At 67.2% G+C, this 89,835-nt stretch carries 93 protein-coding genes, 1 tRNA gene, 1 pseudogene and 1 riboswitch; of the genes and pseudogenes, 48 read left to right on the forward strand and 47 right to left on the reverse strand.

Features of this window, described 5'->3' with window-relative positions; genetic code table 11:
- Window positions 1–56: 56 nt before the first annotated feature.
- Both QZ546_RS11875 and QZ546_RS11880 read left to right on the forward strand, forming a co-directional pair.
- On the forward strand, window positions 57–209 hold the full coding sequence (locus tag QZ546_RS11875) for a hypothetical protein (protein ID WP_294237647.1): 153 nt from the start codon (window positions 57–59) through the stop codon (window positions 207–209).
- A gap of 9 nt (window positions 210–218) precedes the next feature.
- Window positions 219–1,430, forward strand: coding sequence for a DUF1501 domain-containing protein (locus QZ546_RS11880; protein ID WP_294237650.1), 1,212 nt, complete (start codon window positions 219–221; stop codon window positions 1,428–1,430).
- Here the strand turns inward: QZ546_RS11880 and QZ546_RS11885 are convergent.
- The gene (locus tag QZ546_RS11885) at window positions 1,368–1,868 is read right to left on the reverse strand and encodes an Rrf2 family transcriptional regulator (protein WP_294237653.1); all 501 of its coding nucleotides are present in this window, start codon (window positions 1,866–1,868) and stop codon (window positions 1,368–1,370) included. The genes QZ546_RS11880 and QZ546_RS11885 overlap by 63 nt on opposite strands.
- Before the next feature lie 186 nt (window positions 1,869–2,054).
- Between QZ546_RS11885 and QZ546_RS11890 the strand changes: the two genes are divergently transcribed.
- A complete protein-coding gene (locus QZ546_RS11890) occupies window positions 2,055–2,813 on the forward strand; it encodes a hypothetical protein (RefSeq protein WP_294237655.1) in 759 nt (252 codons plus the stop codon).
- Between the two features lie 95 nt (window positions 2,814–2,908).
- On the opposite strand, the gene QZ546_RS11895 is transcribed toward QZ546_RS11890, so the two are convergent.
- Both QZ546_RS11895 and QZ546_RS11900 read right to left on the reverse strand, forming a co-directional pair.
- Complete coding sequence (locus QZ546_RS11895) at window positions 2,909–3,685, reverse strand: glutaminyl-peptide cyclotransferase (protein WP_294237658.1); 777 nt, start codon at window positions 3,683–3,685, stop codon at window positions 2,909–2,911.
- A complete protein-coding gene (locus tag QZ546_RS11900; RefSeq protein WP_294237659.1) occupies window positions 3,682–4,245 on the reverse strand; it encodes a helix-turn-helix transcriptional regulator in 564 nt (187 codons plus the stop codon). Before QZ546_RS11900 ends, QZ546_RS11895 begins: the two co-directional genes overlap by 4 nt.
- Window positions 4,246–4,354: 109 nt before the next feature.
- On the opposite strand from QZ546_RS11900, the gene dapF reads away from it, so the two are divergent.
- Together dapF and QZ546_RS11910 are read left to right on the forward strand one after the other, a co-directional pair.
- Window positions 4,355–5,290, forward strand: a complete 936-nt coding sequence (gene dapF / locus QZ546_RS11905; RefSeq protein ID WP_294237662.1) for a diaminopimelate epimerase — start codon at window positions 4,355–4,357, stop codon at window positions 5,288–5,290.
- A gap of 212 nt (window positions 5,291–5,502) precedes the next feature.
- Window positions 5,503–6,327 carry an oxygenase MpaB family protein gene (locus tag QZ546_RS11910; RefSeq protein WP_294237664.1) on the forward strand — a complete coding sequence of 275 codons (825 nt, stop codon included), beginning with the start codon at window positions 5,503–5,505 and terminating at the stop codon, window positions 6,325–6,327.
- A 1-nt stretch (window position 6,328) separates the two neighbouring features.
- On the opposite strand, the gene QZ546_RS11915 is transcribed toward QZ546_RS11910, so the two are convergent.
- The 6 genes from QZ546_RS11915 to QZ546_RS11940 all read right to left on the reverse strand — a co-directional run bounded on the left by QZ546_RS11915 (window position 6,329) and on the right by QZ546_RS11940 (window position 11,001).
- Complete coding sequence (locus tag QZ546_RS11915; protein WP_294237665.1) at window positions 6,329–7,249, reverse strand: MarR family winged helix-turn-helix transcriptional regulator; 921 nt, start codon at window positions 7,247–7,249, stop codon at window positions 6,329–6,331.
- Window positions 7,250–7,390: 141 nt separating this feature from the next.
- A complete protein-coding gene (locus QZ546_RS11920; RefSeq protein WP_294237880.1) occupies window positions 7,391–8,887 on the reverse strand; it encodes an NAD(P)(+) transhydrogenase (Re/Si-specific) subunit beta in 1,497 nt (498 codons plus the stop codon).
- A gap of 35 nt (window positions 8,888–8,922) precedes the next feature.
- On the reverse strand, window positions 8,923–9,222 hold the full coding sequence (locus QZ546_RS11925) for a proton-translocating transhydrogenase family protein (protein WP_294237667.1): 300 nt from the start codon (window positions 9,220–9,222) through the stop codon (window positions 8,923–8,925).
- A gap of 2 nt (window positions 9,223–9,224) precedes the next feature.
- The gene (locus QZ546_RS11930) at window positions 9,225–9,593 is read right to left on the reverse strand and encodes an endonuclease domain-containing protein (protein ID WP_294237671.1); all 369 of its coding nucleotides are present in this window, start codon (window positions 9,591–9,593) and stop codon (window positions 9,225–9,227) included.
- Between the two features lie 129 nt (window positions 9,594–9,722).
- Entirely contained in the window at window positions 9,723–10,844 is a 1,122-nt protein-coding gene (locus QZ546_RS11935) for an NAD(P) transhydrogenase subunit alpha (protein ID WP_294237882.1), read from the reverse strand.
- A gap of 10 nt (window positions 10,845–10,854) precedes the next feature.
- Window positions 10,855–11,001 carry an aa3-type cytochrome c oxidase subunit IV gene (locus tag QZ546_RS11940; protein ID WP_294237674.1) on the reverse strand — a complete coding sequence of 49 codons (147 nt, stop codon included), beginning with the start codon at window positions 10,999–11,001 and terminating at the stop codon, window positions 10,855–10,857.
- A gap of 259 nt (window positions 11,002–11,260) precedes the next feature.
- On the opposite strand from QZ546_RS11940, the gene QZ546_RS11945 reads away from it, so the two are divergent.
- Window positions 11,261–12,679, forward strand: coding sequence for a sigma-54 dependent transcriptional regulator (locus QZ546_RS11945; protein WP_294237677.1), 1,419 nt, complete (start codon window positions 11,261–11,263; stop codon window positions 12,677–12,679).
- A 132-nt stretch (window positions 12,680–12,811) separates the two neighbouring features.
- Here the strand turns inward: QZ546_RS11945 and QZ546_RS11950 are convergent, their stop codons facing one another.
- Window positions 12,812–13,696: a bestrophin family protein gene (locus tag QZ546_RS11950; RefSeq protein WP_294237681.1), complete on the reverse strand. Its 885-nt coding sequence runs from the start codon at window positions 13,694–13,696 to the stop codon at window positions 12,812–12,814.
- Window positions 13,697–13,992: 296 nt separating this feature from the next.
- On the opposite strand from QZ546_RS11950, the gene thiD reads away from it, so the two are divergent.
- The 8 genes from thiD (at window position 13,993) to QZ546_RS11990 (ending at window position 22,120) form a co-directional block, all read left to right on the forward strand.
- Complete coding sequence (gene thiD, locus QZ546_RS11955) at window positions 13,993–14,820, forward strand: bifunctional hydroxymethylpyrimidine kinase/phosphomethylpyrimidine kinase (protein WP_294237885.1); 828 nt, start codon at window positions 13,993–13,995, stop codon at window positions 14,818–14,820.
- Window positions 14,821–14,987: 167 nt separating this feature from the next.
- Window positions 14,988–15,584, forward strand: a complete 597-nt coding sequence (locus QZ546_RS11960; RefSeq protein ID WP_294237684.1) for a ribonuclease HII — start codon at window positions 14,988–14,990, stop codon at window positions 15,582–15,584.
- Window positions 15,585–15,919: 335 nt separating this feature from the next.
- Window positions 15,920–17,044, forward strand: coding sequence for a DNA methyltransferase (locus QZ546_RS11965; RefSeq protein ID WP_294237686.1), 1,125 nt, complete (start codon window positions 15,920–15,922; stop codon window positions 17,042–17,044).
- Window positions 17,045–17,192: 148 nt separating this feature from the next.
- Window positions 17,193–18,248, forward strand: coding sequence for a dihydropteroate synthase (folP, locus tag QZ546_RS11970; protein WP_294237689.1), 1,056 nt, complete (start codon window positions 17,193–17,195; stop codon window positions 18,246–18,248).
- A gap of 39 nt (window positions 18,249–18,287) precedes the next feature.
- Window positions 18,288–19,049, forward strand: a complete 762-nt coding sequence (locus QZ546_RS11975; protein ID WP_294237692.1) for an exonuclease domain-containing protein — start codon at window positions 18,288–18,290, stop codon at window positions 19,047–19,049.
- Window positions 19,050–19,127: 78 nt separating this feature from the next.
- Window positions 19,128–20,627: a sensor histidine kinase gene (locus QZ546_RS11980; protein WP_294237695.1), complete on the forward strand. Its 1,500-nt coding sequence runs from the start codon at window positions 19,128–19,130 to the stop codon at window positions 20,625–20,627.
- Window positions 20,628–21,071 (forward strand): response regulator, encoded by a 444-nt coding sequence (locus QZ546_RS11985; RefSeq protein ID WP_294237697.1) that lies wholly within the window; start codon window positions 20,628–20,630, stop codon window positions 21,069–21,071.
- A gap of 23 nt (window positions 21,072–21,094) precedes the next feature.
- A complete protein-coding gene (locus tag QZ546_RS11990) occupies window positions 21,095–22,120 on the forward strand; it encodes a response regulator (RefSeq protein WP_294237699.1) in 1,026 nt (341 codons plus the stop codon).
- Window positions 22,121–22,328: 208 nt separating this feature from the next.
- On the opposite strand, the gene QZ546_RS11995 is transcribed toward QZ546_RS11990, so the two are convergent.
- A complete protein-coding gene (locus QZ546_RS11995; protein WP_294237703.1) occupies window positions 22,329–23,078 on the reverse strand; it encodes a methyltransferase in 750 nt (249 codons plus the stop codon).
- Between the two features lie 121 nt (window positions 23,079–23,199).
- Window positions 23,200–25,692 carry a DNA topoisomerase (ATP-hydrolyzing) subunit B gene (gene gyrB / locus QZ546_RS12000; RefSeq protein ID WP_294237706.1) on the reverse strand — a complete coding sequence of 831 codons (2,493 nt, stop codon included), beginning with the start codon at window positions 25,690–25,692 and terminating at the stop codon, window positions 23,200–23,202.
- Between the two features lie 181 nt (window positions 25,693–25,873).
- Here gyrB and QZ546_RS12005 point away from each other — a divergent pair, with 181 nt between their 5' ends.
- Window positions 25,874–26,254 carry a hypothetical protein gene (locus tag QZ546_RS12005; protein WP_294237709.1) on the forward strand — a complete coding sequence of 127 codons (381 nt, stop codon included), beginning with the start codon at window positions 25,874–25,876 and terminating at the stop codon, window positions 26,252–26,254.
- A gap of 210 nt (window positions 26,255–26,464) precedes the next feature.
- Here the strand turns inward: QZ546_RS12005 and recF are convergent, their stop codons facing one another.
- From recF to QZ546_RS12020, 3 genes are all read right to left on the reverse strand, one after another.
- On the reverse strand, window positions 26,465–27,508 hold the full coding sequence (gene recF / locus QZ546_RS12010) for a DNA replication/repair protein RecF (RefSeq protein ID WP_294237711.1): 1,044 nt from the start codon (window positions 27,506–27,508) through the stop codon (window positions 26,465–26,467).
- Window positions 27,509–27,661: 153 nt separating this feature from the next.
- A complete protein-coding gene (gene dnaN, locus QZ546_RS12015) occupies window positions 27,662–28,777 on the reverse strand; it encodes a DNA polymerase III subunit beta (RefSeq protein ID WP_294237714.1) in 1,116 nt (371 codons plus the stop codon).
- Window positions 28,778–28,928: 151 nt separating this feature from the next.
- Window positions 28,929–29,537 carry an outer membrane beta-barrel protein gene (locus QZ546_RS12020; RefSeq protein WP_294237716.1) on the reverse strand — a complete coding sequence of 203 codons (609 nt, stop codon included), beginning with the start codon at window positions 29,535–29,537 and terminating at the stop codon, window positions 28,929–28,931.
- Window positions 29,538–29,682: 145 nt separating this feature from the next.
- Here QZ546_RS12020 and QZ546_RS12025 point away from each other — a divergent pair, with 145 nt between their 5' ends.
- The 4 genes from QZ546_RS12025 to QZ546_RS12040 all read left to right on the forward strand — a co-directional run bounded on the left by QZ546_RS12025 (window position 29,683) and on the right by QZ546_RS12040 (window position 33,120).
- The gene (locus QZ546_RS12025) at window positions 29,683–30,339 is read left to right on the forward strand and encodes a histidine phosphatase family protein (protein WP_294237718.1); all 657 of its coding nucleotides are present in this window, start codon (window positions 29,683–29,685) and stop codon (window positions 30,337–30,339) included.
- Window positions 30,336–30,803 (forward strand): hypothetical protein, encoded by a 468-nt coding sequence (locus QZ546_RS12030; protein ID WP_294237721.1) that lies wholly within the window; start codon window positions 30,336–30,338, stop codon window positions 30,801–30,803. The genes QZ546_RS12025 and QZ546_RS12030 overlap by 4 nt, the downstream gene beginning before the upstream one ends.
- Before the next feature lie 121 nt (window positions 30,804–30,924).
- Window positions 30,925–32,169 carry a 23S rRNA (adenine(2503)-C(2))-methyltransferase RlmN gene (gene rlmN / locus QZ546_RS12035; RefSeq protein ID WP_294237724.1) on the forward strand — a complete coding sequence of 415 codons (1,245 nt, stop codon included), beginning with the start codon at window positions 30,925–30,927 and terminating at the stop codon, window positions 32,167–32,169.
- Between the two features lie 192 nt (window positions 32,170–32,361).
- Window positions 32,362–33,120: a sulfite exporter TauE/SafE family protein gene (locus QZ546_RS12040; RefSeq protein ID WP_294237727.1), complete on the forward strand. Its 759-nt coding sequence runs from the start codon at window positions 32,362–32,364 to the stop codon at window positions 33,118–33,120.
- Here the strand turns inward: QZ546_RS12040 and QZ546_RS12045 are convergent.
- Both QZ546_RS12045 and QZ546_RS12050 read right to left on the reverse strand, forming a co-directional pair.
- Entirely contained in the window at window positions 33,111–33,554 is a 444-nt protein-coding gene (locus tag QZ546_RS12045) for a hypothetical protein (RefSeq protein ID WP_294237730.1), read from the reverse strand. The two genes, QZ546_RS12040 and QZ546_RS12045, sit on opposite strands and share 10 nt — an antisense overlap.
- 277 nt (window positions 33,555–33,831) lie before the next feature.
- Window positions 33,832–34,452 (reverse strand): flavin reductase family protein, encoded by a 621-nt coding sequence (locus QZ546_RS12050; protein ID WP_294237733.1) that lies wholly within the window; start codon window positions 34,450–34,452, stop codon window positions 33,832–33,834.
- A 25-nt stretch (window positions 34,453–34,477) separates the two neighbouring features.
- Between QZ546_RS12050 and QZ546_RS12055 the strand changes: the two genes are divergently transcribed.
- The 3 genes from QZ546_RS12055 to QZ546_RS12065 are packed head-to-tail and all read left to right on the forward strand — an operon-like array spanning window position 34,478 to window position 37,197.
- Window positions 34,478–35,212 carry a cytochrome b/b6 domain-containing protein gene (locus tag QZ546_RS12055; protein ID WP_294237736.1) on the forward strand — a complete coding sequence of 245 codons (735 nt, stop codon included), beginning with the start codon at window positions 34,478–34,480 and terminating at the stop codon, window positions 35,210–35,212.
- The gene (locus tag QZ546_RS12060; protein WP_294237739.1) at window positions 35,209–35,952 is read left to right on the forward strand and encodes a molybdopterin-dependent oxidoreductase; all 744 of its coding nucleotides are present in this window, start codon (window positions 35,209–35,211) and stop codon (window positions 35,950–35,952) included. Before QZ546_RS12055 ends, QZ546_RS12060 begins: the two co-directional genes overlap by 4 nt.
- An 18-nt stretch (window positions 35,953–35,970) precedes the next feature.
- Window positions 35,971–37,197 carry a cyclopropane-fatty-acyl-phospholipid synthase family protein gene (locus QZ546_RS12065; protein WP_294237741.1) on the forward strand — a complete coding sequence of 409 codons (1,227 nt, stop codon included), beginning with the start codon at window positions 35,971–35,973 and terminating at the stop codon, window positions 37,195–37,197.
- A 130-nt stretch (window positions 37,198–37,327) separates the two neighbouring features.
- Here QZ546_RS12065 and QZ546_RS12070 read toward each other — a convergent pair whose 3' ends face one another.
- Both QZ546_RS12070 and QZ546_RS12075 read right to left on the reverse strand, forming a co-directional pair.
- Window positions 37,328–37,732 carry a hypothetical protein gene (locus QZ546_RS12070; RefSeq protein WP_294237744.1) on the reverse strand — a complete coding sequence of 135 codons (405 nt, stop codon included), beginning with the start codon at window positions 37,730–37,732 and terminating at the stop codon, window positions 37,328–37,330.
- Window positions 37,729–38,160 (reverse strand): TIGR01244 family sulfur transferase, encoded by a 432-nt coding sequence (locus tag QZ546_RS12075; protein ID WP_294237747.1) that lies wholly within the window; start codon window positions 38,158–38,160, stop codon window positions 37,729–37,731. The genes QZ546_RS12070 and QZ546_RS12075 overlap by 4 nt, the downstream gene beginning before the upstream one ends.
- A 161-nt stretch (window positions 38,161–38,321) precedes the next feature.
- On the opposite strand from QZ546_RS12075, the gene QZ546_RS12080 reads away from it, so the two are divergent.
- The 7 genes from QZ546_RS12080 (at window position 38,322) to QZ546_RS12110 (ending at window position 45,223) form a co-directional block, all read left to right on the forward strand.
- Entirely contained in the window at window positions 38,322–39,341 is a 1,020-nt protein-coding gene (locus tag QZ546_RS12080) for a twin-arginine translocation pathway signal protein (RefSeq protein ID WP_294237750.1), read from the forward strand.
- A gap of 48 nt (window positions 39,342–39,389) precedes the next feature.
- On the forward strand, window positions 39,390–40,562 hold the full coding sequence (gene crtY, locus QZ546_RS12085) for a lycopene beta-cyclase CrtY (protein ID WP_294237753.1): 1,173 nt from the start codon (window positions 39,390–39,392) through the stop codon (window positions 40,560–40,562).
- Complete coding sequence (locus QZ546_RS12090; RefSeq protein WP_294237755.1) at window positions 40,559–42,034, forward strand: phytoene desaturase; 1,476 nt, start codon at window positions 40,559–40,561, stop codon at window positions 42,032–42,034. Before crtY ends, QZ546_RS12090 begins: the two co-directional genes overlap by 4 nt.
- Window positions 42,035–42,212: 178 nt before the next feature.
- A complete protein-coding gene (locus QZ546_RS12095; protein ID WP_294237757.1) occupies window positions 42,213–42,509 on the forward strand; it encodes a metalloregulator ArsR/SmtB family transcription factor in 297 nt (98 codons plus the stop codon).
- The gene (locus tag QZ546_RS12100; RefSeq protein ID WP_294237759.1) at window positions 42,491–43,147 is read left to right on the forward strand and encodes an SdpI family protein; all 657 of its coding nucleotides are present in this window, start codon (window positions 42,491–42,493) and stop codon (window positions 43,145–43,147) included. The genes QZ546_RS12095 and QZ546_RS12100 overlap by 19 nt, the downstream gene beginning before the upstream one ends.
- A gap of 24 nt (window positions 43,148–43,171) precedes the next feature.
- The gene (locus tag QZ546_RS12105) at window positions 43,172–44,128 is read left to right on the forward strand and encodes an alpha/beta fold hydrolase (RefSeq protein ID WP_294237762.1); all 957 of its coding nucleotides are present in this window, start codon (window positions 43,172–43,174) and stop codon (window positions 44,126–44,128) included.
- A 189-nt stretch (window positions 44,129–44,317) separates the two neighbouring features.
- Complete coding sequence (locus tag QZ546_RS12110; RefSeq protein ID WP_294237765.1) at window positions 44,318–45,223, forward strand: hypothetical protein; 906 nt, start codon at window positions 44,318–44,320, stop codon at window positions 45,221–45,223.
- Window positions 45,224–45,352: 129 nt separating this feature from the next.
- On the opposite strand, the gene QZ546_RS12115 is transcribed toward QZ546_RS12110, so the two are convergent.
- Window positions 45,353–47,182 carry an ABC transporter ATP-binding protein/permease gene (locus QZ546_RS12115; RefSeq protein WP_294237772.1) on the reverse strand — a complete coding sequence of 610 codons (1,830 nt, stop codon included), beginning with the start codon at window positions 47,180–47,182 and terminating at the stop codon, window positions 45,353–45,355.
- A 130-nt stretch (window positions 47,183–47,312) separates the two neighbouring features.
- On the opposite strand from QZ546_RS12115, the gene QZ546_RS12120 reads away from it, so the two are divergent.
- A complete protein-coding gene (locus tag QZ546_RS12120) occupies window positions 47,313–47,543 on the forward strand; it encodes a hypothetical protein (protein WP_294237775.1) in 231 nt (76 codons plus the stop codon).
- Window positions 47,544–47,665: 122 nt separating this feature from the next.
- Here the strand turns inward: QZ546_RS12120 and QZ546_RS12125 are convergent, their stop codons facing one another.
- From QZ546_RS12125 to QZ546_RS12135, 3 genes are read right to left on the reverse strand one after another with little or no spacing between them, the layout of a single operon-like run.
- Window positions 47,666–48,616, reverse strand: a complete 951-nt coding sequence (locus QZ546_RS12125) for a phytoene/squalene synthase family protein (protein WP_294237777.1) — start codon at window positions 48,614–48,616, stop codon at window positions 47,666–47,668.
- The gene (locus QZ546_RS12130; RefSeq protein WP_294237781.1) at window positions 48,613–49,194 is read right to left on the reverse strand and encodes a TIGR00730 family Rossman fold protein; all 582 of its coding nucleotides are present in this window, start codon (window positions 49,192–49,194) and stop codon (window positions 48,613–48,615) included. Before QZ546_RS12130 ends, QZ546_RS12125 begins: the two co-directional genes overlap by 4 nt.
- 10 nt (window positions 49,195–49,204) lie before the next feature.
- Window positions 49,205–49,828 (reverse strand): TetR/AcrR family transcriptional regulator, encoded by a 624-nt coding sequence (locus tag QZ546_RS12135; protein ID WP_294237783.1) that lies wholly within the window; start codon window positions 49,826–49,828, stop codon window positions 49,205–49,207.
- 77 nt (window positions 49,829–49,905) lie between these two features.
- On the opposite strand from QZ546_RS12135, the gene QZ546_RS12140 reads away from it, so the two are divergent.
- Entirely contained in the window at window positions 49,906–50,862 is a 957-nt protein-coding gene (locus tag QZ546_RS12140; protein ID WP_294237786.1) for a PHB depolymerase family esterase, read from the forward strand.
- 144 nt (window positions 50,863–51,006) lie between these two features.
- Here QZ546_RS12140 and QZ546_RS12145 read toward each other — a convergent pair whose 3' ends face one another.
- Window positions 51,007–51,291, reverse strand: coding sequence for a CsbD family protein (locus QZ546_RS12145; RefSeq protein WP_294237788.1), 285 nt, complete (start codon window positions 51,289–51,291; stop codon window positions 51,007–51,009).
- A gap of 179 nt (window positions 51,292–51,470) precedes the next feature.
- Between QZ546_RS12145 and recQ the strand changes: the two genes are divergently transcribed.
- The 5 genes from recQ to QZ546_RS12170 all read left to right on the forward strand — a co-directional run bounded on the left by recQ (window position 51,471) and on the right by QZ546_RS12170 (window position 56,200).
- Window positions 51,471–53,240: a DNA helicase RecQ gene (gene recQ, locus QZ546_RS12150; RefSeq protein ID WP_294237791.1), complete on the forward strand. Its 1,770-nt coding sequence runs from the start codon at window positions 51,471–51,473 to the stop codon at window positions 53,238–53,240.
- Between the two features lie 9 nt (window positions 53,241–53,249).
- Complete coding sequence (locus tag QZ546_RS12155; protein ID WP_294237793.1) at window positions 53,250–53,762, forward strand: GNAT family N-acetyltransferase; 513 nt, start codon at window positions 53,250–53,252, stop codon at window positions 53,760–53,762.
- A 318-nt stretch (window positions 53,763–54,080) separates the two neighbouring features.
- Window positions 54,081–54,890 (forward strand): sterol desaturase family protein, encoded by an 810-nt coding sequence (locus tag QZ546_RS12160; RefSeq protein WP_294237795.1) that lies wholly within the window; start codon window positions 54,081–54,083, stop codon window positions 54,888–54,890.
- On the forward strand, window positions 54,820–55,233 hold the full coding sequence (locus tag QZ546_RS12165) for a DUF2141 domain-containing protein (RefSeq protein ID WP_367113528.1): 414 nt from the start codon (window positions 54,820–54,822) through the stop codon (window positions 55,231–55,233). Before QZ546_RS12160 ends, QZ546_RS12165 begins: the two co-directional genes overlap by 71 nt.
- A 115-nt stretch (window positions 55,234–55,348) precedes the next feature.
- On the forward strand, window positions 55,349–56,200 hold the full coding sequence (locus QZ546_RS12170) for a MipA/OmpV family protein (RefSeq protein WP_294237797.1): 852 nt from the start codon (window positions 55,349–55,351) through the stop codon (window positions 56,198–56,200).
- Window positions 56,201–56,322: 122 nt separating this feature from the next.
- Here QZ546_RS12170 and QZ546_RS12175 read toward each other — a convergent pair whose 3' ends face one another.
- On the reverse strand, window positions 56,323–56,835 hold the full coding sequence (locus QZ546_RS12175) for a hypothetical protein (protein WP_294237799.1): 513 nt from the start codon (window positions 56,833–56,835) through the stop codon (window positions 56,323–56,325).
- Window positions 56,836–56,899: 64 nt separating this feature from the next.
- Here QZ546_RS12175 and QZ546_RS12180 point away from each other — a divergent pair, with 64 nt between their 5' ends.
- Window positions 56,900–57,352 (forward strand): DUF1810 domain-containing protein, encoded by a 453-nt coding sequence (locus tag QZ546_RS12180; RefSeq protein ID WP_294237801.1) that lies wholly within the window; start codon window positions 56,900–56,902, stop codon window positions 57,350–57,352.
- 22 nt (window positions 57,353–57,374) lie between these two features.
- On the opposite strand, the gene QZ546_RS12185 is transcribed toward QZ546_RS12180, so the two are convergent.
- Window positions 57,375–57,752: a hypothetical protein gene (locus QZ546_RS12185; RefSeq protein ID WP_294237802.1), complete on the reverse strand. Its 378-nt coding sequence runs from the start codon at window positions 57,750–57,752 to the stop codon at window positions 57,375–57,377.
- A gap of 111 nt (window positions 57,753–57,863) precedes the next feature.
- Between QZ546_RS12185 and ung the strand changes: the two genes are divergently transcribed.
- From ung to QZ546_RS12210, 5 genes and pseudogenes are all read left to right on the forward strand, one after another.
- Window positions 57,864–58,559, forward strand: coding sequence for a uracil-DNA glycosylase (gene ung, locus QZ546_RS12190; RefSeq protein ID WP_294237804.1), 696 nt, complete (start codon window positions 57,864–57,866; stop codon window positions 58,557–58,559).
- A 79-nt stretch (window positions 58,560–58,638) separates the two neighbouring features.
- Window positions 58,639–58,950, forward strand: a complete 312-nt coding sequence (locus QZ546_RS12195; protein ID WP_294237807.1) for an alkylphosphonate utilization protein — start codon at window positions 58,639–58,641, stop codon at window positions 58,948–58,950.
- Between the two features lie 38 nt (window positions 58,951–58,988).
- Window positions 58,989–59,243 carry a type II toxin-antitoxin system Phd/YefM family antitoxin gene (locus QZ546_RS12200; protein WP_294237810.1) on the forward strand — a complete coding sequence of 85 codons (255 nt, stop codon included), beginning with the start codon at window positions 58,989–58,991 and terminating at the stop codon, window positions 59,241–59,243.
- 59 nt (window positions 59,244–59,302) lie between these two features.
- A pseudogene (locus QZ546_RS12205) lies at window positions 59,303–59,506 on the forward strand (Txe/YoeB family addiction module toxin); the annotation flags it as partial.
- Window positions 59,507–59,872: 366 nt separating this feature from the next.
- Window positions 59,873–60,154, forward strand: coding sequence for a DUF3892 domain-containing protein (locus QZ546_RS12210; RefSeq protein WP_294237813.1), 282 nt, complete (start codon window positions 59,873–59,875; stop codon window positions 60,152–60,154).
- Window positions 60,155–60,295: 141 nt separating this feature from the next.
- On the opposite strand, the gene thiC is transcribed toward QZ546_RS12210, so the two are convergent.
- From thiC to gluQRS, 8 genes are all read right to left on the reverse strand, one after another.
- The gene (thiC, locus tag QZ546_RS12215; RefSeq protein ID WP_294237816.1) at window positions 60,296–62,143 is read right to left on the reverse strand and encodes a phosphomethylpyrimidine synthase ThiC; all 1,848 of its coding nucleotides are present in this window, start codon (window positions 62,141–62,143) and stop codon (window positions 60,296–60,298) included.
- Window positions 62,144–62,178: 35 nt separating this feature from the next.
- Window positions 62,179–62,287: riboswitch (TPP riboswitch) on the reverse strand.
- A gap of 125 nt (window positions 62,288–62,412) precedes the next feature.
- Window positions 62,413–63,429: a ferritin-like domain-containing protein gene (locus tag QZ546_RS12220; protein ID WP_294237819.1), complete on the reverse strand. Its 1,017-nt coding sequence runs from the start codon at window positions 63,427–63,429 to the stop codon at window positions 62,413–62,415.
- 34 nt (window positions 63,430–63,463) lie between these two features.
- A complete protein-coding gene (locus QZ546_RS12225) occupies window positions 63,464–64,420 on the reverse strand; it encodes a ferritin-like domain-containing protein (RefSeq protein WP_294237893.1) in 957 nt (318 codons plus the stop codon).
- Window positions 64,421–64,614: 194 nt separating this feature from the next.
- Window positions 64,615–65,592 carry an L-histidine N(alpha)-methyltransferase gene (gene egtD, locus QZ546_RS12230; protein ID WP_294237822.1) on the reverse strand — a complete coding sequence of 326 codons (978 nt, stop codon included), beginning with the start codon at window positions 65,590–65,592 and terminating at the stop codon, window positions 64,615–64,617.
- A 1-nt stretch (window position 65,593) separates the two neighbouring features.
- A complete protein-coding gene (egtB, locus tag QZ546_RS12235) occupies window positions 65,594–66,880 on the reverse strand; it encodes an ergothioneine biosynthesis protein EgtB (RefSeq protein WP_294237824.1) in 1,287 nt (428 codons plus the stop codon).
- 39 nt (window positions 66,881–66,919) lie between these two features.
- Entirely contained in the window at window positions 66,920–67,483 is a 564-nt protein-coding gene (locus QZ546_RS12240) for a cob(I)yrinic acid a,c-diamide adenosyltransferase (protein WP_294237827.1), read from the reverse strand.
- 4 nt (window positions 67,484–67,487) lie between these two features.
- On the reverse strand, window positions 67,488–67,715 hold the full coding sequence (locus tag QZ546_RS12245; RefSeq protein ID WP_294237829.1) for a twin transmembrane helix small protein: 228 nt from the start codon (window positions 67,713–67,715) through the stop codon (window positions 67,488–67,490).
- 10 nt (window positions 67,716–67,725) lie between these two features.
- The gene (gene gluQRS / locus QZ546_RS12250) at window positions 67,726–68,583 is read right to left on the reverse strand and encodes a tRNA glutamyl-Q(34) synthetase GluQRS (protein WP_294237832.1); all 858 of its coding nucleotides are present in this window, start codon (window positions 68,581–68,583) and stop codon (window positions 67,726–67,728) included.
- A 95-nt stretch (window positions 68,584–68,678) separates the two neighbouring features.
- Here gluQRS and QZ546_RS12255 point away from each other — a divergent pair, with 95 nt between their 5' ends.
- Window positions 68,679–69,245: an HNH endonuclease gene (locus tag QZ546_RS12255; RefSeq protein ID WP_042485172.1), complete on the forward strand. Its 567-nt coding sequence runs from the start codon at window positions 68,679–68,681 to the stop codon at window positions 69,243–69,245.
- 69 nt (window positions 69,246–69,314) lie between these two features.
- On the forward strand, window positions 69,315–69,731 hold the full coding sequence (locus QZ546_RS12260) for a hypothetical protein (protein WP_294237835.1): 417 nt from the start codon (window positions 69,315–69,317) through the stop codon (window positions 69,729–69,731).
- Window positions 69,732–69,755: 24 nt separating this feature from the next.
- Here QZ546_RS12260 and QZ546_RS12265 read toward each other — a convergent pair whose 3' ends face one another.
- Window positions 69,756–70,334, reverse strand: coding sequence for a hypothetical protein (locus QZ546_RS12265; protein WP_294237838.1), 579 nt, complete (start codon window positions 70,332–70,334; stop codon window positions 69,756–69,758).
- A 164-nt stretch (window positions 70,335–70,498) separates the two neighbouring features.
- Window positions 70,499–70,723 (reverse strand): hypothetical protein, encoded by a 225-nt coding sequence (locus tag QZ546_RS12270; RefSeq protein WP_294237841.1) that lies wholly within the window; start codon window positions 70,721–70,723, stop codon window positions 70,499–70,501.
- Between the two features lie 184 nt (window positions 70,724–70,907).
- Here QZ546_RS12270 and ppc point away from each other — a divergent pair, with 184 nt between their 5' ends.
- Together ppc and QZ546_RS12280 are read left to right on the forward strand one after the other, a co-directional pair.
- Complete coding sequence (gene ppc, locus QZ546_RS12275) at window positions 70,908–73,583, forward strand: phosphoenolpyruvate carboxylase (RefSeq protein ID WP_294237844.1); 2,676 nt, start codon at window positions 70,908–70,910, stop codon at window positions 73,581–73,583.
- A 5-nt stretch (window positions 73,584–73,588) separates the two neighbouring features.
- Window positions 73,589–73,996, forward strand: coding sequence for an OsmC family protein (locus QZ546_RS12280; RefSeq protein WP_294237846.1), 408 nt, complete (start codon window positions 73,589–73,591; stop codon window positions 73,994–73,996).
- 128 nt (window positions 73,997–74,124) lie between these two features.
- Here the strand turns inward: QZ546_RS12280 and QZ546_RS12285 are convergent, their stop codons facing one another.
- The 7 genes from QZ546_RS12285 to QZ546_RS12315 all read right to left on the reverse strand — a co-directional run bounded on the left by QZ546_RS12285 (window position 74,125) and on the right by QZ546_RS12315 (window position 79,537).
- Window positions 74,125–74,490 (reverse strand): chorismate mutase, encoded by a 366-nt coding sequence (locus QZ546_RS12285; protein ID WP_294237849.1) that lies wholly within the window; start codon window positions 74,488–74,490, stop codon window positions 74,125–74,127.
- A gap of 73 nt (window positions 74,491–74,563) precedes the next feature.
- Window positions 74,564–74,692 carry a hypothetical protein gene (locus tag QZ546_RS12290; protein ID WP_294237852.1) on the reverse strand — a complete coding sequence of 43 codons (129 nt, stop codon included), beginning with the start codon at window positions 74,690–74,692 and terminating at the stop codon, window positions 74,564–74,566.
- A complete protein-coding gene (locus tag QZ546_RS12295) occupies window positions 74,689–75,186 on the reverse strand; it encodes a methylated-DNA--[protein]-cysteine S-methyltransferase (protein WP_294237855.1) in 498 nt (165 codons plus the stop codon). The genes QZ546_RS12290 and QZ546_RS12295 overlap by 4 nt, the downstream gene beginning before the upstream one ends.
- Window positions 75,187–75,235: 49 nt before the next feature.
- Entirely contained in the window at window positions 75,236–75,628 is a 393-nt protein-coding gene (locus QZ546_RS12300; protein ID WP_294237858.1) for a thioesterase family protein, read from the reverse strand.
- Window positions 75,625–76,230: a VTT domain-containing protein gene (locus QZ546_RS12305; protein ID WP_294237861.1), complete on the reverse strand. Its 606-nt coding sequence runs from the start codon at window positions 76,228–76,230 to the stop codon at window positions 75,625–75,627. Before QZ546_RS12305 ends, QZ546_RS12300 begins: the two co-directional genes overlap by 4 nt.
- Entirely contained in the window at window positions 76,206–78,275 is a 2,070-nt protein-coding gene (locus QZ546_RS12310; protein WP_294237864.1) for a S9 family peptidase, read from the reverse strand. The genes QZ546_RS12305 and QZ546_RS12310 overlap by 25 nt, the downstream gene beginning before the upstream one ends.
- Before the next feature lie 143 nt (window positions 78,276–78,418).
- Window positions 78,419–79,537: a glycoside hydrolase family 43 protein gene (locus tag QZ546_RS12315; protein WP_294237866.1), complete on the reverse strand. Its 1,119-nt coding sequence runs from the start codon at window positions 79,535–79,537 to the stop codon at window positions 78,419–78,421.
- 108 nt (window positions 79,538–79,645) lie between these two features.
- Here QZ546_RS12315 and QZ546_RS12320 point away from each other — a divergent pair, with 108 nt between their 5' ends.
- Window positions 79,646–81,436 (forward strand): aminopeptidase P family protein, encoded by a 1,791-nt coding sequence (locus QZ546_RS12320; protein WP_294237869.1) that lies wholly within the window; start codon window positions 79,646–79,648, stop codon window positions 81,434–81,436.
- Between the two features lie 313 nt (window positions 81,437–81,749).
- On the opposite strand, the gene QZ546_RS12325 is transcribed toward QZ546_RS12320, so the two are convergent.
- Complete coding sequence (locus QZ546_RS12325; protein ID WP_294237871.1) at window positions 81,750–86,351, reverse strand: NAD-glutamate dehydrogenase domain-containing protein; 4,602 nt, start codon at window positions 86,349–86,351, stop codon at window positions 81,750–81,752.
- Window positions 86,352–86,443: 92 nt separating this feature from the next.
- The gene (locus tag QZ546_RS12330) at window positions 86,444–87,253 is read right to left on the reverse strand and encodes a hypothetical protein (RefSeq protein WP_294237873.1); all 810 of its coding nucleotides are present in this window, start codon (window positions 87,251–87,253) and stop codon (window positions 86,444–86,446) included.
- Window positions 87,254–87,375: 122 nt separating this feature from the next.
- Here QZ546_RS12330 and QZ546_RS12335 point away from each other — a divergent pair.
- A tRNA-Thr gene (locus tag QZ546_RS12335) sits at window positions 87,376–87,451 on the forward strand.
- On the opposite strand, the gene QZ546_RS12340 is transcribed toward QZ546_RS12335, so the two are convergent.
- A complete protein-coding gene (locus tag QZ546_RS12340; protein WP_294237875.1) occupies window positions 87,422–89,038 on the reverse strand; it encodes a recombinase family protein in 1,617 nt (538 codons plus the stop codon). The two genes, QZ546_RS12335 and QZ546_RS12340, sit on opposite strands and share 30 nt — an antisense overlap.
- Before the next feature lie 148 nt (window positions 89,039–89,186).
- Window positions 89,187–89,720 (reverse strand): hypothetical protein, encoded by a 534-nt coding sequence (locus tag QZ546_RS12345; RefSeq protein WP_294237878.1) that lies wholly within the window; start codon window positions 89,718–89,720, stop codon window positions 89,187–89,189.
- Window positions 89,721–89,835: the final 115 nt, after the last annotated feature.

Consider the following 89,835-nt stretch of genomic DNA (forward strand, 5'->3'; position numbering starts at 1 on the left):
TTTTTCAAGCAGAAGACGGCATACGAGATCTAGTACGGTCTCGTGGGCTCGGAGATGTGTATAAGAGACAGGTCCTGAAGGACTCGGCCCTGATCGCCGCGCGGATGCCGTCGCTGGGCAAGCCGACACTCGCCGCGCTCGGCCAGGCACGGTCCCCGGCGGAGTGGAACGCGCTCTATTTCTCCTCGCCCGAATTCATGCACCGATAGGAGGATGTCATGATGATCCCCCATTTCCATCGCCGCGACCTGTTGAAGGGTGCCGCCGCCCTCACCCCCATGGTGATGGCGGGCCGCGCCTTTGCCGCGCCGCAAGCGGGCAGCCGGTTGCTGGTCGTGTTCCTGCGCGGCGCCTATGACGCGGTGAACATCGTCGTGCCTGCGGGCAGCGACTTCTACCGCCAGTCGCGTCCCAATATCGCGCTGCCCAAGCCCAATCCGGCCGATCCCAACGCGCCGCTGCCGCTCGATGCCGACTGGGCGCTGCATCCGGCGCTGAAGGACTCGATCCTCCCGCTATGGCAGGCGAAGCAGATCGCCTTCGTGCCGTTCGCGGGCACCGACGATATGAGCCGCAGCCATTTCGAGACGCAGGACACGATCGAGCTGGGCCAGCCGGTCGGCGGCCACCGCGACTATGGCTCGGGCTTCATGGCGCGGCTTGCCGACATATTGGGCACGGGCGAGCGGCCGATCGCCTTTACCGACCAGCTGCCGCTATGCTTCCGAGGCGGAGACGACCCGATCCCCAATCTGGCGCTCGCCAATGTCGGCAAGCCGATCGACCAGCGCCAGGCCGCGCTGATCCGGAGCATGTATAGCGGCCATCCCGACCTGGCCCGCTCGGTCAGCGAGGGCTTCACGGTCCGCGACGCCGTCTACAAGACGCTGGACCAGGAGATGAAGGCCGCCAGTCGCGGTGCCGTCTCCGCCAAGGGCTTCGCGCTATCGGCGCAGCGTATCGGCACGCTGATGCGCGACCGGTTCAACCTGGCCTTCGTCGATGTCGGCGGCTGGGACACCCATGTGAACCAGGGTGGCGCGACCGGCTATCTGGCCGACCGGATGGGCGATCTGGGCCGCGGGCTAGCCAGCTTCGCCCAGGCGATCGGGCCGGAGGCTTGGCGCACCACCACCGTCGTCGTGGTGTCGGAATTCGGCCGGACCTTCCGCGAAAATGGCGACCGGGGCACCGATCACGGCCATGGTAGCATCTATTGGGTGATGGGCGGCGGCGTGTCGGGCGGGCGCATGGCGGGCGAACAGGTCGCGCTGTCGGCCGCCACGCTCAACCAGAATCGCGACCTGCCCGTGCTGACCGACTATCGCGCGCTGATCGGCGGGCTGGTGTCGCGCCAGTTCGGGCTGTCAGCCGACCGCCTGGGAACGCTCTTCCCCGAAACGCGCCCGGCCGATCTGAATCTGGTCTGATCCGTCCGTACCCCCTCCGGCGCGGGCATGGATGTCGTCCAGCACATCGTCCAGCGTCAGCCCGGCGAGCTTGTCCTCCAACGCCTCGCGCACCGGGGTCAGTATCGATTCCAGGCTGGCGGTGATGTGCCGGTCGATCAGCCCTTCGCCCTCGGGCGGCTGGCGGTGGAAGGCAAAGAAATTGCGGTCTTCGACCGCGTGATAGACATCGACCAGCCGGATGTCGGACGACGGCTTGGCCAGCATCGCGCCGCCGCGATTGCCCAGCTGCGAACGGGTCAGCCCCGCCGCCGCCAGCCGTAACAACAGGGCGCGGACGACCGCCGCGTTGGAATTGACGCTGACCGCGATATCTTCGGAGCGGAGTGGCGCCTCGCCATGCTCGGCCATCAGAGCCAGCATGTGCATCGAGACGACAAAACGGGTACTGGTCGGCAAGTAACGACGCTCCTCTATCCTCCCGATTCCCGGGGTGCACCCGGGGCCGGAACCTACGTCATGACCGGATCATGACGAGGTTGCAATTCATAATCCATGTTACTTTTATACTATGCTACTACGTTAACGCGCGAGTCAGCCATGGTATCCGACGCTGAGGGCCGACGACATTCGGCATGGGGGAGGATGACATTGGCGGGATGGCACGGATGGACGGTCCTGATTGCGGCGGTCGCCATGGGCGGCTGCACCATGGGCCGGATGCAGGGCTTTGACGCGCTGGCGGCATCCTCGGGGTTCGAAGCGCTGCCCCTCACCGGCCTGCCGCTGTCCGACAAGGGCGGTTTCCGGCTGGGACCCGCATCGGGCACGGTCGAATGGCGGACGGGCAGCGACGCGATCGGCTGGGGACCCGACGGGTTCGGCCTGCCGGCCGATCAGGTGCGGGTCGGCCAGGTGGCGCGCTTCGGCGTTTACGCCTTCGATCTGGACGGCGGAGTGATGCCCGGTCGCCTGGAGGCGCGATGCCGCTATGGCCGGACCGAGACGCGCAACCGGCTGTTCGCCTTCGACATCGCGGCGGCGGGGCGTCCGCTCCGCTTGCAATGCGTCTATCGGCAGGACGGGCGCGACGCAGGCGTGCTGCAGCTCGCCGCCATGCCGCCGCGCAACGGACTGGCCGAGCCACGCCAGGGCATGATCCGCTTTGCCGGGCACGCGCTGCTGCTGCGCTCCGAACATGGCATGGAAGATGTCGGCGGCCAGACCGAAAGCCCGATGGGCTATCGCCTGACCACGCCGGACGGGCGGATCGTGGCGGTCGTCGAGACCAACGGCCTACGCAGCCGCCGCCTGCTCCTGTCACGCGACCCTGCACTCCGCCCCGCCGCGATCGCCGCCGCGCTCAGCCTCGCGCTGTTCCACGATCCAGGCGATACCGATTAGGCCGGATCGACATTCGGCCATGCCCATTCTTCCCTCGCCCCTCGCAGAGGGGAGAGGGAAGGACGATGCGTCATGAATGTCGATCGGCCCTAGGTTCAGCGCGGCAGGCGGATTTCGAAGAGCTCGGGCCAGTTCTTGCCGGTGACATAGATACGGTGCTTCACCCGGTCGAAGGCGATCCCGTTGGGCACCGAATCGCGGTCGGTCATCCCGACCCGCGCGACCAGGTCGCTCAGGTCGACCACACCCGCGACCACGCCCGTGCCGGGGTCGATCCGCACGATATAGGGCGTCATCCAGACATTGGCCCAGATCTGCCCGTCAATATATTCCAGCTCGTTCAGGTTCTTGAGCGGCCGCCCCTCGACCGTGACGTCCAATGTCCGCGCGACCTTCATCGTCACCGGGTCCAGGAAGCGCAGGCGCGGCGTGCCGTCGGACAGGATGATCTGCCGCCCATTGTCGGTCATCGCCCAGCCCTCGCCCTCATAGCGCCATTCGCCGGTGCGCTTCAGCGCCGGTCGGCTCCAGCGAAAGCCGCGACCGCCATGCCAGGTCACGCTGCGCAGTTCCTTGCCCCAGGCGACGATCCCTTCGCCGAACAAGCCGTCGGGCACGGTCGCATGGCGCAGCGTCTTGCCGGTCGCCAGATCGACCTGACGGATAAGGCTCTGCCCCTCGCGCCCGGTGCTTTCGTACATCGCGCCGTCCGCGATCAGCAGCCCTTCGGTAAAGGCGGTGGTGTCGTGCGGATAGGCGCGGACGAGGTCCGGCTTCTGCACCGGCGGCGGCGCAGGCGTCGCGGGCACGGCCTGTTGCGCGGCGGCGGGCAGCGCGAAGGCGAGCGCCAGCGGCAGGATCGCGCGGATCACAGCGTGCGTACCAGCCGCGCGACCCGCGCGATCCACGCCGGGGCCGGAACCGCCATCCCGGCCGCCCCAGGCTCCAGCGGCAACACATGCAGCGCGCCGGGCGTCACGCCCGCCAGCCGGGCGAAGAGATAACCGCCAGCGGGCTGCGGCACGAGGATGTCACGATTCATGGCACCGGCGAACCTATCGGGGGCGATCGGTTCGCACCAGAGCTCATCGCCCGCCCGGTAATCACCGACCGCGCCCGTCACCGTCACCGCCAGCATCCCCGGCGTCGCACAGGGCGGCGACACCGCCCGCGCACTGCGCGGCGCCACCGCCCCGCGCGGGCCCAGCAGGGCCGCCACCGGCAGCGTCTCGCGCACCGGCAGCGTCACCAGATCGGCGGTGGTGCAGCCCAGCGCGGCGGCGATCCGGTTCAGCCAGGGCAGCGAAACGGTACGCGTCCCCATCTCCAGCCGCCCGATCGTCTGCGGCGTGGTCGGCGGCGAGCATGCGCGCGCGACATCCTCCAGGGTCATGCCCTTGGCGCGGCGTACCTCGCGGATCGCGGTGATCATCGCCCTCGTCCTCTTCCCATTCCGTGCCCGTCCCGCGATCGTTCGACCGCTGGCGAACCGGGTCTCGCTGGGCTAAGCGCCAAGCCCATCTTCTGCCGGAGTTATCGCCATGCGGTTCGGAATCGTCAAATGCCATGGTTCGGGCAACGACTTCCCGATGATCGACGCACGCGACCTGTCGCTGGGCGAGGCGGAATGGGCGGGCGTCGCGCGCGCGCTCGCCGACCGGGCCGGACCGGTCGGCGGCGACGGCCTGTTGCTGCTGGTGCCGGGCGACGAACGCGCGGCCTTCGGCATGGTGATGCGCAACAGCGACGGCAGCGAGGCGGAGACCTGCCTCAACGGCGTGCGCTGCGTCGCGCGGGCGGGGTTCGAGGCGCTGGAAATCGACACGGCGACGGTGCGGCTGAAGACCTCGCACGCCGATGCCGTCCGTGACGCCGATCTGGCGCCCGGCGTCTATACGGTTCGCGAGACCGCCGGGCCCGCCGGCCTCTCCACCGCCGCCTGGCCGATCCACGGCGCGCCCGACCGACTGGTCGAGGCGGTGCTGCCCATGCTCGATCCCGAGCGGCGCTTCACCGCCGTCACCATGCCCAATCCGCACCTCGTCCATTTCGTCGACACGGTGGACGAGGACGCGCTGGTCCACCTCGGCGAGTTATGCGAGGCCGCACCCGACTGGCTGCCCAACCGCGCCAATGTGTCCTTTGTCGAGGTGCGGGGCACGTCGCTGTTCGTCCGCACCTTCGAGCGCGGGGTGGGCCTGACCGACAGCTGCGGCAGCGCGATGGCGGCGTCGACCTATGCGGCGTGCCTGACCGGGCGGATCGCGTGGGACGTGCCGACGGTGGTGTTCAATCGCGGCGGCCTGGTCCGCGCCTTTGCGGGCGAGGACGGCATGGTCACGCTGTCGGGCAATGCGACCTATGAATGGGCGGGTTCGGTGACGGTAGACCTGGCGACGGAAACGGCGAGCGACCTGGTGGTCGAGCAGCGTTTCCCCGACGAGATCGCCGCCTGGGAGGCCGCCAAGCGGGGGTGAGGGGCGGGCGGGGCCTTCGACTTCGCACGGTACGGACGGTGCGCGTGGAGCTTCCCCCCCACCGCCGTTCGGCCTGAGCGAAGTCGAAGGCCACGGGACGAACCTCGCCGCAAGCGCCGGACGTGCACTTCGACTTCGCTCAGTGCGAACGGAGGGAGGCCGAAACCGTCCAGCCCCACGCAACACCCCGCCGCCCGGCGCGTTGACCGTCCATGCTCCCCGTCCGACGCCAGATCGCCGACCAGATACGCGATGTCGTCGGCAGCCGCGAACTCGACCTGACCCGGCCGCCGGGAGATGACGGGCTGTTCGGCCCGGATTCGGCGACCTGGGCGGTGCATGGCGACTTCACCGCGATGATGGCGGGCGGCATCGCCTCGCTGCTGGTCCAGATGCTCCACCCCGCCGCACTGGCGGGCGTGTGGGACCATAGCGATTTCCGCCGCGACATGGCCGGGCGGCTGCGACGGACGGCCGGGTTCATCTCGGTCACGACCTATGGCGCGACCCATGCCGCCGAGCAGATGATCGCGCGCGTCCGTTCGGTGCACGACCGGGTTAGCGGCACCCTACCCGACGGCACGCCCTATTCGGCAAATGACCCGCATCTGCTGACCTTCGTGCACGCCGCCGAGGTCGACAGCTTCCTGCGCGCGCATCGGACCTATCGCGATCCCGATTTCTCCGATGCCCAGGCCGACCGCTATATCGCCGAGATGGCCATGATCGCGCGCCGTCTGGGGGCGGAGGAGGTGCCGGAGGATCGGCGCCAGCTGGCACGCTTTCTGGAAGCGATCCGCTCCGAACTGCGCGTCGATGCGCGCACCCGGGCGGTGGCGCGCACCCTGCTCCAACAGCCCGCGCCCAGCCCGGCGCTTGCCCCGGTCAGCGCCTGGCTGACCCAGGCGGGGATCGCCCTGCTGCCGGAATGGGCGGCGCGGCTCCACGGGCTGGACGGCTATGGCGCGGTGCGGCCCGCCATCCGTGCAGGGACACGCGGGCTGGGCGGCGCGATCCGCTGGGCACTGGCGGGATAGACTAAAACGCCCCCAGCCGCCGCAACGCCGCCAGATAACCCCGCATCCCCTCCAGCGCCGGCTCGGTCAGCACCATGAAGGCGCGGCGGCGATCGGCGGGGTCTGGTTGGCGCGCGAACAGACCCGCCTCGCTCATCTTGCCGATCCAGCGCAGCGCGGTGGTCGGCGCCACCGCCGCGGCGATACACAGGCTCGACACCGAGACGCGACTGCCTTCCAGATGCGCGGCATAAAGGTCGAGCAGCATGTCCCAGCCGGGCTCCTCGAACAGGCCGCCCCCGAAGAAGCCGTCACGCAAGCGCCGCGCGCGGATCATCCGGCGGACCAGTTCGGCATCGCCGGCCTGCGCGCGAGCCGGGGCGGCATGAAAGCTCTGGTGCCGGTCGCCGACGCCGCCGCGCCGTTCCCCCTCCTCGTCCACCGACAGCCGCGCCAGCGCCTCGGCGATCCGCGCCACCTCGGCATTCAGCCGCCGCAGCCGCTCGGATTCCCCTTCGCGAAGATGGCCGTGCAGCATCCCCGCGCCGCCGTTGCTCGCCCCCGCGACCGCCAGCGCGGCGACGAGTTCCAGCTGGCTGGCGTCGCACAGCATCGCCACGCGCGGGCCGAGCAGCATCGCGGCGATCAGGTCGATATCCGCCGCCGCCATGCTGACCACGATGGGCCAGTCGAGCGCGGTCGCCACCGCGTCGATCCGGGCGAGCGCGATCTCCATCGCCCCGGCGTCCGCACCATGCGTGTCGATCATCAGCACGGGCCGCCCCGCCGGCTGACCGATCTGCTCGGCCACCGCCGCCCAGTCGATCGCCCGCAGCACCCGCCCCCCGGCCTGCCGCACGGCATCGCCCGCCGCCATGGCCAGCGCCGCCGCGCCGATCACCACGACCGGAAAGCCGCCGCCATACAGATCCTGTTCGTCCATGCCGTCCCCCGCGGCCCGCCATACAGGCCCTTATCGTCACCGCAACGGTATAGCGGCGTGCGAGGCCCCCGCCCCTTCACGCCGTTCGCCGATGCGACCCGACCGACGTCCGGGAGTCGACGTCGGTTCCGAATCGGACGCTCAGCCGAGCGCCTTGACGATTTCTTCGACCATCTTCTTGGCGTCCGCCAGCAGCATCATGGTGTTGTCGCGATAAAATAGCTCGTTATCGACACCCGCATAGCCGACGCCGCCCATCGACCGCTTGATGAACAGCACCGTCTTGGCCTTTTCCACGTCGAGCACCGGCATACCGTAGATGGGCGAGCTACGGTCGGTCTTGGCCGCCGGATTGGTCACGTCGTTTGCGCCGATGACGAAGGCAACATCGGTCTGTGCGAATTCGGCGTTGATGTCCTCCAGCTCGAACACCTCGTCATAGGGCACGTTCGCCTCGGCCAGCAGGACGTTCATATGGCCGGGCATCCGCCCCGCGACCGGGTGGATGGCATATTTGACGCGCACGCCTTCCTTTTTCAGCAGATCGCCCATCTCGCGCAGGACATGCTGCGCCTGCGCCACCGCCATGCCATAGCCGGGGACGATCACGACCTGTTCGGCCTGGGACATCAGGAAGGCCGCGTCCTCGGCGCTGCCGCGCTTCCACGGGCGGTCGATGGCCGCACCGCCATTTGCTCCGCCAGCGTCGCTCGCGCCGAAGCCGCCCGCGATCACGCTGACGAAGCTGCGGTTCATCGCCCGGCACATGATATAGGACAGGATCGCGCCCGAGCTGCCGACCAGCGCGCCGGTCACGATCATCGCTATATTGTGCAGCGTGAAACCCATGGCGGCGGCGGCCCAGCCCGAATAGCTGTTCAGCATCGACACCACGACCGGCATGTCCGCGCCGCCGATGGGCACGATCAGCAGGAAGCCGATGACGAAGGACAATAGGGTGATCGTCCAGAAGATCCACGGCGACTGGTCCCGCGTGAACATCGCCACCAGAATGACGATCGCGCCCAGCAGCCCGGCGTTCAGCGCATGACGGCCGGGCAGCAGGATCGGCTTGCCCCCCATATTGCCGTTCAGCTTCAGGAAGGCGATGACCGAGCCGGAAAAGGTGATCGCGCCGATCGCCACGCCCAGCGCCATTTCCACGCGGCTGACGACATGGATGCTGGCAAAGGGCTGTCCGATCATCGGCACCACCATGTCGGCGATGTCGAAGGCGACCGGGTTCAGGAAGGCGGCACAGGCGACCGCGACGGCGGCAAGACCGACCAGTGAGTGGAAGGCGGCGACCAGTTGCGGCATCGCGGTCATCGCGATGCGACGGGCGGTGGTGATGCCTACAGCCGCGCCCAGGCCGATGGCGGCGAGGATTTCGAGGATGGCGAAATAATCGTAGTTCCATGTCTCGCCATAAAGGTCGGCCCGATCCGACAACCCACCGGCAACCGGCACATGCGTCACCAGCGTCGTCACGACCGCGACGCCCATGCCGATCATGCCGAAGCGGTTGCCCCGCTGGCTGGTCGTCGGACTGGACAGCCCGCGTAGCGCCAGGATGAAGCACACCCCCGCCACCAGATAGGCGAGCGACACCCAGGGATTGGCGGCGACGGCTTCCACCGCGGGGGCGAGCGGCGCGGGCGGCACGGGTGCGATCACGAGCGCTTCTCCTTCTTGCGGTACATGGCGAGCATCCGCTGCGTCACCGCAAAGCCGCCGAAGATGTTGACACTGGCCAGCACCACGGCGCCCAGCCCCAGCCACTTGGCCACACCCGACCCGGTCGCCCCCGAAGACGCCGCCGCCGCGATCAGCGCACCGACGATGATGACCGAGGAGATGGCGTTGGTCACCGCCATCAACGGCGTATGCAGCGCAGGCGTCACCGACCAGACGACATAATAGCCGACGAAACACGCCAGCACGAAGATCGACAGGATTGAGATGAAGTCCATGTTTAATCCTCCCCGAGGTGACGACTGGCGGCGGTCGCGAGGATATAACCTGTTACGCCCTCGATGTTTTTTTGGATATCGGTTGCAACGATGCGAAGCGTGGTCAGGCCGCGATGTGCAAACCAGCGATCCCTCGCCTTGTCGCGCTCTGGTCGATCGCCGAGACTGTGCGCTTCGCTATCGACTTCCACGATTAGGCGCGCCTCATGGCAGTAGAAGTCGGCGATATACGGCCCTGACGGATGCTGGCGCCGGAATTTGAAGCCGCCTGGTCGATGGCGTAGCACCTGCCATAGTGTAATTTCCGGTGCCGACATCGCCTGGCGCAAACCTCGCGCCCGACCGCCGATCGTTTCGTCGCCCTGCAACATTTCAATTCCTCCCCTGCAAGGGGAGGTGGCAGGCCGAAGGCCTGACGGAGGGGTGTCGCGCCATCGAGAGGGGAACACCCCTCCGACGCGCTGCGCGCGCCACCTCCCCTACAAGGGGAGGATTTAGGGTCACGACTGCAGCCTCGGGTTCACCACCTGCCCGCCCTTCGTCAGCCGGATCGCGTCGCCGATCTCGGCGTCCAGCACCGGCCGCCCCGCATCCTTGTCCCAAAAGGCCGCCAGGAAATTGTGCAAGTTGCGCGCGAATAGTGCGGAGGCGTCGGCAGCCAGCCGACTGGGCATGTTGCGATGGCCGATGATCGTCACGCCGTGCCGCTGGACCACTTCGCCCAGAGCTGCGCCCTCGACATTGCCGCCTGCTTCCACCGCCAGATCGACGATGACGCTGCCCGGCCGCATCGTCGCGACCTGCGCATCGGTCACCAGGCGCGGGGCGGGGCGGCCGGGGATCAGGGCGGTGGTGATGACGATGTCCTGCTTGGCGATATGCCCGGCGACCAGTTCGGCTTGCGCCGCGCGATATTCCTCGCTCGTTTCGCCCGCATAGCCGCCCGCCCCTTCGCCCTCGATCCCCGCCACGCCCTCGACGAAGATCGGCTTGGCGCCCAGCGACTGGATCTGCTCCTTGGTCGCCGAGCGTACGTCGGTGGCCGATACCTGCGCGCCCAGACGCCGGGCGGTCGCGATCGCCTGCAGCCCGGCGACGCCCACGCCCATCACGAAGACGCGCGCTGCCGGAATGGTGCCCGCCGCGGTCATCATCATCGGAAAGGCACGGCCATAGGCGCTCGCCGCCTCCAGCACCGCCTTATAGCCGGCAAGATTGGACTGGGAGGACAGGATGTCCATCGACTGGGCGCGGGTGATGCGCGGCATCCAGTCCATGGCGAGCGCCTCCAGCCCCGCCGCCGCATAACCCGCCACCGTCTCCTGCCGACGGAACGGATCGAAGGCCGCCACGACCCAGGCGCCCGGCGCGACTCCGGCCAGCGTCGCGGGCTCGGGCGCCTGCACGGCCAGCACGATCGCGGCGCCCGACAGGACGCCCGCCCGATCCGCGATGCTGGCGCCCGCCTGTTCATAGTCGGCATCGGCGATCCCGGCGCCTGCCCCGGCGCCCCGCTCGACCGCCAGGGTCGCGCCCAGTGCGATCAGCTTCTTCACCGTTTCCGGCGTGGCGGCGACGCGGGCCTCGCCCGCTACGGTCTCCTGCAGGACCGCGATGCGCAGGTCCACGGGGTCAGGCGATCAGCCAGAGGACGATCGCCACCAGGATGGCGACGGCGACGGCGCCCCATTTGAGCAGCCCGATCATCAGATCATAGGTGGCGACATGCGCCTTCATCTCGCCGGTGTTGCCGCCGGGGCCGGTCTCGCTGCCCGCCATGATCCTCACCTCCGCTATCGGCCTGGCGAAACCGTGTCCGCCCGATGGTCCGTTCACGAACCTTATTCACCGGGCCGGCGGGATCAACCCCGAAACGCTGGTACCCCGGCTCGGGCGGCGCCGGATACGTCGTAAAAGGCCGGCAACATAAAAGGTCGGCAACGGGTCGTCCCATGATGGAAAAGAGATTGTCCCGAATTAACGCAGATTTTAACAAAGTTGCGCTATACCGCCCTGAAGTGGGACAATGGGACTCTGTATGACGCGCAACGGCCAACGTTTGCTGCTGCTGATCGATGACGAACCTGCTCAGCGTCGGCTGATCGCCGCCCTGGCGCAACGCGGCGGCTGGCGCACGCTGTTCGCCACCGATGCCGACATGGCGGCCTCGGTCCTGGGCTCGGCGCAGGGGCGCGAGCTCGACGCCGTGCTGATCGACCATTGGGCCCCCGGCGCCGATGCGACGCAACTGATCGCCGATTGCCACACGCTGCGCCCCGAACTGCCCATCCTGATGCTGACAGCCAACGACTCGGTGGCACAGGCGGTCGCGGCGATGCGCGCGGGCGCGACGGACTTCCTGGTCAAGCCGCTTGCCCCCGAACGACTTCTCGCCGCGCTGGAGGCCTGTGTCGCCGGGCAGACCAGCGGCGAACTGCGGCCGCTGACCGAGAAGATCCCCGCCCTCCTCGCCTTTGACGAGATCGTCGGCAACGCCCCCGAATTCCGCGCGGCACTGGCCATCGCGGCGAAGGCGGCGCGCTCGCGCGCCTCGGTCCTGATCGAGGGCGAAGGCGGCGTCGGCAAGGAGTCGCTGGCCGAGGCGATCCATGTCGCGTCCCCACGCGCCGAGCGGCCGATGATCCGCGTCAACTGCGCCGCGACCGCCGCCAATCTGCTCGACAGCATCATCTTCGGACATGAAGAAGGCGCCTTTGCGGGCGCGTTCGAGCGGCGCATCGGCAAGATGGTCGAGGCAGACGGATCGACCCTGTTCCTGGACGAAGTCTCAGGCATGCCGCTGGATACGCAGGAACGGCTGCTCGCCATGCTGCAGACGGGCGCGATCGTACCCCTGGGCGCGCGCCATGCGCGTCCGGTCGATGTCCGTATCATTGCCGCGACCGACGGCCGGCTTTTGGAGGCGGTCGAGGCCGGACGGTTCCGCGAGGATCTCTATTACAAGCTCAACACCGTCCATGTCGCCGTGCCGCCGCTTCGCGACCGGGCCGAGGACGTGCCCGCGCTGACCCGCCACCTGCTGGGGCGGATCGCGCAGCAGCCGGGCCTGTGCGCGCTGGACATCACCGACGACGCACTCGACCTGCTGCGCCGCTATGACTGGCCGGGCAATGTCCGCCAGTTGCAGAACGCGCTCTTCCGTGCCGCCGTGCTGTGCGAGGGCGATGCCCTGACCCCGGCGGATTTCCCGCAGATCGCCTCGCTCGGCGACCGGCCCGCAATCAGCGCGGGCGGCGGCGCGCTCCAGAATGGCGGCATCATCCTGTTCCGCTCCGACGGCCATCTCCGCACGCTGGAGGATATCGAAGCCGATGTCATCCGCCTGGCGATCGGCCATTATCGTGGGCGCATGACCGAAGTCGCGCGACGGCTGGGGATCGGTCGATCGACCTTATATCGCAAGCTGGGTGAACTGGGGATCGACAACGCGGCTTGATAAAATTCCTCCCCTGCAAGGGGAGGTGGCAGGCGTAAGCCTGACGGAGGGGTGTCGCCCTATCGAGAGCGGGACACCCCTCCACCATGCTGCGCATGGTCCCCCTCCCCTTACAGGGGAGGAATCAAGAAATTACCAAAGCACCCCGTCGACCGGCTTCATCGGCTCGGGTGCCGGATCGCCGATCGACTGGAGCAGGTCGATCTCGATCGTCCGGCACATCGCGCTGAGCGGCAGGTCGTGGACCGTGTCGCTGAACGGATCAACCAGGTCGTCGCCGATCTGAAGCGCCGCCAGGAACATCAGCCCCGCGATCGACGAGCCGACCGGGGTCGCGAAGCCCAGAGTCTCGACTAGGCCGATCGGCAGCAGCACGCAGAACAGCCGGGTGAAGAAGGCGGGGATGAAGCGATACTGGTTGGGCAGCGGCGTGTTCTTCAACCGCTCCATGCCGCCTTGCGAATTGGCGATGTCGACCAGCACCGATTCCATCTGCGTCTGCTGAATGGTGTCGATCCAGCCTTTGCGCTGCGCATCGGCGATGCGACGGCCGGTACCGTCGAGCAGGCCATTGGCGGTGTTGGTGCGGCTCAGCGCGGGCTCCGCCTCGCCGCGCGATAGGAAACGCAGCACCTCGCCATCGACCGGCTGCTTGCGGAGCTGGCAACGCAATGCGTTCACATAGGCGATCTGGCGCAGCACGATCGAGCGCTTCAGGTCGTGCGCGTCGGGGTCGGGCAGGAAGTTGCGCGCGCTGCGGGCGATGTTGCGCGAGGCGTTGATCATCAGGCCCCAGAGCTGCCGCCCCTCCCACCAGCGCTGATAGGCCGAGTTGGTGCGAAAGCCGAGGAACAGCGCCAGCGCGGTACCGAACAGCGTCAGCGGCAGCGACGGCGCCTTGAAGGGCAGGACATAATAGGCAACCGTGACGATCACGTCCCAGACGAACAGCGCCAGCAACGGGCGCCAGACCTCCGCTATGATGATGCGGGTGCGGGGTACGGCGTCGACGATCAAATTGGGTCTCCCTTGTGCAGCCGTCCAGTCGATATCTCAGGGCGCAGCAACGCGACAAATGCGGGTTGGATGCGCTCCCGAAATAATAGTGCAGCGCAACAAGGAAAGGTGCAGGCACGCACGGAAACGAAACGTTACCAAGACGCCACGAAGCCGATACGCGCCGCATCCTAGGCGACAATCGGTTAAGCCTTACGATCGCTTGGTTTTCCCGATCCGCAATGACGGGTGTGCCCCGGATCGCACCCATGCGCCGCTTGCTCCATCCGGCCCGAAACGGCATGGCAAAGATTATTATGACCGTGCCCCGCCCCGCCCGCATCCTGATCGTCGCCGGTTCCGATTCCGGGGGCGGTGCGGGGATCCAGGCGGACATCAAGACGGTCGCGATGCTGGGCGGCCACCCCATGACCGCGATCACCGCGATCACTGCGCAGAACACGCTGGGGGTGCAGGCGGCGCATCCCGTGCCGACCGCCATGGTCATGGCGCAGATCGACAGCGTGCTGGCCGATATCGGCGCGGATGCGGTCAAGATCGGGATGATCGGATCGGCCGAGACCGCCCATGCGCTCGCCGACCGGCTGGAGACGCTGAACCTGCCCGTGGTGTTCGATCCGGTGATGGTGGCGACCAGCGGATCGGTGCTGGCCGATGCCGACACCATCGCAGCCTTTCGCCGATTGCTGGAGATCGCCACGCTGACCACGCCCAACCTGCCCGAACTCGCGGCGCTGGGCGGCGAGGCGGTCGTCCGGCACTGGACCCGCGCGCTGCTGGTCAAGGGCGGGCATGGCGAAGGGCCGGTGATCGAGGACCGGCTGGTCGAGCGAGGCGGCGAACAGCGCTGGCAGCATCCCCGGCTCGACACGCGCTCGACCCATGGCACCGGCTGTACGCTGGCGAGCGCGATCGCGACCGGGCTGGGCCAGGACATGCCGCTGGCGGACGCGGTCGACCGGGCCATCGCCTTCGTCCAGGCCGCGCTCGCCGCCGCGCCGGGGCTGGGCCAGGGGCATGGGCCGATGGGGCATGGGATGGGCATGGTGCCTTTCTACCACCTGCTCGCCGCGCTCAGCCGCGAAGGCTGGGACGCGGCCGCCTTCGCCGCGCGCTGGGGATGATCCTCCCCGGCACGGGGAGGTGGCAGCACGAAGTGCTGACGGAGGGGGGCCTGCCACATCGGACGTCCTTTGCGGCACGCCCCCTCCACCAGCCTGCGGCTGGTCCCCCTCCCCGTGCCGGGGAGGATCATCTTTCCAACGCAACGCCACCGCGATAAGGCCCCCACATGGTCGATCACAGCTTTCCCATGCCCCTGTGCGGCGTGGACGAGGCGGGGCGCGGGCCGCTGGCGGGGCCGGTGGTGGCGGCCGCCGTCATCCTTCCCGAACGCGACTGCCCCGGCGGCATCAACGATTCCAAGAAGCTGACCGAAAAGACGCGCGCGCGCCTGTGTGCCGAGATACGCGCCTGTGCCGTCGTCGGCGTCGGGATCGTCCATCCCGAGGAGATCGACCGGCTCAATATCTATTGGGCGACGATGAAGGCGATGACGCTGGCGGTCGATGCGGTGGTGGAGACGCTGGGATGCCATCCCGCGCATGTGCTGGTCGACGGTAACAAACTGCCAAAATGGGATTACATCGCCACCGCGATCGTCGGCGGCGATGCCAAGTCGCAGGCGATCGGCGCGGCCTCGATCGTCGCCAAGCATGTCCGCGACGAGATGATGATCGCCGCGGCGGAGACCTATCCCGCCTATGGCTGGCGCAGCAACAAGGGCTATGGCTCGGCCGTGCATCTGGCGGCGTTGCGCGAGCATGGCCCGACGCCCCTCCACCGCCGCAGCTTCGCGCCCGTGGCGCAATGTTACCTGGACCTCTGAAATTTCTCCCCAAGCCATGCTTGGGGAGGGGAACCATCGCGTCAGCGATGGTGGAGGGGCGGACGGACCGGCCCTGCCCCTCCACCACGCCCTGACGGGCGCGGTCCCCCTCCCCATCTGACGATGGGGAGGAATTTTGGGTTGGCCCGAGTCGCCTTCGCCACACCCACATCACCTTGGGGGCAAAGTTATCCACAGCCCCAATATCTGCCACAAAATCGCAACGCATCGCCGAATCGCCCGGAATCCCGCGAGTCGCGGCCGCGAATCGCCTCTTGACGACCGACTCGTTCCGGGTGGATGCGAGGGTTCGAGGGTAGAAGGGACGGTTAACGATGGGGGTCATCCAAACGATGACACGGCCGGTATCGGCGCACCGCGAAAGCGACCTGCCGCTGAACCAGATCCTGATGGGCGACTGTATCGCGGCGCTCCGCTCGCTGCCCGACAAGTCGGTCGACATGATCTTCGCCGACCCGCCTTACAACCTCCAGCTCGGCGGCGAGCTGTTCCGCCCCGATGGCAGCCATGTCGATGCCGTCACCGATGCCTGGGACAAGTTCGACACCTTCGCCGCCTATGACGCCTTCACCCGCGCCTGGCTGGCCGAATGCTACCGCGTCCTGAAGGACAATGGCTCGCTCTGGGTCATCGGCAGCTATCACAACATCTTCCGCGTCGGGACCGCGGTGCAGGATCTGGGTTTCTGGATCCTCAACGACATCATCTGGCGCAAGTCGAACCCCATGCCCAATTTCAAGGGCACCCGCTTCACCAACGCGCACGAAACGCTGATCTGGGCGTCCAAGGGCGAGAAGGCGAAATACACCTTCAACTATCGCTCGATGAAGACGCTGAACGACGAGATCCAGATGCGCTCGGACTGGGAATTTCCGATCTGCGGCGGTCAGGAGCGGCTGAAGAAGGACGGGCACAAGGTCCATCCGACCCAGAAGCCCGAGGCTTTGCTTTATCGCATCCTGCTCGCGTGCACGCGGCCGGGCGATGTCGTGGCGGACCCGTTCTTCGGCACCGGCACCACCGGCGCGGTCGCCAAGCGGCTGGGCCGCCAGTGGATCGGGATCGAGCGCGAGCCCACCTATTGCGCCGCCGCGATCGAGCGGATCGAGGCCGCCCTGCCACTCGACGAAAGCGCGCTGGCGACGATGCAGAGCCCCAAGGCGCAGCCCAAGGTGGCGTTCGGGACGCTGGTCGAGAACGGCTATCTGATGCCGGGGATGCCGTTGATGGACGCCAAGCGCAAATGGCGCGCGACGGTGCGGGCGGACGGGTCGCTTCTGTCGGAATGCGGCCAGGCCGGGTCGATCCACCGGCTGGGCTCGGTGCTGCAGAACCGGCCGACCTGCAATGGGTGGACCTTCTGGCATTATGAGCTGGAGGGGGCGCTGAAGCCGATCGACGCGATGCGCCAGACCTGGCTGCTGGCGACGCAGCCGTAAAACGATCCTCCCCGGCACGGGGAGGGGGACCACCGCAAAGCGGTGGTGGAGGGGGATCGCCGCACGGGACGACCTATGTGGCAGCCCCCCTCCGTCAGGGCTTCGCCCTGCCACCTCCCCGTGCCGGGGAGGATTTTAGGACAAACTCATGCACCTGCGCCCCATCCAGTTCGTCGACACTCCCGTGGGCCTGGAGGACGGCAGCGCCCTGCGCCTGGCGGGCGGGATGCAGTGGTTCGCGGCCTATGAGATCCGCGAAGGGGCCAGCCGTCGCATCGTCCCCGTCGCGCGCTTCGCAGCGGAACTGGGCGGCTCCCCCCGCGCCGAGGCCCTCCACGCCGCCTTCACCACCCCCCGCACTCCCTGGGTCATGGGCCAGCGCACGCTGCGTTTCGACCAGCCTCAGGTCGCCGCCATCCTGAACGTCACGCCTGACAGCTTCTCCGACGGCGGCAAGCATGTCGGCGATCCCGCGGCGGCGGCCGATAGCGGCATGGCGATGGCGGCACTGGGCGCGAGCGTGATCGACCTGGGCGGCGAGTCCACCCGCCCCGGCGCGGCGACCGTCTGGGAAGGCGACGAGATCGCCCGCACCGCCCCCGTCATCGAACGCCTCGCCAGGGGCGGCGCGCTGGTGTCGATCGACACGCGCAAGGCCGCCGTCATGGAGGCCGCGCTGGCGGCGGGGGCTGGCATCGTCAACGACGTCGCCGCCCTGTTGTGGGACGACCGCGCGCTGGAGGTCGTCGCCAGGGCGGGCTGCCCCGTGATCCTGATGCACTCGCCCGATCCGGACAAGGGCGGCCATGGCCGGGTGGGCTATGGCGACGTCCTGACCGAGGTGTTCGACTGGCTGGAGGCGCGGGTCGCGGCGGTCGCGGCGGCGGGCGTTCCCCGGTCGAAGATCATGGTCGATCCCGGCATCGGCTTCGGCAAGTCGCTGGCCGACAATTTGGCGCTGATCAACGGCTTGGCCATCTTCCACGGCCTGGGCTGCCCGATCATGCTGGGCGCCAGCCGCAAGCGGATGATCGGCGCGCTGTCGAACGAGGCCCCCGTGGACGCCCGGCTTGGCGGGTCGCTGGCGCTGGCGATCAAGGGCGCCGAAGCGGGCGTGCAGCTGATCCGCGTGCATGACGTGGCGGAAACCGTACAGGCGCTCCATGTCTGGCGCGGGCTGCGTGACCGCGCGCTGATCGGATAAAGTCTCGCTTTTCGGGGCTCGAACGCCCACATAGGGCCGATGCAGCGTCCCCAGCCCCAGATCATCCGCGTCATCGACCTGGAGACCACCGGACAGGCCCCGCCCACCCACGGCGTGTGCGAAATCGGCTGGCAGGACGTGGCGCTGGGCAAGGACGGCCGCTGGGAGCTGGAGGGCGAAGGCGGAAGCATCCTGGTCAATCCCGGCCGCCCCATCCCGCCGATCACCCAGGCCATCCACCATATCCTGGACGAGCAGGTCGCCGACGCCCCCTGGTGGCATGACGTCGCGCGCCGCGTGCTTGACCCCTGGCCGCGCCGCCTGGCGCTGGCCGCGCACCGCGCCGATTTCGAGCAGCAATATTGCACCCCCGCCATGACCCAGTCGGCCGAATGGATCTGCACCTGGAAATGCGCGCTGCGCCTGTGGCCCGACAGCCCCAGCTTCTCCAACCAGGTGCTGCGCTATTGGCGCAAGCCGCAGGGGCTGGTGCATGAGCGCGGCCTGCCCATCCACCGCGCTTTCCCGGACGCCTATGTCACCGCGCATCACCTGCGCGACCAGCTGAACGAGGCGAGCCTGGCGCAGCTGCTCGAATGGTCGCGCAGTCCGGGGCTGTTGCCGCGTGTCCGCTACGGCCCCGATCGCGGCAAGGACTGGCGCGAGATCGACGAGGATTCGCTGGTCGGCTTCCTCACCGACCGCGATCCCGATGTCCGCTTCACCGCCGAGACCGAGATGGCGCGGCGGCGCGGCGGCGGGCATGTCGGGCGGCCCAGCCCGCAGGAGCTGCTGCTGTAACTCAACGTTTAATTGATGCCGTAATGCCGACGTAACGGCTCTGGCGTCCTCGCTTGTCCTTCGATAAGGCATGGCGCCATGCAGGGGTCCCCCACGGTCGCACCGACCGAAAATCCCATCGGCCGCATCCTGGTCGCCGCCATGGCGATCGGTTTTCTGGCGCTGCTCGTCGCGGCGGGCGCGGCGGGCTATGTCGTGCGCCAGACGAACCGGCACAGCGACTGGGTCGTCCACACCTATCGCGTCGAAGGCGTGCTGATCGAGGTGCGCCGCCTGGCCGAGCAGCAGGAAACCGCCCGGCGCGGCTATATGCTGGCGGGCGGTCCGGCCTTTCTCGCCAGTTTCGAGCGTGCCCATGCCGAGCTTCTGCCGCAGGTCGCCGAACTTCGCCGTCTGACCGCCGACAATCCGCGCCAGACCGCGCCGATGGCGGTGATCGAGCAGCGGCTGGCCGATCTCGACAAGGCCCAGCGGCAGACCAATGCGCTGGTCCAGCAGGGACGCGGTGCCGATGCGCTGCGCCAGTTCCGGGCCGATAGCGGTCTGCAGCGGATGCAGAAGCTGCGCGACGTGTTCGACGCCATGGCGCGCGAGGAACGCCGCCTTCTCGCGCTGCGCGACGCCGAGCAGGCCACCAGTCGCCAGACCTTCTCCGCCGTCATGGCGATCGCCGCGCTGCTGTTCCTAGCGGTCGTCGTCGTCACCTTCCTGACCATCCGCCGCTATACCCGCGACCTGCACCGTTCGCGCACCGCGCTGGCGGTGCTGAACGCCACGCTGGAGGATCAGGTCAAGGAACGCACCGCAGACCTGGCGCTGGCGAACGAGGAGATCCAGCGTTTCGCCTATATCGTCAGCCACGACCTGCGCTCGCCCCTGGTCAACGTCATGGGCTTCACCGCCGAGCTGTCCGCCGCGACCGGCCCGCTCGCCGCGCTGATCGACCGCGCCGAGGCGGAGGCCCCGCATATCGTGACCGAGGAGGCACGGCTGGCCGCACGCGAGGACCTGCCCGAGGCGATCGGCTTCATCCGTACCTCCACCGCCAAGATGGACCGGCTGATCAACGCCATCCTGAAGCTCAGCCGCGAGGGCCGCCGCGTGCTGGCGCCCGAGATGATCGCGCTGGACCAGCTGGTCGACCAGATTGCCGATTCGATCCGCCACGTCATCGACGATCGCGGCGTGACGCTGCACATCGCGCGGCCGATGCCGGTGGTGGTCAGCGACCGGATCGCGCTGGAGCAGATCCTGTCCAACCTGATCGAGAACGCGACCAAATACCGCCATCCCGACCGCGCGGCCGAGGTGCATGTGTCCGCCACCGAAACGCCGGGCCGCGTCATCGTGGCGGTGCGCGACAATGGCCGGGGCATCGATCCGCGCGACCATCAGCGCATCTTCGATCTGTTCCGCCGCTCCGGCCAGCAGGACCAGCCGGGCGAGGGCATCGGGCTGGCCCATGTCCGCGCGCTGGCCTATCGTCTGGGCGGCACGATTTCCGTCGAGTCTCGACTGGGTGAAGGTGCGACCTTCTTCCTGTCGCTACCCCCCACCCTTTCCATCGAAGGCGCCTGAATGAACGACCATCGCTCCGTGGGCATCGTCATGATCGAGGATGACGAGGGCCATGCCCGCCTGATCGAGAAGAATATCCGGCGCGCCGGCATCCTGAACGACATCCGCCATTTCACCGACGGCACCACCGCGCTCGATTATCTTTTCAACTCGCCCGACGGCCCCGCCAAGAGCGGCCCGGCGATGGTCCTGCTCGACCTGAACCTGCCGGACATGAGCGGCACCGACATCCTGGCCAGGATCAAGGAGGAGGGCAGTCCCTTACGCCGCGCGCCAGTCGTCGTGCTGACCACCACCGACGACAAGATCGAGATCCAGCGCTGCTACGATCTGGGCTGCAACGTCTATATCACCAAGCCGGTGAACTATGAGAATTTCGCCCAGGCGATCCGCCAGCTGGGCCTGTTCCTCTCGGTCATCCAGGTGCCGGAAGTCGAAGCCTGACCGAAACGCCCGCCACGCCTGCGATGGAGGGTGCGCGCATCCTCTATATCGACGATGACGACGCATTGCGGCGGCTGGTGTCGCGCGCGCTGACGCGGCGGGGCTATGGTGTGGCGGCGGCGGCCTCGGGGGACGAGGGCGTCGCGATGGCGGCGGAAGGCGGGTTCGATCTGGTCGCAGTCGACCATTATATGCCTGGCCTGGACGGGCTGGAGACACTGGCCGCGATCACCGCGCTGCCCGATCCGCCGCCCGTCGTCTATGTCACGGGATCGGACGAGGGCCGCGTCGCGGTCGCCGCGCTGAAGGCCGGTGCGGCGGACTATGTGGTGAAGACGGTGGGCGATGATTTCTTCGACCTGCTCTCCGCCAGCTTCGCGCAGGTGCTCGACCGCGCCCGGCTGGAGCGGGCCAAGGCGGCGGCGGAGGCCGAGCTGCGCGCCTCCAACGCCCGGCTGGAGGCGATGCTGAGCGAGGTGAACCACCGCGTCGCCAACTCGCTGCAACTCGTCTCGGCGATGATCGGGTTGCAGAGGGGCGCCATGGCCGACGGCCCCGCCCGCGAGGCGCTGGAGGACACGCAGCGCCGCATCCGCGCGATCGCGCAGGTCCACCGGCGGCTCTATACCGCCAATGACGTGGAGCAGGTCGACCTGCGCGACTATCTCGGCGCGCTGATCGGGGAGCTGGGCGAAAGCTGGTCCAACGACATGCTGCCGCGCACGCTGAGGCTGGTCGCCGAACCGGTGCGGGTCAAGACCGACCGGGCGGTGTCGATCGGCGTGATCGTGACCGAGCTGGTCACCAACGCCTGCAAATATGCCTATCCCGGCCGCGGGGGCGAGGTGCGGATCATCGTGACCGAGGCGGACGGGCATTGCGTGCTGACGGTCGAGGATGACGGCTGCGGCATGGCCGAGGGCCAGCAGCCCAAGGGCACCGGCCTGGGCGCCAAGCTGATCCGCGCGATGGCGCAGAGCCTGCAAACGGCGGTGGAATATGACCCGGCACATTCCGGGGTCCGGGCGGTGTTGCGGGTGGTGGTTTAAGCCGAAACGGCGGTCCCGTGGCCTTCGACTTCGCTCGGGCTGAACGGCGGTTGGGGGGCTTTTCTCACCAATACCGCTCCCCTCCCGCAGGCGGGAGGGGCTGGGGGAGGGCACGGGGTCTCACCGAGACCATTACTCGTGGCTCTCGCCCCTCCCCAACCCCTCCCCCTGCCGGGAGAGGGGCTTTAGATACGCCATCTCTTCGGTGTCAGGGCTTGCGGAACTTGAACACGAACTGGTCGGTATGCCCCCGGACGGCCGGATCGAACACGTTCTTCGAATGATCGTCCGCCGGATTGCGCAGAACCTTGCTCTCACCGACGAAGCGGAAGCCGACCGACTGGACCTGGCGCTTGACGTAATCGGGGTCGATCCGGTGGGTCGTGTTCGTATTGGCGAGCCCCTTGCCCACCGCATCGGCATGGTCGATGATGACATAGATGCCACCGGGCTTCAGCGCCTTGAACACCGCCTGGTCGAAGGCGCGCAGCGCTGGTTCGCCGGCATTCTTGTTGGCGACGTCATGATAATTCTGGACGGTCCAGAACAGGTCGACCGGCTGATCGGCGGCGGGCAGGTTCACCCCCTGCACCTGCGCCGTTACGTTCGCCAGGTTGCGGCCCTGTAGCGTGCCCAGCGTCCCTTCGGCATATTTCTGCGCCGCGGCGGGCCAATAGGCATAGACATGGCCCTTGGGCCCGACCACGCCCGAGAAGATGCGGGTCCAGTATCCCTTGCCCGGCAGGTAATCGATGACCGTGTTACCAGGCTTCACGCCCGAAAAGGCGATGACGGCGGCCGCCTGGCGGCGTTCGTCGTCACCCGCCTGATCGGCGCGCGCAGGGTCGGCCAGCGCGGCGGTGATATAGGACGGGATGGCGGGAGCGGCAGGCTTTTGCTGCGCCACCGCGACGGTCCCGCCCGCCATCAGCATCAGTCCCAGTGCGATCGCCTTCATGCCTGCTCTCTCCTACGTCCCGATGCCACCATTCCTCCGTTTCGTTCGGACCGAGCGAAGTCGAGGTCTAAGGAATTCCCTTGGCCTTCGACTTCGCTCAGGCTGAACGGAGCGGGGGATTTTACACGTCCAGATTCGCCACGTTCAGCGCATTGTCCTGGATGAACTCGCGGCGCGGCTCGACCACTTCGCCCATCAACCGGCTGAACACCTCGTCCGCCGCCGCGACATCGTCCGACGTCACGCGCAGCATCGAGCGGACGGCCGGGTCCAGCGTGGTTTCCCACAGCTGCTCGGCATTCATCTCGCCCAGACCCTTATAGCGCTGGATCGCCAGCCCCTTGCGGCCGGCGGTCAGGATCGCGTCGAGCAGCTGGCTCGGCCGCGCCACGCGGGTCTCGCCGCGTGCCAGCGTGGTGCTGTGGCCTTCCTCATCGGTCGCCACGACATCGGCCGAGGGCTCGGTCGCGGCGCTGCGCAGCGGCACCAGCTTGGCGGCCTGGGCGAAGCTCTCGGCCTGTTCGGCGGCCAGTGTGTGCAGCTTGCGCGCCTCGGCCGAGGCGATGAAGCTGGCCTCGACGATGTGGTGATCGGTCACGCCGCGCCACAGCCGCTCGAAATGGACGCCGCCGTCCTCGGTCAGGCGGGCCGACCAGCGCGCCTCGTGATCGCCCGATTCCAGACGGCGCGTGGTCTCGACCACCGTCGCCATGCGCTGTTCGCGGGTCAGCACGGGGTCGAGCGCACCGGCCAGCGCCAGCACCTCGATGATCGACGCATCGTAGCGACGCGGGACATAGCGCATCAGGGTGCGCATCCGCCGTGCATGATCGACCAGCGCCTTCAGGTCGTTGCCCGACCGCGCGCCGCCCGCACCCTCCAGCACCATGGTTGAAACGCCCGCCTCAACCAGATATTCGTCGAGCGCGGTGTCGTCCTTCAGATAGACTTCCGACCGCCCCTTGGTCGCCTTATACAAAGGCGGCTGGGCGATGTAGAGGTGCCCGCGCTCGATCAGCTCGGGCATCTGGCGATAGAAGAAGGTCAGCAGCAGCGTGCGGATATGCGCGCCGTCGACGTCTGCGTCGGTCATGATGACGATCTTGTGGTAACGCAGCTTGTCCGCGTTGAAATCGTCGCGGCCGATGCCGGTGCCCATCGCCTGGATCAGCGTGCCGATTTCCTTGGACGAGATCATGCGGTCGAACCGCGCGCGCTCGGTGTTCAGGATCTTGCCGCGCAGGGGAAGGATCGCCTGGAAATGGCGGTTGCGCCCCTGCTTGGCCGAGCCACCGGCCGAGTCACCCTCGACCAGGAAGAGTTCGGACTTGGCCGGATCGCGCTCCTGGCAGTCGGCCAGCTTGCCGGGCAGCGAGGCGATGTCCATCACCCCCTTGCGCCGGGTCAGCTCGCGCGCGCGCTTGGCGGCCTCGCGCGCGGCGGCGGCGTCGATGATCTTGGCGACGATCGCGCGGGCGTTCTGCGGATTTTCCTCCAGCCAGTCGGCCAGCTTGTCGGCGATCAGCGATTCCAGCGGCTGGCGCACCTCGGACGAGACCAGCTTGTCCTTGGTCTGGCTCGAAAACTTCGGATCGGGCAGCTTGACCGAGACGATTGCGGTCAGGCCTTCGCGCATGTCGTCGCCGGTCAGCGTCACCTTCTCCTTCTTCAGGAGGCCCGACTTGTCGGCATAATTGTTGAGCGTGCGGGTCAGCGCCGCGCGGAAGGCCGCGATATGCGTGCCGCCGTCGCGCTGCGGGATGTTGTTGGTGAACGCCAGGACGTTCTCATAATAGCTGTCATTCCACTCCAGCGCGACGTCCATGCCGATCGCATCGCGCTGGCCATGAATAGCGATGGGTTCGGGGAAGAGCGGCGACTTGGAGCGGTCCAGCCACTTCACGAAGGCAGCGATCCCGCCCTCATAATAAAGCTCGACCGTCTTGGGCTCTTCATGCCGCGCATCGGTCAGGAACAGGCGCACGCCCGAGTTCAGGAAGGCCAACTCGCGATAGCGATGCTCCAGCTTGTCGAAATCGAACTCGGTGATCTTGAAGGTCGCGGGCGACGGCAGGAAGGTGACGCGGGTGCCCTTCTGCCCCGGCTCGGCCTTGCCGACGACCTTCAGCGGCGCGACCGCGTCGCCGTGCGCGAAGCGCATGTAATGCTCCTCGCCATCGCGCCAGATGGTCAGGTCCAGGAATTCGGACAGCGCGTTGACCACCGACACGCCGACGCCGTGCAGGCCGCCCGAGACCTTGTACGCATTGTCGTCGCTAGTGTTCTCGAACTTGCCGCCCGCATGGAGCTGGGTCATGATGACCTCGGCCGCCGACACGCCCTCTTCAGGGTGGATTCCGGTCGGGATGCCACGACCATTGTCGGTGACGCTGACCGAGCCGTCGGCGTTCAGTTGGATGTCGATGCGGTCGCAATGCCCCGCCAGTGCCTCGTCGATCGCGTTGTCCGACACCTCGAACACCATGTGATGGAGGCCCGAACCATCGTCGGTGTCGCCGATATACATGCCCGGCCGCTTGCGCACCGCGTCGAGGCCCTTCAGCACCTTGATCGAAGAGGCGCCATATTCGTTCGTCTGGGGGGTATCTGCCATAGCGAGTATATAGGAATTACAGGGCCCCAAAGAAAGCGAAATGGGAGGGACAGGGGGCCGTTTCCCTCACCCACAGGCCCGCGCGGCGAGGCGGCGGTCCTGACGCCGATTTCATGCCAGGATCGGGAGCCGGGAGGGCATCCCGCGCGTACCTTTCCCGGATCTGCATAGGAGACACGCGATGACCGGCAAGACGCTCATCCTCTCGACCCTTTTGGCGACGCTCGCCGCCATTCCCGCCTCGGCCCAGCCGATGCGGCGCGACTATCCCAGCTGCAACCTGGCGCAGCAGCACCGCCTGCGCGCGCCCACCGGCGGCGCGATCCGCGACCGGCTGCAAGCCCATATCGCGATGCGCGCCAATATCCTGCAGGCGGACATCAGCACCGCGCGCAAGGCGCGTCGACTGACCCAGCCCCAGGCGCAAGGACTATGGAACCAAGTCGATCGCATCCGCCGCGACGCCGACGGGTTTGTGGCGAAACAGGGGTTTCTGAGCGGCGGGGAATTGGCGAGCTATGATCGGTCGCTGGATATGGTGGCGATGAAATTGTGTCGGTGAGGCGCTTCTGACGGTGTGCTCTGCGAGGCCCCCTGCCCTCCCCCATCCCCATCCCCTCCCGCCTGCGGGAGGGGCGTGCTTGGGTTCGGCCTCAGGAGCCCATCTCGAAACGCTTCCAAACCTTGCCCAGTCACGCACCCCTCCCGCAGGCGGGAGGGGATGGGGGAGGGCTCCGGTGTCTCACCGAGACCAACGCCCCCACCCGAAACCTCAGAACGTCACCCGAGTCGCCGCCTCCGGCACATCGGTGAACAAGCCCGGCTCGGTCCCCGTCATCCACACCTGCCCCCGCCCCGCCAGCCGCTCGAACAGCGCGGCGCGGCGCGACGGGTCGAGATGCGCCGCCACCTCGTCCAGCAGCAGCACCGGCGGCACCTCGCGCCGTTCGGTGACGAGGTCGGCATGGGCCAGCACGATGCCGAGCAGCAGCGCCTTTTGTTCGCCGGTCGAACACAAGGCCGCCGCTTGCGCCTTGGCGACATGGGTGACCAGCAGGTCGGCGCGGTGCGGACCCACCAGCGTGCGTCCCGCCGCCGCATCGCGCCTGCGCCCCATGGCCAGCGCATGGGCGAAGGCGCCCGCCTCCACCGCCTCGCCCTCCAGGGCCAGCGCGGCGCGCGCAAAGACGCTGTCGGGCGCGTCCGCCAGCCGCTGGTCGAGCGCCGCCACCGCCGCCACGCGGCCTGCGTCGATCGCCGCACCATGCTCGACCATCCGCGCCTCCAGCGCGCTCAGCCAGTCGGGATCGACCGGACCTTCGCTGGCGAGCAGCCGGTTGCGCTCGCGCATCGCCGCGTCATAGCGGGTCGCATGCATCCCATGCGCCGGGGCCAGCGCCATCACCAGCCGGTCCAGGAACCGCCGCCGCTCGGAGGCAGGCTCGACGAACAGCCGGTCCATCGCCGGGGTCAGCCACAGGACCGACAGCCAGTCGGCTAGCGCATTGGCGCTCGCCGCCGCCCCCTGCACCCGTACCACCCGCCGCTCCGGCGCGGCGGCGAGCGCGCCGGTGGCGATCTCGACATCGCCGTCGAGCGTCGCCGCGACTCCGAACCCGCCCTTGCCCCCCTGCCGCGCCATCGCCGACAGCGCCGCGCGGCGCAGCCCCCGGCCCGGTGCGAGCAGCGACACAGCCTCGAGGACGTTGGTCTTGCCCGCACCATTCTCGCCGGTCAGCACGACGAACCCCGCGCTCGGGAAGAGCGCGAGGTCGGCGTGATTGCGGAAATCGGTCAGGACCAGGCGGGTGAGCATTACGTCCGCCTTAAACGATCCTCCCCAGCATGGGGAGGTGGCAGGCCGAAGGCCTGACGGAGGGGGGCTTCCACACAGGACGTCCCCCGTGGCGATCCCCCTCCACCACCCTGCGGGTGGTCCCCCTCCCCGCGAGCGGGGAGGATTTGGGTCTTACACCCGCATCGGCATCAGCACGTAGAGTGCGGGCGCCTTGTCATTCTCGCGGATCAGCGTTGGCGCGGCGGCGTCGGCCAGGTGGACTTCGACCAGGTCGCTGTCGATCTGGCCGAGAATGTCGAGCAGATAGCGACTGTTGAAGCCGATCTCGAAGCCCAGCGAGGTGTACTCACCCGGCACCTCTTCCGACGCGGTGCCGTTTTCGGGGCTGGTCACCGACAGGGTGATCCGGTCGCGGTCCAGCGCCATCTTCACCGCGCGGGTCTTCTCCGTCGCGATGGTCGAGACGCGGTCGACGCCCTGCATGAATGCCTTGGGGTCCAGCTTCAGGATCTTGTCGTTCGCGGTCGGGATGACGCGGCTATAATCGGGGAAGGTGCCGTCGATCAGCTTGGAGGTCAGGATCGCCTGGCCCAGGTCGAAGCGGATCTTGGTGCCCGACAGCGACACGCCGACCGAGCCGTCCACCTCGTCGAGCAGCTTGCGCAACTCGCCCACGCACTTCCGCGGCACGATCACGTCGGGCATCCCCTCGGCGCCGTTCGGACGCTCGATGGTGACGCGCGCCAGACGGTGGCCGTCCGTCGCGGCGGCCTTCAGCACCGGCGCGCCATTATCCTCGGCGACGTGCAGAAAGATGCCGTTGAGGTAATAGCGCGTCTCTTCGGTCGAGATGGCGAAGCGCGTCTTGTCGATGATCTGCTTGAGCAGCTCGACCGGCAGCTCGAACTGGGTCGGCAGCTCGCCCTCCGCGATCACCGGGAAGTCGTCACGCGGCAGGGTGCCGAGCGAGAAGCGCGCGCGGCCCGCCACGATCGTCATGCGACCATCGGCGGCGGTCAGCTGGACCTGCGCACCCTCGGGCAGCTTGCGCGCGATATCGAACAGAGTGTGCGCCGACACGGTGGTCGAACCCGGCTGGTCGACGGCGGCGGCGACGCTGTCGTTGATCTGGAGGTCCAGATCGGTCGCCATCATGCGCAGCTGCCCCTCGGCCGTGGCTTCCAGCAGCACGTTGGACAGGATCGGAATCGTGTTCCGCCGCTCCACCACCGACTGGACATGGCTCAACCCCTTGAGCAGCGTTGCGCGTTCGATCGTCGCCTTCATCTCGAAATCCCCCGCCGGAACGACCGCATGGTCCGATTCCGATAGTGATAAATGGCCTTGGTTCCTACCCGCGAAGAAGGGGCCGGAGCAAGGCTCCGACCCCTCCAACATTGGGGTAAAACCACCGTTAATGTGGAAAACCCGCGATCCTTTAGAAACGCAGACCCAGTCCCGCCATCAGCTGGTGGCGGTTCGGGTTGATGCCGACGCCGTCCAGTTCGTCATAATGGGAATAGCGATATTCGCCCTTCACGAAGGTGTTGGGGCTGATCGCATATTCCAGGCCGGCGCCCAGGCGATAGCCGCCGACTTCCTGCGAATTGACGGTCGTCACGCCCGCGGTGGTGTAGCGCGCATCGAACTTGGCGTTGGTGTAACCCGCCTTCAGATAACCCATCGCGACCGGCGAGATGATGTAGCCGACGCGGCCACCGGCATAGAGATCGCGGCCCGCACCCAGGCGGAACTCGTCGCCCGGCACGCGGATGCCGTTGCTGCGCGTGTCCGAGCTGCTGCCCGAAATCTCGCCCTCGGCGCCCAGCACCACCGGGCCCGCCGGAATGTCGTATCCGATCGCGGCGCCATAGAGCACGCCGTCGCTCGAACTCTTGTCTTGACCCTGACGATCGTTGAGGCTGTCATAACCGATCAGGCCCTCGACGCGGAATCCCGTGAAGGGCTGCGCGGTCTGGGCGGCGGCGGGGGCGGCCGCAGCGACCGCGGCCGAGGTCGCCAGGGCGGCGAGCATGAGCTTACGCATACATGATACTCCATTACTGTACTGGCCGCCGTTACATTCGGCGGTCGGCGCACCAATGGCCCGAAAGCCGCTGCGTTGCATGAACCTCAGCTAAACAGGAAAAACCGTTGCATCCCGGCAACAGCCGCGACAGGGATCGGCGGCCATGACCGCGCACCCCGCCCCGCCCCGACGCCCCGTTGCCCGGAAGGGCCGCGACTATATCGCCCGGCATGGCGAGACGGTGTTCAACCGGATCGGCCGCATCCAGGGCGACCGGGTGGAGCTGCACACGCCGCTGACCCGCAAGGGCTTCGCGCAGGCCGAGGCGATCGGCGAGTCGTTGCGCGAACGGCTGGGCGAGGCGCCCGCGCTGACGCTCTGGTCCTCGCCGACGGGGCGCGCGCTTCAGACGCTGTCGGTGATCGCCGAGCATCTGAACCTCGACTGGCATGGGACCAGGCAGGATCTACGGCTGATCGAACTGGGCTTCGGCAGCTGGGGCGGGCAGGATTTCGCCGCGCTGGCCACGATCCACGGCTCCATCGTCCATCCGCACGGCATGGCGGTGGGCGCGCCCGATGGCGAAACCTATGCGCAGATGGCCGCCCGGCTGAGCGCCTGGGTCGCCGATACGGCCGATCATGACGGCGACCGGCTGATCCTGATGCACGGCCTGTCGAGCCGGGTGCTGCGCGGGCTGATGCTGGGTCTGGCCGATGATCCCCTGTGCGGCGTGCCCGTCGCCGAACGCCTGCCGCAGGGGTCCATCGTCATGATCGAGGGCGGGCGCGAGACGCTGATCCACCGGCCCGCGCCATGAAGCGGCTGGCGCTGATCATGGCGCTGATCGCCGCCCCCGTCCTCGCGCGCGAGACGATCGGCATCTATAAGGGCTGGGGCGCGTTTCGCGATCCCGATCGCTGCTATGCCATCGCCAAGCCATTACTGGCGAACGGCCGCGCCGGCGGTTTCGCCAGCGTCGGGACCTGGCCCGCCAAGCGGCTGCGCGCCTCCTTCTCCCTTCATCTGAGCACCCCGCGCGACCGCGCCGCGCCGGTGACGCTGGCGATCGGCGAACGGCGCTTCCCGCTGGTCGGCTCTGCGCAGGACGTCTGGGCCCCCGACGCGGCGACCGATCACGCGCTGGTCGTCGCCATGCGATCGGGCCGCAGCATGAGCGCCTCGACCGTCGACCCGCGCCACCGCCCCTTCGCCGACACCTATGCGCTGGCCGGCGCGGCGGCGGCGATCGACGCGGCGACACTGGCGTGTGTGACGGGTTAAGAATTTTCCTCCCCTGGAAGGGGAGGTGGCGCGCGTAGCGCGTCGGAGGGGTGTCCCGCTATCGAGAGGGCGATACCCCTCCGTCAGGCCTTCGGCCTGCCACCTCCCCTTGCAGGGGAGGATGGAAATCCTCGCCATTTTGCGCTATGGCGAGCGCATGCAGACAGTTTCGGCCGCCCTCATGCCCATTCCGGGGCACATCGACCCCGTGCCCGTGCCGCGCGGCGTGCAGCCGCGTCCCGATGGGCGCGTCGACCTGATCGGCCTGACCAAGGACCAGTTGCGCGAGGCGTTGCTGTCGGCGGGCATGGAGCCGAAACAGGCCAAGCTGCGCTCCAAGCAGATCTGGCACTGGCTCTATAATCGCGGCGCGGTGCGCTTTGCCGACATGACCGACATCGCCAAGGCGCAGCACCCCTGGCTGGAGGAACGCTTCGTCATCGGCCGTCCCGAGGTGGTCGAGGCGCAGGTGTCGAACGACGGCACGCGCAAATGGCTGCTCCGCTCGGCCGACGGGCAGGATTACGAGATGGTGTTCATCCCCGACGCCGATCGGGGCACCCTGTGCGTGTCGAGCCAGGTCGGCTGCACGCTGAACTGCCGTTTCTGCCACACCGGCACGATGCGCCTGGTCCGCAACCTGACCGCCGGCGAGATCGTCGGGCAGGTGATGCTGGCGCGCGACTCGCTGGGCGAATGGCCCAGCCAGCCCGAGGGGCGGATGCTGACCAACATCGTCATGATGGGCATGGGCGAGCCGCTCTATAATTTCGATGCGGTGCGCGATGCGCTGAAGCTGGTGATGGACGGCGACGGCCTGGCACTGTCCAAGCGTCGCATCACCCTGTCGACCAGCGGCGTCGTCCCGATGATGGCGCGCGCGGGCGAAGAGATCGGCGTCAATCTGGCCGTCTCGCTCCATGCCGTGACCAAGGACGTGCGCGACGAGATCGTGCCGCTCAACAAGAAATACGGCATCGAGGAACTGCTTCAGGCCTGTGCCGACTATCCGGGCGCGAACAATGCCCGGCGCATCACCTTCGAATATGTGATGCTGAAGGACAAGAACGACTCGGATGCCGATGCGCACGAGCTGGTCCGCCTGCTTCGCCAGTTCAAGCTGCCCGCCAAGGTGAACCTGATCCCGTTCAACCCCTGGCCCGGCGCGCCCTATGAATGTTCGGACCCGGAGCGGATTCGCCGCTTCTCCGACATCGTGTTCGAGGCGGGGATCTCCGCGCCGGTCCGCACGCCGCGCGGCCGCGACATCGACGCGGCCTGCGGCCAGCTGAAGACCGCCGCCGAGAAGAAGAGCCGGGCGCAGCTGGACCGCGAGGCGGAAGAGAAGTTCGCGGCACTGGGGTGATATTTTCCTCCCCTGCAAGGGGAGGTGGCAGGCCGAAGGCCTGACGGAGGGGTGTCACCCTCTCGAGAGCGGGACACCCCTCCACCATGCTGCGCATGGTCCCCCTCCCCTTGCAGGGGAGGAATATCCAAGTGCTTGCCCCCCGCCTTTGGATAAGGCACGGAAGCCTCGCGCCATGCGTTACCCAGCCCGATGACCGACTGGACCTTCCTCGCCCTCGCCGCCGCCGGGGGCTTTGTCGGGGGTGCGATGAACGCGCTGGCGGGCGGGGGCAGTTTCTCGACCATGCCGACGCTGATCGCGCTCGGCCTGCCCTCCACCATCGCCAACGCCACCTCCAATGTCGCGCTGCAGCCCGCCGCCATGGCCAGCGTCTGGGCCTATCGCCACGGCCTGGAGCCGGTGATGGGCGTGACGATGCGGCGCATGGCGGTGCTGACCTTCGTCTTTGCGCTGCTGGGCAGCATCCTACTCTTCCTCACCCCGCCGCGCGCCTTCGACCTGATCGTGCCCTGGCTGCTGCTGACCGCGACGCTGGCCATTGCGGGCGGGCGCCATGCCTCGGACTGGCTGGCGCGGATCGCCAGGCCCGGCCCGCGCGCGCTGATGAGTGCGCAGGCGGTGCTGGGCATCTATGGTGGCTATTTCGGCGGCGGCATCGGCATGATGGTGACCGCCGCCTGGGGGCTGTTGTCGGGCCGCAACCCGGCACAGCTCGCAGCACCCCGCACGCTGATGCTGGCGACCGCCAATGCGGCGGCGACCTTCGTCTTCGTCGTCACCGGCATGGTGGCCTGGGCGCAGTGCCTGCCGATGCTGGCGGGCGGCATCGTCGGCGGGTGGAGCGGCGCGCTGATCGGGCGCAAGCTGCCCGCCGGGCTGATCCGCGGGTGGACGCTGCTCCTGACGACGGTGACGACGGCGGTGTTCTTCTGGCGGGGCTATGCCTGACAGGCCGTGACCGGCGGCAGGACGGCCATGGCCTCCTGCTCCACCGCCAGCGCGCGGATCGCGACATCCTCGCGGCGCAGCCACTGCGCGATCGCGAAGCGCAGCTCGGCGACGTCATGGCGATAACCGGACCAGTCCTCGACGACCGCCTCGGTCGGCCAGCGCGACACGAAACTGGATATGCGATGGCGATAGGCGGGCATGTCGGCCTGCAACGCCAGCCAGGCCGCCCCGCTCGGCCTATCCGCCAGCCGTTCGGCGAGAGGATTCACGGTCGTCACGAACCAGGCGGCCCTTTGCCGGCTGGCGTTGGAGATCAGCCAGCGGCTTCGACTGATCGCGGCGACATCGGGCGTGGGCGCATTACACAAAGCGCGGTGTTCGGTCATGGTGCGCGTCAACGCGGCGCGCATTTCGAGCCATTTGAGCAGCATCGGGGTGCCTTTTGATCTAATCGGAAATATCCGCGCTATCACCCCATCGGTCCCCACCCCGGTGATATGCGGTCGAACTCTGTCACGGCAGGATCGGCCCACCCCCGGCCATCCTGCCTCATCGCGCCCGGCTCTGCCCCGGCACGATGAATATGGCCCTCATATTATCGGATCATCGAATGCCTCCACGCTGGAAGGTCATTCTGACGCCATAACCTCAATTAACTTTTAACGCGGATCCCATTGCGGTGCAAACGAATGCAAGGGACGATCGCCTTTATCCCGGCCGCCGCATCTCGAACCGCGCCGCCTCGGTCACCTCGAAATAGTCGACCGGGCCGCCGCCCCGCAGGATCGGGCGGGCGCGGGCCGTCTGGTAGATGCCATTCTCGATCAGGTCGGCGGCGATATGGATGCCGACCGCCTCGCCGATGACCAGCCACTGGTCGAGCTCGCGGCCCTCCTTCGTCTCCAGCCGGATGAGCTGGGTCAGGCGGCATTCGAACGACACGGGGCTTTCGGCCACGCGCGGGGCGGCGACCATCTGCCCGTCCTGGGCCGTGACGCCGGCCAGACCGAACTCGTCCACCTCGGGCCCGACCATCGCCGCGCTGGCGTTCATCGCATCGGCCAGCGTCATGGTCGCCAGGTTCCAGGTGAACACCTTCGTATCCGCGACATTGGCGACCGAATCCTTCCACCCCTGCGACGAAAAACCGATCAGCGGCGGGCGGTAGTTGAAGACGTTGAAAAAGCTGTAAGGTGCCAGATTGTTGACGCCCGCGCTCGACCGGCTGCCGATCCAGCCGATGGGACGCGGCGCGACGATCGCGTTCAGCGGATCATGCGCCAGCCCATGACCGTTGACGGGTTCGTAGAAATGCCAGTTGTCGATCATGGACAGTCACCGAAAGGGAGTGTGGATGGAAGCCGGAACGCCGACCGAGCCGGAAAGACCCCCGGAAAAGCCGGGCACCGTCATCCGGCGCCATGGTGTCGTGACGCGCGTCTGGCACTGGGTCAATGCGGTGGCGGTGCTGATCCTGCTGGGATCGGGGCTGGGCATCTCCAACGCGCATCCCCGGCTCTATTGGGGTCGGTACGGCGCGAATTTCGATCCGGCCTGGGCGACCCTGCCGCATTTCCCCGGCTGGCTGACCATTCCGGCGCGCTACAACCTGGCCATCTCGCGGCGCTGGCACCTGTTCTTCGCGCTGGTGCTGGGCTTCGGGCTGCTCGCCTATATGATCGGCGGGCTGGTCACGCGCCATTTCCAGCGCGACCTGCGCATCCGGGGTCGGGAGCTGCGCCCGTCCGCGATCTGGGCCGACTTTCGGCGGCATCTGGCGTTCCGTTTCCATGACGAGCACGATCCGAGACGCTACAATCTGTTCCAGAAGCTCAGCTATGTCGCGGTCCTGTTCGTCGCGCTGCCCCTTGCCATCCTGACCGGCATCGCGCTGTCGCCGGGCATGAACGCGGCATGGCCCTGGGTGCTGGAGATACTCGGCGGGCGGCAATCGGCGCGCTCGATCCACTTCATCACCGCAAGCGCGCTGGCGCTGTTCCTCATCGTCCATCTGGTCTTGGTCATTCTGGCCGGACCGCTCAACGAATTACGCTCGATGATCACCGGCCGCTGGAGGATACCCGAATGATACGCCGCCGCACCATCCTGACCGGCGGCGCCGGGCTCCTCCTTGCGGGCTGCGACAAGGTCATCCAGCAGCCGACCGCGCGCAAGATCCTGTTCGCGGGCGAGGATATGCAGAGAGGCCTGCAGCGCGCGCTGATGGACCGGGGTGCCCTGGCCCCCGAATATCGCCGCGACCAGATGTCGCCCTTTTTCCGCACCAACGGCACGCGCAATCCCGGCACGCCCGAATATGCCGCAATGTTGGCCAACCGTTTCGAGGATTGGCGGCTGAAGGTCGGCGGGCTGGTCGGCAGGCCCCTCTCCCTCTCGCTCAGGCAGATCGGCGAATTTCCCGCCCGCCGCCAGATCACCCGCCACGATTGTGTCGAGGGGTGGAGCGCGATCGGCGAGTGGATCGGGCCGATGCTCGGCAACATCCTGAAGGCCGCGAATATCAGCAGCCGGGCGCGCTACGTCGTCTTCACCTGCGCCGACCTTTACGGCGGCCAGCCCTATTACGAATCGCTCGACCTGATCGACGCCTTCCATCCCCAGACGATCCTGGCCTGGGGCATGAACGGGCGAATGCTGGACGTCGGCCACGGCGCGCCCCTGCGCCTGCGGGTCGAGCGGCAGCTGGGCTACAAGCACGCCAAATATCTGATGCGGATCGATGCGGTAGAGAATCTGTCCAACATAGGTTTGGGCAAGGGGGGCTACTGGGAAGATCACGTCGATTACGACTGGTATGCCGGGATTTAAGGCACTAGTGCGTGCCATATGGCGCTGATCGATCTGTTTCTGTCGCGCGCGGTCCGCAAGGGCCGCCTGTCCCTCACCCATCATGACGGCACCGTCCGCCAATTCGGTGCGCCCGAGCCCGGCTATCCCGATGTCGCGATCCGCTTCACCGACGGTCGCGTCGCCGGGCAGATCGTCCGCAACCCCGCACTGGCGGCGGGCGAGGCCTTTATGGACGGCCGCCTGGTCGTCGAGCAGGGCGATGTCCGCGACCTGGTCGAGTTGCTGACCGCCAACGACAAATGGGAAGCGGGCCGGGCGAACCTGAACCCCTCGCGCCTCGTCCGGGCGGCGGGCGCGATCAAGCACCGGCTCGACCGGATCAACATGGAGCGCCGATCGAAGAAGAACGTCGCGCATCATTACGACCTGTCGGGTACGCTCTACGAACTCTTCCTCGACACCGACAAGCAATATAGCTGCGCCTATTTCACCGATCCGCAGAACGACCTGGAGCGGGCGCAACGCGACAAAAAGGCGCATATCGCCGCCAAACTGGTGATCTCGCCGGGGATGAAGGTCCTCGACATCGGCTGCGGCTGGGGTGGCATGGCGCTGTACCTGCACCAGAAATGCGGCGCCGAGGTGCTGGGTGTCACCCTATCCGAGGAACAGCTGAAGGTCGCGCGTGCGCGGGCCGAGGCGCTGGGCGTGTCGGACAAGGTGAAGTTCGAGCTGATCGACTATCGCCGGGTGGAGGGCCAGTTCGACCGCATCGTCTCGGTCGGCATGTTCGAGCATGTCGGCCCGCCGCAATATCGGACCTTCTTCCGCAAGTGCCGCGACCTGCTGAGCGAGGACGGCGTGATGCTGCTCCACACCATCGGGCGCTTGAGCGGGCCTGGCGTCACCGACGACTGGACGACCAAATATATCTTCCCCGGCGGCTATAATCCCGCCCTGTCCGAGATCGTGCGCGCGCAGGAGGGGATGCGCATGTTCCTGACCGATGTCGAGGTCCTGCGCTGTCATTATGGCTGGACGCTCGACATCTGGTACGAGCGGACGGTGGCGGCGAAGGACCGTATCGTGGAGCTCTATGACGAGCGCTTCTATCGCATGTGGCTCTTCTATCTGGCGGGTGCTGGCGCGGCGTTCCGCAATGGCGGCCTTTGCAACTATCAGGTGCAACTGACGCGGGGGCGCCTGTCGGTGCCGGTCACGCGGGACTATATGTACGAGGGCGAACGCGCGCTGCGGGATTAAGGAAATATTCCTCCCCTGCAAGGGGAGGGGGACCAGCGAAGCTGGTGGAGGGGTATCCCGCTCTCGAGGGCGCAACACCCCTCCGTCAGGGCTGCGCCCTGCCACCTGCCCTTGCAACGGGAGGAATGGCTTAGCGCGGTGCCAGACGCCGGATATCCAGCACGTCGACCCCGGCGAGCATCACCGGCCCGAACCGTCCATCGACCTCCGCCACGATCCCCTGAGCGGTGGAGCGCACCCGGGTCCAGGGGATTTCGCGCACCGCCAGGCGGCGGCCCTGCAGCTTGATCGCGGCGACGCGCCCGTCCTGCGCCACCGCCAGCGCGCCCTGCCCGTCGGCGCCGACAACGGCACCGACGACCGCAAAGCCCGGCAACGCCGCCTCGGTCGCGGCCGCGACCTCCTCGGGCGACCCCAGGCGGCGGTCGCGACGGCGGCGGACCAGCCAGCCTATGCCGACCCCGCTCAGCACCGCGCCCGTGCCCAGTCCGGCGAGCGCCCAGCCCGCCACCGCACCGCCGATCGGCAGGGTCATCCCGCCGCGCCCGACAGCGCCTCGAGCGTCGGGCGCAGGCCGGACAGGTCGTACCCCGCCCCTTCGGCCTGCATGACGATCAGCGTCGGGTTGCGCCCGGCCTTCGCCGCCGCCAGCGCCCACAAATTGCAGCTGCGCGTGCCCGACCGGCAATAGGCCAGCACCGGCCCCTTCGCCTCAACCAGCGCCTGGGTCATCTGGTCGACCATCTCGTGGCTGAAGCCGCCGGGCGTCACCGGGATGGCGGTATAGGCCAGCCCCTGGTCCTCCGCCGCTGCGCGAATCGCGTCGCCGGTCGGCTGGCCGGGTTCCTCGCCATCGGGACGGTTGTTGACGATGGCGGTATAGCCCGCCGCCTTGATCGCGGCGATATCCTCCGGCCGGATCTGGGGGGCGACGGCGACGCTTTCGTTGAGTGGGCGGATCATGCGGTTCACCTATTCAATGGGCCGTTTCACCGCAACCGGTGGCGCACCCGCTTTGACGAAAAGACGCACGCGCCCCCCGCATGGCTCCATCCCGGAACGGAACAAGTTGCCCGCGCGCCTCGTCTGGCTGTCCGGACAATATCGCTAAGGAGCCGCGCCCCATGCCCTTGATCGATCGCCGCCAGGGCCTGTGGAGCATGGCCGCCCTGGGCTTGGCCTCTGCCCTGCCGCTCGCTTGGCGCAGGGCGCAGGCGGCGACGCCGGCGCGCACGCTGGCGGTGGTGGAAAAGGGCGCGGGGCGCGTCGCCTTCTATGCGCTGCCCCAGGGCCGGTTGCTCGGCACGGTGCCGCTCGGGCCCCAGCCGCACGAGATGGTCGCGGATGCCGGCGGGGCTTTCGCCTATGTCGGGGGCTATGGCGTCAAGGGCTGGCAATATGGCGGCGAGGGCGGACACGAACTGTTCGTCATCGACTTGGCGAACCGGCGCCTGGTGCGCAATATCGACCTGGCCCCCCATTGTCGCTGGCACGGCATACGGATGGATGCCAAGGGGCGCCTTTACGCCCTGTCCGAAACCGACAGCCTGCTCGCCCGCTTCGACCGGCCCCAGACCGCCGAGCACCCCGACCGGATGATCCCGGTCGGCGGCGCGCGCAGCCATTATTTCGTCGTCACGGCCGATGGCGGCCGTGCCTATGCCGCCGACACGATGAGCGGCATGGTCATCATGGTCGACCCCGATGATGCCAGCTTCGCTCCCGTCAAACAGCATATCGGCCAGGCACCCGAAGGGCTGGCGCTCAGTCCCGACGAACGAACGCTCTATGTCATCGACCGTCCGGCGGGGATGCTCCACGCGCTGGACGCCGTCACGCTGCGGCCCCGTGCGCGCATGGCCTTGCGCGGAGAAGCGGTACGGGTGATCGTGGCAAGCGACGGTCGCCTGATCGTGTCCAACACAGCCGACAAGAGCCTGACCCGTCATTCGCCCGCCACCCTGGCCGAGGAAGCCCGGCTTCCCCTGCCGGCTGCCGCACCGGGCCTGAACCTGCCCGCCGGAAGCACGACCCTCTATGCCGCGTTGGAGGACAACCGGATCGCCATCGTCGATCTGGCAGGCTGGCGAATCATCGGCGATTTCGCGACCGGCGACGCGCCCGACACGGCCGTCCTTCTGTAATGGCGCCGGGTCTTTGCCTTCGTCCCGCTTTCCGGTAGCGGTGAGCGGATGGCTGCCAAAATCTCCTGCGACGTCGCGATCATTGGCGCGGGCCTGGCCGGCGGTCTGATCGCGCTTGCGCTGAAGGCACGCCATCCCTCGCTCGACGTCCGGCTGGTCGATGCGGTCGAGACGATCGGCGGCAACCATCTCTGGTCCTTTTTCGGCAGCGACGTGGCCAAGCGCGACCGCTGGCTCGTCGAGCGGCTCGTCGCGCATGGCTGGCGCGGCTATGACGTCGCCTTTCCCGCCCATTCACGCACCCTGCACCAGACCTATTATTCGATCGAGAGCCACCGCCTGGACGCCGAGGTGCGCCGTGTCCTGCCACCAGAGGCCCTGATCCTGGGGCGCAAGGTTCTGGCCGTATCGGCGACCGCCGCGGTCTTCGCCGATGGCGACCGGGTCGAGGCAACGGGCGTGATCGACGCGCGCGGCGCGGGCGACCTGTCCTCGCTGTCCTGCGGCTGGCAGAAATTCGTCGGCCAGGAACTGCGGCTCGCGCGCCCGCACGGGGTCGAGCGGCCGGTGGTGATGGACGCCACCGTCAAGCAGATCGACGGCTATCGCTTCGTCTACACCCTGCCCTTCGCCGAGGACCGGATCTTCGTCGAGGACACCTATTACTCGACCTCCGCCGAGCTGAACCGCCGCGCCATCGTCCAGCGGATCGAGCGCTATGCCGACAGCCGCGACTGGATCACCCATGAAGTGGTGCGCGAGGAGGCGGGCGTGCTGCCGGTCGCGATGGGCGGCGATTTCGACGGTTACTGGCGCAGCGGCGGGGCCAAGACGCCCAAGGCCGGAATGCGCGCCGGGCTGTTCCACCCGACCACCGGCTATTCGCTGCCCGATGCGATCCGCATGGCCGCGATGCTGGCCGGGCGGCGCGATTTCGCCGGGGCCGACCTGCACGACGCGACCTATCGCATGGCGCGCGCCGCCTGGGACGCGCGCGGCTTTTACCGTATGCTCGACACGATGTTGTTCAAGGCGGCGGAGCCGGATGAGCGATACCGCGTTCTGGAGCGTTTCTATCGTCTTCCGCCCGACCTGATCGGGCGATTCTATGCAGGGCAATCGACCATGGCCGACAAGGCACGAGTTCTGACCGGACGGCCGCCCGTGCCGATCCTGCGCGCCATCGCGGCGCTCCGTGACAAATCGGGAGGTCGCGCGTGAAGAGCGCGGTCGTCATCGGATCGGGTTTCGGCGGACTGGCGCTGGCCATTCGCCTGCAATCGGCCGGCGTGCAGACGACCATCGTCGAGGCGCGCGACAAGCCGGGCGGGCGCGCTTATTACTGGGAGCGCGACGGCTTCACCTTCGACGCCGGGCCCACGGTCATCACCGATCCGGCCTGCCTGGAGGAACTCTGGGCGCTGACCGGCCGGTCGATGTCGGAGGACGTCAAGCTCGATCCGGTCAGCCCCTTCTACCGGCTGAACTGGGTCGACGGCACCAATTTCGATTACAGCAACGACGACACCCAGCTGCGCTCGGAAATCGCCAAGCTGAACCCCGACGATATCGAGGGCTATGGCAAGTTCCTCGACTATGCCGCGGGCGTCTATCACGAAGGCTATGAGAAGCTCGGCCATGTCGCGTTTCTCGACTTCGCCTCGATGGTGAAGGCCGCCCCCGCGCTGGCGAAGTATCAGGCATGGAACTCGGTCTATGCCATGGTGTCGAAGTTCGTGAAGTCGGAGAAGCTGCGCGAGGCCCTGTCGTTCCACACGCTGCTCGTCGGCGGCAATCCGATGACGACCAGCGCCATCTATGCGCTGATCCACAAGCTGGAGCGCGACGGCGGCGTCTGGTTCGCGCGCGGCGGCACCAACCGCCTGGTGGCGGGCATGGTCGCGCAGTTCGAGCGGATCGGCGGCGTCATCCGCCTGGGCGATCCGGTCACGCGGATCGAGACGCTGGGCGACCGCGCGACCGGCGTCGTGACCAAGAGCGGCGTGACGATCCAGGCGGATGCGGTCGCGACCAATGCCGATATCATGCACAGCTATCGCGACCTGCTGGCCGACAACCGATCGGCCCGGCGCTCGGTCAACCGGCTGGAGCGCAAGCGCTATTCGCCGTCGCTGTTCGTCGTGCACTTCGGCATCAAGGGCGCCTGGCCGGGCATCCCGCACCACATGATCCTGTTCGGGCCGCGCTATAAGGGCCTGCTGACCGACATTTACGACACCGGCGTGCTGTCGGAGGATTTCTCGCTCTACCTCCACCACCCGACCGTCACCGATCCCAGCCTGGCGCCCGAGGGCCATTCGACCTTCTATGCGCTGGCGCCGGTGCCGCACATGGGCAAGTTCCCGATGAACTGGGACGAGGTCGGCCCGATCCTGGAAAAGCGTATCCTGGACGAGGTCGGCCGCCGCCTGATCCCCGACATCCACGAGCGGATCGTGACCAAATTCCACTATGCGCCGGCCGATTTCGCGACCGACCTGAACGCGCATATGGGCTCGGCCTTTTCGCTCGAGCCGATCCTGACCCAGAGCGCCTATTTCCGGGTCCACAACCGCGACGATTCCATCCCGAACCTGTATTTCGTCGGCGCGGGCACGCATCCGGGCGCGGGCATTCCGGGTGTGGTCGGCAGCGCGAAGGCGACGGCGGCGCTGATGCTGGAGCGGAAATAACCCTATCCTCCCCGGCACGGGGAGGGGGACCATGCGAAGCATGGTGGAGGGGGGATGGCCGCAAGGGACGATCTGTGTGGCGATCCCCCTCCGTCAGCGCTGCGCGCTGCCACCTCCCCGTGCCGGGGAGGATATATTTAGCCTTCTCGCTAATTAGCCATCATGCTAAACACCGGCCATGGACCCGGTGTTCGAAGCCCTCGCCCATCCCACGCGCCGCCGCATCCTGGAGATGCTGCGCGGCGGCGGGTTGTCGGCGGGCGCCATTGCCGAGGCGTTCGACGTCTCGCGCCCCACCATGTCCGCGCATTTCGCGAAGCTGAAAGCAGCAGGCCTGATCCAGGCCGAGCAGCAGGGCACCACCATCACCTACACACTCAACCTGTCGATGCTGGAACAGGTGGTCATGGGATTCATGACCCGGCTGGGCGTCGGCGAAGAGAAGGAGGACGAACGGTGTCATTCCGCCCACTGATCCTCGCATCCGCTCTGGTGGCGGGCGGCATGGCGCTGGTATCCGCCATCGCGTTGTCAAAACTGCCGCCGGGCACGATGCTGCCGACGCACTGGAACGCAGCCGGAGAGGCGGACCGCTTCGCCGAAGCGGGTCATGCGCTGTTCATGCCGGTCGTGCTGACCATCGGCGTATCCGCGATGATGGCGGCGTTGCCCCGGATCGAGCCGCTCCAGACGAATCTCGAGGGTAGCGCGCCGCTCTTCCGCGCCGCCTGGGCAGGGCTGTTGGGGCTGTTCATCGGCGTCGAGGCGATGGTCGCCGGCCCCGCCTTTGGCTGGACCCCGCCGGGGAGCCTGATTCTGGTCGGCTTGGGGATCTTCCTGATCGCGATCGGCAATATGCTGCCCAAGTCGCGGCCGGGCTTCTTCGTCGGTATCCGCACGCCATGGGCGATCATGGACACCGACAACTGGATCGCCACGCACCGCTTTGGCGGCTGGCTGTTCGCGGGCACGGGGCTGGGCATCGTCATCGTCGCGCTGCTGCCGATCGGCGCCGAGCAGCGGGGCGGAATCGTGACGACCGCCCTCCTGTCCGCTGCGCTGACGCCGGTGGTCTTTTCCTATCTCCGCTGGCGCGTGACGCGTTCGCGCTGATCACTGGTTTCGAGGGGCTTTCCGATGTCGTTGACCGCGCTGTTCGCCGCTATGCTTGCCGCCGCCACGCCGATGGCCGATCGTGACATAGCGGCGCCCGGCCCGCAGGGGCTCCTCAAGGGTAGTTGGATGGGGCCGGAGGGCGCCAAGGTTCTGGTCGTGCTGATGATCCCCGGCTCGGGCCCGACCGATCGCGACGGCAACAATCCGCGCGGGCTGAAGGCCGCCTCGCTCCGCCTGCTGGCTCAGGGACTGGCGGCCAAGGGCATCGCCAGCGTCCGCATCGACAAGCGGGGCATGTTCGCCAGCGCCGGGGCGGTGCCCGACCCCAATGCGGTCACGATCGACGATTATGCCGCCGACACGCGCAGCTGGATCGCCGCGATCCGCGCAAAGACGGGCGTGCCGTGCGTCTGGGTGCTGGGACATAGCGAAGGCGGCGTGGTCGCGCTCGACACCGCGGCGGCCCGGCCGGAGGGCTTGTGCGGCGTCATCGCCGTCTCCACGCCGGGCCGTCCGCTGGGCGCGGTGATGCGGGCGCAGTTCCATGCCAACCCCGCCAATGCACCGATCCTGGCCGATGCCGACCGCGCCCTCGACGCGCTGGAGGCTGGCCGCACCATCCCCGCCGCCAGCCTGACGCCGCCGCTGTCGATGATCTTCGCCGATCCGGTCCAGCCCTTCCTGATCAACGCCTTTGCCAAGGATCCCGCGAAGCTGGCCGCGGCGACCGCCAAGCCGCTGCTGATCGTGCAGGGCAAGGCCGACCTTCAGGTGACGCCCGAGGATGCCAAGACGCTGAAGGCGGGACAGCCCAAGGCGTCGCTGGTTCTGCTGCCCCGGGTCAATCACGTTCTGAAGACCGTCGAGGGCGACAGCCGGGGCGCCAATATCGCGACCTATGCCGACCCCAATCTGCCACTCGCCCCGGGCGTGGTGGAGGCAGTGGCGGATTTCGTCATGGGCCATCCTGCCCGGTAAAAGTGGGACCGCACAATAGGGATACCATGCGCTCCCTTACGCCTCACCCAAGCGAAGGCCGGGGTCCAGTTTCGGCGTGATTTCGGCCTTCGCCGGGATCGTGTAAAAGGAGGAAAAGTCCGGTCCGGCCATGATCCCGACATGATTGGTGCAGATCGTTACCTCGTCGTCACGACACCGGGAGAGATCATGATGCGCCACCCTTTCGCTTGCCTCTTGCTGGCCACCCTTACGGCTGCCTCGCCGCCGCCGGACGAGCGGGTGATCTCCCCCGATGGCAAGGCGACGCTGTCGGTCAACGGCGTCGCGCGCACCGTCCTGATCGACCCCGCCGCCCTGGGGCTCCCGATCATCACCAAAGGTTATGCCGAGGCGGCGGGCCTGAAGCCCGGCATGATCGAGGTGGGGTTCAAAGTCGGGCCGGTCCATATCGACGGGAAGACCGCCGTGGCACAGATCCGCGCGGGGACGGCCGCCCCCTATAAGCGTCGGATCGCCTTTGCCGAACGCCCCTTTGCCGCCGGATTCGATGGCGTCTTCGGCCCCGCGAGCCTGCCCGACCAGGTCGTCCGGTTCCGCCTGCGCGATCCGCAACCCGGCGAGCGCGTCACCACGCTGCCGATGGTCGGTGGCGGCGGCCTGTTCGGCGACTGGGGCTCGCGCTATGTCGTGATCCCGATCGAGGGCGAGCCGATGCGGGTCATCTTCAACCCGCGCAAGGCACGCAGCACCACCAATGCGGGCGGCGCGGTTCGGCTGGCGCGCGCTTATGGCGGCCAGTTGTCCGGTGCCGCGACCCTGCAAGAGATCGTATTCGGGGTGACGCGGCCGATCCGCACGATGACGTTGACGACCCCGGTGACGATCGGCCCCTTCGCCATCTCGCAGTTGAGCGTACGAACCGTCGATTTCGGCAGCACCGCGACGATCGCCGATGCCGACGCGCCGGGCGACCCGGACGAAGTCGTCGTGACCGGCAAGGGCAAGCATGACCCGAAAAAGGACTGGCTGTCGATCGGCGCAGACCAGTTGCAGCGGTGTTCGTCGATCGTGTTCGACAAACCCGCAAAGCAGATGCGGTTGAGCTGTCTGTAGCCCTTATTCCTCCCCTGCAAGGGGAGGGGGACCAGCAAAGCTGGTGGAGGGGTGTCCCCGCTATCGGGAAGGGGACACCCCTCCGTCAGGGCTGCGCCCTGCCACCTCCCCTTGCAGGTGAGGAATAGGTTACGCCAGCAGCGCGTCCTCCTCGTCCTCCTGCTCCACCTCGGCGGCCTGGCGCGCCCACATCTCAGCATAGAGCCCGCCCCGGCTGAGCAATTCGCCATGCGTGCCGCGTTCCGCGACCCGGCCGCCGTCGAGCACGACGATCTGGTCGGCATGGACGATGGTCGACAACCGGTGCGCGATGACCAGGGTCGTGCGCCCGCGCTCGATCGCCTGCAGCGTGGCCAGGATGTCGGCCTCGGTCCGGCTGTCGAGCGCGCTGGTCGCCTCGTCCAGGATCAGGATCGGGGGGTCCTTCAACAGGGTGCGCGCGATCGCCACCCGCTGCTTCTCGCCACCCGACAGCTTCAGACCGCGCTCGCCGACCCGGGTCGCATAGCCCTGGGGCTGGCGTTCGATGAAGTCGGCGATGGCCGCACCCTTCGCCGCGCGCTCGACATCGTCCTGGTCCGCGCCTTCGCGGCCATAGGCGATGTTGTAGCCGATTGTCTCGTTGAACAGCACCGTGTCCTGCGGCACGATGCCGATCGCAGCGCGCAAGCTATCCTGCGTGACGGTGGCGATCCCCTGTCCGTCGATGGTGATCGCGCCCTGCTTCGCCTCGTAGAAGCGATAGAGCAGCCGGGCGAGCGTCGACTTGCCTGCGCCCGACGGCCCGACCACGGCACAGGTCGTGCCCGCCGGAATGTCGAGCGTCAGCCCCTTCAGGATGGTGCGTTCGGGATCATAGCCGAACACCACATTGTCGAACCGCACATGCCCGCCGGTCACGCGCAGTGGCGGCGCGCCCGGCGCATCCACGACCTCGGCAGGCGTGTCGATCAGGTCGAACATCGCGCCCATGTCGATCACCCCCTGGCGGATGGTGCGATAGACCATGCCGAGCAGGTCGAGCGGGCGGAACAGCTGCGACAACAGGGTCGATACCAGCACCACGTCACCCGCCGAGGCGGCGCCCCGACTCCACTCGCGCACCACCCAGGCCATGGCAAAGCCCAGCATCAGGCTGGTGATCAGCGCTTGTCCGACGTTCAGCCAGGCGAGCGAATTTTCCGACTTGGTCGCGGCGCGGGCATAGGCGGCGACGCCGTTCTCGTAACGCTGCGCCTCGCGCTCCTCGGCATTGAAATATTTGACCGTCTCGAAATTCAGGAGCGAGTCGACCGCATGGGCGACCGCCCCGGTGTCGAGGTCGTTCATCCGGGTGCGCAGCGCGTTGCGCCAGTCGGTCACCTTGCGGGTGAAGCCGATATAGAGGACGACCATCGCCATCGTCGTCACGACCAGCACCGGTCCGAAGCTGCGCCCGAAAATGGTCAGCACCAGCGCCAGTTCCAGCACTGTCGGCGCGATGTTGAACAGCAGGAAATAGAGCATCGTGTCGATGCTCTTGGTCCCCCGCTCGACCACCTTCGTCACCGCGCCCGTCCGACGCTCCAGATGGAAGCGCAACGACAGGCGGTGGAGGTGGCGGAAGACGTCGGCCGACAGCCGCCGCGTCGCATCCTGCCCGACCATCTCGAACACGGCGTTACGAAGATTGTCGAACAGCGTCGTGCCGAACCGTGCGCCAGCGTAACCGACGACCAGGAGGACGATCAGCGTCACCGCGCCCCGGTCACCCCCCGCCATCCGGTCGACCGCATATTTGAAGGTATAGGCCGCGCCCAGCACCTGGACGAGCTTCGACATGATGACCAGCGCCATCGCCCCCACGATCCGCGCGCGCAGGGCGGGTTCTCCGGCGGGCCAGAGATAGGGGAGGAAGCGCCGGAGCGTCGGGATCAGCGGCCGGTCGGGCGTACCGGCGGTGGGGTCGAGTGGGGGCATGTCGTCCCCATGTCGGACGATCGGGGCCGGAGTTCAATGGCGGGGCGGGCAAGACGGCACGCCAGGCTTCGTCCGACGCCCGGAACCTCCTGCCGCACTTAAGTGTTTTTAGGCTTGAGTGGAGGCGGTTATGCAGCCGATTTTCTATGTGATGGCGATCCTGGGCTGTGGCGACGGCAGCGTCGATTGCACCGAGGCGCGGATGGTTCCCGCCCGCTATGCGACCATGGCCCAGTGCCGGGCCGACCTTGCCAACCGTATCGCCGCCAACACCGATGTGCCCTATCCGGTGATCGGCGCGGATTGCCGCCGCATGGGCGCGCAAATGGCAAAGGCCGAGCGCAAGCCGACAAAGGGCTGAATCCCCCCCTCCGTTCAGCCTGAGCGAAGTCGAAGGCAAAGGAATGACGCCGTTCGACAGTTCCCTTGTGCCCGCCGCCTGGCGTGGCCTTCAACTACGCTCAGGCCGAACGGAGGTTGGGGTTATCGCGGTCGCGTCCACAGGCTGGGATCGCGCGGAACGATCCGCATCTTGTCCCGCCGCGCGGCCTGAATCCCCGCGCGCGTCATGAAGCCCAGCTTTTCCAGCTTGCTGGTCCCCACGCGGCTATCCCAGGCCCGCCGTCCCCGCTTGGCGACCTTGCGCCCGATCGCGCCATAGATCGCCGCGGCCGACAGCACGGCCCAGGCCGAGCGATAGGAGAGCGCGGGCGTGCCCATCCGCGCGCTGGCCTCGAACCGGGCGGCTTGGTCGGTCAGCCGCCGCGCCAATGCGGTCAGGCCGGGCCGGTGGGAGGGGGCCATGATCGCGTCCGGCGCGATGCTCTTATAGGCGAGCCACTGGCGCGGCAGATAATGTCGTCCCGCGCCCGCATCCTCGGCGATGTCGCGGGCGATATTGGCCAGCTGAAACGCCATGCCGAGATCGCATGCGCGGTCCAGCACCGCCTCGTCATCGGCGGCGACCCCCATCGTCACTGCCATCATGCAGCCGACGACGCCCGCGACATGATAGCAATAGCGGTAGAGATCGTCCTCGCTCTCGGGCCGCCAGTCCTCGGCATCCAGCGCGAATCCGGCGATCAGGTCGCGGGGCCAGCGATGCGGCATACCCGTTTCCGCCGCCACGACGCGCAGCGCGTCGAACGCCGGATCGCCGACCACCTGTCCCGCCAGCGCCGCCTCGGTCTTCTCCGTCAGCTCGGCCAGGCGCGCAGGCGCGTCGGCGACGCGGGTCATGCCATGGCCATGGTCCTGCCCGTCTGCGATGTCGTCGCAGCGACGGCACCAGGCATAGAGCAGCCAGGCGCGCGCCCGCGTCTCGGGATCGAAGAGCAGGCTGGCCGCCGCGAAACTCTTCGAGCCTTTGGCGATCGACGCCTTGGCCTCCGCGACCAGCACCGCACGCTCGTCCGGGGCGGCCGCCGGGGTCACAGATCGCCCGCGTTCATCCGCACGATGGGCTGGGTCGGCACATGCGCGCCCATCCGGGCCAGCAGGCCGTCCAGCGTGGTGTCGACGATCAGCAGGTCGCGGTGCTGCGGCCGCAGGAAGCCGACCTCACCCATCTTCTCCCAGAAGGCGACCAGATGGTCGTAATAGCCGCCGGTGTTGAGCAGCCCGACCGGATCGGCGTGATAGCCCAGCTGCGCCCAGCTCAGCGCTTCCCACAGCTCGTCCATCGTGCCGGTACCGCCCGCGATGGTGACGAAGCCGTCCGACAGGTCGGTGAACGCCTTCTTGCGCTCATGCATGCCCGGCACGACGTGCAGCTCGGTCAGGCCCCGGTGCGCGACCTCGGCATCGACCAGCGCCTGGGGGATGATGCCGATCACCTCGCCCCCGGCGGCCAGCGCCGCATCGGCGACCGCGCCCATCAGGCCCAGCCGCCCGCCACCATAGACGACGCCGATCCCGCGCTCGGCCAGCCCCCGGCCGACGGCCCGCGCCGTGTCGATATATTGGGGATCGCTGGGGGTCGCCGACCCGCAATAAATGGCCAATCGCTTCATGCCAGAAGCGCTAGGCGATGGCATCGGGCGGGGCAAGCGGCTTGGTCCCCCACCAGCCACGGGTCATCGACCGGACGCTGTCGACCAGCCATGTGAGAAAGAGCGCCTGTCGCGCCGGATCGCCCCCATCCACCCATTGCAGATAGGCATCGAGCATGAAGCCCGCGATCAGCCGGGCGAGCATCGCGGGGTCGCCGGGCATCGCCGCCGGGGGGCCAAGCACGTCCGCGATCCGCGCCACCGTACGTTCGGCGAGAACCGCGTGAAGCCGGTCGACATGCGCCCCGAAACGCGGATCGTGCGGCGCCTGTCGCAACAATACGCGCAATGCCGCGCGCCGCTGCTCCACGACCGCCAATGTGTGCGGCAAGCGCTCTGGCCAGGTCGCGACAGGCATGGCGTCGACCGCCAGCAAGCTATCGACCAGGTCCGAGAGGACCGCGTCGATCAGCCCGTCCTTCGACCCGAAATAGCGATAAAGGACGACCTTGGCGACGCCGACATGGTCGGCGATCGCGGCGATGCTGGCGCTGCGCAGGCCCAGCCGGTCCAGCGCGTCCGCCGCCCCGGCCAGCAGCGCCGTGCGCCGGGCCGCGCGGTGTGTCGCGAGCATATCCGCATAACCGTCCGTCACCGGGTTTCCATGACCAGTGGCGCAATCGGTTACAAGCTGTTACCAATCGGTAACATTGGTCGGAAGGAGTGAGCTTCATGCGCAAGCGGGTGGCGGCGATCGTATCGGTGATCCTGGTGGGGACGGCCTGGACCGAAGTCCCGGCCCAGCGTTTCGGCCTGCTGCACCGCCTTCGCGAGGCGCGGGCGGGTGCCGCCCCCAAGACGGATGGGGCGGTGAGCGTGCCGCTGTCCTTTGGCGGCCTGGATCGCCATTATCAGCTGCTCGACGTCCATCGCGGCCATGCCCCGGCGCCGCTCGTGATCGTGCTGCACGGTGGCGGCGGCAATGGCGGAACGATGATCGCACGCTGGTCCGCCCAGGCGCGCAGCGCCGGGCTGGTCGTTGCCGCACCCGACGGTATCGGCCGTCGCGACAGGATGGGCACCTGGAATGCGGGCGGCTGTTGCGGTGAGGCGATGTCGCGCGGCGTCGACGATGTCGGTTTCGTCCGGGCGGTGGCGGAGGATGTCGCCCGGCGCACCGCGATCGATCCAGCGCAAATCTATATCGTCGGATTTTCCAATGGCGCGATGCTGGCCCACCGTGTGGCGATCACGATGGGCGACCGGATCGCCGCCGCCGCGATGGTATCGGGGGCAATCTTTGGAAACGAGCCCCGTCCCGTCGCCGCCGTGCCCGTCTTGATCATACATGGCGAAAAGGACGATGTCGTCGCTTTTTCGGGCGGCAAGAGCCCGACCGGCTTCGTCGCACGCGCGCAGATGCGGCCGTTTCTCCCGACCCGGCAATCGGTCGATTTCTGGCGGCAAGCCGATGGCTGCGCCGCTTCGCCCGGCGTCACTCGCCAGCCGGGGCTGGTGATCGAGCATAGCATGGCCTGCGCTAAGGGTGGCGAGGTGGTCTTCTACGACATTCCAGGCGGCGGCCATGAATGGCCCGGTGCCGCAAAGCGCCCGGCATCGAGCGGTGGCGGCGATACGCTGGATGCGACCGATGTGATCTGGCGCTTCTTCCAGGACCATCATCGCTAGGCCGCATCGCCATTCGTCATGGCCCAGTCTTTCCCTGGGACAGGGAGAGCGAAGGAAAGGCGTAGCGGAAGGTCGATCCGGCGGAGACGCGAAAAGGGGCGGCGCGATCCACCGCACCGCCCCTCCTAAGCGCCGCTCGACCGCTTACTTGCCGCGCAGCGTGTTCAGCAGTGCGATACCCAGCACGCCGCCCAGCGCCGCCGCGGCGAAGGGGCGATCCTTCACGAACTGGCGGGCCTGGTCGATCAGCGGGCGGACCGTCTGGTCGACGCTATTCTTGGCATCGCCGAATGCCTTCTGCGCCTTGCCGCTCAGCTGTTCGCCCTTGCCCTCGGCCTCCATCGACGTGTCGCCCAGCATCGCGCCCATGCCCTGCTTGACCTTGCCACCGAAGTCGGTGGCCGCACCATTCATCATGTCGGTGTTCATCGAACATCTCCTCTTTCGGTTTCAGAGATAACGGAGGTTCAAAACCCCGAAGCACGCGGATGTTTCCTGGTATCTTTGCACCATCAGGTGGAATGAATCGGGCCCAAGCCGGTCCGCCGCCACGCGCGAGAGGTCGCACGCCCTTCCCCCGCCCCCGCCGCGTCGCTACATGCAGCCCGATGGTCGCCGACCCCCTTGCCAAGCTCCACGAAGTCTTCGGGTACAGCCAGTTCCGCGGCGTGCAGGACCAAGTGGTCGCGCGCGTGCTGAACCGACAACGGACGCTGGCGGTGATGCCGACGGGCGCGGGCAAGTCGCTCTGCTACCAGCTGCCCGCCGTGATGATGGAGGGCTGCTGCGTCGTGGTCAGCCCGCTGATCGCACTGATGCACGACCAGTTGCGCGCGGCCGAGGCGGTCGGCATCCGCGCCGCCACGCTGACCAGCGTCGACCAGAACCGCGCCGAGACGGTGGCGCGCTTCCGCGACGGGCAGCTCGACCTGCTCTATGTCGCGCCCGAACGCGCCTCGTCGGGGCATTTCCGCGAGTTGCTCGGCTCCGCGCCGCTCAGCCTGTTCGCGATCGACGAGGCGCACTGCGTCAGCGAATGGGGCCATGATTTCCGCCCCGATTACCGGCTGCTCGAGCCGTTGATGGACGCGTTCCCGGACGTGCCCCGGCTCGCGCTGACCGCCACCGCTGACGCGCATACCCGCGCCGACATCGCCAAGCAGCTGGGCATCCCGGTCGAGGGTATGATCGTCTCGGGCTTCGACCGGCCCAATATCCGCTATGCGATCAGCCCCAAGGCGAATGTGAACCTGCAGATCGCGCGCGTGGTCGCCGACACGCCCGGCCCCGGCATCGTCTATGCCCAGACGCGCGCCGCGACCGAGAAGCTAGCCGAGGCGCTGGCCCGCACGGGCCGCCCGGTGCGCGCCTATCATGCCGGGCTCGACCCCGCAGTGCGCGCGAAGAACCAAGCCGATTTCGTGGCGAGCGAGGATATGGTGATCTGCGCCACCGTCGCGTTCGGCATGGGCATCGACAAGCCCGATGTCCGCTTCGTCGCCCATGCCGGGCTGCCGAAGTCGATCGAGGCCTATTATCAGGAAACGGGGCGCGCAGGCCGCGATGGCGATCCGTCGATCGCGCATCTCTTCTGGGGGGCCGACGATTTCGCCCGTGCCCGCCAGCGCATCGCCGAGGTCGAGCCCGAACGCCAGCCGGGCGAGCGGGCGCGGCTGTCGGCGCTGGGCGCGCTGGTCGAGACGGGCGGGTGCCGCCGCCGCATCCTGCTGCGCCATTTCGGCGAGGAGCTGGCGGAGGATTGTGGCAATTGCGACAATTGCCTGGGCAGCCCCGATGCGGTCGATGCGACGACCACCGCGCAGAAATTCCTCTCCGCCGTGTTCCGCACCGGCCAGATGTTCGGGGCTGGCTATATCGAGCAGGTACTGACCGGCCAGTCGAGCGAGCGCAGCCTGATGAACGGGCATGAGGCGCTGTCGGTCTGGAACATCGTGTCGGGGGACGAGGTGGCGCTGCTGAAGCCCGTGCACCGCGCGCTGCTGCTGCGCGATGCGCTGCGCACCAATCATCATGGCGGGCTGGAGTTCGGCCCCGCCGCGCGGGCGCTGATCAAGGGCGAGGCGCGGCTGTCGCTGGTCGTGCCGCCCAAGCGCGAGCGCAAAAGCCGCCGTGCCGCGCCGGTCGCCGCGAATCCGGCCGACAATCCGCTGTTCGAGGCCTTGCGCGCCAAGCGCCGCGAGCTGGCGCAGGAGGCGGGCGTGCCGCCCTATGTCATCTTCCACGACTCGGTGCTGCGCGACATGGCGGCGCAGCGGCCGACCAGCCGCGCGGCGCTGTCGCTGCTGTCGGGCATCGGCGCGCGCAAGCTGGATGCCTATGGCGAGGCGTTTCTGGCGGTGATCCGCGAGGCGGGGTAGACTAGGCGCATGAGCGCCCCGACCCTGACCACCGACCGGCTGACCCTGCGCGGCCACCATCCCGACGATCTCGACGCGCTGGCCGCAATGTGGGCCGAGCCCGGCGTCTATGCGATGATCGGCGGCAAGCCGCGTGCCCGCGAAGAGGTGTGGATCAGGTTGCTCCGCTCGATCGGGCAGTGGATGGCGTTCGGATACGGCGCCTGGGTGGTGTGCGACCGGGCGACCGGTGCGGTGCTGGGCGACATCGGCCTGCTGGAGTCGCGGCGGGCGATCGTGCCGGAACTGACCGTGCCCGAGGTCGGCTGGACGCTGGTCCCGGCGGCGCATGGCCGGGGCTATGCGGGCGAGGCGATGCGCGCGGTGCTCGGCTGGGCGGATGGTCAGGGGATCGGGCGGACATGCTGCATCATCGCACCCGATAACGCGCCGTCGATCCGGCTGGCGGAGAAGCTGGGATATGGCGCGCCGGTCGAGGGGGTCTATCACGACCGGCCGATCCGGATTTTCCACCGGGGGTAATTCCACCCGCCGTTCGCACTGAGCGAAGTCGAAGTGCACGGGAATGCGTTCGCCGGTCAGGGCGGGACGTGGGCTTCGACTTCGCTCAGCCTGAACGGCGGTAGGGTTCGCGCGGAGACGCGGAGGCGCGGAGAGAAAACGCCCGGCCGAAGGCCGCTTCCCTTCACCAACGGTACGGCAAGGGCGACGGATGAACGAGCACGAGACGCCAACGCCCGCTTCAACCTCTCTGCGCCTCCGCGCCTCCGCGCGAACAAAAGACCGCAGGCCAAGACGTTCGCGGTTCAAGCCCCGCCCCCGATAGGGTACAAGACCCCCGTGACGCTTGCCCTGATCCTGTCCGCCATCGCCATGACGCTGATCGTCGGCGTGCGCTATCTGCTCGCTTCTGGCGCGTTCGCGCTGGCGACCAAGGCGCGGCATCCGGACCTCTATGTCGGGCTCGACCCGCAGATCCGGCGCGAAATCTGGTGGAGCCTGGCCTCCGCCGCGATTTACGGCATCCCCGCGGGCATCGTCGCCTGGGGCTGGCAGAATCGCGGCTGGACGCGGATCTATGCCGACATCCACCACTATTCGCTCTGGTACTGGCCGCTGTCCGTGCTGCTCTACCTGATCGCGCACGACACCTGGTTCTACTGGACGCATCGCTGGATGCACCGGCCCGCCATCTTCAAGGCCGCCCATGCCGTCCATCATGCCAGCCGCCCGCCGACCGCCTGGGCCGCCATGGCGTTCCACCCGATCGAGGCGGTGACGGGCGCTGTGGTAATTCCGCTACTCGTCTTCCTGATTCCGATCCATATCGGCGCGCTCGGCTTGGTCCTGACGATCATGACGGTTATGGGCGTGACCAACCATATGGGCTGGGAAATCTTTCCCCGTTTCCTGTGGCGGGGGCACCTGGGGGGGTGGCTCATTACCGCAAGCCACCATCAACGGCATCATGAGCAATATGGGTGCAACTATGGACTCTATTTCCGTTTCTGGGACCGGATGTGCGGGACGGACCGGGGGCTCGGCGATTTCGAGCGTGCCCATGCGCAGGCCGCGCGCCGTGTTTCTGCTGCTCGCCACCCTGCCGCTGATGAGCGCCGCGCCGGTCAGCCGGCTGGACATCGGGATTGACCAGCTGCGCTCGACCAAGGGCCTGATCCGCCTCTGCCTGACCGCCGATCCGGACAATTTCCCGGCCTGTGTCGACGATGCCCGCGCGCTGACCCGCTCGGTGCCCGCCGGACAGCGCGGGCTTCGTCTCGACGGGCTGCCGCATGGCAATTATGCCGCCGCGGTCATCCATGACGAGAACAGCAATGCCAAGCTCGACACGCTGGCGGGCATCCCGCGCGAGGGTTTCGGCTTTTCGCGCAACCCGGCGATCCATTTCGGCCCGCCACGCTTCGCCGCCGCGCGTTTCGCACTCGATTCTGTTGCCGAAACACAACAGATCAAGATGCGCTATATCTTCTGATACAAAGCGCCGGAGCGAAATCGTGACACTGGCGTTGCATTTCGGATAATCGATTCAGGGAGTTTCCGAATTGCGCCTTTTTCCGCGCTCCATCCTATGTGCCGCCGCCCCGCTAATGGCGACGGGCGCGCTGGCCGTGTCGGCCCCTGCCCTGGCACAGGACACGACCGTATCGAGCAACCCGGCCGCCGCCGAAATGGCCGGACAGCTGGGCAAGAACACCGTCACGATCGGCCTGGGCGCGGCCTATCTGCCCAATTATGAGGGGTCGAAGGACTATTCCTTCTCCCCCGCACCCGCCGCGCTCGCCTATATCGACGGGCACACCATCACCTATATCGGCAACCGCATCTCGGTGGACCTGATCGGCGACAAGGCCAATCGCGACTGGGATATCCAGGCGGGGCCGGTCGGCGTCGTCAACCTGGACCGCACCACCACCTCCGGCATCGGCAACCGACAGGTCGCCGCGCTGGGCAAGATCGGCGCGGCGGTCGAGCTGGGCGGCTATGTCGGCATCGGCAAGATCGGCGTCGTCACCAGCCCCTATGACCGGCTGTCCGTCTCGCTCAGCTATCGCCATGACGTGACCGGCGTGCATGACAGCGGCATCTGGCAGCCCTCGGTCAATTATTTCACCCCGCTGTCGACCAAGGCAGCGGTCGGCCTGTTCGCCACCGCCGAGCGTGCCGGGCGCGGCTATGCCCGTCGTTACTTCTCGATCACGCCCGAGCAGAGCGCGGCCAGCGGCCTGCCCGTCTATAATGCGCGTGCCGGGTGGAAGGACTGGTCGGTCGGTGGCCTGGCGACCTATTCGATCACCGGCAACCTGCTGAAGGGATGGAAGCTGGTCGGCGGCCTGACCTATGGCCGCGAGGTCGGCGATTTCGGCGACAGCCCGATCGTGTCGCAGGTGGGATCGCGCAGCCAGTGGCTGAGCGCGCTGGGCGTGGCCTATACGTTTTGATGTCATTCCTCCCCTGTAAGGGGAGGTGGCAGGCCGAAGGCCTGACGGAGGGGTGTCCCGCTATCGACAGGGGGACACCCTCCAACCAGCCTGGCTGTCCCCATACCGGGGACGATAAAATCTTACTCCTGCGGGCATTCCCCCGGCTGGGTCACGGGCGCGCCGCCCATATACCAATGGCTGCGTTCGCCCATCGTCTCACGGTCATGATAGCATACGCGCGCCTTGGATGATTTCAGGTCGACCTCCACCGTCCAGTTATTGTCCGAACAGTCGTGCGGGGTGCAGCCATGCGCGGCGATTCCCTGCTTGCCCTGGCGGAAGATCGGGATCGTCACCGCGCCGCGCGACATGATCCGCTGCACCAGCTGCTGGTCGCCCACCGCCTCGTGCAGCGCGCTCGCCACCTCGGTCCGGTCGAAGAAGGTGACGCCGTCCACCGCGTCATTCGGATAATGGCCGATATAGGCGGTCAGCGGATTGACCTGCGCGACGCCCGGGATCGGGGTCGGCTTGGCGGTGCCCGGCGGAGTGAAATTGCCGGGCGCGACATCCGAATCCGTGTCCTCGCCCTTGCCGCCACACGCCGCGAGCGCCAGCAGGGCCAGCGGGGCAAGGAAGGCGAAACGGCGCATCTCTCTCTCCTGACGAATATCCTGGGGGGTGGAACGCATCGACGATATCGCCGGTTGCCAGGGCATGACGCAAGACCTGGATCCAGACGACATGCTCGCCCGCTTCGTCGCGGCGCAGGCCGATAGCTATCCGACCGCGCTCGCCGAATTGCGACGGGGGCGCAAACAGAGCCACTGGATGTGGTTCGTCTTTCCGCAGATCGCCGGACTCGGCCGCAGCCCCACCGCGCAATTCTATGCCATCCGGGATGCCAAGGAGGCGCACGCCTATCTGAACCATCCGATCCTGGGCCCACGCCTGCACGAAGCGGTCGCCGCCGCCATCGCCGCGAACGGATCGGCGGAGGCGATCTTCGGCGCGGTCGATGCGATGAAGCTGCGCTCCTCGCTCAGCCTGTTCGCCGCCGTCGCCGATGACCCGGTACCCTTCCGCGCCGGGCTGGACCGGTTTTTCGGCGGTCAGGACGATCCGGCGACCCGGGCGAGGCTCGACCGCACCGCGCCGGATGGCAGGTGACGGTCGAGCCCACGCGGCCACCTTACTTCTTGATCGTGACCGGGCCCGGGCCGGTGACGCTGGCCGACTGATCGGCGGTCAGCACGATGGTCCACTGGGTCGTGCCGTCGCAGACCGCCTTCCAGGTGGGGTTGCCGTTGGTGGGGGCGGCTTCCTCCATCGCGGTGATCGACTGGCAGCTCGCGCCCGAAGGCCCCGCGTCGCGGATGGCGCGGAACAGCACGCCCTGGCGCTGGCCCTCAGGCAGGTCGCGGACCTTGGCGCCCAGCGTATCGGCGCTCATCACATTGCCCGGAGCCGCCGCCGCGCTGTTGTTGGCCGCAGTCTCGGTGTGCGAGCCGCAGGCGGCCAGCGGCAGAGCGGCGGCCATGATGGCCAGGGCGATGGTGGAACGCTGCATGAAATCAGTTCCCTTCATTCGGCGGTCCCCGGAATGGCGACCATATCGGCTGCATAACGATTATCGCCGACAGCGGTTGCGCGCATCCCCCGTCAACGGCAAGACGATGCGATGAGTGACATTCGCCTGCACGAAAGCTGGCTGGCCCCGCTGCGGACCGAGTTCGACGAGCCCTATATGCAGGCGCTCAAGACCTTCCTCGCCGACGAGCGCGCGGGCGGGCAGCGCGTCTTTCCCCGCCCCTCCGAATGGTTCCGCGCGCTCGACCTGACCCCGCTGCCCCAAGTGCGCGTCGTGATCCTGGGCCAGGACCCCTATCATGGCGAGGGACAGGCGCATGGCCTGGCCTTCTCGGTCCAGCCCGGCGTCCGCCCGCCGCCGAGCCTGGTCAATATCTACAAGGAGATGGCCGACGATCTGGGCATCGTCCCGCCCTCCCACGGGTTGCTCGACCATTGGGCGCGGCAGGGGGTGCTGCTGCTCAACTCGGTGCTGACCGTGCGGATGGGCCAGGCCGCCTCGCACCAGGGGCGCGGGTGGGAGCGGTTCACCGACGCCGTGATCCGCGCCGTCGCCGCCAAGCCCGAGCCGGTCGTCTTCATCCTGTGGGGCGCCTATGCCCAGAAAAAGGCGGGCTTCGTGCGCGAGATGGGCGCGGGGCGGCACTGCGTCCTGACCTCGGTCCACCCCTCGCCTCTGTCGGCGCGAGGCGGCTTTTTCGGATCCAAGCCCTTTTCCAAGGCCAACGCCTTCCTCGTCGAGCATGGCCGCGAGCCCATCGACTGGGCGCTGCCGCCGCTGCCCTGATCTGTAATCATACTGGCATCATTTGGCGGGAGCGCGCATAGGGCGCGCCATTCCACGGGTCAGACAAGAGGCAAGGGCGATGGCCGACGACGATTATGTGTATGACGAAGCGACCGGCGAATGGATCAGCGCGGCCGACGCCGCCGCCAAGTCCGGTGGGGCCAGTGACGACGATGCCGTCGTGGTGCGCGACTCGGTCGGCAATGTGCTGAGCGACGGGGACCAGGTGACGCTGATCAAGGACCTGACCGTCAAGGGCGCGGGCCAGACGCTGAAGCGCGGGACGCTCATCAAGTCGATCCGCCTGACCGGCGACGCGCAGGAAATCGACTGCAAGTTCGACGGGATCAAGGGGCTGGTGCTGCGCGCGGAGTTTGTGCGGAAGCGGTGAGGGTTGACGTTTGCGGGGACGTGGGAGAGTTTCAGTTTATGCAGGCCGTCTCCTTCACCGAAGCGTCCGAAAATCCGGAGGCGATGATCGACAAGGTCGTCGCCGACCGCGCGCCCCTCGCGATCACGCTCCATCGTGGAGAAGGCGCCGTACTGATCTCCGCCAGCGAATGGGCGTCGATCGAAGAGACGCTGTACCTGCTGCGGTCGCCCAAGAATGCCCAGCGTTTGCTGGAAAGCATCGCTGGACTCGAAGCGGGCGGCGGCGAGACACACGATCTTATCCAGCCATGAAGGTCCAGTTTTCGTCGCGCTCCTGGGCCGAGTAACTCGATCTCGATGCGCATGACGCGAAGCCGTTCGCCAAGCTGAATGCCCTGATCGAGGAATGCCGCCGTCCCCCGTTCAGGGGCACCGGCAAGCCCGAACCAATGGGCGGCAACCGGTCAGGCTGGTGGTCGCGCTGGATTAGCCATGAACATCGATTGGTGTACCGGGTCGCGGGCAGCGGCGACGAGCAGGAACTGCAAGTGGCTCATTGCCGGTATCATTATTGAGCCGATATGGATGCGATTGTGATGGGCGTTGCATGGCACGCCATGCCGCGCCCATCACCTCAGAGATCGCGGTCTAGCCGCAACACACTACCCTCAGTTCGTGCTCAAGCTCGAAGCTCAAACCGATTAGTGTTCCGCACCATTACCTCATGGTACCTCTCTTGATAAGGGAAGTGTGGGCATTATTTCCGTTGACGAGAAGTATCGGTGATGCTGAGATGCACAAATCGGGATGATCGCTGGAACCGATCATCCCGATAGCGGCAGGCATTCCCGCCGGTGCTTAGACAGCTCTGGGATTTTATGGGGCCGCTCCAGTCACGTCAACCGCTCTGATGCCTGAGCGGCCAAACGGAGCTATGGCAAATGCCAAACTCATCGCAGATTCAATGCATCAACAAGACCAACCGATACAGCGCTCACGAGCGAATCTCGCATGTCGGCGGTGCTTATCCCAGCAGATGGAAACTCACACAGGAGCAAGCCATCGCGGCAATCGAGTCGGGCCAATGGCAATTCTACGTTTCAGTTAACGGACAAACGGCATGGGTGATTGTCGCCCGATCGGCCGCGGGTAACAAATATCTCAAGACGCAGAATGACGGCGAGCAGCCCAACAATCTGCTGAGCCTGCCCGAATGCCCGTAAACTGAACGGAGAAGGGCGGGACGATAACAGACCCGCCCTTCCCTTCTACTTTAACGCCATCCCATGGCCTTCGACTTCGCTCAGGCTGAGCGGAGGTTGGGAGTTGGGGGTCGCATCCTTATCGGGTGCGGCCCCATTTTATCACTCCGCCGGAAGGTAAACCTCCCCGCCCTTCTCCCGGAACCGCTCGCTCATCTCCTGCATCCCCGCCTCAGCGTCCTCGGCCGCGACGAAGGTTTCGACCGGCGCGTTCTGCTTGGCTGCGAATTCCCGAACCTCCTGCGTGATCTTCATCGAGCAGAATTTCGGGCCGCACATCGAACAGAAATGCGCGGTCTTGGCACCTTCTGCCGGCAACGTCTGATCGTGGTAGGATTCCGCCGTGTCGGGGTCGAGCGACAGGTTGAACTGGTCGCGCCAGCGGAACTCGAACCGCGCGCGCGACAAGGCGTCGTCGCGCATCTTGGCGGCGGGGTGCCCCTTGGCCAGGTCGGCGGCGTGGGCGGCGAGCTTGTAGGTCACGACGCCGACCTTCACATCGTCACGGTCGGGCAGGCCCAGATGCTCCTTGGGCGTGACGTAGCAGAGCATGGCCGTGCCGTACCAGCCGATCATCGCCGCGCCGATGCCGCTGGTGATATGGTCGTAACCCGGCGCGATGTCCGTCGTTAGCGGCCCGAGCGTGTAGAAGGGCGCCTCGCCGCACGCCTCCAGCTGCTTGTCCATATTCTGCTTGATCTTGTGCATCGGCACATGGCCCGGCCCCTCGATCATGACCTGCACGTCCTGCGCCCAGGCGCGCTTGGTCAACTCGCCCAGCGTGTAGAGCTCGGCGAACTGCGCCTCGTCATTGGCGTCGGCGATCGCGCCGGGGCGCAGGCCGTCGCCCAGCGAATAGGCGATGTCATAGGCCTTCATGATCTCGGTGATCTCGTCGAAGCGTTCGTAGAGGAACGACTCCTTGTGATGCGCCAGACACCACTTCGCCATGATCGAGCCGCCGCGCGACACGATGCCGGTGACGCGCTTGGCGGTCATCGGGATGTAGGGCAGGCGCACGCCCGCATGGATGGTGAAATAGTCGACGCCCTGCTCGGCCTGTTCGATCAGCGTGTCGCGGAAGATTTCCCAGGTCAGCTCCTCGGCGATGCCGCCGACCTTTTCCAGCGCCTGGTAGATGGGGACGGTGCCAATCGGCACCGGCGAGTTGCGGATGATCCACTCGCGCGTGTCGTGGATGTTGCGCCCCGTCGACAGGTCCATGACCGTGTCCGCGCCCCAGCGGATCGACCAGACGAGCTTGTCGACCTCGGACGCGACATTGGAGGCGACCGCCGAATTGCCGATATTGGCGTTGATCTTGACCAGGAAGTTGCGGCCGATCGCCATCGGCTCGGATTCGGGGTGGTTGATGTTGTTGGGGATGATCGCCCGGCCGCGCGCCACTTCGTCGCGGACGAATTCGGGGGTCACGTAATCGGGGATGGCAGCGCCAAAGCTCTCGCCGTCGCGGACATACTCCTTGAGCATCTCGCGGCCCAGATTCTCGCGGGTCGCGACATATTCCATCTCGGGCGTGATGATGCCGCGCCGGGCATAGTGCATCTGGCTGACATTCATGCCGGGCTTGGCGCGCAAGGGGCGGTTCAGCCCCATGCGCGGGAATTGCGGCACCCCGCCCGACCGGTCGGGGCCGAGCTGGCCATTATCCTCGGGCCGGATCTCGCGGCCGTCATAGGCCTCGACATCGCCGCGCCCCTCGATCCAGTCGCGGCGGATCTGCGGCAGGCCCGCCATGATGTCGATGCGCGCGTTCGGATCGGTATAGGCGCCGCTGGTGTCGTACACGCGCAAGGGCGGCTCGCCCGAGGACGGATCGAGATGGATTTCGCGCATCGCGACGCCCAGCGGGCCGACATGAATCTTCTTCGAGCCACGGATCGGGCCGGTGGTCACGCCGATTTCGGCCTTTGCGGGAATATCTGCCATAGTCGTCCACTCCATGCGGAGGAAACGGACCATGAGAGATGGGGCCGCTCCCTCCCTACGCCGGTGTCAGCCGGATCAGGTTCAGCGGGTCGGGGGCTCTTGCCCCCCTCTCAAGCGCAGGCCAGCGCTCCCCCGGGGATAGACCGTGCATAAGCGGTTTCGCGGCGAAGCAGAAGCGGTTTCGCGCGAGGAGGGGGATGAAAAAAAGCCCCGACCGGCCGGGGGACTGAGGGCCGATCGGGGCAAGGAACCCATAAGATGGAGCCGGGTCAGCCGCTGGCGGCGCTGGTCCGGACGTTGCCGTTCAGGCCGCTGGGGAAGAACCCGCCGCCGGTCACCGCCGCCTTGTTGAGATAGACAACGTTCAGCACCTGGCCCGGCGTGCGGGCAAAGGCGATCGCGTTGGAATCGGCGGGCACGATATTTGCCGACGTGACGCCACTGGCGGTGACGGTGATGCCCTGATCGAGGTCGGTCGAGCCGTCCAGGCTGTCGCGCGCGTCCGAAATCTGGTTCGCCGCGGTGATCAGCGTCCCGTTGGTCAGGCCCTTGCGATAGATGACCGAGCGTACGAGGCCCGCGTGATAGGCCTCGGCCGCGTGGATACCCGCTGCGGCCTCGACAAAGGTCTTGTTCGATAACAGGGTGACGCCGCCCATATAGGCGGTCACACCGACATCTTCGAAGATATAGGCCGCGAGCAGGAAATTCTCGTCCGAGGCATAAGGATCGAACGTGCCGGTCGACGTCACGACCCCGGCCGCGCGGGCCGCCGCCGTGAAGGCGCCATTGGCGTCGCCCGACAGGTTGATCGCGGGCTGCGCCACCGCCGCGCTGCCCAGCGCATTGCGCAGGAAGGTGACGTGGGCGATCTCGTCATAGGCGATCTCGCGGGCATATTGCGCGACGATCGGATCCTGGAAAGCGACCTGGCGCGGCTGGCCGCTGCTGCCGGTCGCGACCGATCCTTGCGTGCCGATGCCGGTCTGCAGCGACGCGTTGAGCCCGGTGCCGAAGGCGGCATAGCTGTAGAATTGCGCCTCCAGATATTCGAGCTGCAGCGCGAAGTTGAGGACGTCGGCGTCCGTGACCGATCCGGTCGCGGTGGCGGTCGGGGTGGGCGTCGGCACGACGATCACCTCGTCGTCGCCATTGCACGCGCCCAGCATGGCCAGGCCGCCCACGGCTCCGGCGCCTGCCGCCATGCGCATGAACCGGCGGCGGTCGGCCCGGCGCTTGGCCGAGGCCTCTTCGATCACATCGAGAATGAAGCGTTCTTCGCTCATGATGAAAATCCTCTCCAAAGGAGGAAAAAGGGGATTAGTTCGCCGCGCTGGCGCGCAGGGTGCCGTTGACGCCGGCTGGGAAGAACCCGCCCAGCGTGACGGATGCACGGTTCAGATAGACGATGTTCAGCACCTGCGCCGGCGAGCGGCTATAGGCGATGCCGTTCGTATCGAGCGGCACGATGTTCGATACCGTCTGCCCGTTGATCGTCTGCGCCGCGATCCCCTGGTCGAGGTCGGACGAGCCGTCCAGGCTGTCGCGCGCGTCGGAAATCTGTCCGGCGGCGGTGATCAGCGCGGGCGTCTGAATGCCCTTGGCATAAAGCGTGCCGCGCACGATCGCAGCGTGATACGCCTCGACCGCCAGGATACCGGCCGCCGCCTGGAGGAAGGTCTTGTTGCTGACCAGCGGCGAGGCGCCCTTATAGGCGGTTACGCCGACATCCTCGAAGATATAGGCGCCGAGCAGGAAATTCTCGTCCGAGGCGTAAGGATCGAAGGTCCCGTTGGCGCCGACCACGCCCGCCGCGCGTGCGGCCGCCGTGAAGGCGCCGTTCGCATCGCCCGAGATGTTGATCGCGGGCTGTGCGACGGCCGAACTGCCCAGCGCGGTGCGCAGGAAGGCGACATGCGCCGCCTCGTCCGCCGCGATCTCGCGCGCATAGCTGGCGACGACAGGATCGGTGAACGTCACCTGCTTGCCGCCGGTCACGGCCCCTTGCGTGCCCGTGCCGGTCAGTTGGCTGGAGGCCAGGCCCGTACCGTTGGCGGCAAAGGCATAGAATTGCGCTTCAAGATATTCGAGGTTCAGCGCGAAGTTCAGGATGTCGGCATCGGTGATCGTCGACTGCGCCCCGGCCTTGCTGGTCAGGGAAAAGGCGGTGACGCCCGCCGCCGCCGCCCCAATGGCCGTCTTGAAGAAATCGCGCCGATGATTGCGGCGTTCGACGCGCGCATCGAGGGCGTCGAGCAGCTGTTCGCTTTCAGTCATCATGCTCCTCCCGGTCAGGAACCATGAAGAGCTCTTCTGTTTGCAAGTAACAAGCAGAACAACTCTTCACAGGGCGAAGCCGAAGACTTGTTATGCAAATCCTGACTCAACCAACACCAGAACGACAGGATTCCGAAAAAGACGCCGCGAATTAATCAAAATTACTTTTGGGTTATTTTTCAGCGACAGGCTGGTTACGGTGCAAGACGAACCGATTGCGCCTCCGCCAGATAGACCGAAAAAAGCTCATCCGGGTCGGTCCACTCCGCAATCGGGGTCCATCCTCCGGCGCGGAGCAGGATCTTGGCATCGCGCGGGCCGTATTTGTGGCTGTTCTCGGTATGGATCGTCTCGCCCGCCGCCATGGCGAAGGGGCGGCCCTCGATGGTGAAGTCGACATCGCGTTCGGCGGCCAGATGCATCTCGATGCGCGAGCGGTCGTCGTTCCACACCGCGCGGTGGCGGAAGGCCTCGACCGGGATGGTGCCGTCCAGCTCGCGGTTGATCCGGTCGAGCAGGTTGCGATTGAACGCCGCCGTCACCCCTTGCGCATCGTCATAGGCGGGGACCAGCACGTCGCTGGACTTGGCGCGGTCCATGCCGATCAGCAGCATCGCCCCCTCGCCCAGCGAGCCGCGCATCGCGCGCAACAGGTCGGTCGCCATGGCGGGCGTCATGTTGCCAATGGTCGAGCCGGGGAAGAAGCCCAGCTTGGGCGCATCCGCCACCATGGCAGGCAGCGTCAGCGGGCGCATGAAATCGCCCTCCAGCGGATGGATAGGCAGGTCGGGGAAGGCCTGTTGCAGGTTGCGAGCGGAGTCGCGCAAGAAATCGCCCGAAATGTCGATCGGCACATAGGCCGAGGGCTCGACATAGCGCAGCAGTACCGGCGTCTTCATCGAGGAACCCGACCCGAACTCGACCACCGCGCGGCCCTTGCCGACATGCGCGACCAGATCGGGGCATATCGCCTTTAGGATCGCGGTCTCGGCACGGGTCGGATAATATTCGGGCAGGTCGGTGATCGCCTCGAACAGCTCCGAACCCTTGCGGTCATAGAACCAGCGCGCGGGGATGGCGCGCGGACGACGCTCCAGCCCGGCCAGGACGTCGGCGCGGAAGGCGGGATCGGCCAGCGACATCTGACCGTCCTCGATCTCGGGCTTCAGCATTTCAAAGGTCCTTTGCCAGGCGGACGCCGGTGAATTGCCAGCGCTGATGGGGGTAGAAGAAGTTGCGATAGCAGGCGCGGGCATGGCCACGCGGCGTGGCGCAGCTGCCGCCGCGCAGGACAAACTGCCCGTTCATGAACTTGCCATTATATTCGCCGACCGCGCCTTCGACCGGATGGAAGCCGGGATAGGGGCGATAGGCGCTGGCGGTCCATTCCCAGACATCGCCGAAAAAGGCCGGGCCCTGGGCCGCGGGGCGCGGCTCGACCGCGCCGCCGCCATCCATCTGGTTGCCGCCCGCCGGATCATACGCGGCGGCGGCGGCCTCCCACTCGAACTCGGTCGGCAGGCGCGCGCCCGCCCAGGCGGCATAGGCGTCCGCCTCGTAGAAGCTGACATGGGTAACGGGCGCGGCGGGGTCGATCGCGCGCCGCCCGTCCAGCCCGAAGCGGGTCCAGCCGCCGTCCCGCTCTTCCCAATAGAGCGGCGCGGCGATCCCTTCCGCCTTCACCCAGGCCCAGCCGTCCGACAGCCAGAGCCGGGGATCGCGATAGCCGCCATCCGCGATGAAATTCATCCATTCGGCATTGGTGACGGTGCGGTCGGCCATGGCATGGGGATGGAGCAGCGCTTGGTGACGCGGCCCCTCGCAATCGAAGGCGAAGCCTTGCCCGTCATGGCCGATCTCGACGATCCCTGCCCGCCCCGCGATCCAGCCGATTGGGCCCGGTATGGCGATCGGGGCCTTCGGCGCAGGGGTGTAGAGCGCGGGTTCGAGCGGATTTTCCGAAAACAGGTGCAGGATATCGGTGACGAACAGTTCCTGATGCTGTTCCTCATGATGGCAACCCAGCGCCACCAGTTCGCGCGCCGCCTCGGGCAGGTCGGGCAGCGCCGCCAATAGGGCCCCATCGACATGGGCGCGATACGCCCGCACCTCATCCATCGTCGGGCGGGTGATCATCCCCCGGCGGTGGCGCGCATGGCGCTTCCCTTCCGCCTCGTAATAGCTGTTGAACAGGAAGGGGAAACGCGGATCGTGCAAGCCGTAGCCGGGCAAATGATCGCGCAGCACGAAGGTTTCGAAGAACCAGGTCGTATGCGCCATATGCCATTTGGCGGGCGAGGCATCCGGCATCGACTGAACGGTCGCATCCGCATCCGACAGCGGCTCGGCCAGCGCCAGGGTCAGCGCGCGAACCTGGGAATAGCGGGACGCCAGATCATCGGCGGGTGGCGTCGCCGTGACAGGAGGCGCCGCCGCGGAGGACGGAACGAGGATCGGCATTGGGTGCTCCCCGGGACTATGGGGTACCCGACCGGTCCTTTACCGTGCCGTGCGCGCCCCTCCTGGAACCCAAAGAACGTCCGATGCGCCGTTTTGGTTCACCATCCGTGCGGCCACGAAAAGCCAGTCGGACAATCGGTTGAGATAGGCGAGCGCGGGCGGGTTGATCGCCTCCTGCTCCGCCAGCGCCACGGCGGCGCGCTCGGCGCGCCTGGCGATGGCGCGCGCGAGGTGCAGATGCGCGGAAGCAGCGCTACCCCCCGGCAGGATGAAGCTGGTGAGGGGCGGCATGGCGGCGTTCATCGCGTCGATCTCCGCCTCCAGCCGCGCGACCTGTTCGGGAACGATGCGCAGCGCCCCTTCGACATCGCCGGGGGTGGCCAGGTCCGCGCCCAGGTCGAACAGGTCGTTCTGGATCAGGGTCAGTTGCGCCGCCAGCGCCCCCTCGACCGACAGCAGCGCGACGCCGATGGCGCTGTTCGCCTCGTCCACCTCGCCGATCGCGACCATGCGCGAATCCGCCTTGGACCGGCGCGTGCCATCGACCAGCCCGGTCGTGCCCTCGTCACCGGTGCGGGTGTAGATTTTCGTCAGCTTGACCAAGGGATCAGGTCCGCCCCGCCAGGAACAGCAGCAGCACGACGACGGTGATCGCCAGCGCCTGGAAGAAGATGCGTTGCTGCATCATCCGGTTCGATTTCAGCTGCGACGCGGTGGGCCCCTCACCCTTCGCCTCGGCGGTCGCCTCCTGCAAGAAGCTGATGATGCCGCGCACCAGCGCGACGACGGTGGCGAGCATCGCCGCGATCAGCAGGATCACGAGAAAGGTGGTCATGGGCAGAAGCTTACGCCTCCCCCAGCCGAAATCCAGCAGGAAGCATATTGCGCCGCAGCGCATCCGCCAGCGCGCGCCCGTCCTCGCCGCGCTCGCGCATCGCCGCCAGCGCGGGCGCACCGTGACGCTTGGCCAGCCGCTGTCCGTCCGTGCCGACGATCAGCGGATGATGGTGATAGCGCGGCGTCGGCAGGCCGAGCAGCGCCTGGAGCAGCCGGTGGACATGGGTCGCCTCGAACAGGTCGACCCCGCGCACCACGTCGGTCACGCCTTGCACGGCATCGTCGACCGTCACCGCCAGATGATAGCTGGCGGGCGCATCCTTGCGCGCCAGGATCACGTCGCCATGGGAAAGCGGATCGGCGGCGACCGCCCCCGCATAGGCGTCCTGCCACATCAGCGGCCCGGCTCGCTCGGCGGCCCGCGCCATGTCCAGACGCCAGCTATGCGGCTCGCCCATCCGCGCCGCGCGCGTCTCGGGCGACACATGGCGGCACGTTCCCGGATAGGGCGGCGTCGCCCCATGCGGCGCGGACAGGCTGGCCGCGATCTCGGCGCGGGTACAGAAACAGGGATAGAGAAGATCGGCCAGCCGTTCTTGCGCCTCGGCATAAAAAGCCAGCCGCTGCGACTGGAAGGACAACGCGTCCCATTCCAGCCCCAGCCACTCCAGATCGCGCAATATCGCATCGACATGCTCGGGCCGACTGCGCGTGCCGTCGATATCCTCGATGCGCAGCAGGAAGCGTCCGCCCGCCGCCCGCGCCAGGTCATGCGCCCGCACCGCCGACAGCGCATGGCCCAGATGCAGCCGCCCGGTCGGGCTGGGTGCGAAGCGCGTCACCGCCCGCGTCTCGTCACCACTCATCGCGCGCACCCTTGACCGCGATTCCAATCCCATGCTGTCATAGCCCTGTCACGCCGCTGCGCGAATAGGCGCAACGTACCACGAAGGGAGGAGCTGTGTTTCATCCCGACCTGATCCGACACCCGGACTCGTGTCCGGCTCTCGTGCTGAATGCCGATTATACGCCGCTGTCCTATTATCCGCTGTCGGTCTGGCCCTGGCAGACCGCGGTGAAGGCCGTGTTCCTCGACCGGGTGGATATCGTCGCCCATTATGAGCGCGAGGTGCGCAGCCCGACCGCGAAGGTCAAGCTGCCCTCGGTCATCGCGCTGAAGCAATTCGTGAAGCCGTCGCAATTTCCGGCCTTCACCCGCTTCAATCTGTTCCTGCGCGACCGCTTCTCCTGCCAATATTGCGGATCGCACCGCGACCTGACCTTCGACCATGTCATCCCGCGCGCGCAAGGCGGCCGGACGACCTGGGAGAATGTCGTGACCGCCTGTGCGCCCTGCAACCTGAAAAAGGGCGGGCGCACGCCGCGCCAGGCCGCGATGCCGCTGCATATCGAGCCGATCCGCCCGACAAACTGGCATTTACAGGAACATGGCCGCAGCTTCCCGCCCAATTATCTGCATGAAACATGGCACGACTGGTTGTATTGGGACGTTGAATTGGAAGCGTAACGAAGCCGGGAGTGTCGCATGGGTGGTTGGGCGAAGAGCTTGAAGAGCCTTGGCGGAAGCCTGGGGCTGATGGCGCTGCTTGCCACGACCGCCGCCTGCGGCAGCAAGAAGGAGGAAAAGCGCGCCGAGGCCGACCGCGCCGCCGCCAAGGCCGGTTTCGTGCCGCCCTCCGTCACCAGCCGGGTCGATTTCGGCAGCATGATGGCCCGCCGCTTCCGCGAACTGGACCGCGACGGCAACGACATCATCACCGCCGACGAAATGCCCAAGACCAATTCGCGCCTGTGGGAGCTCGACCGCAACAAGGACGGCGAGATCACCGAGAGCGAATTCTTCGAAGGGATGCTAGCGCGCTTCGACCGGATGGATCTGAACCGCGACGGCACGGTGACTTCGGAAGAACGCGAGGCCTCGCGCACCGAACGCCCCGCCGCGCCGACCAATCCGGTCGCAACGGGCGCTGGCGCGCCGGGTAATGCGAACTAAGGGCTTTGACGGCGATCGGGCCGATCAGGTGATCCAAGTGGGCGTCGAATAGGCCGGATGCCACCGACCGGCATGATCGCGGACAAGCACTGTCGCCCAGCCGCCGCCGCCGAAGAACCCCGTCGATCCGAAGGTCACTACTGCATATCTCCCCGATACGTCGACAGCGGCCAGTGCGACGCTGATGAAGGTGGCTTTCCGATCCTGCCGCTGCACGGCCCGATCCGTCGCCGCGGTACCGTAGGGTATGTGATGTCGATCGAGGAAGTGGCGAACTGACCGACAATGACGGACTGCGCTGAAACGAAGATTGCCGAGATGAAGGGATCGTCCGATCCTGCGGCCGGTTGGCACGGGCACACGGTGTGCTTTGGCATAGGGCGTGGGCGACCATTCATGCTCGCGTAGGTCGAAATCCTGCTCCGCCGAGCCCTTCCATTCGCTGTAGATGACCGGATCGCTCGAGGTCGCGACCTGGGATCGGATCAGCGCCAGCGATGCTTCACAAGCCGCCTTGTCCATGGCCGGTCGCGCCGCCTCTGCCCCATCGCCAGGCGTGAGTGCGCCAATCGTCAAAATCGCATAGAAAAGCATGTCGATCATGCTGAAGAGACATCCTGAATCGCTATGTGGCGCCAGTGGCGGATCGCCGCGACGATGGCCACGATTTGCCAGCCGATCCACAAGACAAACCATGCCCATATACCGCCAGGTGCCGAGTCGATCATATACGCGAAGTACCCCGGCTCCTTCACGCGAGCGTCGTATCACAAAGTGACGTCCAGCACGGCCGCCACGGCCAGGAGCATCGCATCCGCCCGCCGTCCGCAAAAAATCGGCGAGACCATGCGGAGACGGGCCAACGGATACAGCACCAGCAAGGGCAACGACCAGGCCGATGCACCGACCCAGCCATGCCCCGCGCCCGCCAGCCCAAGGGCAAGCGCCTGGGTCGCGAGCCAGAGCCCCGTCCCGACGGCAATGCCGGCCATGATCTTGAAAATGACGCCTATCCTATGAATCTTTGATGGTGACAGGGTGGCAGAGAAGCGCGGCAAGGGCCAGCCGTCGAGCCGCGATACGTAATATACACGCGCTACATGACATCAATATTATACCAAAATTACGCACTGCAATCGGTTGACGGCCGCCCTATTGCGTTGCAGCAATGCGGCCATGACGACACTCCCTCCCATCGCCAACAATGCCGACATCCGATTCCTGGGCGCCCAGCTGGGCGACGTGATCCGCCGTTATGGCGGCGACGCGCTGTTCGAGGCGACCGAGGCCATTCGCCGCGCCTCGGTCAATCGGCATCGCGGCCTGGGCGACGATGCCGAGGTGGACCTGCAGCTAGAACGGCTGGCACTTGATGAGACGCTGGATTTCGTGCGCGGCTTCATGCTGTTCTCGATGCTCGCCAACCTGGCCGAGGACCGGCAGGGCATCGCACGCGAGCCCGCCGCCGATATCGCCGATGTGCTGGAGACGCTGGCCGGCCAGGGGATCGACCGCGACGCCGCGATGGAGCTGCTGTCGCGGGCGCTGGTCGTGCCCGTGCTGACCGCGCACCCGACCGAGGTGCGGCGCAAGAGCATGATCGACCACCGCAACCGCATCGCCGAATTGCTGGCGATGCGCGATGCGGGACGGACGGTGACGCCCGATGGCGACGATGTGGAAGCAGCGATCGGGCGCCAGATCGCGCTCCTCTGGCAGACGCGCGTGCTGCGCCGCGAAAAGCTCTACGTCACCGACGAGGTGGAGACGGCGCTGTCCTACCTGCGCGACGTGTTCCTGCCGGTGCTGCCTGCGCTCTATCAGCGCTGGGACAAGGCGTTCGGCGCGCGCGTGCCCGCCTTCCTGCGCCCCGGTTCGTGGATCGGCGGCGACCGCGACGGCAATCCCTTCGTCACCGCCGACTCGCTGACCACCGCGCTCGCCCAGGCCGCCGATGCCGTCCTGACCCATTACTGCCAGGCGGTGCACGCGCTGGGGGCCGAGCTGTCCATCTCGACCGGCCATGCTCAGGTGGACGCGGCGGTGCTGGCGCTGGCCGAAGCGAGCGGGGACGAGGCGCTCAGCCGCTCGGACGAACCCTATCGCCGCGCGCTGTCGGGCATCTATGCGCGCCTCGCCGCCACCCATCAGGCGCTGACCGGCAAGACCCCGCCCCGCCCCGGCAAGCTGACCGGCGAGCCCTATCCCAACCCAAAGGCGCTTCGCACCGATCTGGTCGCGATCGCGCGCGGGCTGGCGGCGCAGGGCGACGGCGCGCTGGCGGGCGGCGGCGCGCTCGGGCGCCTGATCCGCGCGGTCGAGACCTTCGGTTTCCATCTCGCCACGCTCGACCTGCGGCAGAATTCGGCGGTGCATGAGCGCGTCGTCGCCGAACTGCTGAAGGTCGCCGGGGTCGAGGCGGATTATCTGGCGCTGGACGAGGATGCCCGCGTCGCGCTGCTGCGCCGCGAACTGGCCAATGCCCGGCCGCTGTTCAGCCATTATGCCGATTATTCGGACGAGACCCGCTCCGAACTGGCGATCGTCCAGGCCGCCGCCGATGCACATGCCAAATATGGCCCGAAGTGCATCACCAATTACATCGTCTCGATGGGCAAGTCGGTGTCCGACCTGCTCGAGATCAACCTGATGCTGAAGGAATTCGGCCTTTATCGTCCCGGCGAGCCGGCCACCGCCGCGATCATGGCCGTGCCGTTGTTCGAGACGATCGAGGATCTGGAGGCCGGGCCGGAGATCATGCGCGCCTATTTCGGCCTGCCCGAAATCGCCGCAATCGTCCGTGCACGCGGGCATCAGGAGGTGATGATCGGCTATTCGGACTCGAACAAGGATGGCGGTTACCTGACCTCCACCTGGTCGCTGTCCAAGGCGTCGAGCGCCTTCCGCCCGGTCTTCGAGGACGCGGGTGTGCGGATGCAGCTGTTCCACGGCCGCGGCGGCGCGGTGGGGCGTGGCGGCGGCAGCGCCTTTGCCGCGATCCGCGCCCAGCCGCACGACACGGTGCAGGGCCGCATCCGCATCACCGAACAGGGCGAGGTGATCGCGGGCAAATATGGCACGCGCGACGCCGCACTGGGCAATTTGGAAGCGATGGCCTCGGCCACCCTGCTCGCCAGCCTGGAGCCGGATCGGCTGTCCGATGCCGACAATGCGCGCTTCACCGCCGCGATGGAGACGATGTCGGCGACCGCCTTCACCACCTATCGCGATCTGGTCTACGGCACCGAAGGCTTCCGCACCTTCTTCCGCCAGATGACGCCGATCGCCGAAATCGCCGGGCTGAAGATCGGCAGCCGCCCGGCCAGCCGCAAGAAGTCCGACGCGATCGAGGATCTGCGCGCCATCCCTTGGGTTTTCAGCTGGGCCCAGGCGCGCGTGATGCTGCCGGGCTGGTTCGGGGTCGGCGTCGCCATCGCGCAGTTCGAGGACAAGGCGCTGCTCGCCGAAATGGCCAAGAGCTGGCCGTTCTTCGCCGCGACGCTGGCGAATATGGAGATGGTGCTGGCCAAGTCCGACATCGGCATCGCGCGGCGCTATGCCGGGCTGGTCGAGGACGAGGGCTTGCGCGACTCGATCTTCGGGCGAATCCATGACGGCTGGCACCGCTCGCGTGACGGGCTGCTGACGGTGACGGGCCAGACGCGCCTCCTGTCCGACAACCCTGCGCTGGAGGCGTCGATCCGCCTGCGCCTGCCCTATATCGAGCCGCTCAACCTGCTCCAGATCGAGCTGATGAAGCGCCACCGCGCGGGCGAGAGCGATCCGCGCATCGGCGAGGGCATCCTGCTGTCGATCAACGGCATCGCCACGGCCTTGCGCAACAGCGGCTGACGAACGTGACGGATTTTGTCGTTCGTTATGAAGGCGGGCTTAGCTGCCGGACCGAGCATCCGGAGTCGGGGGCGGTGCTCGTCACCAACGCGTCGCAGGAACTGGGCGGCAGCGGCGAAGGCTTTTCGCCCAGCGACCTGTTGTCGGTGTCATTGGGCGGCTGCGTGCTCAGCATCATGGCGATGGCGGGACAGGTCGCCGGGCTGGAGCTGGCAGGGGCGACCGCGACCGTCACCAAGGAAATGGGCAATACGCCGCGCCGGATCACGACGCTGGCCGTGACGGTGCGCGTGCCGGGCCACCATGACGCCGCCATGCGCAAGCGCCTGGAAACGGCGGCGGCGGCCTGCCCGGTCCATGCGGTGCTGGGCATCGACGCGCCAATCGCGATTATCTGGGACGAGGAAAACTGAAGTCCTCCCCGGTACGGGGAGGTGGCAGGCCGAAGGCCTGACGGAGGGGGGCTTTCTCATAGGTCATCCCTCGCGGCACTCCCCCTCCACCAGCTTCGCTGGTCCCCCTCCCCGTATCGAGGAGGATTTTAGTGGCCGACCTGTCGCGCTTCCTCGGCCGTGAAGCCCTCGACCATCGCGCGGAACGTCGCCTCCGCCACATCCGGGTTCAAACCGTGCGTCACCGCCTTCTCCCGGATGCGCGTCAGGATTTGCCGGATCCGCGCCTCGTCGCGTACCGTTGCGGCGGAGGTCTTGAACCGCCCAGCCTCCCTGACATAGCGCGCGCGTTCGGCCATCAGGCGCAGGATCTGGTCGTCGATCCGGTCGATATTCGTACGCACCTCGCCGAGGTTGCCGCAACAGGGGGTAGAGGGCGGCTCGGTCGTCTGGGCCTGAAGCGTCGCGGGCCACAGAGCAACCGATATAAGGGCCGATGACAGGAACAGGCGCATCCGCAATCTCCGACACGCAAATAAGGTCAGGACCGATAGGGCCTCCGCATTCCTGCCGCCAGTGACATCGCCATCATCCGCCGCGTGCCGCCTCGGACGCGCCACCTTGCACCACGACCAGCGCGGCCAGGCCGATCGTCGCCACCGCCGCCAGCAGCACCGCTTCGCGCATCTCGGGGAACTGGCGCGGCGGATAGCTCATGCCAGTGCCAGCGCCCGCTCGCCCCGTTCATGCGCGAGCAGCCACTGCTTCGCCGCCAGTCCGCCCGCAAAGCCGGTCAGCGTGCCGTTCGCGCCGATCACCCGGTGGCATGGCGTCACGATCGACAGCGGGTTGCGCCCGTTGGCCGCCCCCACCGCGCGTGAGGCCCCCGGCCGCCCGATCGCGGCGGCGAGCGCGGCATAGCTGCGCGTCTCGCCATAAGGAATGGCGCCCAGGCCGGTCCATACGCTCTTCTGGAACTCGGTGCCGACGGGATCGAGCGGCAGGTCGAAGGCACGTCGCTGCCCGGCGAAATAGTCGGTCAGCTGGCGCACCGCTTCCGCCAGGATCGCATGGGCCGGATCGCTGCGCCGTTCGGGCAGGGGCACGCGGCCTTCCCGCTCCTCGGCCCACAGGACCGCGCGCAGGCCCTGCCCACTTGCCACAAGGGTCAGCTCGCCCACCGGCGAGGCCATGGTGCATTCGCTCAACATGGGCCCATCCTAACCGATGACGGCGCGCGATGCGTCCCGCTTCTTGCGGTCAAACCAGAAAGGGCGCGGCGATCTCGGGCGTGACGCGCAGCAACCGGCCAGTGGCGCGGTCGATCAGCGCCCAGGTCGTCACCGCTTCCACCTTCACCAGGCCCTGCGCATCCAGAAAGCGGACATGCCGGTCGAAACGCGCGCCCTTGGGCGGGTTCGGCACCCAGGTTTCCGCCGTCACCGTCTCGCCCGCCACGACATTGCCGCGATAGTCGATCTCATGCCGCGTCACGACCCAGACATGGGCGGCGGCATGCTCGGGGGGCACGACGGACTCCCAATGCGCGCCTGCGATCGCCTGAATCCACTGGACCCACACGGCGTTGTTCACATGACCCAGCTCGTCGATATGCTCCGGGCGGGCGGTGAAGCTCAGCGTGAAACGACTCATGCCTGTTCGTTCGACTCCTTGTGCCTCTGCCAGAGCGTGTGAAGGCCCCAGCCGATCGTGGCGGCGACCATGACCAGCGCCGCCGCCATCAGGATATGCGCCAGGCTGGGGCGATAGCGTGCCGCCAGCTCCTGAAACGCTTCGCCGAACAGATAACCGATGCCGGTGAACATCGCCGCCCAACATGCGGCGGACGCCGCATTGACTGCGACGAACAGCCGGGTCGACACCGTACTGGTGCCCAGCGCCACCGGGCTGATCGTGCGCAGGCCATAGAGGAAGCGGAAACCGAAGATGAAGCCGACCGGATAGCGCTCCATCAGCCTGGTGACGCGCGTATAGACGCGCCGCCGCTTCAGCTTGCGCACCCAGCGCCCGTCCCGCGCACGCCGCCCGAAGGTAAAGAAGATCTGGTCGGCGACGAAGGATCCGATCGCGGCGGCGAAGAAGGCGGCGGGCCAGGCGATCAGCCCCTGATGCGCCAAGATGCCCCCCGTGACGACCGCCGTTTCCCCCTCGACGCCTGCGCCGAACGCGATCGCGATGACGCCGTAGCGCGCGACGATCGCCTCGATGCTCAGGATTCCACTCCCATCTGCCACAGGACGAAGGCGTGTTCCTCCGCGCCTTCGCGCAAGGATTCGAACCGGCCCGACTTGCCGCCATGGCCGGCGCCCATATTGGTCTTGAGCAGCAGCAGATTGTCATCGGTCTTGGTCGCGCGCAGCTTGGCGGCCCATTTGGCGGGCTCCCAATAGGTGACGCGCGGATCGTTCAGCCCGCCCGAGATGAACATCGGCGGATAGGCCTGGGCGGTGACATTGTCATAGGGGCTGTAGCTGCGGATCAGCTCGAACCCCGCCTTATCCTCGATCGGGTTGCCCCATTCGGGCCATTCGCCCGGCGTCAGCGGCAGCTCGGCATCCATCATCGTGTTGAGCACGTCGACGAAGGGCACATCGGCGATCACCGCGCCCCAGAGTTCGGGATCGGAATTGACGACCGCGCCCATCAGCTCGCCGCCCGCCGAGCGGCCCGCGATCGCGATCTGGCCAGCCTTGGTCCAGCCGCCGTCGATCAGCCCCTTCGCCACGTCGACAAAGTCGTGGAAGGTGTTGGTGCGCTTCTCCAGCTTGCCGTCCAGATACCATTGCTGGCCCAGATCGTCGCCGCCGCGAATATGCGCGATGGCATAGGCGAAGCCGCGATCGAGCAGGCTCATACGGCCCGTCGAGAAGCCCGGCGGAATGGCATAGCCGTACGCGCCATAGGCATAGAGGAACAGCTTGCCCGATCCGTCGCGCGGGAAATCCTTCGGATAGACGATCGACACCGGCACCATCGTCCCGTCGCGGCCTGCGATCTTCAGCCGCTCGGTCCGGTATTTGTCCGCGTCATAGCCCGAGGGGATTTCCTGGACCTTCAGCACGGTCATCCCACCCGTCGCCACGTCATAGTCATAGACGGTGCCCGGCGTGACCATCGACTCATAGCCGAGGCGCAGGACCGATACGTCGTACTCGGGATTGTCGCCCAAGCCGGCGGTGTAGCTCGGCTCGGGGAATTCGATCCGTTGCGGAACGGTCGGCGCGTCGTAGCGGTGGATGGCGATCCGGTCCAAGCCGTCCTCGCGCCCCTCGACCACGAAGAAATCCTTATAGCACTCGACCCCGGTCATGTAGAAATGCGGGTTCGGCGCGATCAGCTCGTGCCAGTCGCCAGGTGCCTCGATCGAGGCGGTGCAGAGGCGGAATTGCGGGTCCACGTCGTTGGTGTGGATGAACAGCGTGCCGTCATGCTCGTCCACGTCATATTCGCGGCCCTCCTTGCGAGGCGCGACCAGGATGGGTTCGGCAAAGACATTGTCGGATGGCAGCAGCCGTACTTCGCTGGTGACATGGTCGCCGGTCGCGATCACGATCCAGTTGCGCGCGGAGGTCTCGACAACGGCGACGCGATAGCCTTCGTCGTCTTCGTGGAACAGCTCGACGTCCTGCGCGACATCGGTGCCCAGCTTGTGGAAACGCGCATTGTCGGTCCGCCACTGCGCGTTCGCCACGCCGTAGAGAAAGCCGCTGTCGTCCGCGACCCAGACGATTTCCGACAACATGCCGGGAATGACTTCGGGCAGATGTTCGCCGGTGGTCAGGTCCTTGATCCGGACCTCGAACCGCTCCGAGCCATTGTCGTCGATCGCATAGGCGAGATAACGGCCATTGTTGCTGATCGAAAAGGCGCCCAGCCGGAAATATTCCTTGCCCTCGGCCAGCGCGGGTTCGTCGAGCAGCAGTTCGTCCGGGCCGCCCGCAACGGGCTTGCGCCACCATTTGCGATACTGGCCGCCCGTCTCGAACGCGGTCCAATACAGCCAGTCGCCGTCCTTTTGCGGGACCGAGGATTCGTCCTCCTTGATCCGGCCCTTCATCTCTTCATAGAGCCGGTCGATCAGCGGCTTTCGCGGGGCCATGACCGCCTCGAAATAAGCGTTCTCAGCCTCGACATAGGCGAGCACGTCCTTGTCCTCGACCTCCGGATAGGCGGGGTCCTTCAGCCAGGCATAGGGGTCTTCGATCGTGATCCCATGGGCGGTGAAGCTATGCGGACGGGTTTCGGCGACGGGGGGCTTGAGCGCGGCGGGTTCGGTCATCGCCCGGATGTAGCTAGGCTTGGCCGCCGCCGGAAGGGGGCGGCTATGGTTTCTCCCTCCCCAGCAGCCGTTCACGCTGAGCGAAGTCGAAGCGCACGCCCCGCGCTTGGCCACGAAGGGAATCCCGTGGCCTTCGACTTCGCTCAGGCTGAACGGAGGTGGGATTCAGCCCTTCCACCATCCGCCAGCGTCCAGCTCTCCCGCCAGCGCAGCACCGGCGTCTCGCCCTCCCATTCCACCGGCAACCAGACATAACGCCCGTCGATCGCATTCTCCGGCCGCCAGCGATCGGCCATGAAGATAAAGCGCGGCTCGCCGCCCGGACGCTCGGGCGGGAGCGGCAGGACGAAGGTCGATTGCGAGTGGAAGGTCGTCTTCCGGTCATCCTCGCTCCCGCGCACCGGATTGCCCAGCGCGCGCCACGGCCCCGTCACCCGGTCCGCGACATAGACCCGCCCCGGATTGGGCCGCCAGCCGGTGAGCCCTGAGGCGAACATGTAATAGCGCCCCTTGGCCTTGAAGATCGCGGGCGCCTCGTTCCCGCCGTCCGGCAGCGCGCGGACATAATAGCCGTCATGGCGCGTCCAGTCGGGCGCGAGCCGCGCGATCTGGAGCGTATCATTCTCCTCCGAGGCATAGACATGCCAGGCCGTGTCGCCATCGACGAAGATCGTCATGTCGCGCGCCATCTGCCCGCCGGCAAAGTCGCGCGCCAGCACGGTACCCGGCGCCTTGTCCTCGGCCGTCGCATTGGCAGGCCAGATACCCGGATTGACCCTCCCGGCACGCAGGAAGCGGAACGGCCCCTGCGGCCGGTCGGCGACCGCGACGCCCGCCTGCGCCGCGCCGTAACCGCGCCCCTTCAGCTCCAGATGGAACCACATCACGAATTGGCCGGTGCGGCGGTTATGGACGACCTTGGGCCGCTCCAGGATACAGCCGCGCGTGATCGGGCTGGCCGGATCGTCCGATACCGCCAGCGCCACCCCCTCGTCGCGCCAGTTCACCAGATCGGTGGAGCTATAGGCATGGACGCCGACCAGCGCGGTATTGCCTTCCTCGCCCGCCGTCTTGTGCTCGCCATGCCACCACCAGCGCCCGCCATGGCGCAGCAGCCCGCCACCATGGGCGTTGATGGCGACGCCGTTCGTGTCGCTCCACACCTCGCCAGGGCGAAACGCCTGGGCTTCGGCGGCCCGCGCCATGCTGCTCGCCAGCGCCGCTGCGCCCGCTCCTACCAAAATGCTTCGCCGGTCGATCATCCGCTATCCTCCCATCGCAATCGTATACGATGCGCCATGATCCGCAAGGCTCGACGCTGCGCGGACACAGGGCTAGACCCGGCCATCCTATTCCATTCAGGTTGTTCCATGTCCCATTCCGCCCGCCTCGCCGCCCTTCGTGCCCAATTGGCCGCCCAAGGGCTCGACGGTTTCGTCGTGCCGCTGACCGACGAGCATATGAGCGAATATGTCGGCGACTATGCGCAGCGCCTTGGCTGGCTGACCGGGTTCGGCGGTTCGGCGGGCAGCGCGGTGGTGCTGGCGGACAAGGCGGCGATCTTCACCGACGGCCGCTATACGCTGCAGGTGCGCGAGCAGGTGTCGGGCGAGGACTATGCCTATATCCCCGTGCCGCAGGACAGCGTGGCGGCCTGGCTGGGTCGCGAGGCGGCGGCGGGGCAGCGGATCGGGTACGACCCCTGGCTGCACACGCGCCAGCAGGTGGCCGACATGACCGCCGCGCTGGCGGATCGTGAGGCGGAACTGGTCGCGGTGACGGCCAACCCGATCGACGCCGTCTGGACCGACCGCCCCGCCCCCTCCCCCGCCGTGCTGACCGTGCAGGACGATGCGGTGGCGGGCGAAAGCTCGGCCGCCAAGCGCGCGCGGATCGGCGAATGGCTGGCCGAGCAGCGCGCCGATGCGGTGGTGCTGTCGGCGCTCGACTCGATCGCCTGGGCGCTCAACGTGCGCGGCACCGATGTCGCACATACGCCGGTCGCCCTGTCCTATGCGATCGTCCATGCCGACGGCGAGACCGACCTGTTCGTCGCGCCCGAGAAGATCACGCCCGAGGTCCGCGCGCATCTGGGCAATGCGGTGCGGCTGCACGAGCGCGCAGCGTTCGAGGGCTATCTGACCGGCTTTGCGGGCAAGCGCGTCGTCGCCGATCCCGAGCGGGCGGTCGCCGCCATCGCGCAGGCGCTGGAGGCGGGCGGGGCCAAGGTGTTGGCGCTTCGCGACCCAGTGGTGCTGACCAAGGCGATCAAGAACCCCGCCGAAGTCGCCGGGCACCGCGCCGCCTCGGTGCGCGACGGCGCGGCGATGGTGCGCTTCCTGCGCTGGGTGGAGGCGGAATGCCCCAAGGGCGGGCAGACCGAACTCTCCGCCGCCGCGCAGTTGCTGGCGTATCGCGAGGCGACGGGCCTGCTCAAGGACACCAGCTTCTCGACCATCTCGGCGACGGGCGCACATGGCGCGAGCCCGCATTATCACGTCACCGAGGAGTCCAACGCGGCGATCGAATTGGGTCAGCTGTTCCTGATCGACTCGGGCGGGCAATATCAGGATGGCACCACCGACATCACCCGCGTGATGCCGATCGGCGCACCCACGGACGAGATGCGCGACCGCTTCACCCGGGTACTGAAGGGGCATATCGGCCTGGCCACCGCCGTCTTCCCGGACGGGACGCTGGGCGGGCACCTCGACTCGCTGGCACGGCGGCCGCTCTGGGAGGTCGGGCTGGACTATGCGCATGGCACCGGCCACGGCGTCGGCGCGTACCTGTCGGTGCATGAGGGGCCGCAGCGTATCGCCGCGCCCAACTATCCCGGCGGTGCCGCGATGGAGCCGCTGCGCGCAGGGATGATGCTGTCCAACGAGCCGGGCTATTACAAGGCGGGCGAATATGGCATCCGCATCGAGAATCTGGTGCTGGTCGAACCGCGCGAGATTGCGGGGGCGGACCGGGACATGCTGGGGTTCGAGACGCTGACCCTGTGCCCGATCGAGCGGACGCTGATCGTGGCGGACCTGCTGACAGCCGGGGAGCGGGACTGGCTCAACGCGTATCATGCGCGAGTGGCGGAGGTGCTGGCGCCGGAAGTGGAGGGCGCGGATCGCGAATGGTTGCTGGAGAAGTGCGCGGCCATTTGATCTCACGCGAAGCCGCGAAGAGGAAAGAAGGTTGGTTCGCGCAGAGGCGCAGAGAACGCAGAGGTGTCCCGCCCGCCGCGCCAGCGGCCCTCCTGCCTCATGCGCGGAAGAATAGAGGGCGCTGCGCGCGACGCGCACTCTCTGCGCGCTCCGCGCCTCTGCGCGAACCAAACTTTCTCTTTGCGTCCTCGCGGCTTCGCGTGAACACCAAAAACGCCGCGCAGGAGAGGCCTCCCACGCGGCGTTTTGCGCGCCTTTAGCGACACAGCAACTGGGCCCCGGCCTTCGCCGGGTAACAGGTATTCCCCTCCCCTTACCGCCCGAGCAGCACCCGCGCCTGGCCCGCGATCTGGGCCAGCATCGCGGCGTTGGGTTGGGCCGCCAGGCGCGCCCGGTCGATCACCGCCTTGAACTGACCGACCCGCGCGGCGTTGCGCTCCAGCCACGCTTCGACCGCCGCTTCCGGATCGGTCCCGCCCGCACGGCCCAGGAAGTCCAGCCGCTGCTGCTGAAAATCGCGCGCCAGCCCTGCGATCAGCAGGCGCTCCCAAGGATCGCTGGGGTTGATCCGCGCCGCCTGACCCTGTGCCCAGTCGAGCCCCAGCGCCTGGCCCAGACGGGTAAAGGCATGGGTCAGTCGCGTTTCGTCGAGCGACAGGCGCTGGCCCAGATCGGCCAGCCCCACCGCACCGTCGAGTTCGGACACCCGCACCACCCGCGCCGCAAGATCGGCGGGTGCCCCCGCCTCCTCCAGCGCGGCGACGACCCGCGCGCTCTGCGCCTTGGCCTCGTCGCGTAGCAGCGCAGGCGTTTCGGCCGCCAGCCGTTCGATTCCCGGCTGCAACCGCTCCAGCGCCGCACCGGGGGCCGTGCCCGCCGGCATCGCGCGCAGCAAATCGGCGATCTGCGAGCGCGTCGCCCGCGCCACCTCGTCGAACAGCGCGATGCGCGCAGCTTCGGGCATCGCCGCCGTCTCGATCGCGGTCCACAGGCCACCCAAGTCGAACAGCCGCTCGACCACGACGAACATCGCCGCGATATCGGCCATCGCCGCGCCTTCCTCCTCGGCCAGTTCGAAGGGGTGGAGGATGCCCAGCCGGTTGACGATGCGATTGGCGAGCTTGGTCGCGACGATCTCGCCGCGCAGGCGATGCTGGTCGATCGCCTCGCCGAATGCCTCGCGCATCGCGGGCGGGAAGGCCGCGTGCAGATCGGGGAGCAGTTCGTCGTCCAGCGCCAGCGCGCTGTTCTCGATCGCGTCCTGCAAGGTCAGCTTGGCCGTCGCCAGCAGCACGGCGAGTTCGGGCCGGGTCAGCGATATGCCGTCCTGCCCCCGCCGCAACAGCACGTCGTTGCTCGCCAGCCCCTCGACCGCGCGATCGAGCCGCCCGGCGCTCTCGAAGATTTCGATGACCCGGACATAGCTGGGCATCGCGCCCGCCCCGTCCGCCTCGGCGATCGACAGGCCGAGCGTCTGGAGCCGGTTATCCTCCAGCACGATATGCGCCACGTCATCGGTCATCGACGCGAGCAACCTGTTGCGGTCGTCCTCGGCCAGACGGCCCTCGATCATCTCGCGGTTGAGCGCGATCTTGATGTTGACCTCGTTATCCGAACAATCGACGCCCGCCGAATTGTCGATAAAGTCGGTGTTGATCCGCCCGCCCCGCTCGGCAAAGGCGATGCGCGCGGCTTGCGTGACGCCCAGATTGGCGCCCTCACCGATCGCGATGACGCGCAGGTCTTCGGCATCGACGCGCAGGCGGTCATTGGCCGGATCGCCCACCTGGACGTTATTCTCCGCCGCCGCCTTGATGTAGGTCCCGATGCCGCCGAACCAGAGCAGGTCGGCCGGGGCCTTCAGGATCGCCGAGATCAGCGCCGCCGGCTCCAGCGACGTGGCGGTGATGCCCAGTGCCTCGCGGACTTCGTCCGACAGCGGGATGGTCTTGGCCGAGCGCGGGAAGACGCCGCCGCCTTCCGAGATCAGGCTGGTGTCGTAATCCGCCCAGCTCGACCGGGGCAAAGCGAACATGCGCGCCCGCTCGTCCCAGCTGATCGCGGGATCGGGATCAGGGTCGAGGAAGATGTGGCGATGGTCGAACGCCGCGACCAGCTTGATCGCCTTGGATAGCAACATCCCGTTGCCGAACACGTCGCCCGACATGTCGCCGCAGCCGACGACGCGGATGGGTTGCGTCTGCACATCGACACCGCGCTCGGCGAAGTGGCGCTGGACCGAGACCCAGGCGCCCTTGGCGGTGATGCCCATCGCCTTATGGTCATAGCCCTGACTGCCCCCGGAGGCGAAGGCGTCGCCCAGCCAGAAGCCGCGCTCCAGCGCCAGCGCATTGGCGACGTCGGAGAAGGTCGCGGTGCCCTTGTCGGCGGCGACGACGAAATAGGGGTCTTCGCCATCCAGCACGCGCACGCCGTCCGGGTGCACCACCGTGCCCTCGACGATATTGTCGGTAATCGACAGCAGCGCGCGGATGAACACGCGGTAGCTTTCCTTGCCCTCGGCCGCCCAACCGTCACGGTCGGTGACGGGCGACGGCAACTGCTTGGGATAGAAACCGCCCTTCGCGCCCGTGGGCACGATGACCGCATTCTTCACCCGCTGCGCCTTCATCAGGCCCAGAATCTCGGTACGGAAGTCGTCGCGGCGATCCGACCAGCGCAGGCCCCCGCGCGCGACCGGCCCGGCGCGCAGATGGATACCCTCGACGCGGGGGCTATAGACCCAGACCTCGCGCCACGGCAGCGGGGCGGGCAGGCCCGGAATCCTGTGGCTGTCCAACTTGAACGCCAGCGCTTCCTTGCCCGCCTCGGCAAAGGCGTTGGTGCGCAGGGTCGCCGCGATCATGTCGCGGAAGCTGCGCAGGATACGGTCGTCGTCGATCGCCGACACGGCATCCAGCCCGGCCGCGATCGCGGCGTCCGCAGCAGCGATGTCGCCGCCCGCCTGCGGGTCATGCGCGGCGGTAAACCGCTCGATCAGCGCGGTCGCCAGCTTCGGCGCACGGCGCAGCGCGTCGACCACGGTAGTCAGCCCATAAGGCAGCCCAGCCTGGCGCAAGTATCGGAACCAGGCGCGGAACAGCACCACCGCCTGCGGGCTCAGCCCCACATCGACGATCAGCCGGTTGAACGCGTCATTCTCCGCCTTGCCCTCCAGCACGGCGGCGATCGCGCCCTCCAGCACCGCCGCGCCCTTGGGCTCGGTGGTCGCCTCGGTCTCGACGATGAAGTCGTGGACGAAGGGATCGGCATCGTCGCGCAACCGGGTCGGCAGCTCGCCGATCACGCGGAAGCCGAAATTCTCCAGCACCGGCACCGCGTCCGACAAGGGCAGCGCGCCGTTCAGCTTGTAGATCTTCAGCTGGCGATCCTGCCCCGGCTGGATCGGGAACAGGCGGACCGACCGGCTCCCCTCATTTTCCAGCGAGGCCAGGCGCAGAATGTCGGCCGCCGCTTCCGATGCATCGCTGACATTGCGGTAATTGGTCGGGAAGCCATTGGCCCAGCGCAGGGCGAGGCGCGCCGCGCGCGGGGCGGGCACCTGCTCGGCCAGCGCCGCCTCGACATCGGGCATCCAGCCGCGCACCATCTTGCGCAGCCGCTCGGACAGCGCCGCCGTATCGGGCAGGCGGCCGTCCTGGCGCAGGTCGATCGTATAGCGGATCAGCGCAACGACGCCGTCCTCCAGCGCGATCGACCAGTTGAGCAGCGAGCCGTTCGCCGCCTCGCCCAGCATGTCGCCGATCGCGACACGCCGCGCGGTGGTCAACTCGTCGCGCGGCAGCCAGACGAACGCGAACAGATGCCGCTGCAACACCGACCGGATCAGCACCAGCTCGGGCCGCGGCCGGTCGGCCAGCGACATGGCGGTCAGCGCCAGCTGCTCCAGCGCCTCGGCCGGGAAGGCCGTGACCAGGTCATGCGGCAGCGCGGTCAGCGCATGGGTCAGCGCCTTGCCGGTATGGCCGCGCGGATCAAAACCGAACTTGGCCTGGAGCGCCGCCAACCGCGTGCGCAGCACCGGCACCTCATGCGGCGGGCTGGCGAGCGCGGCGCTGGTCCACAGCCCCGCATGGATCGACAGGCCGACAGCGCGGCCCCCTTCCATCACCGGCACCAGCACCAGGTCGAGCGGCACCGAACGATGCACGGTCGAGATCGCGTTGGACTTGAGCAGCAACGGCGCCGCCCCACCTTGCGCAAAATAGTCCAGCGCGCGCTGGCGCGAGGTTTCGGCGAGCAGCGGAACCTTGTGCGGCGTCCTCGCCACGCCCAGTGCGGGCGCATCGCGACCATCCTCATACCATGTCTCATGGCCGAGCAGCGTCAGCTTGCCGCCCAGGAACCACAGCAGCAGCGCGGCCCCCTCGCCATTCTTCTCGCCCAGCGTAGTTGCGTCGGCGGCCAGCGCATCCTGCAACCCAGACCAGTCGACCACGGCCGCACGCACATCGGCCAGCACGGCGCGTAAGTCGTCGACCAGCCCGCGCCGGTCGCGCGCATCGGCGCGTTCCATTTCCAGATAGATGAAGGATTCCGACCGACCGCCCGCGCCGATCGCCTGAAGCTCGCCCTCCGCATCGCGGGTCACGGGCAGGACGGGGTGGATCACCCGGTCGATCGCAATGCCGTCCGCGCCCACCATCGCCGCGATCGAATCGACCAGGAAGGGCATGTCGTCATTGACGATGGCCAGGCGCATCCGGCGATGCGTGTCGTCGCCCGACATCGGCTCCAGCGCGATCGACGGCTCTCCCGGCGACCGCTGATGGGCCACCCCCGCGACGAAGGCCGCCGCAGCAGCCACCTCCGCGGGGCCGAACCCCTGCAATTCCGCCGGAAGGGCGCCCTGGGTCAGCCGTGCGGCAATCGCGTCGGCCATCGGATGCGACATATTCGGTGCCATGGGCGCTAGTCCTAGGCCTGGCCTTCGCGCCGCTCAACCCTCTGGAGCAGCAGAAAAGATGTTGCGCCGCAGCGCAACTTTCATTGCGAAGCGCGCAATACCCTGTCGGCCAGCCGCGCATCGCCGACCACCGATCCGGTGATCTCGACACCGCCGTCTGCGTCGACCCGCCCGACGAGCACGACCGGCGTGCCCGGCGCCGCATCGGTCGCAAACGCGACCCGTGCGTTTTGGCGTGGCGGAGCGGCAGGCGCACGCGGCGCCGTGTCCGGGCGCCACAGCGCGGCGGCATCCTCGGCGGGCGGCGTGACGGGCTCTGCCAAGGATTCGAGCAGCGACGAATCGAGCGTCGCCTGCAACAGCGGATCGGCCACTTCCTTCCAGCTGACCACGCCGTGCACGAAATCGATCATCAGGCCATCGGAGGAATAGGGCAGCAGGATGGCGCGATACAGGGTGGTATGGCCGCGCCCGTTGACGAACTCGGCCTCAAAACCGGCCGGAGCCTGCCGGCCGAGTATCTGATCGCAATGCAGGGTCAGCCGGGCGAGCAGCGAGCCCTGGGGCAGATCGGCGATCCGCTCCGGCCGCCCGGTCATCCCGCACTCGTCGCGCAGTCCGCTGCCGATATAGGCGATGATGGGATCGTCCGGATTGCCCCGAAAATCGAGCAGGACCGAATGCGGCGCGAAATCGCCGATCGCCTCCGGGTCGAGTGCCCCGATCACCGGAAAGCGCGCATCACCGAGCAGCGAGGCCCAGTGGTGATAGGCACGGGCATGAAGCCGCCGCTCCTGCCCCGCCAGGCCCGACAGCGCATCCTCGGGGTCGCCCCCCGCCGGAACGGCGGCGGCATGCGGCGGGCGGGTGATCACGGTCTTCCTGGCCATGCCCCCCACCTGCACGCCCCATAGTTAACCGCCCGTAAATATCAAAGACACTTGCCAGCCCGCAATCCACCTGTTAAGCGCGCCCACCTCGACCGGACACCAGCCGGTCCGAGCCAAGACGGGCCGCTTTAGCTCAGCTGGTAGAGCATCGCATTCGTAATGCGGGGGTCACAGGTTCGAGTCCTGTAAGCGGCACCACTCCCGGTCAAAGATGGGCACCGCGCCCTCTTTGACGGGAAGTCCGACAGAGACGCCATTTTCTAGGCTCGAAACAGGGCCCGAAATGACTATCTCATGGTCCGACACGCTGACGTTCGAGACGAACACCTTGAGGTAGGACGAACGAAGCGAACTGTCGTCGCCTCGCATTTTGTCACGCAGCATGTCGCCGAAACGATCGATCGTTTGTTCGTCGATCCTGCGCTTGCCCTTCGCCAGTTGCGCTTCCAGCACATCGATCCGGCTTGATACCGCCGCCAGTGCCGCCCGGTTGGTCGCCATGCGGTCGACAAACGCCGGGTCTCTCGCGCTCATCGTCCCTTCTTCGATCAGGATCAGCAGATTGCTGATCGCAGTGTTGAGCCGCGTCCGCTCCGAACGGCTTCGGGCAAAGTCCGCCTCACGTTCCGCCTGTCGACTTTGTGAGACATCGAGAACGCCCGCGAGCAATGTGCGCAACCGGTCTCTCCCCAGCAATCTCGCCTCGATCGCATCCAGAACCAGGCTATCCAGCTTTTCGCGCCGGATACTCGGACAGGCACAGGCGCCGCCACGGTTCACCCGGTCGTTGCAGACGTAGTAGGTATAGCGGCCACCTTTTCCGGTGCGGATCGTCATACCGCTTGAACAGCCGGGCATACCGCAGCGGGCGACGCCGGTGAGTAGCGTGGTGCCGGCGGCGACATGCGGCGCCATTCGCCTGGGATTGCGTGTTGCCCGCATGGCGGCTACGCGATCGAACTGGTCCCGGGTAATGATCGGGGGACAGGTGACTGCGATAGCATCTTCCACGTCCGGGGTGATCCCATCGTCGTCGGCGGTACGATCGTGATAGACGCCGGTGTACACCTCGCGCGCCAAAATGCCGGCAACATTGCTGTTGGCGAACCTCGCACCGCGCAGGGTTCGCCCCGCTTCGTTCAACTGTTTGACGATCCAGCGCCCGCCGCGTCCGATGTCGGCCCAATCGAAGATCTGGCGTACGATCGCCGCTTCGGCTTCGACGATCGCCAGCTTTCGCCGTTCCTTCTCGCCGTCCTGCCGGGCGACATAGGTTTGGTAGCCAAACGGCACCGGGCCGCCATTGTAAAAGCCTTGCCGCGCATTCTCCCTGCGGCTCTTCCGGGTGAGAATCGCCGCATCGCGCGCCTGCTCCTCGTTCATCATCGCCGCGATCGTCCGGCCAATCCGCTGGCCACGGCCTTGCCCGAAATCCTCGGTAATCGAACGGACCTCGACACCTGCGTCGTCCAGCTTGCCCACTACGTCGAAGAACAGACGCATGTTTCTGGCCATGCGGCTGAACATGAACATCAAGACCAGATCGACCGGATGATCGGCTGCGGTAGCCTTTTGCACCAGCCGCTGAAATTCGGGACGCTTGTCGGTCTGACCGCTGAAGCCGGCGTCGGCAAACTCTTCGACGATTATAATGTCATGCTTGGCCGCGTAGGCGAGAATGGCACTACGCTGGGCATCGATGCTCTGGGGCGCACCGCCCTCCTTATCGACCGACAAGCGCATGTATGCGAAAGCCCTGGTCCCGCTGCGGTTGGCTTTTGCCAATTTTCCTGTCCCTATCTGTGTTCGAACAGTGAATCGAACTCACGGGCAAGTGCGTCGAGCACGAGCATGCACTCCTGCCGGGTGACGGCGGGTTGGCCAAGCGAAGGCGGCACGTCGAGGCAGCATCGAAGCTGCGCCTCGACGTTCGCTACCTCTCGTTGTTCGTGATCACTTTCGCCTGCCATCCACAACCGATGGCGGATCGCACAATTCCAAGCGTCAACTCAGCCAGCCAAAAAATTGGTTCCGCTCGCGCCCGTGTACGACGTCTCAACGGCACGACTTTATCTAGATGAGAAGACCCACTTTCGGTCACTTGGTCAGCCCGAGCCGCTTCTCGAAACCGGTCATCCGTTAATGCCGCAGGTCGCCCGCCAACGAGGCTGTAAGCCGACCGCTCGAAGCGGCTTGAAGTGGGATTGTTCAGCGGTTGCGGAGCGATATCCGGAACGGCAGGTTTGATCAAAAGCAGGCATTCAGCTGCTTCCTCATCAGCGCCGCAGAAACATGTAGACAAATAGCAGTTCGGAATCCACCGGCTGCGGAAGTTCACCCGAAAGAGATTACGACGGGAGCGGCAAAATCGATGCACGTGGCTATGCTCGACATGGGCAACCGAAAATATGGCGATGCCACCTATTGCAATATCGATGGCGTCAGCGTCCTTGTCGACGGCGGTCATAGGGGCGACGAGGTTTCGTCCGCTAGGGTCAGGACTCGTTGATCATAGCCAGAAGATGACGGTGGCGGCGAGGGCGATGGCCGAGAAGAAGGCGGTGGGGCAGCGGTCGTAGCGG

The sequence above is a fragment of the uncultured Sphingomonas sp. genome, assembly GCF_913062585.1.
Lineage (GTDB): Bacteria > Pseudomonadota > Alphaproteobacteria > Sphingomonadales > Sphingomonadaceae > Sphingomonas.

Excerpts from the sequence above, each read along its gene's own strand:
- QZ546_RS12055 (WP_294237736.1), top strand. The coding sequence starts at position 34,478 with ATGGAAGCCGGAACGCCGACCGAGCCGGAAAGACCCCCGGAAAAGCCG.
- QZ546_RS11940 (WP_294237674.1), bottom strand. The coding sequence starts at position 11,001 with ATGGCGGGCAGCGAGACCGGCCCCGGCGGCAACACCGGCGAGATGAAG.
- QZ546_RS12095 (WP_294237757.1), top strand. The coding sequence starts at position 42,213 with ATGGACCCGGTGTTCGAAGCCCTCGCCCATCCCACGCGCCGCCGCATC.
- QZ546_RS12155 (WP_294237793.1), top strand. The coding sequence starts at position 53,250 with ATGAGCGCCCCGACCCTGACCACCGACCGGCTGACCCTGCGCGGCCAC.
- QZ546_RS12110 (WP_294237765.1), top strand. The coding sequence starts at position 44,318 with ATGATGCGCCACCCTTTCGCTTGCCTCTTGCTGGCCACCCTTACGGCT.
- QZ546_RS12185 (WP_294237802.1), bottom strand. The coding sequence starts at position 57,752 with ATGCAGCGTTCCACCATCGCCCTGGCCATCATGGCCGCCGCTCTGCCG.
- QZ546_RS12115 (WP_294237772.1), bottom strand. The coding sequence starts at position 47,182 with ATGCCCCCACTCGACCCCACCGCCGGTACGCCCGACCGGCCGCTGATC.
- QZ546_RS12245 (WP_294237829.1), bottom strand. The coding sequence starts at position 67,715 with ATGACCACCTTTCTCGTGATCCTGCTGATCGCGGCGATGCTCGCCACC.
- QZ546_RS12175 (WP_294237799.1), bottom strand. The coding sequence starts at position 56,835 with ATGCGCCGTTTCGCCTTCCTTGCCCCGCTGGCCCTGCTGGCGCTCGCG.
- QZ546_RS12295 (WP_294237855.1), bottom strand. The coding sequence starts at position 75,186 with ATGTTGAGCGAATGCACCATGGCCTCGCCGGTGGGCGAGCTGACCCTT.
- QZ546_RS12195 (WP_294237807.1), top strand. The coding sequence starts at position 58,639 with ATGGCCGACGACGATTATGTGTATGACGAAGCGACCGGCGAATGGATC.
- QZ546_RS11995 (WP_294237703.1), bottom strand. The coding sequence starts at position 23,078 with ATGAAGGCGATCGCACTGGGACTGATGCTGATGGCGGGCGGGACCGTC.
- QZ546_RS12330 (WP_294237873.1), bottom strand. The coding sequence starts at position 87,253 with ATGGCCAGGAAGACCGTGATCACCCGCCCGCCGCATGCCGCCGCCGTT.
- QZ546_RS12210 (WP_294237813.1), top strand. The coding sequence starts at position 59,873 with ATGCCAAACTCATCGCAGATTCAATGCATCAACAAGACCAACCGATAC.
- QZ546_RS12130 (WP_294237781.1), bottom strand. The coding sequence starts at position 49,194 with ATGAAGCGATTGGCCATTTATTGCGGGTCGGCGACCCCCAGCGATCCC.
- QZ546_RS11880 (WP_294237650.1), top strand. The coding sequence starts at position 219 with ATGATGATCCCCCATTTCCATCGCCGCGACCTGTTGAAGGGTGCCGCC.
- crtY (WP_294237753.1), top strand. The coding sequence starts at position 39,390 with ATGGCTGCCAAAATCTCCTGCGACGTCGCGATCATTGGCGCGGGCCTG.
- QZ546_RS12290 (WP_294237852.1), bottom strand. The coding sequence starts at position 74,692 with ATGAGCTATCCGCCGCGCCAGTTCCCCGAGATGCGCGAAGCGGTGCTG.
- QZ546_RS12105 (WP_294237762.1), top strand. The coding sequence starts at position 43,172 with ATGTCGTTGACCGCGCTGTTCGCCGCTATGCTTGCCGCCGCCACGCCG.
- QZ546_RS11945 (WP_294237677.1), top strand. The coding sequence starts at position 11,261 with ATGACGCGCAACGGCCAACGTTTGCTGCTGCTGATCGATGACGAACCT.
- QZ546_RS12050 (WP_294237733.1), bottom strand. The coding sequence starts at position 34,452 with ATGATCGACAACTGGCATTTCTACGAACCCGTCAACGGTCATGGGCTG.
- QZ546_RS12120 (WP_294237775.1), top strand. The coding sequence starts at position 47,313 with ATGCAGCCGATTTTCTATGTGATGGCGATCCTGGGCTGTGGCGACGGC.
- QZ546_RS11965 (WP_294237686.1), top strand. The coding sequence starts at position 15,920 with ATGGGGGTCATCCAAACGATGACACGGCCGGTATCGGCGCACCGCGAA.
- thiC (WP_294237816.1), bottom strand. The coding sequence starts at position 62,143 with ATGGCAGATATTCCCGCAAAGGCCGAAATCGGCGTGACCACCGGCCCG.
- gyrB (WP_294237706.1), bottom strand. The coding sequence starts at position 25,692 with ATGGCAGATACCCCCCAGACGAACGAATATGGCGCCTCTTCGATCAAG.
- QZ546_RS11990 (WP_294237699.1), top strand. The coding sequence starts at position 21,095 with ATGGAGGGTGCGCGCATCCTCTATATCGACGATGACGACGCATTGCGG.
- QZ546_RS12020 (WP_294237716.1), bottom strand. The coding sequence starts at position 29,537 with ATGCGTAAGCTCATGCTCGCCGCCCTGGCGACCTCGGCCGCGGTCGCT.
- QZ546_RS12220 (WP_294237819.1), bottom strand. The coding sequence starts at position 63,429 with ATGAGCGAAGAACGCTTCATTCTCGATGTGATCGAAGAGGCCTCGGCC.
- dapF (WP_294237662.1), top strand. The coding sequence starts at position 4,355 with ATGCGGTTCGGAATCGTCAAATGCCATGGTTCGGGCAACGACTTCCCG.
- QZ546_RS11890 (WP_294237655.1), top strand. The coding sequence starts at position 2,055 with ATGACATTGGCGGGATGGCACGGATGGACGGTCCTGATTGCGGCGGTC.
- QZ546_RS12040 (WP_294237727.1), top strand. The coding sequence starts at position 32,362 with ATGACCGACTGGACCTTCCTCGCCCTCGCCGCCGCCGGGGGCTTTGTC.
- QZ546_RS12345 (WP_294237878.1), bottom strand. The coding sequence starts at position 89,720 with ATGACCGCCGTCGACAAGGACGCTGACGCCATCGATATTGCAATAGGT.
- ppc (WP_294237844.1), top strand. The coding sequence starts at position 70,908 with ATGACGACACTCCCTCCCATCGCCAACAATGCCGACATCCGATTCCTG.
- QZ546_RS12225 (WP_294237893.1), bottom strand. The coding sequence starts at position 64,420 with ATGACTGAAAGCGAACAGCTGCTCGACGCCCTCGATGCGCGCGTCGAA.
- thiD (WP_294237885.1), top strand. The coding sequence starts at position 13,993 with ATGACCGTGCCCCGCCCCGCCCGCATCCTGATCGTCGCCGGTTCCGAT.
- QZ546_RS12315 (WP_294237866.1), bottom strand. The coding sequence starts at position 79,537 with ATGATCGACCGGCGAAGCATTTTGGTAGGAGCGGGCGCAGCGGCGCTG.
- QZ546_RS12025 (WP_294237718.1), top strand. The coding sequence starts at position 29,683 with ATGACCGCGCACCCCGCCCCGCCCCGACGCCCCGTTGCCCGGAAGGGC.
- QZ546_RS12265 (WP_294237838.1), bottom strand. The coding sequence starts at position 70,334 with ATGATCGACATGCTTTTCTATGCGATTTTGACGATTGGCGCACTCACG.
- QZ546_RS11925 (WP_294237667.1), bottom strand. The coding sequence starts at position 9,222 with ATGGACTTCATCTCAATCCTGTCGATCTTCGTGCTGGCGTGTTTCGTC.
- QZ546_RS12075 (WP_294237747.1), bottom strand. The coding sequence starts at position 38,160 with ATGATCCGCCCACTCAACGAAAGCGTCGCCGTCGCCCCCCAGATCCGG.
- QZ546_RS12285 (WP_294237849.1), bottom strand. The coding sequence starts at position 74,490 with ATGCGCCTGTTCCTGTCATCGGCCCTTATATCGGTTGCTCTGTGGCCC.
- QZ546_RS12310 (WP_294237864.1), bottom strand. The coding sequence starts at position 78,275 with ATGACCGAACCCGCCGCGCTCAAGCCCCCCGTCGCCGAAACCCGTCCG.
- folP (WP_294237689.1), top strand. The coding sequence starts at position 17,193 with ATGCACCTGCGCCCCATCCAGTTCGTCGACACTCCCGTGGGCCTGGAG.
- QZ546_RS11985 (WP_294237697.1), top strand. The coding sequence starts at position 20,628 with ATGAACGACCATCGCTCCGTGGGCATCGTCATGATCGAGGATGACGAG.
- dnaN (WP_294237714.1), bottom strand. The coding sequence starts at position 28,777 with ATGAAGGCGACGATCGAACGCGCAACGCTGCTCAAGGGGTTGAGCCAT.
- QZ546_RS12170 (WP_294237797.1), top strand. The coding sequence starts at position 55,349 with ATGGCGACGGGCGCGCTGGCCGTGTCGGCCCCTGCCCTGGCACAGGAC.
- QZ546_RS12180 (WP_294237801.1), top strand. The coding sequence starts at position 56,900 with ATGACGCAAGACCTGGATCCAGACGACATGCTCGCCCGCTTCGTCGCG.
- QZ546_RS12080 (WP_294237750.1), top strand. The coding sequence starts at position 38,322 with ATGCCCTTGATCGATCGCCGCCAGGGCCTGTGGAGCATGGCCGCCCTG.
- gluQRS (WP_294237832.1), bottom strand. The coding sequence starts at position 68,583 with ATGAGTGGTGACGAGACGCGGGCGGTGACGCGCTTCGCACCCAGCCCG.
- recF (WP_294237711.1), bottom strand. The coding sequence starts at position 27,508 with ATGCTCACCCGCCTGGTCCTGACCGATTTCCGCAATCACGCCGACCTC.
- QZ546_RS12065 (WP_294237741.1), top strand. The coding sequence starts at position 35,971 with ATGGCGCTGATCGATCTGTTTCTGTCGCGCGCGGTCCGCAAGGGCCGC.
- QZ546_RS12005 (WP_294237709.1), top strand. The coding sequence starts at position 25,874 with ATGACCGGCAAGACGCTCATCCTCTCGACCCTTTTGGCGACGCTCGCC.
- QZ546_RS12320 (WP_294237869.1), top strand. The coding sequence starts at position 79,646 with ATGTCCCATTCCGCCCGCCTCGCCGCCCTTCGTGCCCAATTGGCCGCC.
- recQ (WP_294237791.1), top strand. The coding sequence starts at position 51,471 with ATGGTCGCCGACCCCCTTGCCAAGCTCCACGAAGTCTTCGGGTACAGC.
- rlmN (WP_294237724.1), top strand. The coding sequence starts at position 30,925 with ATGGAAATCCTCGCCATTTTGCGCTATGGCGAGCGCATGCAGACAGTT.
- ung (WP_294237804.1), top strand. The coding sequence starts at position 57,864 with ATGAGTGACATTCGCCTGCACGAAAGCTGGCTGGCCCCGCTGCGGACC.
- QZ546_RS12045 (WP_294237730.1), bottom strand. The coding sequence starts at position 33,554 with ATGCTGCTCAAATGGCTCGAAATGCGCGCCGCGTTGACGCGCACCATG.
- QZ546_RS11980 (WP_294237695.1), top strand. The coding sequence starts at position 19,128 with ATGCAGGGGTCCCCCACGGTCGCACCGACCGAAAATCCCATCGGCCGC.
- QZ546_RS12200 (WP_294237810.1), top strand. The coding sequence starts at position 58,989 with ATGCAGGCCGTCTCCTTCACCGAAGCGTCCGAAAATCCGGAGGCGATG.
- QZ546_RS11975 (WP_294237692.1), top strand. The coding sequence starts at position 18,288 with ATGCAGCGTCCCCAGCCCCAGATCATCCGCGTCATCGACCTGGAGACC.
- QZ546_RS12260 (WP_294237835.1), top strand. The coding sequence starts at position 69,315 with ATGGCGCTGCTTGCCACGACCGCCGCCTGCGGCAGCAAGAAGGAGGAA.
- QZ546_RS12145 (WP_294237788.1), bottom strand. The coding sequence starts at position 51,291 with ATGAACACCGACATGATGAATGGTGCGGCCACCGACTTCGGTGGCAAG.
- QZ546_RS12070 (WP_294237744.1), bottom strand. The coding sequence starts at position 37,732 with ATGACCCTGCCGATCGGCGGTGCGGTGGCGGGCTGGGCGCTCGCCGGA.
- QZ546_RS11960 (WP_294237684.1), top strand. The coding sequence starts at position 14,988 with ATGGTCGATCACAGCTTTCCCATGCCCCTGTGCGGCGTGGACGAGGCG.
- QZ546_RS11930 (WP_294237671.1), bottom strand. The coding sequence starts at position 9,593 with ATGTTGCAGGGCGACGAAACGATCGGCGGTCGGGCGCGAGGTTTGCGC.
- QZ546_RS12060 (WP_294237739.1), top strand. The coding sequence starts at position 35,209 with ATGATACGCCGCCGCACCATCCTGACCGGCGGCGCCGGGCTCCTCCTT.
- QZ546_RS12270 (WP_294237841.1), bottom strand. The coding sequence starts at position 70,723 with ATGGCCGGCATTGCCGTCGGGACGGGGCTCTGGCTCGCGACCCAGGCG.
- egtD (WP_294237822.1), bottom strand. The coding sequence starts at position 65,592 with ATGCTGAAGCCCGAGATCGAGGACGGTCAGATGTCGCTGGCCGATCCC.
- egtB (WP_294237824.1), bottom strand. The coding sequence starts at position 66,880 with ATGCCGATCCTCGTTCCGTCCTCCGCGGCGGCGCCTCCTGTCACGGCG.
- QZ546_RS12140 (WP_294237786.1), top strand. The coding sequence starts at position 49,906 with ATGCGCAAGCGGGTGGCGGCGATCGTATCGGTGATCCTGGTGGGGACG.
- QZ546_RS12325 (WP_294237871.1), bottom strand. The coding sequence starts at position 86,351 with ATGTCGCATCCGATGGCCGACGCGATTGCCGCACGGCTGACCCAGGGC.
- QZ546_RS12030 (WP_294237721.1), top strand. The coding sequence starts at position 30,336 with ATGAAGCGGCTGGCGCTGATCATGGCGCTGATCGCCGCCCCCGTCCTC.
- QZ546_RS11915 (WP_294237665.1), bottom strand. The coding sequence starts at position 7,249 with ATGGACGAACAGGATCTGTATGGCGGCGGCTTTCCGGTCGTGGTGATC.
- QZ546_RS11900 (WP_294237659.1), bottom strand. The coding sequence starts at position 4,245 with ATGATCACCGCGATCCGCGAGGTACGCCGCGCCAAGGGCATGACCCTG.
- QZ546_RS11910 (WP_294237664.1), top strand. The coding sequence starts at position 5,503 with ATGCTCCCCGTCCGACGCCAGATCGCCGACCAGATACGCGATGTCGTC.
- QZ546_RS12300 (WP_294237858.1), bottom strand. The coding sequence starts at position 75,628 with ATGAGTCGTTTCACGCTGAGCTTCACCGCCCGCCCGGAGCATATCGAC.